This window comes from Levilactobacillus mulengensis, assembly GCF_003946045.1.
In the GTDB taxonomy this organism is placed as follows: Bacteria; Bacillota; Bacilli; order Lactobacillales; family Lactobacillaceae; genus Levilactobacillus; species Levilactobacillus mulengensis.
Genome location: NZ_RHNW01000006.1, coordinates 57,672 through 173,014 on the forward strand (window position 1 = coordinate 57,672; position 115,343 = coordinate 173,014).

Here is a 115,343-nt window from a genome sequence, read left to right on the forward strand (position 1 = left end):
GTATCGTTGCCCCATTGATGGCCCAATCCGGTGTTGACCCTGCCCTCATGGTTCTGGCCATTGGTGCTGGTTCCTTAGCTGCTTCTCACGTGAACGATGCCGGGTTCTGGATGTTCCGTGAATACTTCGATTTGACTGTTAAGCAAACGCTGAGCATTTGGACCGTGCTGGAAACTGTGATTTCCATCGTGGGTATCCTGATTGTTCTGTTGCTGAACATGGCGTTCCACTAGAATTTTTCTGACAATTAATTCGAGCGTCACTTGGTCCGCTGCCCCCTGGGGTGGCGGACCTTTTTGTCTGGGCTAAAGCATTCGCCTCCGGAATGGTGAAAATATACTGGTTACCTCCGTTCCCGGCGGTGCGCTCAAGGTGCCCTGCTATGGGGCCGGTTCCAGCCGAAGAGCGGGCTTCCACCTCAACTTTGAGCCTGAGGTACGGTCTCAAAGGTTGTCCCGTGGGCTAGGCTGAGAAAGAACCTCAGCCAAGACCACCGACACAGCTGGGCACCTTGGCGCACCTCTGGTCACTTCTCTAACAGGTGAATTTTCACCATCTCTGCGGCTGACACGTGTTTAGCCCGGTACAAACGGTATTGTAGTTGGTATAACTGTAACGTTAACCATCCCCAACCAGTGAACCCTGCCTATTCACCGCCAATGCAGTCACTAACAATTCGATTTCACTGTCAGATAGTATTCACCTAATCATTTCGTCTGCCATGACTACTTGCCCCTTAAATATTCCCACAAAAGTATAACTGCTTAAATACCCCCTCCCTGCTCGTCTAATCGCTTTCTCACCGTCGTGACATCCTTTCACATATCTCTGCTTCAACTGCACACAACGCTAAATTTAAGTGCTATAATGGTAAAATCAGTCATTTGAGAGAAGAGAGGAGTCTAAGACTTTGGCAAAAGAACTACGTCGAGAAATCGGCACGTTTACTGCCCTGGCAACCGTGATGGGAACCGTGATCGGTGGTGGGGTATTCTTCAAGACCGCTAGCGTGGTGGCTGCCAACCACTCCGCTAACATGACGCTAGCTGCTTGGATTTTGGGTGGGATTTTGACCATCTGTGCGGGTCTGACGAGTGCCGAACTCGCCGCCGCGATTCCCCGCACCGGGGGCGCCATGCGTTACCTGGAGTACGCCTACGGCAAGCCTGTGGGTTTCTTAATGGGTTGGGCGCAGCTATTGGTCTATTACCCGGCAAACATCGCGGCCCTCTCGATTATTTTTGGGACGCAATGGGTCGCCCTATTTCATCTGAGTAGCGCCTGGCAGTTACCGGTCGCCATTCTGTGTGGTCTGAGCATCACTGGCTTAAACTTTTTAGGCGCTAAGGTCGGCGGGTCCGTTCAGTCGATTGCCCTAATTTTTAAATTGATTCCTATTATCGTCATCGTCGGGATCGGCCTGTTTGCGCCGGCCAACGCCACGATTCACCTCTGGCCAATTACCACCGGTGACCACCTCAACTGGGGCAGCGCCTTCAGCTCCAGCCTGTTGGCGACGATGTTTGCCTATGACGGCTGGATCAGCATCGGGAACATCGCCGGGGAAATGAAGCATCCCGAGCGCGACCTGCCCCGGGCCATCATCATTGGCCTGGCCGGTATCACCCTAATCTATACGCTGGTCAACCTGGTGTTCTTAAAGACGTTGCCCATCGATCTGATTGCGGGTAATCAAAACGCTGCGGCCGATGCATCCATGAAACTGTTCGGCCAATTTGGCGGCAAGCTGGTCACGATTGGCATCTTGATTTCCGTCTACGGCGCCATCAACGGCTACACGCTGACGGGGATGCGAGTACCCTTCGCCATGGCCGAGGAAGATAGCCTGCCCTTTTCCAAATACTTCCGCCAATTATCCCGGCGGACCTACGTGCCCTATTTTGCGGGGAGCGTGCAGTTCGTCATCGCCCTGATCATGATGTTTATGGGGAGCTTTGATCTCTTAACAGATATGCTGGTGTTCGTGATGTGGGTCTTCAACTGTCTCATCTTCATCGCCGTCTTCAAATTACGGCGGACGGAACCCGAGCTCAACCGGCCTTACCGGGTCCCAGGTTATCCCGTGATTCCGCTGATTGCGCTGGTTGGGGGGATTTTCATCCTGGCAACCACGCTGATCACCGAAACGGGCCTCGCCGTCACCGGGCTGCTCCTCACCCTGATTGGCCTGCCAATTTATTTCTGGCACCAACGTCATAAAACCACTAATTAAACAAAATGGCTCACGCAAGCGCTAAACTTGTGTGAGCCATTTTTCGTTAGTTTTCGTAATGTAAGGGCGCTGGTAACGCCGGTAAATCAGGGAACAGTTGTCGCAAGCGGGCCTCGGCGTCGGGCACACGAGTATCCCGGTCCTCCAACACCTGAGTGATGCCATCAAAGGTAAACATCAGGAGGTCGGCGCCATTTTCGTCACGCACCTGGTAAAAACGGATGCCGGCTTGCAAGGCGGTCATCACAAATCGTTGCGCGTGATCAGAGAGTTGCTGAAGCTGTGGCAACAAGGCCGGCGTATTGATGCGGTCGTGATACCATTTGCGTGCCACGGCTTGCCCAAATTTCATCAGGCTACCATTCTCCACGTGGGTCAACAACTTGGCTGCCGGCGTTAACTCGGGATGCGTCAGGACTTCCTCAAGGTCGTCGATGATGTCCCACTGCTCAATGTGCGTCTGTAGGGACTGGGCCATCTCCCGCATTTCATGGAAGATCTGCTCCCCCTCCAGCTGATACTGCGTGGCCGTCAGGGGGTTCTCCAACGCGACCGTCTGGTTCTTGGTCCGCGCAGCCGCCAGCGTTTCTGCTAGATTTTCCGGCTCCGGTTGGGTCAGCAGGTACAACATGAAGATTTTCAGGAAGTACATCGCGTGGCGACTGACCCCGTTGGGTGTGAACGGCGTGTTGTCAAAGTCTCTGAGTTCCAGGTATTGGATGCCCCCGGTCAAGAAGTCACGCGCGTTGGCCCGTCCCTTGAGCCGCACCGGCCCATAAAATTCGTGGGCAGAGAAGTAAGTGCCCTCGTCGATACGGTCCTGAAGTTGCGTTAAATGCGCCGTCAGTGAGGCATAGGTCACCTGTTCTTGTGGAAAATTGACGAAACCGTAAGGACTGTTACGAATACTACGCACGGGTTCCTGTAAATCCGCCGGCACAGTCTCGAAGAAGCCCTTTTCTGCGATGGGACTGGCCCCGAACAGGTAGGTCAACAACCATTGGTAGCGCACAAAATTTTGGGCGACCCGGAAGTACAACGCATTTTTAAAGGCAACCAGCGAACTGAATTCGGTGGTGTAATGGCTGTACAACCGATGAATGACGGGGTCCGGCAAGCTATAGTTGACGTGGACTCCGGTCAAACAGCCGTGTTGCAGGCCGTACTTCTTGACCAAGTACTCCCGGTACGGTCGAATCGCCGGGCGGTCAAAGTGATCCGCAATAAACTGTAGATCCGTGTCGTCCACCACCGGCGGCATGCTCAACGGCCAGATGCGGTCGTCGCCCTCCAGTGAGCGGTACGCCACCGTTTGTAACGTATCGAGTTGGTCCAACGTTCCCCCGATATTGGGGTTGGGGTCGGTGATGACCTCCAACTGACTTTCGGTGAAGTCCGTTTGAAAATACGGATGGAAAGTCCGGGACCCCAGTTGGCTAGGGTGTGGGCGGCGGCTCAACCGGCCATGCTGGTCGATTCGCTGCTCTTCAATCTCTAGCCCCACTAGGCTGTGATAAAGCTGTTCTGATAAGTTTTCTTCGCGAATAACCGCTAATAAGTTGTCCAGCATGGCGGTAACATCCCCTAACCTTAAGATGACTGATTTAACCTAAAGTGTAAACAAAAAAGGGGCCCGTGTCACTGATATTGGCTAACTTTTTTCAAAAAAATTTAGTGAGTAACCCATCCACCGGGATAATGAAAATACGTGTTGTCCCTTCGTTCCCGGCGGCGGGCTCAAAGTCCCCTGCTGTGGGGCCGGTTCCAGCCTGTAGGGCGGGCTTCCACCTCAACTTTGAGCCTGGGGGGCGGTCTCAAAGGTTGTCCCATGCTCTAAACTGAGAAAACCACTCAGTTAAGACCATCGACACAGCTGGTGACTTTGGCCCGTCTCTGGTCACTAACACGGACCACCTATTTTCAACACGTTTGGACCATCATTCACGTAAAGTTTTCCGCAGCCCTAGTTCTTCGGGAATACCAACTACTCATGCTATTTTCCAATAGCTATGACAACCTTACCAGCTGCCTTTTAACCACAGTCGGTCCCAACAATCACTCAAGCAAGGAACCGATACTAGTTCAGAGACGTCAACCAAAACTGTCAGTACCCGCATCATCACCCACTACCCTTGCCAGCCGGCTCTTTCAGCCGTTGTTAGCGACCAGAGGCGAATCAAGGTGACCTGCTGTGTCGATGGCGTTAGCTGAGGTCCCTCACTCAGCTTAGGCCATGGGGCGACCTTTGAGACCGCTCCTCAGGCTCAAAGTCGAGGTGGAAGCCCGCTTCTCAAACAGCGGTTGTTTCCCACAATCACTCAAGCAAAGAACCGATGCTAGTCTAGGGACGGCAGCCACGGCCGTCAGCACCGGCATCAACCTCTGCCAGCCGGCTCTTTCAGCCGTTGTTAGCGACCAGAGGCGGTTTCGCGGACGCAGCTGTGTCGGTGGTGTTAGACCGAGTGCTTTTTCTCGGCCTTACACCACGGGACGACCTGGGAAACTCGCGCCCCTTGGCGAGGTTTCTAGGCGAGACGGAGGACCGCTTCTCAGGCCGCAGTCGTTCCCCACAGCAGCGGTAGCGAAGACCGCCGCCGGGAGCGGACCCCAACAACAAAAAAGAGCCAGCCGACAAGGAACGCCGACTGGCTCGTAGGAGATGAAGCGCGGTTCTGACTACCGAACCGTTTCGTGAATCAGCGTAATTGGTTTAGCTGAATCGCTAATTTCAATGTTCTTGTAAAGCATGTCCTTGATGTCATCAACATCTTCACGGTTACTGTAGATGGTCAAGAGCGTGTCGCCGGTCTTAACGGCGTCACCGATCTTCTTGTTCATCATGATACCAACCGCGTAGTCCAGCTTGTCGTCAGCCTTTTGCCGGCCACCACCGAGTAACATCCCGGCGATACCCATTTCATCGGCTTCAACCTTGCTGACAACCCCGTCAGACTTGGCTGGCAAGTCAATCTTGTATTTGGCTTGTGGCATGATTTCTGGGTGTTCGATGACACTCCGGTCGCCGCCTTGGGCTTCGATCATGTCGCCGAACTTCTTCAATGCGGAGCCGTCTTCGATGGTCTTTTCACACATTGCCCGGGCCGTCTTCAAGTCGTCAGCCTTCCCAGACATGACAACCATGTGAGACCCTAACGTCAAGACTAAGTCGGTAATGTCGGCTGGTGCTTGGCCCTTTAAGAGGTCGATGGATTCCTTGATTTCCAAGGCGTTCCCAATGGCGTTCCCCAAAGGTTGGTTCATATCGGAAATGATGGCCATGCAGTTCATGCCGACCCCTTTACCAATACCCACTAAGGCTTTGGCCAATTCACGTGAGTCGTCCAAGGTCTTCATGAAGGCACCCGCACCGGTCTTAACGTCGATAACTAAGGCGTCGGTCCCGGAAGCAATCTTCTTGCTCATGATGGAACTAGCAATCAACGGAATGGAGTCAACCGTGTCGGTGACGTCCCGCAGCGCGTAGATTTTCTTGTCGGCGGGGGCAATGTTCCCAGTAGCCCCAACGATAGCCAAACCTTGGTCCTTCACTTGCTTCTTAAATTCGTCTTCACTGATTTCAACTTTGTATCCTGGAATCGCTTCCAATTTATCCAAAGTACCACCCGTGTGACCCAGGCCACGGCCAGAGATCATTGGAACGGGAATTCCTAATGCGGCAACGATTGGCGCCAATGGAATACTGGTCTTGTCACCCACACCACCGGTCGAGTGCTTGTCGACTTTAATGCCAGGGATGCTGGATAAGTCCAAATGGTCCCCGGACTTCATCATGGCCATGGTCAGCTCTGAGCGTTCAGCGTCGGTCATGTCGTTGAAGTACGTTGCCATCAAGAAGGCACTGGTTTGGTAATCTGGAATTTCACCGGAAACTACCCCATCAACGAAGGTTTGGATTTCTTCCTTAGTTAATTCGCCACCGTTACGTTTCTTATCAATAATATCTACCATTCTCATGTTTCAGCCACTCCATTTCTAATTGGGATAAACGTCGCTACTGTTTCGGCGTGTCCTTAAGTAGTTGTGCTGCTGCGTGTTGATCAATAATGAGGCAATTCGGGTAGCCGCCCAGTAAGGCTGCTTTCACGGCGGGGACTTTGGCATCCCCGGCCGCCACCAGAATTGAGTGTTCCTTTTGCTTTAAGCTTTCTAAATTAATGCCGATGGTCCGTTCATTCAGCTGTGGATTAACGATTTCACCATTTTCATCAATGTAGCGCGAGAAGATATCCCCCACCGCATGGGCCTGTAAGGATTCCTTTTCAGGTTCCTGCAGGTATCCCAGCTGAAAGACCAACGCATTGTTGCGGACCGTCCCGACAGAATAAATCGCGATATTGGCTTTCTCGCCCAACTCAAGCAGATACTGAATGTGCCGTTCCTTCTCCACCAATTCCTTAGTTTGTTGGTGGTCGAAGATGACGGGCAGTGGTAAGTACTGCGGCACCGCGTGAAAAGCATTGGCAAAGGCGTCGATGCTCTCGTAAGCGTAGGTGTGCTCAGTGGAGTAACTCACACTCCCCTTAAGTTGAATGACCTCTACCCCGGTCAGGGTATCGGGTTGTAAATTGGAGCCAATGGCGTAGATGGTCTTGCCCCAACCAATCCCGATAACATCGTGTTCCTGCACAATGTCTTCGAGATAGCGAGCGGCATACGACCCCACCGCGTTTAAAATGTCACCAGTTGCGGTCAACTGCGTGGGCACCACGTGAACCTCCACGTGATAGGCCGCACCTAACGCATCTTCCAGCGTCTGCACGTCCTGCACGGGGTCCACGATTTGAATTCGCACTAAGCCTTGTTCTCTAGCAAACTGAAGGAGCCGGGAAACCGTCGGCCGGGAAATCCCCAACTGTTGGGCAATCTGACTTTGACTCTGATCAGCTTGGTAATACATCTTGGCAACGGTTAGTCCTTGGGCCAAGCGCTGTTCGGTCGTCTCTGCCATTCCCATTTCCTCCTCATTATTGGTTATTTATTTTCTTTGGTGCGACGAATAGTGAAAACACGACGATGTGGTCGTTCCCGCCGGTGGGTTCAAGGTGCCCTGCTGTGGGGCCGGTTCCAGCCTGAAATGCGGGCTTCCACCTCGCCTTTGAGCCATAGTCCGGTCTCAAAGGTCGTCCCATGCTCTAAACTGAGAAAATCACTCAGTTAAGACCATCGACACAGCCGGTCACCTTGACCCACCTCTGGTCACTAACAACGACGTTACCATTTTCACTTTCGTAGCCAAATACCTACCGTCTGATTCACAGTCATGCCATAATCACTTGGCTGTCTGTGTACCAGGCGCTCTGTTCCTATCAGCCGCCGGTTCCGAGCGCCACGGTCCCGGCACTGATACTTTTCGCTAACTATCCAAAGAGTGTTTCACCCTTGACCTACCCAAATTATCTTCACCAGGATAGTTTGAGTAGCCACTTAGCTATTCACCCTCTGGTTCATTACCTAATAGAAAAGGCGGGCGCGTCTCTTTAGTCCGCACCCGCCACTTCATTACGCTTTAACGGCTGTGTCTAAAGCAACCTTGATCATATCGTTGAAGGACTTTTCCCGTTCTTCTGGCGTCGTTGATTCACCGGTAATCAAGTGGTTACTGATGGTCAAGACGGAAAGTGCGCGAACATGGTACTTCGCAGCTAACAGGAAGAGCGCCGTTGATTCCATTTCAGTGGCAATCACACCGTAATCAATCAGCTTTTGCCGATCCATTTCGTCGTTGTAGAACCGATCTTCGGCTAAGATGTTCCCCACCCGAACTGGGATCTTCAAGTCTTGGGCCACGTGGTAAGCGGTGTCCAACAGACCAAAGTCACTGATTGGAGTGTAGTACATCCCTGCGCCAAAGGTGTTTTGGATAATGGAAGAATCCGTTGAAGCGGATTGGGCCAAGACCACGTCGCGAACGTGAACGTCTGGGCTCATCCCACCGGAAGTCCCTACCCGGAACAACGTCTTTACGCCGTATTCACTAATCAGTTCGTTGGCGTAAATGGAAATTGAAGGAATCCCCATCCCAGTGCCTTGCACGGAGATACGCTTGCCCTTGTAAGTCCCGGTGTAGCCAAAGCAGTTCCGGACCTTATTGTAGCAAACTGGGTTTTCTAAGAAGGTTTCAGCAATGTACTTTGCCCGTAATGGGTCACCGGGAAGTAAAACAGTGTCAGCAATGTCGCCCTTTTTAGCTTCAATATGGTTACTCATGATTAGTTCCTCCTAAAATGGTTGTGGTTACCTATTTCAAGTCTGCCAAGAAACTGTGGCCTTCATCGTTGCCAGCCACGCCAAAGTTATCCAAGACCGTTGCCCCAAAGTCAGAGAACGGTGAACGAACGCCTAAGCTCCCACCTTGCTTGATGCTTGGTGAGTAAACCAGCAATGGCACTTGTTCACGAGTGTGATCGGAACCTGTAAAGGTTGGGTCGTTCCCGTGGTCAGCGGTGATCATCAGCAGGTCATCGTCATGCATGTTGTCTAAGACAGTGCCGAGGCGCTTGTCAAAGTCCATCAGTGCTTGCCCATAACCTTCTGGGTTGCGCCGGTGGCCATACATAGCATCGAAATCAACTAAGTTAATGAAGCAGAAACCGGTAAAGTCTTCTGCCATGACGTGGTCGACGTGGTCCATCCCGTCCATGTTGCTTTCGTTATGGTAGCCTTCGTCGATCCCATGACCGGAGAAGATATCATTGGTCTTCCCAACGGCAACGACGTGGACACCAGCTTTTTGTAAGCGGTCCAGGTCAGTTTCGCCAGTTGGTTCCAACGTGAAGTCACGCCGGTTAGCGGTCCGGGTAAAGTGGTCCTTGTCAGGGCCAACGTATGGCCGTGCAATGATCCGGCCGACTAAGTATTCTGGGCCGTTGACCAATGAACGCGCGTACTCACAGATCTTGTAAAGTTCTGCCAAAGGAATGACATCTTCATGGGCAGCAATTTGCAAAACGGAGTCGCCAGAGGTGTAGACGATCAAGTCGCCCTTGGCCATCTGTTGTTCCCCTAATTCAGCAATGATCTTGGTCCCGGATTCTGGCCGGTTACCAATGACTTTGCGGCCAGAGAACGCTTCCAATTTGTCGATGATGTCGGCTGGGAAGCCGTTAGGGAACGTGCTCAGTGCTTTACGAACTGGCAAGCCCATCATTTCCCAGTGACCATCCATGGAATCCTTACCGGCTGAGATTTCGCGCATCTTACCGTAGTAGGCCTTAGGATTATCCGCAACGGGAACCCCTTCGATGGGGGTGTCACGCAAGTTAGATAACCCAATCTTAGCCATGTTTGGTAAGGCTAATTTGCCGGCGAAATGCTGGCCGATGTGGCCCAGCGTATCTGCGCCTTCATCGCCATATTTAGCGGCATCGGGAGCGGCCCCGGCACCAACTGAGTCAATTACTAAGCCAAAAATACGTTTGTACTTCATACCTTATTTACCCGCTTTCACAAATTAAATTCTAGTAACCGGACTTTTCGGCTGGTGCACCAGTCAAGATAGCAACCGTGGCACTGACACCTAAACGGCTAGCACCGGCATCGATCATTTCAACGGCTTCGTCCCAGCTATGAACACCACCAGAAGCCTTAACGCCTAAGCGGTCGCCAACAGTTTCGCGCATCAATTTAACGTCTTCAACCTTGGCACCGGCAGTTGAGAAACCAGTTGAGGTCTTCACGAAGTCTGCGCCGGCCTTTTCGCTTAACTTGCAACCGAGAACGATTTCGTCTTTGGATAACAGGCAAGTTTCCAAGATAACTTTCAAAATCTTACCCTTGGCGTGAACAGCGTCGGCCAATGACTTGATGTCAGCTTCAACAACATCATTGTTACCAGACTTTAATTCACCAATGTTGATCACCATGTCGATTTCTTCGGCGCCGTCATCGATAGCCTTTTGCGCTTCGAAGACTTCGCTATCAGTTGCCATGGCCCCGAGTGGGAAGCCCACAACGGCGATTGGGTTAACGTCGCTGTCCTTCAATTGCTCAGCAACGAACGGAATCCAGTAGGAGTTTACACAGACGGAAGCCGTGTCAAATTTCTTTGCTTCGTCACAAGTTTCTTTGATGCTGTCTTTAGTTGCATCTGCCTTTAAGTTAGTGTGGTCAATGTATTTTGCTAATTGTGCTTTCGTTAATGTCATTATATGAAACCCCTTTCATTTATCACCAATAGCATACCCAATTCCTGCACATTTGTAAACCCCTGAATTGAACCGCTGTTCAAAAACGTGCACCTTTGTGCAGAATCCTGCAAGAAAAGTTTCACTTTCCGGGTTTACCGTTTTACTTAATTGAAGCCCGTTCTGATAACGTTTTCATTTTTACTTGTGAAATTAATTAGTTCAGGGGACGGACGTTAAAGCCCCTCATTTTGTTAGAAAAAATTTTTTCAAAAAAATCGGCTGGATTAAAAATCCGGTCGATTTCTGGTAAATTTGGTCTTCAAGTACGAATTTGTTACCAAGCGTTCCTAGCAGTCGTCAGCCAGTTTCTCTCAGGCAGCAGCGAACTAGTCTGGCATGTTGTCCCGAATCTTCTGACCAACTTCTGTGTTGGTGGGGCAGAACAACGCATGCTTCTCACTAACATAGTAGGTATCCCACTTGTCCGTAATGGCCTTATAGGTTGCCGGCGTGAAGTCGCTCTTCATGATGCTGACCTGCATGGGCACTGAAAATAGACTTTGCGTGACGTAAGGAAAGCCGTCTTCATCGTAAGGTACATCATCAACGTAATAGAACGTTAAACCATTGACCTCGCCCTTTAGATCCGGCAGACTTAGCCAATCATTCCAGGACACATGTTTGGTGTCTTTGATGTAGAGTTTAGCGTTGTTGGTAGCAGTCGGCGTCGTCTGACTTGATTGGGTCTTACTCCCCGCGGTCTTAGTGGCCGCGGTCGACTTGGTAGGCTTGGTAGTCGTCGATGGCATGGTGGTTGCGGTTGAAGACGTTGTTGGCGTCGTCAACTGACTGTTGGTCTCGGAACTACGCTTCGTTTGTTTCTTCCGCCCATTGTAATAGGTTAAGTATTTTTCATTGACCCAGGCGCCCTTACCTTTGTAAGTCACATATTCGTATTCAGTCGGGTGCTTGTCTCCCAGTGAGATGCCCTTAACCTGATAAACCACCTTATTTTTCATAGTCCCTAAACGATACGCCCGCTTCAAACGATAACGGTTATGTCTAACTTTATGTAAGGTGTACGCGTAATGCTTGTACCCCGACTTGCGAAAATTAAATGGATTATATGCTCGCGAATGCACCCAATTCAATTGATAACTCTTGTCAGCGTGCGCCGTCTGTGGCACCAGGCCACCCCCGATTAACCCGCCGAAAACTAACAATCCCACAATACTCTTCTTCATCTGTTCCATCCCCTACCGACCACAACCGCAGCCAATTTGTCGGTGCATTTCACCACATTCCAGCAAGTGGACAACGCACCTAACCTTCTCAGTCTAGCCACAGTATCACTGTTTGTCAATAATCATTGGGATAAATGGTTCAGGGACGACTAATTTTACGGCACCTAAGCATTAAAGTAGCTTTCTCCGTGAGAATCAGCTATCATCACATCAACACCAAGTTAATCAGTAACTCATTGGTTCCAGCATTAAGTTGGTGATCACATTGTTCATCCCTGTCAGCCACATAGTCCTTAATCCTGGTGAAAGGAGGATAACCCTACCCAATAATGTTTGGTCATCAATCATCAGCCACCAGAAAAGTTTACTACCGAAAAAAATCGCCAGGGCTATCCCTCGCGATAATTAATTAAGCCTGTTTGATTAACCGGATCAGCCCGGTGACTCCCCCCTGAATAAATGACCCTTAACTTATCCTTTGGCCGCACGTTGTCGGATTGTTTGAATAAATTCAGCCTTCTTGCCAAAGAACAGATAGTTTTTAGGAATCTGGTAAAGTTGGGACAAACGTTCAATGGTTTTAATTCCCAAGTTTGAGCTATCTCGTTCCCAAGCAGCCAACGTTTGGTAATGGATACCTAGACAGGCCGCCGCCTCTTTTTGTGAATATCCCGCATTGTGGCGTGCAGCCTCTAGTGTAATTTGCAGCTTATCCATCACGGAATCCTCCTTACAATCACTTCCACATATTAAACGAGTTTATTCGTTTTGTCAATTATTGATTGATAGGAGTTTCTTGTTTGCTTGTCTAGTCACAATTCGTTATAATGACGATAATAAGTGAAATTTAACCTTAGTATTAATTTTAAAAGGAGTGAACGTAGTGCCCCGCCATGAATTATCTCCATTTGAACGCAATATTCGGCGGATTATTGCCCAAAACCTCAAAGCAGCTAGTCGGGACATGACCCAGGCAGAACTGGCAGAAAAAACGGACATTCCGACCTCGACGCTTTCGGGCTACTTTGCCCAACGTTCTACCCCCAGCCCTGGCAATGTTCAGCGACTGGCGGATGCATTAGGCGTACATAAATCCGCAATTGATCCCCGTTACGGTGACGACCTGTTAGAAAACGATGTTTGTTTTGAAGCCATCTTCTCGCAGCTGTCCCCCGAACGTCAAAAAGCCGTCTTAACTTTCGCCCAGCAACAATTAAGGGCCCAATTGGACCACTCATCTAAGTAACGGTTTCGTTAAAACAGCCCCGGCAGATTACTCGCCAGGGCTGCTTTTTCGTCTCGACTAAATGCTTTGCTTACACGCGGCCATCACGGAAGGCTTTGCGCATCTCATAGGCCAAGATAAATTTGGCACCATCGGTCGGCATCTTATCGCGGTCGAACCATTTGGCCTGGGCCAACTCGTCGCGTTCCAAATCAATGGTCACGTCTTCGTCAAGTTCGGCAAAGAAGCCAACCAGTAGCGACTCGGAGAACGCCCATGGTTGACTGCCAAAGTAACGCAGATTGTGGACGTGCAGTCCGACCTCTTCTTGGACCTCACGGCGAACAGCATCCTCCAGCGTCTCACCAATTTCAGCAAATCCCGAGATCAAGGTGTAGGGCTTATACCCAGCCGCGTACTGAGTCAATAGGATCTGATCACCCTTGGTCACGCCCACGACCACCACTGGGGAGATCCGTGGAAAAACCTGATAGCCACAATGCCCACAGGTCAGCGCCCGTTGCTGTTCGTCCGGTCGCATGGCATGCCCACAACGCCCGCAGAACCGATTGGTTTCATACCACCAGGCTAGATGTGCCGCGGTCGCACCAGCGAAGCCCAACCAGGCCGGTTCAACCTTCTGAAAACTAGCGACGGACTGATACTGATACGCGGCCGTCGTGGCAACCCGCTGACCAACCAGGTAGAACCCCGTCTCATCGACGCTGAACAAGTAGGTCATCTGCGCCGGTGAAAGCTGCCACTGGCGGACGGCCTCGCGGTAGTTTGGCAACCGCTGCTCGGGGCCGAGGATAATTTGTCGATTGTCATAGATCACAACGTAATCGCTATCCCGGGGCGCGCGCCGTTGCTCATAGTGATTGTCAAAAACCTTGGGACTAATATCTTGAAACATCATTTCCCCAACTTTCTCAATGCCCTATACCTATCATTACATCTCTCAATCAGCATTCATTTTACGCGTTTACCGTGATTTTACAATAGTCAGATTTAGATACTTACATTTGTTCATCTCCTGGCTATTTTGACCTTTCCCTGCGAAAAATCGCCAAAATAGCGGTCGATTCCCCTAATTGGTCTAAATACCCAACCAAGCAAAAGACTGCCCCCAAAACGGTTAATAGCCATCTTAAACGGTCGGATTGGGTCATTGCTGACCAGAATTATTCAGTAAACCGATATTTTCTCCAAAATTAACTGGGGACAAAAAAACATCCCCCAGCAATTAAGCTAGCGGATGTCGATAAAAAATTACTTCTTAACCAGCACAGTCACAGATTCAACGTGTGGGGTTTGTGGGAATTGGTCAACGGGTTGAATTGGCCCGTCGATTTCATAGCCGAGTTCTTGGAACCGGGCCACGTCACGCACCAGTGTTGCTGGGTTACAGCTGACGTAGACGACCTTCTTAGGCCCCATCTTGGCAGTAGAGGCAATCAAGGTTTCAGCCAGGCCCTTACGTGGGGGATCAACCACCACAACGTCGGGCTTGATGCCGGATGCTTGCCACTGGATCATTTGGTCTTCAGCCTTATCCACGAAGAAGTCCACGTTGGTCAAATGGTTCTTTTGCGCGTTGACCTTAGCGTCTTCAATGGCTTCGGGCACGATGTCGACCCCGTACACTTGCTTAGCGTGCTTAGCCAATGCCAGGGAAATCGTCCCGATACCACAGTAAGCATCGATGACGGTTTCGGCCCCGGTCAGGCCAGCCTTGTCGATGGCCATTTGGTACAGCTTTTCAGTCTGTTGCGGGTTGACTTGGTAGAATGACCGCGCGGAAATGGCAAAGGTCAAGCCCATCAAGGTGTCCTCAATGGTTGGCTTGCCATACAACGTCCGGGTCACATTCCCCATAATGACGTTGGTCTTCTTGGCGTTCACGTTCAAGACAATGCTGGTAACTTCAGGCAAGGCCTTGTGAATTTGGTCGACCAGTTGGTCCTGACTAGGCAACTTCTGTTGACGACTGATCAACACGATCATCATCTCGTGGCTGTAGTAACCACGACGAACCATGATGTTGCGGATAACACCCTTGTCACTGATTTCGTTGTAGGCAGGAATTTCAAATTGACGCAGCAAATCGCGAACCTTCACGATGGCTTCGTCGATGGCGGGGTCTTGAATGTAGAAGTCCGTCAACGGAATCAATTCATGGCTGTGTTGCCGGTAGAAGCCGGTCTCCAACTGACCCTTGATCATGCGAACAGGGACTTGCGCCTTGTTCCGGTACTGGGTGGGGTTAGCCATGCCCAGTGTTTCAGCGACGTCAACGTCTTGGTGGGCCTTGCTGAAGAGTTCTTTGATTTGGTGTTGCTTGAAGGTCAGTTGGGCTGGGTAAGCCAGGTGTTGTAACGGCGCGATACCGGTTTGCCGGTAGGTCTTGTCCACGTCCTTGACCCGGTCAGCGGATTCCGTTTGCCAAGAGATAGCCCGGGCAAAGCCGTAGTGGCTCTGAACCTTGGTCACTTGGATGGTGATCTCTTCGCCAGGTAAGGCGTTTTCGATGAACAATGGGAAGTCGTCGACCTTAGCCACGCCCATCCCCTGATAAGTCAGGTCGGCGATGGTCACGTCAAGTCGTTCGTTTTTACTTACTGGTGCTTTTGTTTTCATATTAACCTCAATTTCTTTAATGAGAAAGGGATTTTGCTGCTCATTCGTCGCGCAAAATCCCTCCCAGTTACTCTCTAGACATCAGTGTCTTGGTCTTCCGGCAAACTCTCGACTTGCTTGACGAAGTTTTGCTCCGCCGCTAACAATTCGGGAGATTCACTGGTGACCGCCGAATCCGGAATATCATCCAGATTGGCATACATTTCAATGTGTTGCCGCAGGTTGCGGAACTTCATCGGCGCATCCCCACCATACTCGCCGTCCAGGTTGATCATCATCCGGTCTTCAACGGGCCGGGCAATCACCTTACTGGTCTTCTCGTAAATGATGTGGGGATCGTTGATATGCTTACCCCCGTTTAAGACTAAGCCCATCAACCGCAAGATTTCCGGCATGCTGGCCGTCTTCACGATGATCATGGTAAATTTACCATCATCCAACGCCGCGTCGGGCACAATCTGCTCGAACCCGCCAATAGAGTTGGTCAGCGCAAGGAGAAACATGGATGCCTTCCCCCGGAAATGACCGCCATCATAGGTCAGATCCATTTCGATTGGCTTGATGCGGGGCAAGAGTTCTGCTCCCTTCATCAGGTAGGCCAAGTACCCGAAGATCGACTTCAGGTTAGATGGCACGTCGTAGGTCAACTCGGTCAACAGACCCCCACCCGCAATGTTGATGAAGTAGGTATCACTGGCCTGACCAATGTCCATCTTAATGGTTTGGTCCTTCAGCACGACCTTCGCCGCCGCCAACGGATCTTCCCGTGGGATGTGTAACGCCCGGGCATAATCATTCGTGGTACCGGCAGGAATAATGGCCATCTTCGGACGATGAGGTAAGCCAGCCAAACCGTTGACGACCTGGTTGATGGTCCCGTCGCCCCCGGCTGCCACGACGAGTTCGAACCCGGCTTTAGCCGCCCGGGTCGCCTCATCGCGTGCTGAATTTGGTGCGGGTGTCGTGGCGTAGGCACTGGTTTCATAGCCTGCCTGCTCAAACACCGCTAAAATATCGATTAGGTCTTTCTTCAACGCCTCGCGTCCTGAAGTCGGATTATAAATGACCCGTGCCCGTTTACGCATGATGTGCCTCCAATGTTCTATTGCTGTAATGCCGTCATCAACAATTTGTTAACAACTTGTGGGTTGGCTTGACCATGAGTTTGCTTCATGATTTGACCAACTAAGAAACCAACGGCCCGTTTCTTCCCGTTGTTAAAGTCTTCGATGGACTGTGGATTAGCTGACAAGACATCGTCAATGATGGGTTGTAACTTCGCTGGATCTGATAGTTGAACCAGACCGTGAGCTTCCACGTAAGCCTTAGGTTCTTCACCATCCGTGATGGCCTTGAAGACCTTCTTAGCCATCTTGCTGGAAATGGTGCCATCAGAAATCAGGTTGATCATGCCGGCCAGGTTGGCTGGGGTCAGCTTAGTGGCTTGCAAGTCAACTTGCTTCTCGTTCAGGTAGGCGTTAACGTCCCCTTGCAGGTAGTTAGCGGCCATCTTGGGGTCAGCCTTTAAGGCAACCGTGGCGTCAAAGAAGTCAGACATTTCCTTGGTCTGGGTGATAACCATAGCGTCGTAGTCCGTCAAGCCTAACTCGTTGACGTAACGTTCGCGCCGTTTCGTTGGCATTTCTGGCATGGCAGCGTCGAGTTCCTTGATCCAGTCATCACTGATGTTCAGGGCTGGCAAGTCTGGTTCTGGGAAGTAACGGTAATCATCTGAGCCGGCCTTGACCCGCATCAGAATGGTTTCGCCAGTCTTTTCGTCAAACCGCCGCGTTTCTTGTTGCACAGCGCCGCCGGACATCAAGACTTGTTGTTGCCGCTTTTCTTCGTATTCCAACCCACGTTGCACGTAGTTGAACGAGTTCAAGTTCTTCAATTCCGTCTTGGTCCCGAACTTCTCCTGACCCACTGGCCGCACGGAAATGTTGACGTCGACCCGCATGGACCCTTCTTCCATCTTCACATCGGAGATCCCGGTGAATTGGATGCGTTGCCGTAAGGCTTCCAGGTAAGCGTAGGCTTCGGCTGGAGAAGCGATGTCTGGCTTCGACACGATTTCAATCAGGGGCGTCCCTTGCCGGTTTAAATCGACGTAGGAGTGGTCCCGTTCATGGGTGTTCTTCCCGGCATCTTCTTCAATATGCATTTCAGAGATTCCGATTTTCTTTTTCACGCCATCAACGTCGACTTCCACCCAGCCATCATGGCCGATGGGCTTGTCGGATTGCGTGATTTGGTAAGCTTTCGGGTTATCGGGGTAGAAGTAGTTCTTCCGGTCAAAGTGGGTGTGTTGTTCCACCGTAGCGTGTAAGGCCAAGGCGGCAATGATACCGTCAGCAACGACGCCCTTGTTGGTGGTTGGCAGAACCCCTGGGTAACCCCAGTCAATGACGTTGGTGTTGGCGTTAGGGTCGGCCCCGTAGGCAACTGGTGATGGGCTAAAGATCTTTGAATGGGTCTTTAACTCAATGTGGACTTCCAGCCCAATCGTTGTTTCAAAGTTCATTAGTTTTGGCCTCCTAACGTGGGTACTTCTAAATGAAAGTCAGTGTTTTGTTCGAAGGCGTAACCCGCTTTGTAGAGCGTGCTTTCGTCAAATGGCCGACCGATGAGTTGCATACCGACTGGCAAGTTGTTGCTGAAGCCAGCAGGTAAGGATAGTCCTGGGAGCCCGGCTAAGTTCACGGGAATCGTCAAGACATCGTTCATGTACATCGTGATTGGATCCTTGATTTCATCACCGATACCGAAGGCCGTGGTTGGTGCAACGGGACCCATGATAAAGTCGTGGTCTTTCAAGACCGCTTTAAAGTCATTGATAATGACCGTCCGGACCTTGGCCGCCTTGATAAAGTAGGCGTCATAGAATCCAGCGGATAAGGAGAACGTCCCTAACATGATTCGGCGCTTAACTTCTTCGCCAAATCCTTCGGAACGAGACTTCACGTAGACGTCTTCCAAATTCTTCACGTCGTCAGCCCGGTAACCGTAACGAATCCCATCGAACCGTTGCAGGTTAGAAGAGGCTTCTGAGGAGGCGATGATGTAGTAAGCCGCTACCCCATATTTGTTATGTGGTAAGGAAACTTCATCGACCGTGGCACCTAACTTACGGTAGGTGTCAGCAGCAGCCAAGATGGCAGCCTTGACGTCTTCGTTGACCCCTTCGGCCAAGAATTCCTTTGGCAAACCGATTCGCATGCCCTTAACGCTCGTGGCGTCATTCAGGTCGGCAGCGAAGTTAGGCACTGCCTGCGTTGAGCTGGTCAAATCGTGGTCGTCATGACCCGCGATGGCACTCAGAACTGTGGCGTTATCCTTCACGCCCCGCGTCATTGGGCCAATTTGGTCCAGGCTAGACCCGAAGGCAATCAGACCCCACCGAGAAACGCGGCCGTACGTGGGCTTCATCCCGACAATCCCATTGAAGGCAGCTGGTTGACGAATAGAGCCACCGGTATCTGAACCTAGCGTAACGGGCACTTGGCCTGAGGCAACAGCGGCCGCAGAACCACCTGAAGAACCACCGGGAACCTTGGTTTGGTCCCAAGCGTTCTTGGTCGTCTTGAAGGCAGAGTTTTCGGTTGACCCACCCATGGCAAATTCATCCAGGTTGGTCTTCCCCACGTTGATCATCTGTGCGTCGGCCAGCTTTTCAGCGACCGTAGCGTCATAGACGGGGTTGAAGTTGGCCAAAATCTTGGAAGCGGCCGTCGTGGTTAAGCCCTTGGTCACGATATTATCCTTCAGTCCCATGGGAATCCCGGCCAGTGGTTGATCGGCGTTAATTCCCTGCGCATCAATTTTTGCTGCTTGGTCTAAGGCAGCGTCTTCGTTTAAGTTTAAGAAAGCATCGATCTTTGGGTCGGTTGCCTTGATGTTGTCGAAGGTTGCTTGCGTTAATTCCTTAGCGCTAAGCTTCTTGGCAACCAGGTCGGCGTGTAGACTAGCGAGATCCTTGTCAAAATAATTCATTTACGCGTTATCCTCGCTTTCATCGATGATGGCAGGTACCTTGATGAAGCCACGAGCTGCGTCTGGTGCGTTGTGCAGCAGGTCTTCACTTTGTCCCCAGTTATCGGCGACGTCCTCACGCATGACGTTGATTTGGTCGGAAACGTTGCTGGTCACGTCAACACCATCGGTATCAACTTCGCTCAGCGTTTCAAACATACCGATAATGTCGTCCAGTTGAGGCGTAAACGCGTCCAACTCGGCATCCGTAAATTCAAGCTTTGCCAAGCCGGCAACGTGTTGAACTTGTTCTCGATTAATTCGATTAGCCATCAATTATCCCTCTTTCTAATTTATCCGCAATTCACCGTTCACTCCGGACTACTCCCAGGGTAAACATACATTAACATTCTACCATATATCCGTGGGACGCCAAAGATTATGACAAGAAAACTTCCATGGAAACGCCACCAGTTTCAGGCAAGCGGTCGCTGTCACGTTAAATTTCAAAAAAAGGGCCGTTACCCCCTCACCTCGTCATGTGGTGAACAGGATAACGACCCCTATTTTTTAATAACTGTTAAAGACGTGACTCGTGAACTTCTTCGAGCCGGTGGTCCGGTTCAAAAAGCTCTGCACGCCGTCCGTCGATGACACCGTAATGTCAATCGGCACCCCGGATGGCAGATACTTTTGTGCGGCCGTCTGGAGATACTGCGTGAAGCTAATGATTTCCGTTTGACTGTAGAACTGCGTCTGGATGTTCACGTGCATCCCCGTCAGCGATTTCCCATTGTAATGGGCCTGTGCGGTGACCCCACTCAAGTTCGGGAAGAAGTTTTGCACTTCTGTCTTGAAGTTTGAGAAGGAACTTTCATCGTTGCTGTTAGGACTGCTCTCGCCACTCTCAACGGGAAAGACGTAATTCTTTTCGCCTAACGCCGTCCAACTGGAGACGCTCGTGGCGCCCGCCTTGTTGTTCGAGTAGGCAATGAAATCGCCCCCGACCAAGCTATCGTTCGAAGCTTGCCGGTAGATGGCAATGACGATTGGCACGTTCTTCAGGACTGACTTCTTCCGCAACCGCTTGAGGACGGTGTCAGCCGCCTTCTTAGCGTAAGCTTCACCAGCCGCCTTACTGATTTTGGTCTCAAACGTAGACCCGTACTGGGTCTTCTTGTAGTAATCCACGGAGTTGACCGCAATCCCAATCGTGACCCCGCCCAGACTCAGCTTGTTGTTCTTCTGGGTCATGTAATCTTGTTCTTCTAAGGCCTGAATGTAAATTGGATTCCGACCAGTAGCCGACGTGGAGCCGTTGCTGGCGGGATTTAACCCGGTGGCATTCGACTTAGATTTCCGGTCTAACCAGTCCTGCACGGTCGAAGCCGTCAGATGCTGGCCTTCTTGGAAAAAATACTTCTTGGTGGAGAAGACTTTCTTCGAGACGTTCAGCATCCCGTTTTCAAAGCTCTTCAGGTTGTACGTGTTCCCAGAGTCTTGACTGTTGGTTACCCCACGCGATTTACTCGTTTGGTAGTGGCCACTCTTAATGACCCCTTCGTAATCACCATCGCTGCTTTGTCCCGTTAATTGGGTTCCCCCGGACTTACTGTTGCCGGAAGTTCCGGACATACTGGAACTACTTAAATTGCCACACGCGGCCAAAAATAACGGCACCGCGGCCAACGCAATAAAGGTTCGTAACCGTTTCACGACTTGTTTCCTCCTAAAGTCATCATTTCGTTTCGTTCATCGCTGCCTGTAGTTGCGCTTCGTTCCAGACTGGAACGTTGAGCGACTGGGCTTTGGTGAGCTTGCTACCGGCGGCTTCACCCGCAATCAGTAGGTCCGTCTTCTTGGAGACGCTCCCCGTGACCGTGGCCCCGTGTTGCTCGAGCCAGGCGGTCGCTTCTGGTCGGCTCAGTTCTTGGAGCTTCCCGGTCAACACGATGCGCTGACCAACAAACTGGCCCTCTGTATCCACGGGCGTTGCCGCCCCACTGGTATACGTCAGGTTGACCCCGACCGCACGGAGTTCATCAATCAATTCACGAACCTGATCACTGGCAAAATAGGTGACGACGCTGTCAGCAATGATGCCACCAACCGTGTCAATGGCAGAGATGCTCTCGCTGTCAGCCGCCATCAGACTGCCAATATCACCGAATTCAGCCGCAATTGACCGCGCGGCTTTAGCGCCCACGTGGCGAATCCCTAAGCCAAATAGCAAACGTTCTAATGAATTATTGCGACTATTATCAATCGCTGTCAAGAGGTTTTGGGCTGACTTCTCCCCAAATTTATCTAAAGTTAATAATTGGTCGGTCGTCAGCCGGTAAAGACTGGCCACATCATCGACCAATTTACGGTCAAACAGTTGCGCCACAATCTGCGGACCCAAGCCGGCGATGTTCATGGCATTCCGGGAGGCAAAGTGATTCATCCCCTCGGCTAATTGGGCTGGACACCGCGGATTGATGCACCGTAGCGCCACTTCCTCATCCAGGTGGACGAGCTTCGCCCCACAGGATGGACAGTTCGTGGGAATGGGATAGGGTTCCGCATCCGCTGGGCGTTTAGCCGCCACAAACTGAGAAATTTCGGGGATGATGTCCCCGGCCTTGTGTAGCAGGACCGTGTCGCCCAATCGAATATCCTTGGCCGTCAGGTAATCGGGGTTGTGCAGGGATGCCCGCGCAACCGTGCTCCCAGCCAAGGCAACGGGGGTCATGACCGCAGTTGGCGTCACGATACCCGTCCGGCCGACCGTCCACTCAATATCTAAGACGGTCGTCTGAACCTCTTCAGGTGGGAACTTGTAGGCAATCGCCCAGCGAGGCACTTTGACCGTCGCCCCAATCGCCCGTTGAAGCGGCAAGGAGTTGGCCTTGATCACGATGCCATCGATCCCATAAGGCAGGTCGGACCGTTGTCCCTGGTAGCGGTCGATGTAGGCCGCCACGTCGTCCATGTTGTGGGCAACCTGGTAGGCTGGATTCGTGGTAAAGCCGAGTTCGGCCAGTTCATCCAGCAAGCCACTCTGACTCCGCGTGTTTAACGGCTCGTAGTCGGCGATGTTATACATGAAGGTTGCCAGCTTGCGGTCGGCGGTCACCTGCGTATTTTGTTGGCGCAGGCTCCCCGCCGCCGCGTTCCGGGGATTGGCAAAGGGTGCCTGGCCGGCCGCCTCCCGTCGCTCATTCAGCGCGAGAAAGGCTGCCTTAGGCATGTAGCATTCGCCCCGGACATCAATCGTCAGTGGCCGGCTCAGGGTCTGGGGAATGGACGGAATCGTCTTCAAGTTGGCCGTAATGTCCTCACCAATTTGCCCGTTGCCCCGCGTCGAGCCCTGCACGAATTCACCGTTTTCATACCGCAGCGAAATGGCCAGGCCATCAATCTTTAATTCACAATTATAGTCAAAGTCCTCGTCAACATTGCCGCGAAGACGTTCATCAAATTCCTTGAGCTCGTCAATGGAGAAGACATCTCCCAACGACAGCATGGGAATCTCATGGGTCACCTTAGGCAGGTCGCCCCGCGTGGTGCCCCCAACTTTTTGGGTGGGTGACTCCGGCGTCACGATTTCTGGAAAGGCCGTTTCCAAGGCGACTAACCGGGCATAAACGCGGTCGTATACGTCGTCTGCTACCACTGGTGCATCCGCATCGTAATATTGTTTACCCCAGGTAAGCAACTGGGGCCGGAGCTCTGCTGCCTCGGCAGCGGCTTGCTCCGCCGTTAAGGTTTTAATGGGTTTGTCAGTCATCAAATTCCTCCCATGTCACACTTATTTTTCGACTCGCTTGATTGGGGCGAAAGCGGCTAACAACCGCTTCACACCCTGTTCTGGAAAGGCAATGTCCAATTCGGCATCTTCACCGGTTCCGTTGACTTTAACCACGGTCCCGATGCCCCACTTCTTGTGGCTGGCCTTATCGCCGACGCCCCAGCTAACTTCACCGGCACCGGTGCCAGCTGGCTCGCTGACCCGGCCGGTCTTGCCAGCATATGGCTTGGCAACCGCGCTAGCCGTCCGCCGGGCAAATGGTACATCCCGCCGACTTGGGGTCAAGCCGGATTGCGTTTCGCTGTAGTCTAAGTGCAGCAACTCGGGATCAATTTCGGTCACGAAGCGAGACTGCGGGTTGGTTTGGCGCCGACCGTACAGCATCCGCGAGTAAGCATTGGTCAGATACAGCTTGGTTTGGGCCCGGGTAATCCCCACGTAGGCCAACCGCCGTTCTTCTTCCAGCTCGTCGTCTTCCAGCATGGCCCGGGACAGGGGGAAAATCCCCTCTTCCAGTCCCATCAGGAAGATGACGGGGAATTCTAGTCCCTTAGCCGCATGCAACGTCATCAGGGTCACCTCAGCAGGTTCCTCTTCAACATCATCTTGCGCGGAGACTAAGGCCAAATCGGCCAGGAATTCAACCAGTCGTTCTTCTGTTTCATCATGATCGGCGTTATCCCAATCATCATCAAACTTCTGCGTCACGGATAGGAATTCTTGAATGTTTTCAATCCGGGTCTCCGCCTCGAGATTCTTGGCAGCAACGGCCTTCAAAGCCGCCATATAGCCGGTCTGATCCAACAGTTCATTGGTGATTTCGGAAACGCTCATGGTGGCGGCCTTATCTTGCACGGCCTTCATCGTCATCCCAAATTTCTCCATGGCATTGCGAATCCGGGTGCCCAGGTTCGTGGCCAACGCAATGTTTTGCGTGGCTTCTAGCTCGGTCCAGTCGTTCATTTCCGCAAAATCTCGAAGTTTTTCGACACTCGTAGCGCCAATGCCCCGCTTAGGTTCATTGATGATCCGTTCCAAGCTCATGGAATCGGCTGGATTGGCCACCAACGTCAGGTAGGCCAGGACGTCACGAATTTCCTTACGGTCGTAGAACTTGTGACCCCCGACCATGGTGTACGGAATGTTGGTCTTGACCAGGGTTTCTTCAATCACCCGGGATTGGGCGTTGGTCCGGTACAAGATGGCGAAATCGCCGTAACCGCGGTTGTGTTGCTCACGTTCTTCTTGAATCTTAGCGACCACGTAATGGGCCTCGTCATTTTCATTTTGACCCCGGTAATACGAGATCTTTTCCCCTTCCGGATTGTCCGTCCAGAGATCCTTCTTCTTCCGGTTAACGTTGCGTTGAATCACGTCGTTGGCCGCCTTCAAGATGGTCTTGGTCGACCGGTAATTCTGCTCCAGCAGCGTGACGTGGGCAGCGGGGTAATCATGTTCAAAGTTTAAAATGTTTTCCATGTTGGCCCCCCGCCAACCGTAGATACTTTGGTCCCCATCCCCAACGACACAGAGGTTACCGTACTTCTTAGCCAACAGGTTGACCAGCGTGTACTGGGCATCGTTGGTATCTTGGTATTCATCGACGTGGATGTACTTGAATTTTTCTTGGTAGTAGCCCAAGACTTCTTTATCTTGATTAAAGAGCTTGATGGTCAACATGATCAGGTCGTCAAAGTCCATCGCTTGGTTAGCCTGCAGCTCACGTTGGTAACTCTCGTAGACCGTTGCCACCGTCGTTTCAAAGGGATTCCCAGCGGCTTCACGCATCATTGCTGGTGTTTGTAAGGCGTTCTTGGCGTTTGAAATGGCCCCTAACACGGACCGGGGATCAAACTTCTTGACGTCTAAGTTTTGTTGCCGCAAGACCCGCTTGATCAGCGTCCGTTGTTCCCCGGGGTCCGCAATCGTAAAGGCCCGGTTGTACCCCAGCTTATCGGCATCTCGCCGTAAGATTCGCACACACAGGGCATGGAACGTGGAAACCCAGACGTCGTTGCCATCCGGTCCCAATAATTTGATGACCCGTTCGCGCATTTCCTTAGCGGCCTTGTTCGTAAAGGTAATCGCCAAGATCCGCCACGGCATCACGTTGTTGTGCTCAATCAGGTAGGCGACCCGGTGCGTTAACACCCGGGTCTTCCCACTACCGGCACCCGCCAATACTAGCAGCGGTCCCTCCGTCTGAAGGACGGCCTCCGTTTGCTTATCGTTCATGCCAGTTAACAATTCTTCTCCTGCCACCGTGAACACAGTCCTCTCTGTAATTAGTCTTGAATAGTATACCAAAAAAACATACGTTCTGCTGGAAGTCTCCCCGATATTTCAAAAGAAATTTTGGGGACCGCTGCCATAATTTTAACGGTTAAAAAGCCGTGCACACCAATAAACGCACCCAATCAGCCAGCCGGGTGATCAGATGCGCCATGTCACTGTTTTAATTTGGTCGTTGATTGCGCCTCCGGGGGCGTGAGAATGGGACCGGAACGCTGTGGGCGAACGCCCGGAGCCAAAGAGCGGTCTCCGCGCTTACTTTGAGCCACCCAGGTGTCTCAAAGATATCAATGTTCTAACCGGCCAAGAACGCCGCTAAGAACATTCCCACGGCTAAGCCCATTCTCACACCCCCTGCGGCTAATACTGGCTTTAAAACCAGCGTCACGCCACGTGGTCATCCCAACCGCCGCTAGTCAACTGAATGTGAACAAGTCAACCGCTTGTCAGCCGGGAGGGCGGCGAAAATAAACTCAGCCGTGGGAATTATCTTAACGGTCGATTTTGACCGTTTAGATAATTGGCGACTTTGAGACTCGCTTCTTGAGGCTCAAAGCGAGTCTGAAGACCGCCCTTTGGCTTCAGGCGTCCGCCCACCGCGTTCCGGTTTATTTTCGCCGCCCGGTAAGGCGCGGACAAAGACCTGCTGGCTTCTTCACTTTTAGTCGACTGCTGGGTCGGTTGGGGTGGACCAGATGGCGGTGTCGTCTAACTGGTCGAGCAGCGGCTTGACCGCTGTCCCCTGCACGGAAATGTGTCCTACCACGTCATCATCGGCGGGTTTGCGCAGATGATAGAACGTGAAGTGCCAGTTGGCCTTGATCTGCCATTGGGTCTGGATCGCCGTCAGCTGACTGGCCGTAAAGTTGGCCGTGACCGCTGGCGTCAGGATCGTTGGTTGGGCCAAGGGTAAGCCACAAACGGCACGCATATGTTGTTCAAATTCATCGACCGTAGCGGCATCCCTGAAGACGTATCCCGTCTCGCTAGGTGCGGCCACAATCTTCTTCACGTAAATTGCCCCACTGCTGGTGAGGTAGAAGGAGACTTCAAACACCCCAACATAGTTGACGTTTTTGCCGACCTCTCCCGCGATCCGGTGAATTTCACTGGCCACGTCGTCATCAAGTTGAGCGGGGACCCAGGTCTTCTGAGCACGGTCATTGACCGACTGCACTTCCGTGATTGGAAAGGCTTGTTGGTTTCCCTCTTGATCACGGGCAACGATGATTGAGAATTCGCGATCATAAGCAATTTGGGATTCCAAAATGTAGGTTCCCCAGTCGAGTAACCCTGCCGCTTTGGCAATATCCGTTTGCGTCTTGATGACTAACTCACGGCCGTGGGACCATTCCTTTTGAATGGGCTTTAAGACACAGGGATAGCCAATGGAATTGACGGATTGGTACACGTCATCCAAGTTGATGATCGTGGCGTACGGTGCCACGTTCACGTTTAACTGATCAAAGAAGGCCCGTTCCAACAACCGATCCTGCATCATTTCCAGCATGTCTGCGCCCTGTGGAATCCGGGTGAACTGCGCCAAAAATTTGATGACGTCCGTGTCCACACGGTCCGAATCGTACACGATGGCCGCACAGCTCTCAGCAAAATGCTGGAGTTTGTCGCGATCCTTCGCGGTGCCAACTGCCTTGAAGTCTGCTAATTGTAGCGCCTCACTCGTTTCGTCAGCGCCATACGCCCCGACACGCAACCCCATTTTCCGGGCCGTCGTTACCAACATTGCCGCGTTAGCGCTGTTACCAATCACCCCAACAGTATCTCCAGGATATAAGACCGTGTTCGCCAATTTACTCCCTACTTTCTACCTAAAATTAATTTTTCCGTTAGTGTTAAAGATTAAAACCATTCACTTTTTATTCTAAAGTTTCCCAAGCGATTAAACAAGTTAGATGCGCCTAATCCTGGGCAAAAATGACCTGACCATCCGCAAAGGAAGCGATGCTAGCTAAAGCCACCAATGGGACGCCGGCGTCAACGACCATTTGGTGGCCCTTTTGGAAGCGCTTCTCGATGACGACACCGACGCCGGCGACCGTGATGCCCGCTGTTGCAGCGATATCGAACAATCCCTGAACGGCCTGGCCGTTTGCGAGAAAGTCATCCACGATGAGCACCCGGTCTTCGGGCGACAGGAAGCGCCGGTCAATGGAAATGTCATTGTTGACCTGCTTGGTGTACGAGTAGACCTTGGCCGTGTACAGGTTATCCTGTAGCGTCAGGCTCTTGTGCTTGCGGGCAAAAATAACGGGAACCTGTAAATGTAACCCAGCCATGACGGCGGGCGCAATCCCAGAAGATTCGACCGTTAACACCTTCGTGATGCCGGCATCTTTGAAATGGCGGGCAAATTCAGCCCCCATCTGGTCCATCAATTGGGGATCAATTTGGTGGTTCAAAAAGTTATCAACCTTCAGCACGTTACCGGGCAAAACCGTCCCGTCCTGTCGAATGCGATCTTCTAAAATTTTCATCGTCTTTGACCTCCAAAAAGTATTTCTTTTATTCTACCCGATTGCCGCTTAAAAAACAGCAACCTGACCAGACATTTAGGAATGCTTAACCCAACCACAGGCCGAGCAATTCCGAGATAACCGTCACCAACGCTAAGATTCCCAAGCTCCGGACGGCCAAAATAAAGGTTTCCTTCTTCACTTGAACGCGAAACAGTCCACGCACGTTGCGGACAATCAGGGGGACACTGATCAGCGCCAGCAACGACCATTTGGGCAGGTCGCCGAGCAGCACACTGACAATCAATGAGAGATACCCAATCACGTAGAAGCTGGCAAACAGCCATAAGGCCCCCTGCTTGCCCAAGTAGTAGACAATCGTCTTGCGGTTCAGACTCAGGTCCTCGGCGGCGTCACAGATGTTATTAGCTAGCAATAACGCGGCAATGGCCATCACGGCAATCCCGGAAGCCAGTAAAACCCGACCCATGAGCGGCCAAGTGAAAGCGGACGTTTGATAAAGGTTTAAATAAACCGTGATCAGCATGATCATATAGCCCATGGTAAAACCGGCAAAGAACTCCCCCGTAGGCGTGCCAGATAAGGGCCGTGGCCCCCCGGCGTACAGGTAGCCCACGAGGAAACAAAAGACTCCCATGACCAGTAACGGCCAGCCGGTCACCCAGACCAGGTACAGGCCAATGACCCCCGCCACGACCGCCATGCTCGCCATCAAGGCAAAAATCCGGTTAACGGCCAGGTGATGGACCCCAATGATGTTGGTGTACTTCTTCCACTCGGCGGCCTGATTGCCCGCCTTGGTGTAATCCTGATAATTATCATTGATATCCACGGCCATGTTAAAGAGCAACATCGCCACGAAAAACAACGCGGTAACGCCCCAATTCACGTGTTGATAGTTGGCCTGCACAAAAATGACACCCAATAAAAATGGCCAAACAGACGCAATTTTGGCTTTGATTTCAACGAGTTCGAGAAAGGTACTGACGGTCATACGGATTCCTCCTGAGTTTTTAAAAGTTTCAATGCTATAATGATTTGGCCTCCGACTTAGTGCGGACACGAGACTGCCGAATAGGCCGAGAGTTATGTAGGCTAAACATTTTGTCGTGCGACACCCTACTACAAAAAATGAACACGTAGATTCAGCTAACAAAGCCTGCCGCTCAGGCTGGAACCAACCCCACAGCAGGGCACCTTGAGCGCGCCGCCGGAAACGGATGTGCCACGACCCCACGTTAATCGCAAGCCCACGGGCTAAACCAGTGTCAGCCGCAGGGCTGGTGAAAATGGGCTCAGCCGTGGGAGTTGCCTTAGCGGGTTTCCCGCTTAGGCAACTGCTATCTTTGAGACTCGCTTCTCAGAGGCTCAAAGTAAGCCCACAGCATCACGGCCCATTTTCACCAGCCCGGAGGCGATGTTAACACTTAGTTTAGCCACAATTTGATAATAGCCCATACCTGCGGTGAGTTCAACCGCCACGGATGTGGGTTAGCCCGCTCACTCAGTCCCCCACAAATTAGTTTTTACCCCTAACGATTCCACCAGCGTTACGTCATTCACCGTCCACCCCGGCAATCCCTAATTTCACGCCATTTTCTGCGAATTTGGTTCGACTCGGTCTCCAATCGTCCTAACAAATTCAAACAACAGAGTAACCTTTATTTGACAACGTTTCCACATGCCGGTAAGATAAATTTTAACGTAACATACATAGCGAGGTGCAAAATGGATCGACAACTTTGGCGGCAATTTCCACAAGTAGAACCGCAACTGGATGCGCTACAGGACTACCTTTTTCGGGCGGTTCAGCTGGATAACCAACCCATCCACAGCAAAATATTAGCGTTGTTAAAATCTGGCGGCAAGCTGTTGCGTCCTGGATACTTTTACCTATTCTCTAAATTCGGGAACCAGGGCACGCCGGCGGAATTGCAGGCTGGCGCGGCGGCACTAGAAATTCTGCACGTCGGGACCCTGATTCACGACGACGTCATCGATGAGTCCCCGACCCGGCGTGGCGTCCGCACGATTCAGATGAAGTATGGCCAACGCAATGCCATTTATGCCGGCGATTTCATGTTTACGGTGTACTTTAACCAGGTCCTAAAGGCCACGGCCGACCGGCACATGGTGCAGGAACACATCGACGCCATGCACCGCATCCTGCAGGGAGAACTCCACCAAATGGACCTCAACTATCGCGAGGATATTACGGTTGACGCCTACCTCAACGAAGTCGCCGGCAAGACTGCCGAGCTGTTTGCGCTGAGTTGCTATACCGGTGCCAAACTTTCCGGTGCACCAGCCAGCGTGGTGGCCATCACCCGTGAGATTGGGATTGCCATTGGTTGCGCCTACCAAATGCTCGACGATATTCTGGATTACGCGGGCGACCCGGCCAAAACTCAGAAGCCGGTTCTGGAAGACTTGCGTTCCGGCGTCTACTCTTTGCCACTAATTCTAGCGATTCCCCAGGCTAAACGCGACTTCCACCACCTGTTGCGTAAGAAAAAGGACATGACGGTAGCCGACATCCAGGCCGTTCAGGCGTTGGTCGCCCAGTACCACGGCATCGAATCTGCTCGCCAATTGGCGCTGGCCCACACGGAAAAGGCGTTGGAACTGATTCAACAATTGCCAGCCGGTGAGGCCCAGGCCGACCTGGAAAAACTCACGACCATGCTCCTACGGCGTGATCACTAATCAACGAAACTAGTAAAGGGTCATCCCCGCGTGAGGATGACCCTTTTTGTATACTCATTTTATTTTCCGCGGTCCAAGTCGTACAACGCCCTGAATCGGGCATTGCCACGGTACAGTTCGACTGGCGTCCCCTGCATGTCGAAGCGGCCGTTTTCAATGAAGCGGACCTGATCGACGTGGTTGATGCCGGCTAAATGGTGCGTGACCCAGATAATCGTCTTGTCGTGGAGCACGCTGAAGACCGTGTCCAGCAGGTGTTGTTCGGTAATCGGGTCCAGGCTCACGGTTGGCTCATCCAAAATGATAATGGGCGCGTCCTGCAAGAGAATCCGCGCCAAGGATAGCCGTTGCCGTTCCCCACCAGAGAACCGGCTACCGGCCTCCTGAACTTCCGTGTCGTAGCCCTGAGGTAGCCGACCAATCAGATCATCCAGTTCAACGGCTTTGACGGCCGCGTGAACATCCGCATCGGTGGCATTTAAATTCCCCAAGCGCACGTTGTTCATCACGGTCGTGTCGAACAGGTACGGCTGCTGATCCAGCACGCCAAAGAGTTGCGCCCGTTGCTGCTGGAGCTGGGCAATCGGCACCCCGTTGAGCGTCACCTGACCACTAGCCGGCGTTTCGTCCCCCAAAATCAGCTTGAGCAACGTACTCTTCCCCGTCCCACTGGGACCCAACAAGGCTAATTTTTCACCCGGATGGAGCTCGAGGGAGAGATCATCAATGACTTGGCGTTCGGCCCCCGGATACGTGAAGGCCACGTGGTCCAGTTGTAGCGTCGGCGCCCCGTCAATCGTGGTTTGTGGCGCCTGTTCCGGTTCATTTTCATCCAAGCGGTTGACCCGTTCGATGGAATCCTTGTAGACCGGCCACTCGCTGACCCCTTGGCTCATGCTTGAGAACGGTTCGACGGTCGGAAACAGTGCCAACCCAAAGGCGGCGACCCAGTTGGCCTCGGCCTGATTGTGGGTAAACGTCAATCCGGCCCACCAAACGATCAGCACAACTGCTGCCCCGAAGACGACCTGAATGGCAAAGTTCCGCCACCACTGGAAATGGTGATCGGCCCGTCGCAGCGTGGCAATCTCATCGATGGGTTGGTCCTGTTGTGCTAGGAAGGCCGTCCGCCGACCAGAAATGAGCCAATCGCCCAAGCCCAGTACGGAATCGGTCAGTTTGGTATAAAAATTCCGTTGCACCTGGCGTGCTTGGAACTCGCGGCGACCGTTTACCGTCACGGACAACAACGGCATGAAGATGACAATCACACCCAACAGTAATAGCATCAACAGGCCAAACGCCCAGTTGAAGTAGCCGATGCCGATGACCACGAATAGATATAGCAGCCAACCAATCACTAGGGGAAAGACCGTCCGCAGATACAGGTTTTCAATGTGGTCGATGTCTTCGGCTAAAATACTGAGGACATCCCCCGTCTGGTGCGTCTGGCGAATGGCGACCGCTTGCTTTTCCACGGCCTGATACAGCCGCTTCCGGAAGTCCGAAACGATTCGCAGCACCCAGTTGTGACTGGTCAGTCGTTCCGCGTAACGGAAGGCTGGCCGGCCAATCCCAAAGGCCCGGGCGAGCACGATGGGCACGTAAATCATCAAAATGTTATACGGATGGGTGGCGGCCCGGCTAATCAGGTAGCCGGAGTTAAACATCAGCGCGCCCCCACAGAAGAAGGTCATGAAGCCCAGGAATAGAACCAGCGCCAACAGTTTCCGGTAGCGCCGCAGGTACGGCATGACCCAGTGATCGTGCTTAAATGTCGCAAAAAATCCCTTCATCGTGTCGTCGCTCCTTCCATTTCAGACCGCAACCGAACGTAGGCGCCGTTTCTCTCCTGAAGCTCGGCAGGGGTCCCCTGCTCCACGATTTCGCCGTGGTCCATCACTAAAATATAATCCATTTCATTCATCCAATGAAGCCGGTGGGTCGCGAAGAAGACCAAATGATTCGCAAAGACTGGCATCATGGTTTGTTTCAGTTCCACTTCGGTTTCAATATCCAAGTGCGCCGTGGGTTCGTCGAATAGCAGGACCCGCCGTGAATCATCCAGGAAGGCCCGGGCCAACGCAATCCGTTGGGCCTGGCCCCCACTGACGCCCCGGGCCCCTTCACCAATCTGGGTGTCCAAGCCGGCTGGCAAGGAGGCAATCCAGTTGGTCAACCCGGCTTTGGCGGCAGCGGCAGTAACGGCCGCTTCGCTTGCATCCGGCGCATAGAAGGCCAGGTTGTCCCGCAAGCTGGCATGGAACAGGTACGGCGCCTGTGGAATATAAACGAAGCTGCGTTGCCAGGCCTTCTGGTCGAGGTGTGGCACCTGCGTTCCGCGAACGTGAATTTGCCCATCTTGGGGGCTCAGAAAACCACCCAACGTGTTGATCAGGGTCGACTTCCCGGAACCTGAGGCCCCAATGATGCCGACCTTTTGAAAGCCGTGCACATCAAACGTGATATCCTTTAACGTCGCCGCATCCTCGCCATAGGCCACGTTCACGTGATCAAAGCGCACGTCATCGTCAGCCGTCCACACGGGCTCGCGGGCCGGTAAGAGCTCCCGGTCGCTCGGCGTTTCGCGTTGTAAAATATCCAGCACGGCCGTCAACGCATTCTTCCCGTTCAGGGTCGCGTGATAGTCGTTAGCAAAGTTTCGAATTGGGGCAAAATAATCTGGTGCCAGGGTCAAAATGACCAATGCTGGCAGGAGTTGAATCGAATTATTCATCAAGCCAAAACCCAAGAAAACGGCAATAATGGCGATCGACAGCGTCGTGAAAAAGTCCAACGCAAACGTTGACGTCATGGCAATCGTCAGCGTCGCCATGGTCTTCTTACGATAATCCTCACTGACTTGATAAACGTTGTCCGCATACTTTTCGTTCAAGCCTAACTGCTTCAGAGTTGGCAGACCCCGCAGCGTATCCACAAAGTGATTGGATAGCCGTTGGTAGCCGGCGTATTGCCGGTCGGCCTTGGCCTGGGCCGCGAGTCCCAAGATAATCATAAAGATAATAATCAACGGGTAAATAGCCAGTAGGAATAGCGCTTCTTTCCACTGGATAAAGGCGATGTAGATCAGCACCAGCCAGGGCGTAATCGACAGGTCCAGCACTTTCCCGATGATCATCATCAGGTAGGTTTGAATCTTGTCGATACCTTCCAGGCCCATGGTGACTACGTTTCCGGTCCCCTTCTCGGCCACCACGCTGGGGCCCAGGTCAAACAGCTTGGCCATAAAGTCCTTCCGCAATTTCTTAGTCGTTCGTTCGACAAACGGATACATGAGCCAATCCTTTAAGAGTGTCAGCAAATGACGCGCCAGAAAGGCGACCGCAAACACCGCCAACGGCTCGACAATCGTGTCAATCGGCTGTTGTTTCCAGAGCTGAACAATTGCGGCCGACAAGTACTGCGCCTGAATAATAATCATAATAGCTTGAATCACCGTCAGTACCGCCTCAATCACTGCGGCCGGTTTCACACCTGGAAATTTAAAAACTCGTGAATCAATCAAAATAAAGCCCCCTCACAACAAGTGATAACTCATACTGCCATGATAGCATTTTTTAGGTATCTAAGCGCTACCAATCAGTTGTAACCAACATCTTTTTGACAATTTAGTTGGTCACAACTGATTGGCTTTTGTAGTTTTGCGTTGACGTTCTCGCCTGCGGAAGCCAAGGAACGCGCCCCTGGGACCCGACCGAAGCCAAAGACCGGTCTTCGGTCTCGCCTTGAAGCTTCACCCACCCCGTGAATCTCCAAGGTCGGTCCGTGCTCTAGGCCCGGCAAAAAGCAGCCGAACCAAGACCACCGACACGGGCACGCTCCTTGACCTCCTCCGGCTTCACTTGACAACAACCGCCAAGCTAACCGGTTGTGGCAACAATCGTTCAGCTGTTTCCTGCCATCTGACTAGCTTACTCGTAGACGGGCTCAATATGTACACACTAATATACAGGAGAACACAGTCAATAACGACTACCACTGGATTAAACCAATGTCAGACGCAGGGCTGGTGAAAACCAGGCCGGCAAGGTCAGTGTCAGTGACCAGAGGCGGATCAAAGTGACCCGCTGTGTCGGTGGTCTTGGCTGAGGTCCTTTCTCAGCCTAGCCCACGGGACAACCTTTGAGACCGCCTTTTGGCTCAAAGTTGAGGTGGAAGCCCGTCCTTCGGTTGAAACCGGCCCCATAGCCGGGCACTTTGAATCCGCCGCCGGGAACGAACCTCAACACAACCCATGTCACTTCCTAAGAAACACTCCCACACCACACTAAGTTGAACCACTTTCAGCCGCCGGAGCTGGGAAAACTGGGCCGGTCGTAGAAGTGACCAGAGGCGAGCCAAGGTGCCCCGCTGTGTCGATGGCCTTGGCTGGGGTTCTGTCCCAGCCTAGCCCACGGGACAACCTTTGAGACCGCACCCAGGCTCAAAGTTGAGGTGGAAGCCCGCCCTTCGGCTGGAACCGGCCCCACAGCAGGGCACCTTGAGCGCGCCGCCGGGAACGGAAACGGCCAGGCCCAGTTTTCACCAGCTCGGTCCTCGCTGACAAAGACTGGCTTAACCAAAAATCCCCACGGCTGGAAAAGTCGTGAGGACCATAGCACCAAACAGATGCATTTAAAATTAAATTAAGCGTTTTGCTTAGGTGAAGCCAACCGCTTGTAGAAGACCCAGTAGCTCCAGATGAAGTAGACCAAGACGATTGGCAGGATGCTAAACGCCAAGATGGTCATCAGGTGCAGCGTGTAAGGTGAACTAGAGGAGTTCTTGATCAGCAGTGAGTACGCTGGATTGTTGGCAACCATGACCCGTGGGAATAACCCATTGAAGATCAGAACAACCACACTGACCAGTGACAAACCACTGCCGATAAAGGACAGCCACTCGTGGTTCCCCAGCACACCCCAGTAAGCCAAGCAAGTGAAGATGACCAAGGCAACCACGATTGCCGTAGTCGTCAGTGGCTTCTTGGCAAAGAAGTCGGTTGAGAAGTATAGCAGGATGGCAAATAACACTTCACCCGCAAATAGGACGGGGTACAGAATCTTGTTCCAGGCCAAGGCCCGTTCCCGTAATTCACCGGACGTCTTCAACCGAATGAAGTTTAACCCGTGAACCAGAGATAAGACGGTGACCGCTACCCCACCAACGATGGAGAACAGGTTGACGTAGTCGAAGAAGTGCGCGGTCATGTCCCCATTTTTATCGATTGGCATCCCGGCAATCATAGCGGTGAACAGCATTCCAAACAGGAAGGCGGCGCAGAAGCTCCCAATCGTGGAAGCCCACTCCCAGAAGTTTCGCCAGGTTGCCGTTTGCATATTGGCCCGGAATTCAAACGAGACTCCCCGGAAAATCAGGGCGGCCAGGATTAAGAACAGCACCAGGTAGAACCCGGAGAACAGGGTCGCATACCACATTGGGAATGACGCGAACATGGCACCACCAGCGGTGATCAACCAGACTTCATTACCATCCCAGTGCGGTCCGATTGACCGAATCACAACGTCACGTTCGGCTTCGGTCTTGGCAAAACTCTTGACGAGCATCCCCACACCAAAGTCAAACCCTTCTAGGAAGAAGAACCCACTAAACAGCACGCCGATTAAAATAAACCAGATCAGTTGATAGCTAGTCATGGTTGAACGCCCCCTTTGAGTACGGATCAAGGTCAGTATCGCCCGCCGCATACCCATCGGTATTTTCAGTATCAGGACCAGCCTTCAACGTCCGGTGACACAGAACGATCATGACCAGACCCATGCCGGCAAACATCAGGAAGTAAACAATGTTTGATGTCAGCAGCGAGGCAACGGATACATTTGGCGAAACCGCGTCGGCAATGGTCAGTAAGCCATAGACGACCCAAGGGTAACGCCCAAATTCAGTGATGAACCAACCAGCTGTGTTGACTACAAATGGGAGCCATAGGCACAGACCCATGATGTAGAGGAACCAGCGTTGATTCATAATCAGCTGCGACTTCTTGCGGTTAAAGAACAACCCGACAATCGCGAGCAAGGCAAACAGTGCCCCCGCCCCAGACATAATCCGGAAGCTCCAGAACAAGGTCTTGGTTGGCACGTAGTAGTTAATGTCATTGCCATATTTCTTATCGTACTTGGCATGTAACTCTTTGTTAATGGTGTTCATCCCTTTGATGGTCCCAGTTGTCTTGTGGTAACTCAATAAGTTCAAGACATACGGCACATCAACGGACCAAGTCGTCTTGTGTTGCTTGTTGTCGAATCCAGCAACCATTGACCATTCACCTTTATTGGTCGAGTCCTTATAGAGCCCTTCCATAGCGGCAAATTTCATCGGTTGGTTGTTGATTAAGTAACGACTTTGAATATCCCCACTGGCAATGGAACCCAGGGAGAAGATTAAGCCAATGACCAGCGCCACGTTCAAAGACTTGCGGTAGAACGTCACGTGATCCTTCTTCAGCAGACGCCATGCGGCACAGCCGGCAATGACGAAGGAAGCGGTAACAAAAGCGCCGAAGATAACGTGCGGAAATTCACTCCACAGCTGGGGGTTACTCAAAACAGCCCCAAAACTGACCATTTGGACATGGCCCGTTTGTTGGTTGATGATGTAGCCCAATGGGTTCTGCATGAAACTGTTGGCAGCCAGAATCCATAATGCGGAAAGTGAAGACCCGAACATAACTAACCAAATAAAGAGCGTGTGGACCCACTTATTGAAGCGGTCCCAGGTAAACATCCACATCCCGATGAACGTGGATTCCATGAAGAAGGCTGCTAGCGCTTCGATGGCTAATGGTGCCCCGAAGATGTCCCCCATAAACCGAGAGTATTCAGACCAGTTCATCCCAAATTGGAATTCCTGAATAATACCAGTAACCACCCCAACGGCGAAGCTGTACAGGAACATTTTGCCCCAGAACTGCGCCATCTTCTTGTAATCCTCATCACCCTTAATCGCATACATGGTTTCCATGACGGCGACGACAAAGGCCAAGCCGATTGAAAATGGAACGAAGAAGAAGTGAAAGACAGTGGTCATTCCAAATTGGAATCGCGCTAGGCCCAGGATATCCAGACCAAGATTTAACATTTTTCTAACCTCCCCAAACGTTATTAGTGTAAATAAATAATTGCTGTCTTGGCTCTATTATATCGAGTGATAAGTCAATAAGCAATGGTTGGGCGCTAATCTACCTAAAGTTAATGGATTACATTCGAAATTTGTGTGCAATTAAGTTGTTAGTCTCCGTGACACTTTAACCAATGTGTGCTATTTATGTAAGCGTTCTCCCTGTTTTAGCGGGATTTCTGGCAAACTCGTGCTAAAATGGAGGGGACGGCAAACGTCGAAGGAGGTTTTTTACATGACAGAACGATTATTAACCTTTCCAACCTTAAATCAAACGCAAATCACTGCCCTAACATCCCTGGGCGTCGACGTGGTTCCCGCTAGTGACTGGGAAACCGCCACGGATATTGACATCATCTTTGGCTGGGGGCAACACGGTCCAGCCGTTCTGCAAAACCCGCAGAATCACGTGCGCTGGATTCAAACCATTAGCGCAGGCGTTGATTATCTGCCCCTCGATTGGATTAACGCCCACAATATTCAAGTCACCAACGCAAGTGGCGCCTACTCTGCGGCCATCGCGGAGTCGACGATTGGTTATTTACTTTACTTTCTGCGTGACTTTAACGATGCGGTCAAGAACCAGGCCGGTCATTTCTGGCAGGTGCCCGCGCGGTCTGACCTGGCGACACTGGCTAACCAGAAGGTCGTCATCTACGGTACGGGGAGTATCGGCCAACACATCGCCGAGCTGCTGAACGGCTTTGGCAATTACCCATTTGGCGTTAACCGTTCTGGTCATGGCGTCTCTGGTTTTCAGGGCACAGTGAGCCTGGCAGATGACGCTGCGCTGGTCAAGGATGCCGACGTCATCATCAATGCGATGCCCGCCACACCGGCGACCGTTCATTACTTTAATACCGATTACTTTGAAAAATTAAATGGCGTGCGGATCTTTGTCAACGTCGGCCGTGGGAAGTCCGTCGACGAGCAAGCCCTCATGCACGCGCTGCTTTACCAAAACGTGTTGAATGCCGCTTTGGATGTCTTCGAGACGGAACCCCTTCCCCGCGAATCCAAGCTGTGGGATTACCCGAACGTCCTGATCACGCCGCATCAAACTGGCTTCGATGTCGATAACATCCGGCCAATCTTCGGTTACCTCAGTGATAACCTGAAGAGCTGGGAAGCCGATGGTCAACTGACCGTCAACCGCGTCGACGTCAGCCGCGGTTACTAACGTTTAGTAGGCTAACGCAAAATACGTCTCTACCCTTTTGTTGGGCGGAGACGTATTTTTTGATGGATTTAATGATGTGGGAAAATTAATTTGGTGTGAATCATCTGTTGCCGTAGCAATTCAAGATTACGAGCATCTACCTCATCGGGAGAATACTTCAGTAAGTCACGTTTCAAGATTTCATCCCCACCTGGCATATTCAAGTAGCGTAGAACCTCATCCCGCTCTTGAGGATCAAGTTCATAGGGAAGGTGCTCAATTTTTTGTGATTCAGTCATGGCGCTGCCTCCTTTCGGTCACCAGTATGTTTTGCTCAGTATACCATGATTAAGCAAGCACTTACTCAGAGACGGCAAGCACCTGTCAGATATTTTATGCTTTACTGACCATTCTCCCGGTAATCAGCTTCCACCTGGCCCTTATCCCCGCGCCACCACGCTTCGTGTGCCCGGTACCAGGCAATCGTTTGCCGCAAGCCCGCCGTGAAATCGGTCACGCGTGGCTGCCAGCCCAACGACTGCTGGAGATAACTGGCATCGATGGCGTACCGAACATCGTGTCCCGGCCGGTCGCGCACATAATCAAAGGCATCGGCTGGTTGGCCCATCAACTTTAAAATAGTCCCCAGTACCTCGCGATTGCTGTGTTCCCCGTTAGCGCCAATCAGGTAGGTTTCCCCCAGCTTGCCGCGTGTCAAAATGGTCCAAACGGCGCGCGAATGGTCATCCACGTGAATCCAATCCCGGACGTTGGCACCGGCCCCGTATAGTTTTGGCCGCCGGTGACTCAGGATATTGGTAATTTGACGGGGAATAAATTTTTCCACGTACTGATACGGTCCGTAGTTGTTGGAACAATTAGAAATTGTCGCCTTGAGTCCAAACGAACGCACCCAGGCCCGCACCAACATGTCGGCACTGGCCTTGGAAGCCGAATACGGACTGCTGGGGTCGTAGCGCGACTGGGGCGTGAACTTTTCACCAGCCCCGTCACCACGCCCGAGCAAGTCCTGACGTAACGGTAGGTCCCCGTAGACTTCATCGGTGGAAATTTGATGGAACCGTACGGCATACTGCCGACAAGCCTGCAACAAGGTGTAGGTCCCCATAATGTTGGTCTGCATAAACGGTGCCGGGTCTAACAGCGAGCGGTCATTGTGACTCTCGGCAGCATAGTTGATCACCGCATCCGCGCCGCGCACCAACCGGTCAACGACGACGGCATCCGCGATGTCCCCCACCACCAAGGTCACCCGGTCGGCCGGCAAGCCGGCTAAGTTCGCGCGGTTCCCCGCATAGGTCAGCTTATCCAAAACGGTCACGTGAACGTCGGGCTGGTGGGCCACCACGTATCGGACAAAATTCGCCCCGATAAAGCCCGCGCCACCGGTCACTAATAACTCTCTCATCACAAAAACTCCCTTCACGTAAAAAGACACGAGAACCCCAGTGGATTGTCGTGCCTCATTTATTGACTTAGTAGCCGTTACCAGGTCCACCGTTACCGGAATCGCCCGTGCCACCATTGTCAGAACTGGTCGTTGTCGTGGTCCCAGTCGTGCCAGACGTGGCGTCCATCTGGGCAATGGTCCCCGTAGACTTGTGGGCCAAGCTCAGGGCGCTCCGAATATAATTCGTCACCCGCTGAAGCTCGGTCTTTGAGGCCACTTCCATGCTTTGGCCGTTAATCGTTTCGCTCGTCCCTTGCAGGTGAGTCGTCTTGACGCTAGAGATTGCCTTACGATAATTCGTCGCCAGCGCCGTCAAATCGTTAAAGGTCAGATCCGTCTGTGTTTGTTTGGATAACGAACTGATAAAGCTTTGATTTAACAGCGATGTAATTGAGTTCGACTTGCCAAGTAAGGCCATGATGACCTTCCGTTGCCGCGTCTGCCGCCCGTAATCACCGAGTGGATCATCGTCACGCATCCGGGAGTAGGCCAAGGCCTTTTTCCCGTTCATGTGGGTCTGTACGCCCTTTTTAAACGAGTAACCCCCGTAACTAAAGGTCAGGGTTGGCTTCAGCGTCACGCCGCCAACCTCATCAATGATCTTTTCCATCCCACCCATGTTGATGATGGCATAGAAGTCGACTGGGACGTTCAACATGTCCTGCACGGTCGTAATCGCCGTCTTGGATTTTCCGTAAGCATAGGCCGCGTTGATCTTGGAAATCCCGTAGTCCTCGTAACCAGGAATGTTGACCGCCGTATCCCGCGCCAGACTGGTAATTGTGGTCTTATTGGTCGTCGGATTGATGGTAACCACCATCATACTATCCGTCCGCCCGGCAAACGTCCGGCCAAGAGCCCCGGTATCCGTCCCCATCAGGAGAATCGACACGGGTTCCTTATCCTTTAGGACCTGATTCACGTTCCGGAGTTTCTTAACCCCGGAGGCTTTGTAGGTCTGGTCGACGCTGTCCTTGATGCCTTGGTACTTTTTCATCCCGTAGGCCACGCCACCCCCGATTAAAGCAATGATCAAGATGATGATAATATTACGAATTGGATGTCTCTTACGACGCGGCCGTTGCCGCTTTTCCATTTCCATGGTTTGGTACCCACCCTTTCAGCCCAGCCGGAATTGTCACGGCTGGCGGATTCTATTTATAATCGACTTGACCATTATAGGGGTTAAGTCTTAACGTGACCTAAGTTCTGCGGAACCTTAAGAAAAAAGCAAAGCGCTACCGTCGCGACAGTAACGCTTCGATGACGTCTTTCACTTAAGCCTGAGGCTGCTTGGCCAAGAGATCGACCAGGTCAGTGGCCGGAATCTTGCCAAAGTAACTAGCCACATCCAACTGATCAAAGACCGCCTGAATCGCAGCCGGCGTGTACGGAATTCCCGTCAACTGTTGGGTAACCTCTTCAATCGGCAATTGGCCAAAGAAGTCCCCGTGAATCTGAACGGCCTTGATTTTTCCCTGGTCCACATCGAGGTCAAACTCGACGGTGCCGGCTGGGAAATGCTGGCGACGCGTCAACGAATAGGCCGGATCATTCCCGTAGATCCAGTCCCAATTGTTAAAGTACTGGTCGGCTAAGGCCTCCACCCCAGCCTTATCGGTCGCCGTCAGCTCGTATTGATGGGCCTGACTTAAATCGCTGACACCCAGAATTTCTTTAGCCAAGGTGTCGCGGAACTCTTCAATGGTTAAGTGTTGGTACTCGGGCGCACAGTAAGGTTTCAGGTTAGTGACCCGACTCCGCACGGACTTGATGCCCTTGGTCGCCAACTTATCAGCCGGGACCTGTAAGGCGTGGGCAATCTGTGACTGGTCCACGTCATACATCAGGGTGCCGTGAGAAAACATCCGACCATTCTCGACGTGCATGGCGTTGCCGGAGAACTTCTTGCCGTCAATCGTCAGGTCATTGCGCCCCGTCATGGCAGCACCGGTCGCGCCCATTTGATGAAGGGCCTTAATCACGGGATCGGTGAACCGCTTGAAGTTACCCACGGCATCCCCATCATCCTTGGTGATAAAGCTAAAGCTGACGTTGCCAAGATCGTCGTACACGGCGCCCCCACCGGACGTCCGCCGGGTCAAAATGATGTTGTGATCCTTCACGTATTGTTGGTTGATTTCTGCCAGAACGTTTTGATAACGCCCGACAATGATGCACGGTGAATTCACATAGAAGTACAGGATGGGTTCCGTCAAATCGGCGTGTTCCATCAGGTACGTTTCAATCGCCAAATTTTGGCGAATATCTAAACTTGGGCTTGCTAGGTAACGCATCAAGTCATCCCTCTCGATAAGTCTATGACTATTCTACCACGAAAAATGAAAGCGTTACCCGGCTTGTGAAATTTCTCGGACGCGACTGTGGTGGTACCCATAAGACACGTAAACAATCAGGCCGATGACGACCCAGACGCCAAAGGCTTCCCAGGTAAAGGGCTGCAGCTGCGTCATCAGGTAGACACACGCCAGGAATGAGGCAATTGGCAGGTACGGATACAGGGGGACCTTAAACGAGGTGTCCAGGTTCTTAAACCGTTCATCGTGACGGAGGAAGACGATTCCCAATGAAACCATGGCAAACGCCGACAACGTCCCGATGTTGACCAATTCCGCAATCTTATCGATGGGAATCACGGCCGCAAAGACACTGGCAATGGCCCCGAATATCCAGGTGTTGGCCACGGGCACGTGCGTCTTCGGATTCAATTTCTTCAGTGAGGCTGGCAACAAACCGTCACGGCTGATAGCAAATAATAGCCGCGTGCCCCCGTAGGACATCACGATCAAGACGGTCGTCATCCCCACGATGGCCCCAAAGGAGATTACGCCGGACGCCCAGTTTTGATGAATCAACGTCAACGCTAAGGCCACGGGATCGGCCACGTTCAGCTTGGTGTAGTGCACCACGCCGACCAACACAGCCGACAGACTCACGTACAAAACGGCGGCCACTAAGAGGGAACTGATAATCCCAATCGGCATGTTGCGCTTAGGGTTCTTAACTTCTTCACTAGCGGTCGACACGGCATCAAACCCGATGTAGGCGTAAAAGGCCACGGCCGCCCCTTTGAAGATACCACTCGTTCCAAAGGGTAAGAACGGATTGTAGTTCGCTGGTTTAACGTAAAAAATAGCAATACCAATAAATAATAAAATGACTAAGATTTTAACGATCACCATAATGTTATTGATCTTGGCCGATTCCCGAATGCCCTTCGAGAGCAACCAGGCCACCAACATGGTGATGACTAGGGCCACGACGTCGATGCCGCCGCCCTTAACCCCAGCGGTCCCGGCCGCAGCCTGCAGGAACGGTGGGAGTTTTAAACCAAAACCGGCTAAGAGGTTCTGGAAATAAGAGGACCAGCTCACGGCCACCGAGGACACCGCGAATAGGTATTCAGAGATCAGCGCCCACCCCAGAATCCAGGCGGCAAACTCACCAAAGACCGCGTAAACATAGGTGTACGCGCTCCCGGCAAGTGGAATAGTTGAGGAGAACTCGGAGTAACACAGGGCAGCCATCGCACAAACGACAACGGCAATCAGGTAGGACAACATGACCCCTGGTCCGGTATAGTTGGCGGCAATCAAACCGGGCGTGATAAAGATCCCAGACCCCACGATGGCCCCAATCCCCATGGTAGTCAGACTAAACGCCGTCAGCGTCTTTTCAAGACCCGTTTTCTTGTATAAATCCGTCTGCACCTGTTTCTTAATAAAGAGTTGCTTTGGTCGTCCCAAGTCGACCCCTCCTTCCAAATGATTAATGAGAATTTGATTAAACCAATTATCATAGTTTAGTTACATTTGGTTGGAATGTCAATAGAAAAATCGAATGAAAGCGGATAACCATAGGCTTAGATCATGATTTTGCCGGCAAGGCTTCCGAGAAGTAATTGACGCCATTAATCTCTCAGAAAGCGGTGCTAAATCCGCGGTCGTTCCCGCCGTCCCCCACCGACCGGCGCCATATCCAGAAAAGTACTGAGCTTATTCTCAAACGCCGCCTCCTTGTGGGGAAGCTGGGGATGCCGTTGGGCCAGTTGCACCAGCCGCTGATAATTCCGCGGCCCCAACGCCCGTACCTTGTGATCCCGGTCAGCAATCGCCTTGGTCACGACCGTTGCCGCATTGTTCGCACCGTATTCCACACACCGTGTTGCCGCGGAATATTTGCGGTGACGGTCCCGGTCAATCAGGATGTCATACCCCACCCGGTGCTTGGACTTTTGCCCCATGTGATGATCACTGATGCGAATCTCTTTCAACACATCATGGTCCAGGTGTAAATACAGGCTGGGCGTCCGATGACTAGTGACGCGCACGTGAACACCGGCGGCCCGTAGCTGAACAATAATCGTGCGAATCAGGGCCTTCAACTGCTCATCGGTCATTTTCATGGGGAACCTCCCGCGGGTGAATCCGCTCGGTCACGGTACTGCCAAATTCCAACGCCTTGGCCGCACCATTCAACTGGCCGGTCATGATGAATAAGTCCTCAACGTGCATGCTGGTCATCCCCTACTCTTTTAAATTATCCCCAGCATACCCTGCCAACTAACGATGGGTCTAGACCTTTTCACCCGCCTACAGGGAATCTTAAACTCTGATAATTTTAATTATCAAAACCCCCATTTCACCCCCGTCGCGGCACCGTTCTCAAAAAAATCAACATTTTTTGGCCGATCATTTTCTTCTACTAGTGCCGTTTATTTGATGAGGGACCAACCAGAAAAAATCTCGCTAAATTCTAATTTAGGCATTTACAATTTTCAAAATGGTGCTAGTATTAATGCCACAAGATAAAAAACGCAGGAAAGAGGAGTAAGTTTAATCAGCCTGTCAGTGAGTTGGGACTTAGTGCAAACCCAATCAGTGCTTGATTTTTCCGAAAAACACTTTCTTAGTTGCTTCCTGAAATGACGCTGTCACGCTAGGGTAAGCCGTTAACCGGTACGTTACCATCGGTGGAGTATGTTTGTACTCTAATTGAGCTGGCCGATCATTTGGATCGACAACTTGGGTGGTACCGCGAAAAGGTTTTTCGTCCCTTGATTTTACACAAGGGATGGAAAACCTTTTTGTTTTATCTTAAATCAGGCCCCAAGAAGGAGAAAAAGCTTATGCATTTAATTATTCCAAAATCATACGATCCAAAATTGTCCGTTCGGGAAACACAGACTGCCATTCGTTACATCCGGGAAACTTTCCAAGAAGAATTCGGTAAGCAACTGAACCTGTCTCGCCTGTCCGCCCCGATGTTTGTGGAAAAAGCCACTGGGTTAAACGACAACTTGAACGGCATCGAAAAACCCGTGTCCTTCACCATGGCCGACATGGGCGCCGACGATACGATTGAAATCGTCCACTCCCTGGCAAAATGGAAGCGGGTCGCGCTTAAGCGTTACGGCTTTAACCTGCATGAAGGCCTATACACCAACATGAACGCCATCCGTAAAGACGAAGACCTCGACAACTTCCACTCCGCTTACGTGGACCAATGGGACTGGGAAAAGGTCATCACCAAGGAAGAACGGACCGAAGCCACGTTGAAGCAAACGGTGCGGACCATCTTCAAGGTGATCAAGCACATGGAACACGAAGTTTGGTACAAGTTCCCCGAAGCCGTGCACCACTTACCAGACGAAATTCACTTCATCACGACGCAAGAATTGGAAGACATGTACCCAACCATGACGCCCCGTGAACGCGAGAATGCCATTAGCAAGAAACTCGGTTGTGTCTTCCTGATGAAGATTGGGGACGCCTTAAAGAGTGGCAAACGTCACGACGGCCGCGCACCCGACTACGATGACTGGCAATTAAACGGGGACATCATGTTCTGGTACGAACCGTTACAACAAGCCATCGAAATCTCCAGCATGGGCATCCGGGTCGACGCTGCTTCCATGAAGCGCCAACTGAAGCTGGCCCACGCCGAAGACCGCCTCAGCCTCCCTTATCACCAAATGGTCTTGAACGAAGAGGTGCCTTACACCATTGGTGGTGGGATCGGTCAATCCCGTCTCTGCATGTTATTGTTGGGTAAGGCCCACGTCGGTGAAGTCCAAGCTGCCCTGTGGCCTCAAGAAATGATCGATAAATGTGAAGCCAACGGGATTCATTTACTTTAATCCTAACTAAAAAGTCACGTGTCAGATAGCCGCTAACCGGTTATTTGACACGTGACTTTTCTATATATAGGGCTATTTTTTTAACGTCTCATCCAACTTCTCAACGTTCGCAATTGGTCCGACCACCGTTAGCACGTCATGCAGCTGCACGATGTCCGTGGGTTGCGGGGAGATGTTGATGGCGTGGCCGTGTTGAATCGCAATCACGGTCAAATCAAAGCGTTGCCGCAGATTTAATTTGACCAGGTCCTGATTCACAAAGTTCGGGTCGGTGATCACGACTTCGGCCAGCGTGTACTCATCGCTGAGATCAATAAAGTTCAAAATGTGATTCGACAGGAGCTTACGCACGATGCTGTGCCCCATGTCGCGTTCGGGGAAGATAACCTGATCCGCCCCCACACGCTTCAGCACGCGGCCGTGGTCGCTGGTTTCGGCCTTGGCAATCACCTTCTGGGCGCCGAGTTCCTTGGTCAGCATGGTCGTCAAAATGCTGGCTTCCATGTTATTGCCGATGCCGACAATGACGTAATCGAAGGTGTCGATGTTCAGCCCCCGCAAGACGTCCTCATCGCGGGTGTCCGCAATCAGGGTCTGCGTGGCAATGTCCATCATCTCGTTGACGGGCGCCTCACGAACATCCACTGCGAGCACGTCCTGATGCGCCTCCACAAGCGTTTGCACGACGCTCTGACCGAACCGACCGAGCCCCAGGACCGCAAAACTTTTCTTTGTCATGGTAAAACCTTCCTAACCAATTAAAATGTTTTCTTCTGGATAACGAATCAGGTTGACCTTGGTCTGCCGCTTAGACAGTGAATACAGCGACGTGAAAATGCCGACCCGACCGACAAACATCAGCATCATGATCACTAGTTTGCCAATCACCGTTAGATGCGGGGTCAAGCCCAGGCTTAGCCCCACGGTCCCAAACGCCGACAGCACTTCAAACACGATGTACTCGAGCCCAAAGCCCTTCGGAATCTTCTCCGTCTGCGTCAAGATCAGCGTGGCCACAACAATCACAACACTGGCCAAGAAGACCAGTAATAGCGCCCGGCTAATGTTGGTTTGACTAAAACGCCGACGACTGAATTCAACGTCCTTCTTGCCCCGTAATTGGGCAATACTTTGGAGCATCAAGACCCCAAACGTGGTGGTCTTGATCCCCCCGGCAGTCGATCCGGGCGTCCCGCCGACAAACATCAGAATCATAATCAAAAAAATACTCCCAGACTGCAGGTCATTGGTTGGCAAGGTAATCAGCCCCGCGGTTCGTGGCGTCACACTGAGAAACAACGTATTGACGGTCCGATTGAACCAGGACGTGTTCTTCGGCAACAACGAGAGGTCCCGCTCCGTGATCAGCAATAGGACAAACCCAACGACGAACAACGTGCCGGTCGTGACTAGCGTGAGCTTCGAGTTCAGGCTCAGACGTTTGCGTTCATGATACAGCAGGAGGTCCCGCCACACCAAGAAGCCCAGTCCCCCACCAATAATCAGAATGATCGTGACAATCAGGAGGTACGAGTCATCGCGAAAGCCCATTAGACTATTCCCGAAAATATCGAACCCGGCGTTACAAAACGACATCACCGCATGGTAGACGGACGCGTACAGCCCCCGTTTCCACCCGTAGCGCGGAATAAAGTCAAACGTGAGTAAACACGCACCCCCAAGCTGGAAGAGCGCAGAGAGGCCGACAACGTATCTCATGACGCTCTTGGTGTCGCTCAAATTTTCCAAATTCAGGGATTCCTTCACCATCAGCTGCGTCGACAGGTCGAGGTTGCGCCGAATGATGTTAAAGAGGAGCACGGCGAAGGTCATGTACCCCAAGGCCCCGATTTCGGACAGGCCTAAAATGACTACCTGACCAAAAAAAGACCAGTGTTCGGCCGTGTTGACGACCGTGAGCCCGGTGATACAGGTGGCCGAGGTCGCCGTAAATAAGGTGTTAATAAAAGCGGTGCCGCGCATCCCGTTGGTGGCGATAGGCAGACTCAGTAGCACTGTGCCAATCGTAATCAGGAAGATGAACCCCCACACCATCTTTTTGGACAATGTATCAAATAATCTTGAATGCGTAATTTTTTCCATAATTTCCCATTCCTATTCGCTATTCTCTCCAGCTTAAGACAATCACGCGGGGAAAACAATACCCATTTCCAGTCAGGCCACTGACCTCCCAAACGGTTGACCGCATTGCACAAAAAAATCCCCACCAACTGAATGGTGAGGATTTCCAAATCGTAAATATCGAAATATTAACGCTTTGAGAATTGTGAAGCCTTACGTGCCTTCTTCAGACCTGGCTTCTTCCGTTCCTTCATACGAGCGTCACGAGTCAAGAGACCCGCACGCTTCAATGGGCCACGGAAATCTGGGTCAACTTCGAGCAATGCCCGAGCAATCCCATGACGAGTTGCGCCGGCTTGACCGGAGAACCCACCACCGCGAACAGTAACTAATGCATCATAGTTACCGAGCGTTTCCGTAACGTTGAATGGTTGTAAAACAACTTCACGGATACTTGCGAATGGAATGTAATCTTCGATTGCCTTGTTGTTCATAACAATTTTGCCTGAGCCGGGTACTAAACGTACACGAGCAGAGGAGTTTTTACGACGGCCAGTGCCGCGATATTGAACTTGTGCCAATTTGGTTTTCCTCCTTAGATAAGGTTAGTAATGTCTAATACTTCTGGCTTTTGTGCTTCGTGCTTGTGGTCTTCACCAGCATACACGTGAAGCTTCAATGCCATTTGGTGACCTAAGGAGTTCTTAGGAAGCATGCCTTGTACAGAAGTTTCGATCAACTTTTCTGGGTTTTCGGCCCGGAAGTTACCGGCAGTCCGTGACTTTAAGCCACCAGGAAAACCAGTGTGGTGATAGTAAATCTTGTCGGTAGCCTTACGGCCAGTTAAAGCGACTTTGCTAGCGTTGATGATGATTACGTTATCACCAGTGTCCACGTTAGGGGTGAACGTTGGCTTGTTCTTACCACGTAATACAGATGCAACGACTGAAGCAAGCCGACCTAAACTAACGTCGGTTGCGTCGACAATGTACCATTTGCGATCAATGTCGCTAGGTTTTGCAATATAAGTTGTACGCACGTTAAATTCCTCCATAAATCTGTGTTTGTCTGACACCAAGTAAACTTTCCGGGGCTTATCGTGGGGCAAACAATACCAACAACCATAATACAAAGTTTTACCCATAAAGTCAATGATTGTTTGTCCCCCGAACGAAATTTACCGCTGATGTTGGGGTAATTTCGTCGGATGCGCCGGGTCCTCTCCTTGATAATACACGTGTTTCAAATATAGTCCAGCCGCGGGGACCGTTCGCCGAGCCTGCTTGCGGTCCTTGACTTCGTACAAACGTAAAATATCATGCACGGGCCGCGTCCCGGAGCCAATTTCGACTAGGACGCCGACCATGATTCGCACTTGATTGTACATAAACCCATTGCCATAAAATTCAAAGACCAATTCATTGTTGGCCTGATCGATGTGGCAAGTAGCCTCGTAAATAGTCCGGACAAAGGTTCGCGTCTGTGCCCCGGAGGCCACAAAGCTAGTGAAATCATGCTCCCCAATTAAATCCTGCAAAGCAATCTTAATTTTTTCCAGATCAACGGGAAACTTCCATTGGCCGGTGTAATTTCGTTTGAACGGGTTGCGGAACTCCCCCATGTCCATCCGGTAAAGATACCGCTTGCCTGACACGTTGTAGCGCGCATGAAAGTCTGGTGCGGCCAACTCGACCTTGGTGACCTCCATATCCATCGGTAGCATGCTGTTTAAGCCCTTGCGCATGTTCTCCGCGGGAATGTCAAAGGGAAAGTCGAAATGGGCCACCTGCGCCAAAGCATGGACACCAGCGTCGGTCCGCCCTGACCCGTAGATGACGATGGCGGGAGTGGGATTCTTGGCCATTTTATTGATGACCTTCGTCAGCACACTCTCCACCGTGCGTTTGTGCGGCTGCCGCTGGAAACCAGCGAAGTCAGTCCCATCATACATAAAAGTTACTTTATAGCGTTGCATCAGATCCTCCTACCAACGACGACAAGCGAGAATCGCCGCAAATCCAAGTAAAAATAATAACCACGTGATTGTGTCTCGCTTCTGCCACGTTAAAATACGATACTGCGTGCGGTGCTCGCTGTCCTGATACCCCCGCGCTTCCATCGCCGTCGAGAGGTCTTCGGCCCGGTTAAAGGCACTCATAAACAGGGGCACCATCAACGGAATCAGGGACTTGGCCTGTTTAAATAGACCACCTTCGCCAAAGTCCACCCCTCGGGCCCGCTGCGCATTCATAATCTTCTCAGCTTCATCCATCAACGTCGGCACGAACCGCAGCGCAATCGACAGCATCATGGCCAGCGTATCCACGGGCACCCGAACCCACCGCAAGGGTTTCATCAAAGAAGCCAGGCCGGTCGCAATGTCCAGGGGCTGCGTCGACAGCGTCAACAAGGTTGACATCATAATAATGAGCAAAAAACGAATGAAAATATAGCCCGCATTGATCAGGCCAAACTGGGTCACATTAATAAAGGCCCAGTGAAAGTACGTACGCCCGCCAACCGGACTGAACAATAGCTGTAAAATCACGGTAAAGACGATCAACCACAGTAACGGCCGAATCCCCCGCAGGAAAAAGCCCAAACTAATTTTAGACGCGAGAATCGACCCAATCGTCAGCGCAATCAAAATCGCATAACTCAAGGGATTGTTCGCCAGAAAAACTAAAATGATATAACAAAAGCTCAACATCAGCTTTGCCCGGGGGTCCAGTCGATGAACGACCGAATTCAATGGCAAATACCGCCCAAAGATAAATTTAGACATGGTCGGCCCCCTTTGCTGGCCACCGTGCCGCGATTTGATCAGCTAGCTGTTCAGCCGTTAGGGGTAAGGGGTCCCACGTTAAGCCGCGCTGGGCCAACCGCTGCGCAAACTGAGCCGCTCGAGGAACATCCAGCTGATTGGCGCGTAACCAATCGGGGTCCGCAAAGACCTCCTGTGGCCGGCCATACTTCACAAGCTTGCCCTCACGCATTACGGCGACCTGCTCGGCATACTGGGCGACGTCTTCCATCTGATGAGTGACCAACACAATTGTTAGCCCCTGTTCTCGGTGCAGCCGCTCAAACAACGCCATCATCGCTTGCCGCCCCTGGGGATCGAGTCCCGCGGTCGGCTCGTCTAACACCAACACCCGCGGCCGCATCGCCAAAACGCCGGCAATGGCGACCCGACGCATCTGTCCACCAGAAAGTTCAAACGGTGACCGCTCAGCGTAACTTGCGTCAAGCCCCACTGTGGTTAACATTTCGTCGGCCAACGCATTAGCATCCGCCTCACTCATGCCAAAATTTTGGGGCCCAAAGGCAATATCCTTGCGAATGTTCTCCTCAAATAACTGGCTTTCGGGGAACTGAAACACCATGCCCACGTGTTGCCGCAACGGCTTGAGGTCCGCGTTAGTCGTACTCGGCGTCACGGTAAAGTCATCCACGTGAATCTCCCCGGCAGTGGGTTTGAACAACGCATTCAGCTGCTGAATCAGCGTCGATTTGCCACTCCCAGTATGCCCAATGATGGCTAGGTAGCCGTGATCGGGCACCGAAAAGGAAACGTCTTCGATGGCGGTGTGGGCCATGGGTGTGCCAGCCTGGTACGTATAGGTTACGTGTTCGAAAGAGATTGCCACAACCATTCCTCCATTTCCGCCGTCGTTTGGTACCCCGCTGGGGGGGTGATGCCGCGCTGCTGCAAGGCCTGTTTTAAGTTTGCTGTAAACGGTAGATCAAGCCCCATCTCAATGAGACCTGCCCCCCGCGCAAAAATTGTCGCCGGCTGCGCTTCTTCAATCAGCTGCCCATCATCAATAACTAAAATGCGGTCAGCTCCGGCGGCTTCGTCAATGTCATGCGTGATAGAAATAACCGTCAGATGTTGCCGTTCTCGTAGCTGACGAACCAGCGCCAACATATCACTTCGTCCCCGGGGATCCAACATGCTGGTTGCCTCATCCAGGATCAGAATTTCTGGTGCAATAGCTACAATCCCAGCCAACGCCACCCGTTGTTTTTGCCCACCGGACAGTGAACTGGGTTCACGCTGAGCAAAGTCAGCCATGCCAACTTCAGCCAGTGCCGCCTTAACACGGGGCAACATTGTAGTCCGTGGCACTTGGCGATTCTCCAGTCCAAAGGCAACATCATCCTCAACGGTCGCACCGACGAACTGATTGTCAGGATTTTGAAAAATCATGCCAATCTTACTCCGAACGTCCCAAACGGTTTCCGGCGTTAGCTTAACGCCATCCACAGTGACGGTACCTTCAGTGAACGGCAATAAACCGTCTAGGGACTTCGCTAAGGTCGATTTGCCGCTACCGTTGTGCCCGACAATGGCTAACCACTCACCAGCGTGTACGTCGAAACTAACGTCCTTTAACGCCGGCCGTTGTTCTTCGCCATATTTATATGAAAGATGCTTCACTTCAATGATATTTGCCATCCGCGTTATTAATTCTCCTAGTGAAAAAGTCACCGCTAATTATATCAAAGTTTTGGACAATACCGAAGTGTTCCGCCAGTTTTGTTACCAGATTGTGAAAGCCTCCGTCATCACGCGCCCAAAAATCCTGAGAACGCAAAAAATCGGCACAAAAAAAATCACTAACAAACCAGCGGCGCTGAGGCATATGCCCCCATTCAAGCTAGACTCGGAAAGAATTCCCCATCATCATAGCGCTCTATACCACATAGTTCTAGTGATTAATTTGTAACCGATTCACCACGTTTAAGGACGTGATCACTCCTTGAACTGTCTAACTAAAATTAGTCAACAAATTCCAAGATGGCCATAGCAGCGCCATCACCGCGACGAGGCATCGTCTTTAAGATACGCGTGTAACCACCGTTACGATCAGCGTACTTAGGTGCCAATTCGCTAAATACCTTTTGTAAAGCACTAGTGACAACGACATCGTCGCCATCTTCTTTAACATCTGCAACAACGTTACGGATGAAAGCAGCGGCTTGACGACGAGCGTGTAAGTCGCCTTGCTTACCCAAGGTAATCATTTGGTCAGCCGTCTTGCGAACTTCCTTAGCGCGTGCTTCGGTCGTTTCAATGCGGCCGTTCAAGATTAAACTAGTGGTCAAATCGCGTAATAAGGCACGACGTTGAGAACTAGTCCGTTGTAATTTACGGTAACTCATAACCAGAAACCCTCCTTTGAGTGTCTAAAATTAGTCTTCCTTCCGAAGTGACAAACCTAAGTCAGCTAACTTAGCCTTAACTTCTTCAAGGGACTTGCGACCCAAGTTACGAACCTTCATCATGTCTGCTTCAGTCTTGTTGTTCAATTCTTGGACCGTGTTGATACCAGCACGCTTCAAGCAGTTGTAAGAACGAACGGACAAGTCGAGCTCTTCGATGGTCATCTCAAGCATCTTTTCCTTGTGAGTTTCTTCCTTTTCAACCATGATTTCCGCATTCTTAGCTTCGTCAGTCAGGTCGACAAACATAGCCAAATGTTCGGTCAAGATCTTTGCAGCCAGAGCAATGGCTTCGCTTGGATTAATTGAACCATTCGTCCAAACATCCAGGGTCAATTTATCGTAGTCAGCCCGTTGGCCAACCCGTGCATTCTCTACTTGGTAGTTAACCCGTTCGATTGGGGTGTAAATGGAATCCACAGCTAAGACACCAATTGGCATATCAGTGTTACGAGTTTTGTTCTCGTCAGCAGAGACATATCCCCGGCCCTTATCTGCAGTCATTCGCATGTGGAACGTTGCCCCATCTGCAACTGTAGCAATGTACAGATCTGGGTTCAAAACGTCAACGTCGGCACCAGCAACAATATCACCAGCAGTGATTTGAGCAGGTCCCTTAACGTTGATCTCCATCGTTTCTTCCTGATCGTCGGCACCGTTCAACTTCAGCGCAATCTTCTTAACGTTCAAGATGATTTGCGTGACGTCTTCTACGACTCCTTCGACAGTCGAAAACTCATGCAGAACCCCGTCGATTTGAATGCTGGTAACAGCTGCACCAGGTAATGATGAAAGCAGAATCCGACGTAAGGAATTGCCAAGCGTTGTCCCGTAACCACGTTCCAACGGTTCAACAACAAACTTACCGTAGTTGCTACTTTCGTCAATTTTATGAATGTTAGGCTTTTCAAATTCAATCATTCTTATCGTTTACCCCTTTCAAACCGCGTTGAGCTCCTATAAGTCAATCCCATCATGAAGGTTGCCCTCATTAATGAAACGCTCACGTTAAACCCGACGGCGCTTTGGAGGACGAGTACCATTATGAGGCACTGGCGTAACGTCACGAATAGCCGTAACTTCGATACCAGCAGCTTGGATTGCCCGGATAGCAGCTTCACGTCCTGAACCAGGACCCTTGACAGCAACTTCAACGGACTTAACACCGTGTTCTTGTGATGCTTTAGCAGCGGCTTCAGCGGCCATTTGTGCAGCAAATGGCGTTGACTTCCGACTACCCTTGAACCCTAAGGCACCAGCTGATGACCAAGCAATAGCGTTCCCTTGAACGTCAGTGATCATAACTAATGTGTTGTTAAACGTAGCATGGATGTGTGCAACACCGGATTCAATATTCTTCTTGACCCGACGCTTGCGACTAGTTTTTCTAGTAGCCATAAAGTGATAACCCTCCTTTACTTCTTCTTACCTGCAACGGAAACGGCTTTACCCTTCCGAGTGCGGGCATTGTTTTTGGTGTGTTGGCCGCGAACAGGCAAACCGCGACGGTGACGCATTCCACGATAAGAACCGATTTCTTGCAAGTTCTTGATGTTCAGGCTAACTTCACGACGTAAGTCACCTTCGACCTTGTACTTGTCAACTTCGGCACGAATCTTGTCTTCTTGATCAGGTGTCATATCGCGAACCCGAACGTCTTCTGATACTCCAGCATCCGCAACAATCTTGTGCGCGGTGTTGATACCAATACCAAAAATGTAAGTTAAACCGTAAGCGATTTTCTTATCACGTGGTAAATCCACTCCAGCAATACGTGGCATTTAAGTGCACCTCCTATAAATTGAAATTACTTACCCTGGCGTTGTTTATGCTTAGGGTTGGCTGAGCAAATAACCATTACTCGACCCTTACGCTTGATAACCTTGCAGTGTTCGCACATTGGCTTAACTGATGGTCTTACTTTCATGAATATCCCTCCTACATCTGTCCAGGCGGTTACTTAAACCGATAAGTAATCCGGCCTTTAGACAAGTCATACGGTGACATTTCAACAGTTACTCGGTCACCAGGCAGAATCCGGATGTAGTGCATCCGAATCTTACCGGAAACGTGAGCGAGAATCTCATGACCGTTTTCTAATTCGACCCGGAACATTGCGTTAGGCAATGTTTCGGTAACTTTACCTTCGACTTCGATGACATCGCTTTTCGCCACGAAAGTACCTCCCTTTTAATTGCGTGTAAAGTACACGTAAAAGCGGTAGAGACAACAACTTGCCCCCACCTAGCACCTGTGAATTGCGACAGCGCGCCATTTACAGGCTAAACCTGAATAAGCTTACCATAATTCTCACGAAGACGCAAGAAGTATGACACTTCCTACAGGTTCTTCAGGATCTTTTCGATGTCGACGTACACGTCATCGATGTCACGGTCACCATCAACAGTGAACAATAAGTCCTTCTTGGTGTAGTACTCGATCAGCGGTGTATTTGCTTTCAAATTCACTGCCAAACGATTCTTCACCGTTTCAGGCTTATCGTCTTCCCGTTGATAGAAGTCATGACTACCACAGACATCACAAGTGCCTTCAACTTTAGGCTGTTTGTACAGCTTATGGTAGGTTGCCCCACAGTTGCGGCAGATATAACGACCAGAAAGGCGTTCAACCAAGACATCTGGCTCAACGTGAATATTGATCACGGCGTTGATGGTCCGATCCAGTTCAGGGCCAAACGTGTTTAACGCTTCGGCTTGAACAATGGAACGGGGGAACCCATCCAACATGAACCCGTCTTTGGTATCATCCTGAGCTAACCGGTCACGAACAATGCCGTTCGTCACTTCGTCCGGTACCAGTTCACCTTTATCGATGAACTTCTTAGCAGCCAAGCCCATTTCAGTTTCGTTCTTCATCGCTTCACGGAAGATGTCTCCCGTAGAAATATGCGGTAAGTGGAACTCCTTGATAATCTTTTCGGCTTGAGTACCTTTACCGGCACCTGGTAAACCCATGAGGATCAAATTCATTGCTGTCATGTTCGTTCTCCTTATTCGAAAATTTGCCCGAAAAACACAAGCAGGTGTGCTAAATAGATCAACACACCCGCTGGAAACTCATTAAGCTGGTTCTGGATCTTGGATAAAGCCAACGTATTCGCGCTTCATCATTAATCCGTCAACTTGCCGCATGGTTTCGATAGCAACACCAACGACGATTAAGAGGCTGGTACCACCTAAACCAATTGACTCATCTAAGTCCCAAAGGTTTTGGGCTAATAACGGAATCAAGGAAATGAATCCAAGGAAGAGTGCCCCAACAGTGCTGAGACGCATCAATAAGTTGGAAACATATGATTGTGTTTCGTGACCAGGCCAAACACCAGGAATGTAGCTCCCCTGCTTTTGCAGGTTCTCAGCTAACTTTTCTGGGTTAACTTGCACGAACGCATAGAAGAACGTGAACACAATGATCAGAACAGTGTACAAAATGGCACCATCGAACGTTTGCATGTTGAAGACATCCGTTAAGGTTTGGTACCAAGCATCTTGAGAGTGGGTGTTTTGGAACGCCATCAGAATAGTCTGTGGCGTGGCAATAAACGAACTCGCGAAGATGACGGGGATAACCCCGGCAACGTTAACCTTTAATGGAAGGTAGCTACTATCTGGCGAACCAGATACGCGACGTGTATATTGCATAGGGACACGCCGTTCGGCTTGCTGAACCCAGGTGGTAAAGGTCACAATGACCAGAACCAAGACGATTAAAGCTAAGACGAAGATAACACTCTTCCACAAGGTTCCCTTATCGGCGTCGACAAAGTAAGTTTGGTAAAGCTTGTAAACAGAAGTTGGGGTCCGAGCAATGATACCCGCAAAGATAATCATTGAAATCCCGTTCCCTAACCCACGATCTGTAATCATATCACCCATCCAAGTGGTTAACATCGTCCCACCAGTCAGAATTAACCCGATTGATAAGTACGTTGCAACGCTTGGATTTTGAACTAATTTCAGTGAACTTAAGGCACTGAAACCAGCCGTGATACCGATGGATTGAACGAATGCTAATGCAATCGCTAAGTATCGTGTGGCTTGATTCAATTTCCGTCGACCAGTATCCCCTTGCTTGCTCCATTCAACGAAACGCGGAACGATGTCCATTTGTAGCAATTGAATAACGATTTGTGCAGTGATGTATGGTGAAACCCCCATCGCAAAGATGGAATAGTTTGTTAACCCACCACCACTGAAGGTATCTAAAATACTAACCAATCCAGAAGACGCAACGCTTTGAAGTGCCTTTGCGTTAATGCCGGGGACGGTAATATAAGTACCCAACCGAAAGACAATCAAAACCAATAGAGTAAAGAGAATTTTTTTACGAATGTCTTTAATCTTAAAGGCGTTTTTCAAGCTTGATAGCATTAAATCACCTCAGTTTTACCACCAGCAGCCTTGATAGCTTGGGCGGCTGACTTGGAGAACTTAGCGGCTTTCACCGTCAACTTCTTCGTTAACTCACCGTTACCCAAGATCTTAACACCGGACTTTTCGTTTTTAACGATACCGGCTTCAACCAGGGTAGCTGGAGTCACTTCAGCACCATCATCAAAGACGTTCAAAGCAGCTAAGTTTACGACAGCAAATTCCTTACGGTTAATGTTGGTAAACCCACGCTTTGGGATCCGACGGTACAATGGCATTTGGCCACCTTCAAAACCCAAACGAGTCTTGCTACGAGCCTTTTGACCCTTTTGGCCACGACCAGAGGTCTTACCATTACCAGATGAATCACCACGGCCAACCCGGTTACGAACCTTCCGTGAGCCTTCAGCAGGTTTTAATTCATTCAACTTCATGCTATTGCGCACCTCCTTATTTAATGATATGAAAACTATTTAACTTCTTCAACCTTAATTAAATGTGCAACTTGGAAAAGCGCACCGCGGGTAGCTTCATTGTCCGGTTGTAAAACCGTGCTGTTAACACGGTGTAAACCTAAAGCTTCCACAATCTTCCGCTGTTTAGGGAGGCGGTGAGCAACACTATGAATTAAAGTAACTTTTAATTGAGCCATTTTAATACCCCTCCTTATTCAGCTAAGTGTTGAAGAGAGACACCACGGAGAGCGGCAACTTCTTCAGCACGCTTCAACTGAGCCAAACCATCAAAGGTGGCCCGGACAGCGTTGACTGGCGTGTTAGAACCTAAACGCTTAGAAGTAACGTCAGCGACACCAGCTAATTCCATGACGGAACGAACTGAGCCACCAGCAGTAACCCCGGAACCTTCAGCGGCAGGCTTGAGCATAATCTTGCCCCCACCGTATGAACCGAGAACTTCGTGAGGAATGGTCGTTCCCACGATAGGTACTTCGATCAGGTTCTTACGAGCGGCTTCAACGGCTTTACGGATAGCTTCTGGAACTTCTTGAGCTTTACCAGTACCAAAGCCAACGTGACCGTTCTTATCGCCGACGATGACAAGAGCAGAGAACCGGAGACGACGGCCACCCTTTACAACCTTAGTGATACGGTTGATAGCAACGACGTTGTCTTCAAGCTCTAACTTGTCAGGATCAATAAATTTTGCCATGTGTGGTTATTCCTCCTTACTGTTAAAATTTCAGCCCGTTTTCGCGAGCAGCTTCTGCCAATGCTTGAACACGGCCATGGTACAAGTACCCACCACGATCAAACACAACATTGCTAATTTTCTTTTCGACAGCGCGCTTAGCAACTAAAACACCAACAGCCTTAGCTTGGTCGGTCTTGTTGTCGCCATTCACATCACTATCTAACGTCGAGGCACTAACAAGCGTGACACCCGCTACGTCATCAATGACTTGAGCGTAGATGTTTTTGTTAGAGCGGAAAACGTTTAAGCGTGGGCGTTCTGCAGTTCCAGAAATTTTGTTCCGGACACGCATATGACGCTTTTGACGTGTCTTATTCTTATCTGGTTTCGTAATCAAAATAGTCACCTCTTTGTAGAATTATCAGCATTAAGCTGCGTTAATGTTACTTACCAGTCTTACCTTCACGGATACGAACATATTCGTTTTCGTAACGGATACCTTTACCCTTGTAAGGTTCTGGTGAACGAACGGCACGGATTTCAGCAGCGAAGTCACCGACTTCTTGCTTACTAATACCGGAAATGTTGATAGTGGTGTTATCCGGAACCTTAATTTCCAAGGTTTCTGGGATAGCCATTTCAACTGGGTTGGAATAACCAACGCTCAATACCAAGGTCTTACCCTTAGCTTGAACACGGTAACCAACACCGACCAGCTTCAAGGTCTTAGCAAAGCCATTGACAACACCTTCAACCATGTTGTTCAAGTTAGCCCGCTGAGTCCCATGAAGGGCCCGCGTCTTGTTGTTGTTATCTGGACGATCAAAGTCAACTGCACCGTCGCTGATCTTCATCGTAATGAAGTCAGAGAAAGTCCGAGTTAAGGAACCCTTAGGACCCTTAACCGTTACTTGATCACCATCGCGTTTAACTTCAACGCCGGCTGGGACGTTGACAGTTTTATAACCAATACGACTCACTGTAAGGCACCTCCTATCTTCTTAAAAGTTTTACCAAACGTAGGCGAGAACTTCGCCACCGATTTTCTTGGCGCGCGCTTCTTTATCAGTAATTACACCTTCAGAGGTGGAGATAATAGCGATACCCAAACCGTTTAATACCTTTGGTACAGCGTCGGCCTTAACGTATGAACGTAAGCCGGGCTTTGAAATACGCTTTAAACCACTGATGACACGTTGGTTATCCTTACCGTACTTGAGGAATACGCGGATGATGCCTTGCTTGTCATCATCGATGTATTCAACGTTGCGGATGAAACCTTCGCGCTTCAGGATTTCAGCGATGTCGCGTTTAATTGTTGATGCAGGTACTTCGAGTGATTCGTGGCGAACCATGTTCGCGTTACGAATCCGCGTCAAGAAGTCTGCAATAGGATCAGTCATGGACATTAACGTTTACCCTCCCTTTGTTTAAAATTCCGTTTTACCAACTAGCCTTCTTCATGCCAGGAATTTGACCCTTGTGGGCTAATTCCCGCATGCAGATACGGCAAAGATGGAACTTTTGATAAACAGAGTGTGGACGTCCACAACGTTCGCAACGAGTATAATTCTGAGTAGAGAACTTCGCAGGACGCTTGTTCTTAGCAATTTGAGATTTCTTAGCCAATTTGTGTGAACCTCCTTTTATTAGTGTGCAAACGGCATACCGAATTGAGTCAGTAATTCACGTGACTCTTCATCAGTGTTAGCCGTCGTAACGATAACGATGTCCAAACCACGAACACGGTTAACGTTATCAAAGTTAATTTCTGGGAAAATCAATTGTTCCTTAACACCCAGAGTGTAGTTCCCACGACCATCAAAGGCCCGGGTACTTACACCACGGAAGTCACGAACACGTGGCAATGACACGTTGATTAACTTGTCCAGGAATTCGTACATCCGGTCACCACGGAGGGTAACCTTAGCACCGATTGACATACCTTCACGAAGACGGAAAGTGGCGATTGACTTCTTGGCCTTAGTAACCAATGGCTTTTGACCAGAAATCAAACCCAACTCTTCAACGGCTTCGTCCAGGTTCTTAGCGTTGGAAACAGCATCACCAACACCCATGTTCAAAACGATCTTTTCGATCTTCGGCGTTTGCATTACAGAACTGTAACTGAACTTTTCCACCAATGATGGGGTAATTTCATTTACGAATTTTTCTTTTAAACGAGCTGACATGAAATTATGTTCCTCCTTTCAAAGATTATTTGTCGATGGTTTCGCCGGACTTCTTAGCGAAACGGACTTTGTGACCATCTTCTACTCGAACGCCAAGCCGGGTTGGTTCGTTGTTCGAAGGATCGATGAGCATAACGTTGGATGCGTGAATTGGCGCTTCGATATCAATGATCCCGCCTTGGGGGTTTGATTGAGTAGCTTTTTGGTGCTTCTTAATCATGTTGATACCTTTAACGATCACGCGGTTCTTAGCATTCAGGACCTTAGATACAGTTCCTTCTTTGCCTTTATCTTTGCCAGCGATCACGCGGACCTTGTCACCAGTTTTAATAAGCATTCCTGTGGGCACCTCCTTGTTAAACGTTTCTTAATTACAGTACTTCGGGTGCTAATGAGATAATCTTCATGAAATCGTTGTCACGTAATTCACGTGCAACTGGTCCGAAGATCCGAGTCCCTTGTGGGCTCTTATCGTCTTTGATCAGCACTGCAGCATTTTCATCAAAGCTGATGTATGAACCGTCGTTACGACGTACACGAGACTTCGTACGTACGACAACGGCTTTCACAACGTCACCTTTTTTGACAACGCCACCTGGTGTTGCTTGTTTGATAGTAGCGACAATGACATCACCGATTCCAGCGTAGCGACGCTTGGAGCCACCCAGAACCTTAATGGTCAAAATTTCGCGGGCGCCAGAGTTATCAGCTACCTTTAAGCGACTTTCTTGTTGGATCACTGTAAGTGTCCTCCCTTCAGTTCTAATTCAGAATACGATAAAACGACACCTAAATGATTACTGCTTTTTCAACAATGTCGACTAAGCGGAACCGCTTGGTAGCAGACAGAGGACGAGTTTCCATGATTTCAACAATATCGCCTGTGTGGGCTTCGTTGTTTTCGTCATGTGCCTTGTACTTCTTGGAGTACTTGACACGCTTGCCATATCGTGCATCAGTCTTCGTCGTTTCTACAACGACAGTGATCGTCTTTTCCATTTTGTCGGAAACGACACGACCACGGTAAACCTTGCGGTTATTACGTGCATCACTCATGTATTAGTGACCTCCTTCTTATCGTATTCTACTTGTTCAGTTCTTGTTGGCGAAGAGCGGTCTTAATCCGCGCAATGTTCTTCCGAACTTGCTTCAACCGTGCAGTGTTTTCCAATTGACCAGTAGCTAATTGGAAACGCAGGTTAAATAATTCGTCCTTGTAGCTCTTTTCTTTATCGAGCATTTCAGCAGTGGTTAATTCGTTGATTTCTTTAATTTTCATTTGATTCGCCACCTACTTCCTCTCGTGCTAAAACTTTCGTACGAACGGGAAGTTTCATGGCAGCCAGGCGTAATGCTTCGCGGGCAGTTTCTTCAGAAACGCCACCCACTTCAAACATAATCTTACCGCGCTTAACTGGGGCTACCCAGCCATCAGGCGTACCTTTACCATTACCCATCCGAACCCCAACACCTTTAGCAGTGTAGGATTTGTGAGGGAAAATTTTAATCCAAACTTTCCCACCACGCTTCATGTAACGTGTAATTGCCACACGGGCAGCTTCGATTTGACGGTTGGTGATCCACTTGGAATCCAACGCTTGCAAACCGTAATCGCCGAAGGCAACGCTCTTACCACCCTTGGCTTCGCCGCGAAGCTTACCACGGTGGACACGACGGAACTTTACTCGCTTAGGTACCAGCATGTTTATTTCCCTCCTTGTCCGTTAGATTGTTTCTTTTCGGGAAGAATTTCACCACGGTAGATCCAGGTTTTAACACCTAAAGAACCATAAGTAGTGTGCGCTTCAACCCAAGCGTAATCAATGTCAGCACGCAACGTGTGCAGAGGAACCGTACCTTCAGCATAGCTTTCGACACGGGACATGTCAGCACCGTTTAAACGACCAGCAACTTGCGTCTTAACACCCTTGGCGCCAGAACGCATAGTCCGTTGCATCGTTCCACGCATAGCGCGACGGAATGCAACACGGCCTTCCAATTGACGAGCAATGTTTTCGCCGACCAACTTGGCATCCAAGTCTGGCTTTTTGATTTCCACGATGTTGATGTGGACACGCTTGCCAGTCAAGTCGTTCAATTCCTTACGGAGATTTTCGACTTCGGAACCACCCTTACCAATAACCATCCCTGGCTTAGCAGTGTGGATTGAGATGTTGACGCGGTTTGCAGCCCGTTCAATCTCAACAGTTGATACAGATGCGTCAACGAGACGCTTTTCGATAAATTTACGGATTTGAAGGTCTTCCTTCAGGTAAGCAGCGAAATCCTTTTCAGCATACCACTTTGCTTCCCAGTCGCGAATGATACCGACCCGTAATCCAGTTGGATTTACTTTTTGACCCACGCGTTATCCCTCCTCTTTTTCAGATACAACAACCGTAATGTGACTCGTACGTTTGTTGATTGGTGAAGCAGAGCCTTTGGCACGAGGACGGAACCGCTTGAGGGTTGGTCCTTCGTTCACATAGGCTTCGCTAACGATTAGATCTTGACGATCTAAATCAAAATTGTTTTCTGCGTTAGCAATAGCAGAGTTTAAAACTTTTTCCACAACCGGTGAAGCACCACGGGGTGTGAACTTTAAAATTGCAATTGCTTCAGCGACGCTCTTGCCGCGGATAAGATCGATGACAAGGCGAATTTTGCGAGCTGCAATACGAACTGTTTTAGCAGTTGCTTGCGCTGATGTAACTTGTTCAGCCATTTGTTAAATCCTCCTTATCAACGAGTTTTCTTGTCGTCGCCACCATGACCACGGAATGTCCGGGTTGGTACGAATTCGCCAAGCTTGTGGCCTACCATATCTTCTTGAACGTAAACTGGTACGTGCTTCCGTCCATCATATACAGCAATAGTTAAACCAACAAAGCTAGGGAAAATAGTAGACCGACGGGACCAGGTCTTGATGACAGCCTTTTTGTCTTGATCCTTTTGCGCATCAACCTTTTTCAGTAAGTGCGCATCGGCGAAAGGTCCTTTTTTCAAACTACGACCCATTATGAAACCTCCTCTACTTGTGGCGCATCGGTTAAGCCGATGACAACCAGGTCTCTGTACATCCGAAGTATCGGATGTTGATTACATCTTAGAACCTTTACGGTGACGAACAATGAACTTCTCAGTCTTGTTCTTCTTAGAACGTGTCTTCTTACCAACAGTCTTCTTACCCCATGGAGAAAGAGGAGATGGTAAACCAACAGGTGCTTTACCTTCACCACCACCATGTGGGTGATCGTTAGGGTTCATAACAGAACCACGAACGTGAGGACGTTGACCAGCCCAACGGTTACGGCCAGCTTTACCAACGTTAACTAATTCATGTTCTTCGTTACCTACGGCACCGATAGTTGCACGGTTAACGTTTAAGATCATCCGAACTTCACCGGAAGATAAACGAACTAACACGTACTTTTCGTCGTTAGCTTTACCTAACAATTGAGCTGAAGTACCAGCAGAACGGACCAATTGGCCACCCTTACCAGGCTTCAATTCGATGTTGTGAATGACAGTCCCAAAAGGAATGTTCTTCAATGGTAAAGTGTTACCGACCTTGATATCAGCTTCTGGACCAGATTGAACTTGTGCGCCAACCTTTAAGCCCTTAGGTGCAATGATGTATGACTTAACACCATCAGCGTAAACTAATAATGCAATGTTAGCAGTCCGGTTAGGATCATATTCGATAGCCTTAACCGTTGCTGGAACATCATCCTTAATCCGCTTGAAATCGATGATCCGGTATTGACGCTTGTTACCACCGCCACGATGACGGACAGTCATCTTACCAGCGTTGTTACGGCCAGCAGAGTGACTTTGTGAATCAAGCAATGACTTTTCAGGAGTCGTCTTAGTGATGACGTCTTTGTAAACCAAGCTCGTCATGTTACGACGACCATTGCTTGTTGGTTTGTATTTCTTAATCGCCACGTTATTTCCCTCCTATATCTGAGATTTTATTCTTCGTTGAATAACTTGATTTCTTTTGAGTCGGCAGATAAGCTGACAATGGCCTTACGACGCTTCTTAGTGTAGCCTTCGTAACGTCCTTGACGCTTCTTCTTACCCTTCAAATTCATGATGTTAACTTTAACAACCTTGACGTCAAAGATGTCTTCTACGGCATGCTTGACTTGAGTCTTGGTTGCTCGTACGTCAACGTCAAAGGTGTAACGCTTGTCGTCCATAGTTGCCATCGTAGCTTCGGTAACAACTGGGCGTAAGATAATGTCACGTGATTCCATTATGCGAGCACCTCCTCTACTTGAGAAAGAGCTGGTTGGGTAATCACTAACTTGTCCGCATCAGCGATATCAAGGACATTCAAGCTCTTGGCTGGAATAACCTTAACGTTTGCTAAGTTACGGGCTGCTAAAGCAGCAGTTACGTTGTCGTCTTCAAGGACAACTAACGTCTTAGTAGTGACATTCAAACCAGCCAACACTGCAGCGAATTCTTTCGTCTTAGGTGCATCGAATGCTAAGCCATCAAGAACGACTAAGCTTTCATCAAGAACCTTTTGAGAAAGAACTGACTTCAATGCTAAACGGCCAACCTTCTTAGGAAGGCGGTAACTGTATGAACGAGGGGTTGGTCCAAAGACCACACCACCACCGACCCATTGTGGGGAACGGATGGAACCTTGACGGGCACGACCAGTACCCTTTTGACGCCATGGCTTCTTACCACCACCACGAACGGCACTCCGGTTTTTAACGGCGTGGGTTCCTTGGCGCATGGAAGCTCGTTGCATCAAAATTGTGTCGAATACGACGTTGTCGTTAGGTTCGATGCCGAAGATATCAGCGTTCAAATCAACGTTGCCGTTTTGGCTACCATCTTGTTTGTATAATGCTACGCTTGTCATTTAATTATCCTCCCTTCCTATTTAATTTTCAGAATGCTTTGGACGTGGTGGGCGAACAGCACTCTTAACAGTAACGAGTGACTTGTTAGCACCAGGCACATTGCCCTTGATCAACAGAACGTTGTTATCAACGTCAGCTTTAACAATCACAAGGTTTTGGATAGTAACTTGTTTGTTACCCATCCGACCTGGAAGCTTCATACCAGGGAATACCCGGTTAATGATGGCACCCAGAGAACCTGGACGACGGTGGTAACGAGAACCATGGGCCATAGGGCCACGGCTTTGACCGTCTTTATGAATGTTACCTTGGTATCCATGACCTTTAGTGATACCAGTGACATCAACGATGTCTCCTGCTTGGAAGGTATCAACTTTAACTTCGTCTGCTACCTTGTAATCTCCCAGCTCAACATCTCTGAATTCACGAATGAAGCGCTTAGGAGTCGTGTTTGCTTTTGCTACATGACCTTGTTCGGGCTTGTTGCTGAGTACTTCACGCTTGTCTTGGTAACCAAGTTGAATGGCTTCGTAACCGTCGTTTTCCATTGTCTTAACTTGTAACACAACGTTTGGCGTTGCTTCGACAACAGTAACGGGGATTAATTCGCCAGCATCAGTGAAGACTTGCGTCATCCCGACCTTTTTCCCTAAGATTCCTTTAGTGGTCATGAGTACACCTCCGATTATATTGTATTAATTTACTTGCTTTGAAAATTATAACTTGATTTCGATATCAACACCGCTAGGCAGGTCAAGCTTCATTAATGAGTCGACCGTCTTTGGCGTTGGGTTAACGATATCAATCAGACGCTTGTGCGTCCGCATTTCGAATTGTTCACGTGAGTCCTTAAACTTATGTGGTGAACGTAATACGGTGTAGATCGTCCGTTCAGTTGGTAAAGGAATTGGACCTGAGATGCCGGCACCAGTTCTCTTTGCTGTTTCAACAATCTTGTCCGCTGATTGGTCAAGGATGCGATGTTCGTATGCCTTCAACCGAATCCGAATTTTTTGTTTTGCCATTGTGTTCCCTCCTTCGTCTATTTTAAAAATAAGACTAACTCCGTGGAAATTCCCGCCACGCCCTCATGGCAAAGCGGCCGGGCGTGTCGCAATCTCCCACATCATCGCTTAAGCTTTTGAACCGAACCCCCGGGGCATAAAAATGCTCGGGGAAATACAGCACTTGACTATCATACTAAATAAAACGCCGACTGACAAGGGTTTTAACAGAATTTCTCAAATCTTTTTGTAAAAAACATTGACAGCTTGATCCAAATCAATTTCAAAGTTAGGGGTCAGTTCGGTTGATTTGGAGTCAAACGCGGTTTCTTCTATTAAATAGGTGTCTTGCTAGTTCCCACCCAATTGCGCAGGTAAGAACGTCAGCAATTGGCTGTGCCCAGATAACACCATGGTATCCAGCGATGTGCGCGCCAATGACAATGGCCAGGTAGAACACGACTCCCTGCCGCGCAATCGACATGATAAAGGCCCCACTCGCCTTTCCCGTGCTTTGGAACACCGTCGTATATACCAGGACTGCCCCAACAAACGGCGTCGTTAGCAAGAACGCGCGCAACATATACGTCCCCGCAGTAATCACCGCAGTATTATGAAGGAACAGACCAATAATTTGTGGTGCGAAGACCATTAAGATGATGGCCAGTACTAGGGCATAGACAACCTCGACCATGAGATCAAAGTGTAAGATTTTTTTGAACCGTTCCATGTTCTTAGCACCGAACGTATAACCAATCAATGGCTGCGCCCCAAAGGCAAAACCGACCATCACCAACATCACGATCATATACACCTTAAGTACAATCCCCATCGCGGCCACGCGTGTTGGTCCGTAGTCCACCAGGTACCGATTTAAAACGGTCGTCCCAAATGCCTGCATGAGGTTCGTGATTGATCCTGGGATGCCGATAAACAGGACCTGACGTATCAGTACGCCATTAATCCGACTCTGCTTCACATCAATCGAGATGACCTGGCAATAACGTTTCGTCAGAACAACCAAGACAATCGCAGAGACTGTGTAACCGATGACCGTTGCTAATGCCGCACCGGCAGCCCCCATTCCCAGCGGAAAAATCAGAAGTGGATCCAATATAATGGTAATAACTGTACCGATCATTGTTCCAACCATAGACTGTGTCGCGAAACCTTCCGTTCGAATCAGATTGCCTGGAACGATGGAGACAATAATGGGCATCGCACCAATCGCCATGATGCTATAAAACTGTTTGGCGTACGCGTACGTTGCCGGAGTCGCCCCCAACAATCGTAAAATGGGTCGCATAAAAATCAACAAGAGCACTGTCGTCACCAAACCAATGACCACCGCACCATAGAGGCAAAAACTGCTAACCCGACTGCTCGTTGCATAAGCCTTCTCACCCAGCAGTCGTGAGATTAATGAACTCCCACCTAGGCCAAAGATGTCACCCAAGGCGATTAACAAGGAAAATAATGGCGTACACAGCGCGACACCTGCCACTAAGTTGGTGTTCTGGGTTTGCGAAACGAAGAACGTGTCGGCCAAATTGTAAATCATGCTGGCAACCATCGCAAGAACGACCGGTAACGCCAGCTTAAAATACGCCCGGGGAATCGGAGCGCGTTCGAATAACTCTTCCATAACTCACTCTCCAATACTTGAGGTCCGCGTGACGCTTACACACACAGATTATTATAACGCAAGACACCACGCTCTGTGACGACGAGTTCCCATGAGTTTTTTCCATTTTTCCCATAAAAAAAAAACGCCCAACCCGGAGGTCAGACGTTTCTTGATAGAGAGTGAGGACAGACTAGTCTTCGACTGGAGTGCCGCCATTCTTCTTGATAATGTCAGCTTGAACACTCTTAGGCGTTGGTTCGTAGTGGTCAAACGTCATGGTAAAGGTACCACGACCTTGAGATGCAGAACGTAACGTCGTCGCGTAACCAAACATTTCAGATAACGGAACGAATGAATGAATCATTTGTGCGTTACCACGTGCTTCCATACCATCAACCTTACCACGACGAGCGGTAACTTGGCCCATGATATCACCCATGTATTCTTCAGGAACCAAGATATCAACCTTCATGATTGGTTCAAGAATAACAGGGCCGGCAGTTTGGACAGCCTTCCGTAAAGCCAATGATGCAGCAACCTTGAAGGCTGCTTCACTAGAATCGACTTCATGGTAACTACCATCGTATAACTTGGCCTTAACGTCAACCAATGGGTAACCGGCTAAGACACCGTTTGCCATGGCTTCTTTCAGACCTTGGTCAACTGAAGGGATAAATTCACGAGGAACAACCCCACCAACGATAGCGTCTTCGAATTCGTAACCCTTACCACGTTCGTTAGGGGTGAATTCGATCCAAACGTCACCATATTGACCTTTACCACCAGATTGGCGAACAAACTTACCTTGGACCTTAGTTGACTTCGTGAAAGCTTCACGGTAGGCAACTTGTGGGGCACCAATGTTAGCTTCAACCTTGAATTCACGCTTCATCCGATCGATGATGATATCCAAAGCAAGTTCACCCATCCCGGCAAGCAAAGTTTCACCAGTTTCAGGGTTCGTTTCAGCCTTTAAAGTTGGGTCTTCTTCAGAAAGCTTTTGAAGAGCAACGTTCATTTTGGCTTGGTCAGCCTTCGTCTTTGGTTCAATGGCAACCTGAATAACTGGTTCTGGGAAGTCCATTGATTCCAAATGAAGTGGGTGATCTGGGTCAGTCAAAGAGTCACCAGTAGTGGTGTTCTTCAAACCGATGGCCCCAGCGATATCACCGGAGAAGACTTCTGGAATTTCTTGACGGTGATTTGAATGCATTTGCAGCAAACGACCAACACGTTCACGCTTGTCCTTCGTCGCGTTTAAGACGTAAGAACCAGCTTCCAGAGTACCGGAGTAAACCCGGATGTAAGTCAAACGACCAACGAATGGGTCAGTGGCAACCTTAAATGCTAAGGCAGCGAATGGCGCATCATCATCGGCACGTAATTCAACGGCTTCTTCAGTATCAGGAACAGTGGCGTTGTAAGGCTTAACATCCAATGGGGATGGTAAGTAGTCCACAACGGCATCCATCAACATCTGAACACCTTTATCCTTGAAGGCAGAACCGGCGAAGACTGGGAATAATTCCAGCTTCAACGTTGCCCGACGGATAGCGGCTTTCAGTTCAGCCTTGGTGATTTCTTCACCTTCAAGGTACTTTTCCATGATTTCATCGTCAACATCAGCGACGCTTTCGATCATAGCTTCATGACGCTTTTGGGCTTCTTCCTTCATGTCGTCTGGAATATCAACGGTATCCCAGTCGGCACCTAAGGTATCCTTGTCGTAAACGTAGGCTTTCATTTCAATCAAGTCTACGACACCGGCAAAGTCATCTTCAGCACCAATAGCCATTTGTAAGGCTAAGGCGTTCGCTTGTAAGCGTTCGTGGATAGAGTTAACTGAGAAGTCGAAGTCGGCACCCAGCTTATCCATCTTGTTAACGAACACGATACGAGGAACATCGAAATCTGAGGCTTGACGCCAAACAGTTTCGGTTTGAGGTTCAACACCGGCTTGACCGTCTAAGACGGCTACGGCACCATCAAGCACACGCAGGGAACGTTCAACTTCAACAGTGAAGTCCACGTGTCCTGGGGTGTCAATGATGTTAATCCGGTGACCCTTCCATTCCGCAGTGGTAGCGGCAGAAGTGATCGTAATACCCCGTTCTTGTTCTTGTTCCATCCAGTCCATTTGTGAAGCCCCATCATGGGTTTCACCAATCTTATGGATTTTACCAGTATAATACAGGATACGCTCAGTAGTCGTCGTCTTCCCGGCATCAATATGAGCCATGATACCGATGTTACGAGTCTTCTCAAGCGGAAATTCACGAGTATTAGCCATGATTAATGTGTAACTCCTCTCAAAATTGATCGTAGATTGTGCCAAAAAGTGACTACTAACATCGCAATTGATTTTAGTAGCCACCTCTGGATTAAAGGATTACTCCCTTAAGTTAGCAGCAAGTAGTCCTCAGGACACGTTGCTTTTAACATTTTATCACACTACAAGCAAAGCAGTGCGATAGCTGCTCTTACCAGCGGTAGTGAGCGAAGGCACGGTTGGCATCAGCCATCCGGTGGGTGTCTTCACGCTTCTTAACGGCAGCACCGGTGTTGTTAGCAGCGTCCATGATTTCACGAGCAAGTCGTTCAACCATCGTGTGTTCGCCGCGTAAACGAGAGTACTGAACCATCCAACGAAGACCTAACGTCGTCCGACGGTCTGGCCGAACTTCGATAGGAACTTGGTAGTTTGACCCACCAACACGCCGAGCCTTAACTTCCAAGACTGGCATAACGTTCTTCATTGCTTCTTCGAAGACTTCCACTGGATCGTTGCCAGTTTCGTTCTTAATGATGTCGAAGGCACCATAAATGATTTTAGTTGAAGTTCCACGTTTCCCATCCATCATCGTATGGTTGATCAGACGAGTGACCAACTTTGAATTGTAAATTGGATCAGGAAGGACTTCACGCTTTTGTACGTTTCCTTTTCTAGGCATTGATAATATCCTCCTTGAAATGCTGTTACAGGTTAGTCGACGGCAACCGTGCGCCTAACCCTTCTTATATCTAGTAGTCTCGGTCTAGTCCTTAGGCTTCTTGGTACCGTACTTAGAACGACCTTGACGACGGTCAGTAACACCGGCAGTATCGAGGGCACCACGGATAATGTGGTAACGAACCCCAGGTAAATCCTTAACCCGGCCGCCCCGGATAAGCACAACACTATGTTCTTGAAGGTTGTGACCAATACCAGGAATGTAAGCAGTCACTTCAATTAAGTTTGACAACCGCACACGTGCATATTTACGTAAAGCAGAGTTAGGCTTCTTTGGTGTCATGGTACCGACACGAGTAGCAACCCCACGCTTTTGTGGAGCTGGATTCTTAACTTGAGCTTTTTTGAAACTGTTATACCCGTAGTTTAAAGCTGGGGCATCTGATTTAGAACTTTTAGATTTACGACCTTTACGCACCAATTGGTTGATAGTAGGCATCTAAATAGTCCTCCTTTCCGTATTCTTTCTAGAGTTTTAAGTCCACACATCCAGGTGGTTCATTTTCCTGCAAAGAAAAAAGACGACCCATGTGGAGATTTAATTGAAGTGTCCTCCCCGCCGTCAGTCAGCATGTCCGGTAATGAATACCCGAGACCTGTCTGCGAAAAGCACCTTGAATAGAATACCATGCCAGAAAACGCCTGTCAACCAACCATGGCCGAATTTTGCAGAAACATTTCGGCTTTTTTTACGGAGTTAACCTATAGAGGTGAAACTTTCATGACACTTATTCTATTCATTTACGGTACTTGTATTGGCTCCTGGCTAACGGCCATGGCAGACCGGTACGCCACAAACACGTCCCCTTTCTATCCAGCTTCGCACTGTGATACCTGTCAAACGCCCCTAGCTCACTGGCAACTGGTTCCCGTGTGCAGTTACCTGCTACTTCGTGGACGGTGTCATTACTGTCACGCGTCAATCCCCGCAACGACGTTCATCATGGAAGTCACCGTCGGCCTCCTGTTAACGACGTTGCACCCAACGACAAGCACTCGGCTAATCTGGTTAGGACTATGGGGCTTCGCTGCACTCTGTGATGCACGCACCCAAACTTTTCCCGGCTGGATCAGTTACGCAACCTTGCCCCTCGTTCTCTGGGGGCACCCCCCACTCGTCGTGCTATTGACCTTAACCGCTGCACTATGCATCCGTGTCCTGTGGCCACACTGGCGCCAACCTTTACTTGGCGACGGCGATTTTGAAATGATGCTCAGCTACCTTCTACTCTGGGGAATGACCGCGACTGCCCGCTGGATCTTATTAGCCAGCACGTTGGCCCTTCTGCAACGAAATGCGCCACGTCGCATCGCTTTTCTCCCCTATTTAGTCATCAGTGCGGTTTGCTGGTGGCTATTGGCAGACGCCTGATGGCTCGAACACAACGTAAAAATCAGACCAATACAAAAAGGACCCGCCATCACTGGCGAGCCCCCGACCACGTTGCCTAGTTGTCACTAAGCCTGTGAGTCTTCTTGCATTTGTTTTTCTAAGTCGCTGATGGAGTAGACGCCTTCGGTTGACGTACCGCCAACTTCCTTGGGCTTGATCTGACGGTAATCTGGCATCCCAGTCCCGGCAGGAATAATCTTCCCAATAATAACGTTTTCCTTCAAACCAACCAGTGGATCGTTCTTGCCCCGAATAGCTGCATCGGTCAAGACACGCGTCGTTTCCTGGAAGGATGCGGCTGACAAGAAACTGTTCGTTTCCAAGGCAGCCTTGGTAATCCCCAAGATAACTGGACGTGCGGTAGCGGCAATGCCACCATCGATCAACGTCTGGTAGTTAGCGCGACGGAAGTCTTGAATATCCATCAAAGTACCAGGTAAGACATCAGTGTCACCTGGGTCCATGATGCGGACCTTCCGTAGCATCTGACGAACCATGATTTCCACGTGCTTATCACTGATAGCAACACCTTGCATCCGGTAAACACGTTGAACTTCACCTAAGATGTAAGTTTCAGTTGATAAGACATCGCGAACCCGCAGCATTTCCTTAGGATCAACAGACCCATAGTTCAATGCAGAACCACGGTGGATAAAGTCGCCTTCAGTAACCCGCATGCGAGCAGTGATCGGTAACGTGTAACTCCGCGTATCGGCTTCACCCTTAATGGTGATTTCCTTGGTCCGTTCAGCTGGGTTTTCTTCGATTGATTCAACCGTCCCAGTAACTTCGGTAATCTCAGCTTTACCTTTAGGGTTCCGAGATTCAAATAATTCTTGAACACGAGGAAGCCCTTGGGTAATATCTTCGTTCCCGGCAACACCACCGGTATGGAAGTTACGCATGGTCAGCTGGGTCCCAGGTTCACCGATAGATTGTGCGGCAACAGTCCCGACAGCTTCACCAACTTCAACTTCGTCACCAGTAGCCATGTTCCGGCCATAACAATGTTCGCAGACACCATGTTCAGTGTTGCAAGTAAAGGCAGAACGAATGGTAACTTCTTCGACACCGGCATCAACAATCTTTTGAGCCGTGTCTTCAACGATCATTTGGTTCTTAGGAACGATAACGTCCCCAGTCTTTGGATCGTAGACGGTCTTTTGGGTGTAACGCCCTAAGATCCGGTCGTACAATGGTTCGATCATTTCGTTTCCATCAGTGATGGCACGAATCTTCAAACCACGGTCAGTCCCACAATCCTTTTCCCGAATGATAACGTCTTGGGCAACATCGACCAACCGCCGAGTCAGATAACCTGAGTTGGCAGTCTTGAGGGCCGTATCGGTCATCCCTTTACGGGCCCCATGGGTCGAGATAAACATTTCCATCACAGACAGGCCTTCACGGAAGTTAGACGTGATAGGCAGCTCCATGATGTCACCACTAGGTGCGGCCATCAGGCCACGCATACCGGCAAGCTGCGTAAAGTTAGAAATGTTCCCCCGGGCACCAGAATCACTCATCATAAAGATAGGGTTCTGTTGGTCAAAACTGTGAATCAAGGCGTTTTGAATGTCGTCCTTGGCATCGTTCCAGATACCAATAACCCGTTCGTAACGTTCATGATCCGTAATCAATCCACGACGGAATTGCTTCGTGACCGTGGCAACTTGCTTGTGGGCAGCGTCGATGATTTCTGGCTTTTCTTTCAAGTCGGTAACATCGACCATCCCAACCGTCAAACCAGACTTAGTTGATTCGTCGTAACCCAAGTCCTTGATCCGGTCAAGCAGTTCTGAAGTAGCCGTAACTTTGTATTGTTGGTAAACGGCAGCAATGATATCGGACAAGAAGCCCTTCTTGAATGGTCCAATGATTTCTGCATTTTGCAGGTAATCATGAATGTCTTCACCTGGTTCCAAGAAGTACTTATCTGGAACGGCACCGTTCAAGTTCGTGCTAGTTGGTTCGTTCAAGTATGGGAATGACTTAGGCAGGATGTTGTTGAAGATTAACTTCCCAACGGTCGTCACCATAATCTTGCTACGTTGTTCGTCAGTAAATGGCTTGTCTGGCATGGAAGAAACCTGAACACCAACACGACTGTGCCAGTGAACCAGGCCGTTCCGGTAAGCCAGAACAGCTTCGTTGAGGTCGGTAAAGATCATGCCTTCCCCTTCACGGTTAGTTTCTTCCATGGTCAGGTAGTAGTTCCCGATAACCATATCTTGAGAAGGCGCAACAACTGGCTTACCACTGGCAGGAGCCAGAATATGGTGAGCAGCCAACATCAGCAAACGTGCTTCAGCTTGTGCTTCGTCAGATAAAGGCACGTGAATGGCCATTTGGTCCCCATCGAAATCGGCATTGTAAGCTTCACAAGCCAATGGGTGAAGACGCATAGCTTTACCACTAACCAAGACTGGTTCGAACGCTTGAATCCCCAAACGGTGAAGCGTAGGGGCCCGGTTCAACAGAACAGGGTGTTCCTTGATGACATCTTCCAAAACGTTAAAGACATCATCATCTTCACGGTCGATTTGACGCTTAGCGTTCTTAATGTTTGAAGCCAACCCACGGGCAACCAATTCCTTCATGATGAATGGCCGGAATAATTCCAAAGCCATTGGCACTGGCAGACCCATTTGGTTGAACTTGAGGGAAGGACCTACGTCAATAACGGAACGACCAGAGTAGTCAACCCGCTTCCCTAACAAGTTTTGACGGAAACGTCCTTGCTTCCCTTTCAACATGTGTGAAAGAGACTTCAATGGACGGTTACCAGGACCAGCCACTGGACGGCCACGACGACCGTTATCGATCAAGGCGTCAACGGCTTCTTGGAGCATCCGCTTTTCGTTTTGAACGATGATTCCAGGCGCATTTAAGTCCAGTAAACGCTTCAACCGGCTGTTCCGGTTGATAACCCGCCGGTACAAATCGTTCAGGTCAGACGTCGCGAAACGACCACCTTCGAGTTGTACCATTGGACGAAGATCAGGTGGGATTACCGGAATAGCATCCATTACCATCCACTCCGGACGGTTACCTGAAGTAACGAAGGCTTCCAGAATGTCCAGACGACGAACGGCACGCGTCCGCTTCTGACCAGTAGCTTCCTTCAATTCTTCTTTTAATTCAGTGACTTCTTTATCAAGATCTACGGCCATCAATAACTTCTTGATAGCTTCGGCACCCATTTCGGCCTTGAAAGCGTCACGCCCGTATTCAACGAGCTTGTCGCGGTAATCACGTTCGGAAAGCAATTGCTTCTTTTCGAGTGGCGTGTTACCTGGATCCAGGACAACGTATGAGGCAAAGTAGATGATTTCTTCAAGCGCACGAGGACTCATGTCCAGGACCAAGCCCATCCGACTTGGAATCCCCTTGAAGTACCAGATGTGGGTTACAGGAGCAGCCAATTCGATATGGCCCATCCGTTCACGACGAACCTTAGAACGGGTAACTTCAACCCCACAACGGTCACAAACGACACCCTTGTAACGGATCCGCTTGTATTTCCCACAGGCACATTCCCAGTCCTTGGTAGGACCGAAAATCCGCTCGTCGAACAGCCCATCTTTTTCAGGCTTTAATGTCCGGTAGTTGATGGTTTCAGGCTTCTTGACTTCCCCGTAAGACCAGCTACGGATCTTATCAGGTGAAGCCAGCCCGATCTGCATGCTTTCGAACTTATTGACATCGACCAAAGAAGCGACCTCCCTTATTAATTAGTCTTGCGTGTTCGGTTGACTTTCATTTTTTGTTGATGTTGATGCAGCCTTGCTATCACCGGTCTGAGCAGCGGCTTTTCGCTGTTCTTCTTGCTGTTGCGCATACTTGCTCAAAGCATCAACGTTCACAACATCATCGTCATCGTCATCCATATCACGGAGTTCAATTTCTTCGTTGTTCCCGTTTAAGACCTTCATGTCCAGACCCAAGGATTGTAATTCCTTGACCAGAACACGGAATGATTCAGGGACACCTGGCTTAGGAATTGGATCGCCCTTAACAATGGCTTCGTAGGTCTTAACCCGTCCAACCACGTCATCAGACTTGTACGTTAAGATTTCTTGTAACGTATAAGCGGCACCATAAGCTTCCAAAGCCCAAACTTCCATTTCACCAAACCGTTGGCCACCAAATTGCGCTTTACCACCAAGTGGTTGTTGCGTAACCAGTGAGTAAGGTCCGATGGAACGGGCGTGCATCTTGTCGTCGACCATGTGGGCCAACTTCAGGTAGTTCATGACACCAACGGCAACCCGCTTATCAAACGGTTCACCAGTCCGGCCATCGTATAAGACAGTCTTGGCGTCAGAAGCCATCCCAGCTTCCTTGATAGCGTCAGCGATATCAGTATCACGGGCACCATCAAAGACAGGCGTTGCGACGTGAATCCCTAACTTACGAGCAGCCATCCCTAAATGTAATTCGAGCACTTGCCCGATGTTCATCCGGGAAGGCACACCCATGGGACTCAGCATGATGTCGATTGGCGTACCATCTGGCATGTATGGCATATCTTCTTCAGGGATAACGACTGAAACAGTCCCCTTGTTACCATGACGACCAGACATCTTGTCACCAACTTGGATCTTCCGCTTTTGCGCGATGTAGACCCGAACCATCATGTTGACACCAGGAGAAAGTTCATCACCGTTTTCACGCGTGAAGATCTTAACATCCTGGATGATCCCGCCACCACCATGTGGCACCTTAAGAGAAGTATCCCGTACTTCACGGGCCTTTTCACCAAAGATGGCATGGAGCAAACGTTCTTCAGCAGATAATTCAGTGACACCCTTAGGCGTTACCTTACCCACTAAGATGTCGCCGTCTTGAACTTCAGCACCAATCCGGATAATTCCGTCTTCGTCCAAGTTCTTCAAGGCGTCTTCACCAACGTTAGGGATTTCGCGAGTCATTTCTTCAGGTCCAAGCTTCGTGTCACGTGCTTCTGATTCGTATTCTTCAATATGAATCGACGTGTAAACATCATCGCGAACCAACCGTTCGTTGATCCCGATGGCATCTTCGAAGTTGTACCCTTGCCAAGTCATGAAGGCAACTAATGGGTTTTGGCCTAAGGCTAATTCCCCATTTTCCATTGAAGGACCATCAGCCAAGATTTCGTCGTTGTCGACGTGATCGCCAACCTTAACGATTGGACGTTGGTTGTAGTTCTTCCCACCGTTTGACCGGCGGAACTTCATCAGCTTGTAGGTGTCCAAAGCACCGTCTTCACGCCGAACCCGGATTTCACGAGCATCAACGTATTCAACAGTTCCTTCGTGTTGACTAATTAAAGCAACACCGGAGTCATGGGCAGCCTTGTATTCGATACCAGTCCCAACTAATGGCGCATGTGGGTCCAGCAATGGCACAGCTTGCCGTTGCATGTTGGCACCCATCAAGGCACGGTTGGAGTCATCGTTTTCCAAGAAAGGAATACATGCAGTGGCCACAGCAACAACTTGCTTAGGCGAAACATCCATGTAGTCAATCCGGTCAGCAGAAGTTTCGATGTTATTATCTTCGTCACGGGCCATGATTGTGTCCGTAGCAAATGAACCATCATCGTTTAACGGCGTGTTGGCTTGAGCCACAACGTAGTTATCTTCTTCATCAGCAGTCAGGTAATCGATCTTGTCGGTAACCTTGTGCGTATCCCATGAAACACGACGGTATGGCGTTTCGATGAACCCATACTTGTTAACCCGGGCGTAACTGGAAAGACTGTTGATCAAACCAATGTTAGGACCTTCAGGCGTTTCAATTGGGCACATCCGACCGTAGTGGGTGTAGTGCACGTCCCGGACTTCATAACCGGCACGGTCACGCGTCAAACCACCAGGCCCAAGGGCGGACAGACGCCGCTTATGGGTTAATTCACCCAGTGGGTTGGTCTGATCCATGAATTGAGACAGTTGTGAGGAACCAAAGAATTCCTTGATAGAAGCCACGACTGGGCGAATGTTGATCAATTGTTGTGGCGTTACCGTCGCAGCATCTTGAATAGACATCCGTTCACGCACAACTCGTTCCATCCGGGATAAACCGATCCGGAATTGGTTTTGCAGGAGTTCACCCACGGAACGAATCCGCCGGTTACCCAAGTGGTCAATATCATCGGTGTTCCCAATCCCAATTTGCAGGTCGAAGAAGTAGTTCATGGAAGCAATGATGTCGGCTGGGCGAATGTGCTTCAGCTTAATATCAATGTTGCCATTCCCAATAACGGGAACTTCTTGTTCAGGGTCATCAGGTGATTGCACCTTAATGATTTGTAATTTGAGGGGTTCAGTGACAACGGCTTCGTCTGAAGGTTGGAAAGTAACCATCTTGAAATCGTCTTGATCCAAGAATGGGGCCAAGGTCTTCATAACGTCCTTGTCAACGACCGTTCCCTTTTGCGCGATGATTTCACCGGTATCAGGGTCGGCCAACGTTTCGGCTAAAGTCAGGCCCAATAAACGGGTCTTCAGGCTCAGCTTCTTGTTCGTCTTGTAACGACCAACGGGAGCCATGTCGTAACGCTTAGGATCAAAGAACCGTGCAGTCAGCAAGCTCCGTGAAGAGTCAGCCGTCTTAGGTTCACCTGGGCGTAGGCGTTCATAGATGTCCTTTAAGGACTCTTCGACACGGGAATCGTCGGTGTTCTTGTGGATATCCTTTTCCAAGGTTTGGGAAAGACTTTCGTTATCCCCTAAAATATCCAAGATTTCATCATCGGAACCGAATCCTAAGGCCCGAACTAATTCGGTCATTGGAATCTTCCGCGTCCGGTCGATCCGGACGTAAGAAACGTTCTTCGCGTCGGTTTCGAATTCTAACCAGGCACCCCGGTTAGGAATGACCGTGGCACCGAAGACGGTCCGGCCGTTCTTATCAGTATCTTCATTGAAGTAAACCCCTGGTGAGCGGACTAATTGAGAAACAATAACCCGTTCTGCCCCGTTAATAATGAAAGTCCCTTGGGCTGTCATTAATGGGAAGTCACCAAAGAAGACGTCTTGTGATTTGATTTCGCCCGTTTCGTGGTTGGTTAACCGTAAAGTCACGTGCAGTGGTGCTGAATAGTTGGCATCGTGCTCCCGTGCTTCATCCACAGTATATTTGGGTTCAAGTAATTGATAATCAACAAACTCTAACGAAAGGTTTCCTTGAAAATCTTCGATTGGCATGATGTCGTCGAACATATCGCGCAAACCTTCGTCGAGGAACCAGTTGTAGGAATTGGTTTGAATTTCAATCAAGTTAGGTAAATCAAGGACTTCCTTGATTCGCGAATAGCTACGGCGCGTACGGTGTTTCCCGTATTTCACTAAGTGTCCTGCCAAGTTGTTCACCTCTCCTATTTATTCTGTGACCGGCCAAACCGAATGTTACATTTTGATTACAAATGCATTCACACCCGGTTTTTTGGCAAAAAAAATCCAAAAACAAACAAGTTGCTTGCTTTTGGCTTCTTATAATGGACGCTACCGGACAATATATCGGTGCGTTCAATTTCAGTTCACAGTTGCATACAAATGATATAGTACTAAATCTATCGCTAAATGTCAATAAGGAACACTTATTATTTAACCGCGACACCAAATAAAATCAAGCGGACCAGCGCCAACGTCTGATCATGCTGCGAGGCATTGGCTGAGCCAACGTGGTGGAACGTGTTAAACAGCGGACTCAGACTGGTTAGATAGAAGGAAGCAGCATCCTGTGGCTTCACGTCCGGCTGCAGCGTGACCACGCCGAGTTCAAAGAACTGTTGTAAGGGCGTCAGGTAGTCTTGCATGAAGACCATCCCCAGTTGGCGCTTATTCTCCGGCTTCAAGAAACGGAAGCTACTGTGGATCACCGTGAAGACATCGCGGGGATGGACCCCCGTCAGAACCTCTGTCACTTCCGTTAAGGCGGCGACTGGATCAGGTTGGTCAACGTTGGCTAGTTCGTCGTTAACCGCAAGGATGCCCTGCTGGACCTCCTCACCAACCGTCTTGATCACTTCTAAGAAGATAACCTCCTTATCACTGAAATGATGATAAAGGGCTGGCTGAGTAATGCCGACCTCCTTAGCAATGTCTCTGGTCGATGTGGCTTGGTATCCTTGGGACAAGAACTGTTCCCGGGCTGCCTTCAAGATGGCCGCATGCGTGTGGCTTAACTGCTCTTCTCTCTTCATGGCTTCCGTCCTCTCATTTTCTACCCGGTGTCAGTTCCCCGTTAGCTGTGTCTGCGACTAACTGTCCGGTCCGCGTCAACCACGGGCGCCGTGTCTGACACCAGGTATTTTCTAGTTAAGTTCAGTTTACCACATCTCACTTATCGCTTGTTAGACCAAGTTGTTTCCTAGTCAAATCGTAACAATTCAACCAACAGTTAACTTCTGGGACCACGCAACCCATGCAAAAAGTACGCGACGGCCAGGGCCACACCCCGTGGTAGCGGGGAGCACTGACAATCGCGTACTTTTAAATTAGCCTGTTTCTTCTATACATTTCGTGTTGTTAGTGACTGGCAACCGTCTTCTTGGCTTCTGGTGACTTCACGTTGACCGTTACTTCACCCTTCGTTGCGCCAATGGTGACCTGATCACCGGTCTTGACCTCACCGTTCAGCAGAGATTCACTCAGCTTGTCTTCAACCTGCGTCTGCAGTGCCCGCCGGATTGGCCGTGCCCCGTACTCAGGATCGAAGCCCGCCTTGGCCACGGCATCAATCGCCGCTGGCGTAATCTTCAGCTTGATATCTTGTTCAGCCACGCGATCCACGATGTGCTTAGCCATCAGCTTCACAATTTCGTGGAGTTCTGGCTTCCGCAGTGAGTGGAAGATGACCGTTTCATCGATTCGGTTCAAGAATTCTGGACGGAACGACTGCTTCAGGGTTGCCCGGATGGTATCGGACATCGCCTTGTAACTGTTGGCCATGTCTTCAGCACCGAACCCAACGGTCTTTTCATCCCGCAGCTTCGTGGCCCCCAGGTTAGACGTCATGATCAAAATCGTGTTTCGGAAGTCAACCTTACGTCCCTTAGAGTCGGTCAGGTAGCCATCGTCTAAGACTTGTAGCAAAATGTTGAAGACATCAGGGTGAGCCTTTTCCACTTCATCGAAGAGGACCACGGAGTAAGGCTTTTGCCGAACTTTTTCGGTCAATTGCCCACCTTCGTCGTAACCCACGTAACCTGGTGCCGACCCAATCAAACGACTGGTTGAGTATTTTTCCATGTACTCACTCATGTCGACCCGGATCATGTTGTCTTCGGAACCGAACATCGCTTCAGCCAAGGCCTTCGCCAACTCGGTCTTCCCGACCCCGGTTGGGCCAAGGAACATGAAGGACCCGATTGGGCGGTTCGGATCTTTCAATCCGGAACGTGCCCGACGGATGGCCCGAGAAACGGCAGAAACGGCTTCCTCTTGACCAATAACCCGGTTATGCAAAATCTTTTCCAGATTAACCAGTCGATCAGCATCCGTTTGCTTCAACTGGGTGACCGGTACCCCGGTCCATTCAGCCACCACGTCCGCCACGTCCTCACCAGTCACGTCTAATGCGTACTGGTGGGTGTCATCATCGGTGGTCGCCATAGCCTTGGCCTTACGTGCCTCAACCTTTGCTCGGAGGGCCTTCTCTTCGGTCCGTAGCTTAGCAGCGCGTTCGAAGTCTTGTTGTTCAATGGCCTTTTCCTTCTCGTCAGCCAAGTCCTTTAAGGCCTGCGCCTGCTTGGTTGCCGCCGTTGGCTTGTCCATTTGATCAATGCGGACCTTCGCAGCCGCTTCATCCATCAGGTCAATGGCCTTATCGGGTAAGAAGCGGTCACTGATGTAACGAGTCGACAGCTTAACGGCTTGGTCGATGGCCTCATCCGTGATGTTCACGTGATGGTGGTCTTCATAACGTGGCCGCAAGCCTTGCAGAATTTCTGTGGCTTCGGCTGGCGTTGGTTCGTTGACCTGAACCGTGGCAAACCGCCGCTCGAGGGCAGCGTCAGATTCAATGTACTTTTGGTACTCGTCCAACGTAGTGGCCCCAATGGTTTGGAGCTCGCCCCGGGCCAGCGCTGGTTTCAGAATGTTAGAGGCATCAATGGCCCCTTCAGCCCCACCGGCACCAATCAGCGTGTGTAATTCATCAATAAAGAGAATGACTTGCCCATCGTTGTAAATTTCTTCGATGACCTTCTTCAGTCGGTCTTCAAATTCACCACGGTACTTGGTCCCAGCGACCAGTGAGCCCATGTCGAGCATCATCAGGCGCTTGTTTTGCATGTCTTCGGGAACGTTTCCGGCAACGATGCGTTGGGCCAGGCCTTCAGCAATCGCCGTCTTCCCCACCCCAGGTTCGCCGATCAGAACAGGATTGTTCTTGGTCCGACGACTCAAAATCTGGATAACACGCTTAACTTCCTTGTTCCGGCCAACGGTTGGGTCCATCCGGCCTTCCTTAGCAGCATCCGTTAAGTTACGGGCTAAGGAGTCCAACGTTGGCGTGCCACCTTGAGGAGCCGCCCCGCGACGTGAACGGGCATCGCCACGACGTTTAGGCGTGTCAGAAATCCCCAGCTTACGCAAGACAACCTTGCGGGCATCGTTCAATTCGACGTTTAAATTCGTCAAGATACGGGATGACAAAATGGTGTCGTCACTCAATAAGGCTAACAACAAGTGTTCCGTCCCAATCTTCGTGGCGCCCAACCGCTTCGCTTCGTCACCGGCTAAGGCTAACATGGCCTTGGCCTTGGGTGAGTATGGCAGGTAGCTGTCTTTATCCATGTCAGCTAGCGTGCCATACCCCGTAAAGCGTTCAATCTCTTCGCGGACATCATCGTCGCCAACGGAAAATTGTTGTAAGACTTTGTTGGCGATCCCGTTTTTTTCAATGGTGAGGGCTAACAGCAAGTGTTCCGTACCGACTGCCTGGTGCTTGAAATATTTTGCTTGTTCCTGTGCCAATACAAGGACGCTCTTAGCACTCGGTGTAAATAGGTTATCCATTGCAACTCCTCACTTTCTTAACTCTCGTAACGTAGGTGGTTTAAAATTGAAATCAGGATCTGGGCGCGGACGCGTTCATTTAGTGCCCGATCACCCGTGTTGACGGCATCCTTATCGATTGCCGCCAGGATGATATTGGCCTCTTGCCGATTAATCGACCCAGCCTCAAATAGGCTCCGGACCACCGATAGGCCATCGTGGCGGGTAATATGGTCCCCCACCGCACTCACTAGCGAATCGATGAAATCTAGGTTGTCGAGCAACTTGACCTTTTCAATGCGAATATAGCCACCGCCACCGCGTTTACTCTGAACGACGTAGCCGTCCTGAATCGTAAAGCGGGTCTTGATCACATAGTTGATCTGCGATGGCACGACATTAAATTGGTCGGCAATTTCCGCACGCCGGATCTCCACCTGCTGAGACTCAGCCAAAATCTGCTTCAGGTAAGACTCAATAATATCTGAAATATTTTGATTCTCCATTATCGTCCCCCCTTCGGTGCAGTTCTTCTGACTAATGTTGACTAATATTATACGAACTTTCCATGAAAATGCAAAGGATTAGACCACATTTCACCGAGAAGTTCTGGAAGATAAGCATAACAAAAAAACGGCCGACTTCCAAACAATTAGTAAGGAAGTGACCGTTTCATTTTTCATATGTAATTCGGGATAAAAAAATCGGGAAGACAAGATTTGAACTTGCGACCCCCACGTCCCGAACGTGGTGCTCTACCAAGCTGAGCTACTTCCCGAAATAGCCCGCTGACCTTGCGTCAGTTTATCGGGAAGACAGGATTCGAACCTGCGACCCCCTGGTCCCAAACCAGGTGCTCTACCAAGCTGAGCTACTTCCCGAAAAATTGCTTATGCGGTTATTCATAAGCAACAAAAATGCACCCAGTAGGAGTCGAACCTACAACCTTCTGATTCGTAGTCAGACACTCTATCCAGTTGCGCTATGGGTGCATAATGATATTAAGTTGTTGAATGCCGAGGACCGGGATCGAACCGGTACGGTCATCACTGACCGCAGGATTTTAAGTCCTGTGCGTCTGCCAATTCCGCCACCCCGGCAAAAGGGCAAAAGCGGAAGACGGGATTCGAACCCGCGACCCCCACCATGGCAAGGTGATGTTCTACCACTGAACTACTTCCGCAAATTGGCTATTTTATTAATGGTGCCATGCCGACTAGAGGATTCGAACCTCCGACCTCCTCATTACTAGTGAGATGCTCTGCCAACTGAGCTAAGTCGGCAAAATATTTTTAAAATATTTTGCAATATTTAGTTAATGCAGGTGAAGGGACTCGAACCCCCACGTCATAAGACACTAGAACCTAAATCTAGCGCGTCTGCCAGTTCCGCCACACCTGCAACGTTGGCGAACTAACCGCCAGGGACCGGGGTCCCAATGGAGGATACAGGGCTCGAACCTGTGACCCTCTGCTTGTAAGGCAGACGCTCTCCCAACTGAGCTAATCCTCCATATTTTCCGAAATGAGAACTGATGTCCTCGTCCGAAACAACTATTACAATTTACCATGTCTAGCAGATGATGTCAACAACTTTTTTGAAATATTTTGAATAAATATTCGTTGGTTGAATAACTAGTCGCTTGACGACAAGTAATATTGTAGCTCATTCAGAATGAAAAAGCTAGGTTTTTTTCGAAAAACTTTGAGAAGTTTATTTCTCGCAATTCCCGGTTGGCTAGCTCATCAGCGTTCCGCGTGATGGACTAATTAACCAACAAAAACTATTTTATACGAAACCCCATAACTCGTCAACTAGAAATTACAAAAATATTCAAAAATATTCAAAAAATTGTTTTTTCACTCACTCCCCACCCCCGCGTTTCACCCAAAAAGGCAGGCCCCCTATCCATCACGGATAAGGGACCCACCTGCTAGTAACTCATGCCTATTTGATTTTAAATCCTACTTGGTGATCTTTGTAACGCCACCCATGTAAGGAACCAGGACATCAGGAATCGTAACAGAACCGTCGGCGTTTTGGTAGTTTTCCAAAATAGCGGCCACGGCCCGACCAACGGCCAAACCAGACCCGTTCAACGCGTGAACGTATTGCAGCTTGCCATTGTCATCTCGGTATTGAATGTGCGCCCGGCGAGCTTGGAAGTCCGTCGTGTTCGAGCAGCTGGAAATTTCCCGGTACGTGTTTTGTTCTGGGAACCAAACTTCCAAATCATGCGTCATAGCAGCCGTAAAGCTCATGTCGCTGGTCGTCAACGTAATCACATGGTAAGCCAAGCCTAACTTCTGTAAGAGGCTCTCAGCGTGTTTCGTCAAAGCTTCCAGTTCATCCCATGAGTTTTCTGGCTTACAGAACTTCACCATTTCAACCTTGTTAAATTGGTGTAAGCGAATCAGTCCCCGGGTATCGCGCCCAGCACTCCCGGCTTCGGACCGGAAGGCTGGCGTCAAGGCCGTGAACCAAACTGGCAGGTCCTCTTCAGGGATCACTTCGTCACGGTAGTAGTTGACCAATGGCACTTCGGCGGTTGGAATCAACGTCATGTCTTCATCGCGTAACTGGTAAACGTCTTCCTTAAACTTAGGGAATTGGCCCGTCCCGTACATCGAGTCATCGTTGACGATGTATGGTGGCAATACTTCTTTGAACCCAGCCTTGGTGTTTTCGTCCAGGAAGAAGTTGTAAACGGCCCGTTCCAGACGTGCACCTAAGCCGAGGTAGTAGAGGTAACGGCTACCGGAAACCTTGGCACCGGCTTCGAAGTCCAGGATACCTAGGTCTTCACCTAACTCGTAGTGAGCCTTAGGGGTAAAGTCCAGGTTAGGCTTCTCGCCCCAGCGACGGATTTCAACACTGCCGTCTTCCGTTAAGCCAACTGGCACGTTGTCATTAGGAATGTTTGGCAAATGGGCGGCGGCATCGTGAACCTGGGCCTTTAAGTCATCGAGGTCGGCATCAATCTTCTTGATGTCGGCACTGACCTGACGCATTTCGGTGATCTTATCGTTGGCGTCTTCCTTGTTGCGCTTCAATTGAGAAATTTCATCGGAGACCGTGTTGCGTTGGGCCTTCATGGTTTCACTCTTAACGATCAGTTCCCGGCGTTGGGCATCCAAAGCCAGTAAGCTATCGATATCAGCGGGATCAACCCCCCGCGTGGCTAATTTTTCTTTAATAAAATCTGGTTCTTGGCGAATCAATTTCAAATCTAACATACAGTTGTGCTCCTCTCTTTTTCACGGATGATACAAAAAAGGCCTCCGTCACATGGGACGAAGACCTTCGCGGTACCACCCAAGTTCGCAGCTGGTTCACCCAGTTACACCCTTGAACATGATAACGGTCTGCACCGTGCGGCATTACCCGCCCACTTTAGTTAGTGCTGGAATGTTCGACGTTGCGGTTTGCAGCTTGCCCCGCTTCTCTGGCCGTCTACTGGATAGGCACCTCGTGTTTTTGAATACACTCATCATACCGCATTTCTTTTCCAATGACAATTGCCAATTGAAAATGGGGTTTGGCTCAGTGTTCGTTCCCGGCGGCGGATTCAAGACGGTCTGCTGTGGGGAACGCCTGCGGCCTGAGGAACGGTCCTCCGGCTCGCCTTGAAACCTCGCAAGACCCGCGAGTTTCCAAGGCCGTCCCGTGCTCTAAACTGAGAAGCCCCCTCAGTTAAGACCACCGACACAGCTGCCCATCTTGATCCGCCTCTGGTCACTTAGACTGACCCCCCCGTTTTCATTGGCGTGAGTCTGTGTGTCTTGTTTCACCCTGGTCGACAGTGGTGGTTAATCAGCTTCCCCCTCATTTACACGTTAGTAGGTGCGTGTCCTGCCTTTCCCCTCAAACACGCTAGCTGGTCGTTAAAGTAACTGACACAGTCTCAGAGTCGGTCAGGGTCCTACTGCACTGTTGCAACCATTTAGTGAGCGGCAAAGTCATCCCCACCATACAATCAAAGAACCAGTCACTTTTGCTTAGTGCTACTGGAACCGGAAGTCACCAAATGAGCTGCCCTGTGTCGGCCTTAGAACACGGGACGACCTTTTAAGGCGGCTCACTTCCACACTTCAGAACGTACCCAAAAATCCCATACTGCAACCTGCTGAATAGGACAAGTCATCCCCTACTCTACAAACAAAATGCCGGCCACTTTTACCTAGCCGGCTGACGTGACCAGAGACAGCTCAAGGTACTCAGCTGTGTCGATGGCATTGGCCGGGGCTCTTTCCCGGCCTAGGGCATGGGACGACCTTGGAGATTGGTGGTCTTCCAGACTTCAAGGCGAGTCAGAAAACTTCTATCATTTTACTGGTATGGCGTGTCATCCCCACCCATACAATCAAAGAGTCGGCCACTTTTGCTTAGCCTACTGGAACCGGAAGTCACCAAATGGGCTGCCCTGTGTCGGTGTTCTTAGACCGAGCGGGGTTCTCGGCCTTAGAACACGGGACGACCTTTAAGACGCGATTTTTGAGGCTTAAAGGCGAGCTTGAAGACCGCTTCTCAGGCTTCAAGCGTTCCCCATAGGGCAGCCCATTTTAGTGACTGGAGGTGGAAGTAACGCTAAGCAAAAGTGGCTCCGTGCCCGGGGGCGCGGAACCACTTTATTTTTGGTGCAGTGCTGTTTTACAGCGAAGCAATTTTTTCGTCGATCAAGTGTAAGACTTGGTCCCGTGCCGCTGAGTCTTCCACGAAGTCCAGCTTGTCGCCGTCGATTTGCATCTTAGGTGACTTGTCGTAGGCATTGTACCAGTCGACGTAACGTTGATCGAGTTCTTGGTAGTATTTGTAGAGGCTAGGGTCATGGTCGATTTGTTCGTATGACCGGCCACGCTTCTTGATCCGTTCCAGCATCGTTTCAAAGGAGATGTTGATGTGAATCAGTAAGTCTGGGTTCTTCTTGTGCGTAGCGTCAGGCAATTCCTGCATCATGTTGGCCAACAGAGAATCGTAAATGTCGACTTCCGTGCTGGTGGCCCGGCCTAAGTCGGCGTTCAAATGGAAGAGTAAGGAATCCTCAAAGATTGAGCGATCCAGGACGCTTTCATCATCGGCGTTGGCCGCCTTAATGTTGTCCAAACGCTTGTTTAAGAAGTAAATTTGAAGCAAGAAAGCATACTTCTGGGGGTTCTGGTAGAACAGTGGCAAGATTTTGTTGTCATCCACTGATTCGTAAAATGCTGGTTTGTTTAAGTGTTCGGCTAACAAAGTGGTTAAACTCGTTTTGCCGGCTCCGATAGTTCCCGATAATACAAGCATGCAATCTCTCCTTTAAATAACGACACGCCGGCTTTTTTCGTCCGGCCAAAATTTCAACACCACATATTGTACCAACCTCATGGGTAAAAGACAATATGTCGTGGCCATTTTCTCTCTAGCCAATCCGTTAAAAACGGCGCCTAAGCCGACTATTCGCCGACTAGACGCCGTTCAGATTTATTTAAAAATTTCGTGTGCCCACACTAATTTCTAGGTTAATCGTTTGAAGTAGCATCCGCCTTAGCTTCCTTTAACGTCCCATCCTTATGAACCGGAGACACGTCAACTTCGCTCAGCGGAATCAACTTGGTGTGCTTCTTCAGCTTGTACCCAATGTAGAGCACTAAGACCAATGGCACACTGATGTAGGTGACCAAGACTTGTTCCCAGTTACCTGAGAAGAAGGATTGTGGGTCTTGCCCAACGATCACAGCCACACAGAGAATCAACGCCAGGATTGGCCCGATTGGGAACCACTTTGCGTGATAACTCAGCTCGGACAGCTTGTGTCCCTGCTGGATGAATGCCCGACGGAACCGGTAATGCGACAGCGCAATCCCGAACCAAGCAATAAACCCAGTCAACCCACTAGCGGCAACCAGCCACATGTAGATTTCAGGACCCGCAATACTACTGATGAAGGTCAAGGCAGCAACGATAGTCGTGGCAAACAGGGCAGGATAAGGAATCCCATTCTTCCCGGTCTTCTCGAACAATTGTGGCGCGTAGCCTTCCTTAGACAGCGAGTACAGCATCCGCGTAGACGCGTACATCCCAGAGTTTGCAGCAGAAATCACAGACGTTAAGATCACGGCATTCATGACACTAGCGGCAGCGGCTAACCCGGCACGCTGGAAGACCAACGTGAACGGACTGATGGCAATGTCACTAGCAGAAGAACCCAACAAGTCCTTGCTGGTGTAAGGTAATACAGCGGCAATCACAAAAATAGCTAAAATATAGAATAAGATAATCCGCCAGAATACGGAATTGATGGCCTTGGGAACACTGTGTGCTGGATCTTCAGATTCACCAGCGGTAATCCCAACCAATTCAGTTCCTTGGAACGAGAACCCAGCAACCACGAAGACACTCAGGATTGCGGGGAAGCCACCAACAAATGGGGCCTTCTTGTACGTGAAGTTTTCCAAGCCAGTGGCGTGACCACCCATGATACCCACGATGACCATTAACCCAACAGCTAAGAAGACGAAGATGGTAACCACCTTGATCAAGGACATCCAGAATTCCGTTTCACCAAAGGCTTGCACGGCCAAGGCGTTGATCAGGAAGACGATGCCTAACGCAATGGCACTCCAGATCCAGCTTGGGACCCCGGGTAACCAAAACTTCATGACCAGTGCGGCGGTTGAAATATCAACGGCAACCGTAATGGCCCAGTTGAACCAGTAGTTCCAGCCCATGGCAAACCCTAAGGCTGGATCAACGTACTTGGCTGAGTAAGCAGCGAACGACCCAGAAATGGGCATGTTCGTAGCCATTTCACCCAAGCTGGTCATCAGGAAGTACACCATCAGACCCATGGCAACGTAAGCAGCCAGCGCACCACCAGGCCCGGCCGTTGAAATGGCCGACCCACTGGCGACGAATAACCCGGTCCCGATACAGCCACCTAACGCGATCATTGAGACGTGACGTGTCTTGAGGCCCCGCTTGACCTGATCAGAGGCCCCGCTGGTTGTTGCGTTTGTCATACTTTGTTCCATAAATGTTTCCTCCTTCTTATTTTAGAAGGACTTCCTCGAAACGACCCAGTGAACTAAAAAATCTCCTTCGCAATAAAAGCCCGCGAAAGAGATTGGAAAATTCATTATTCCAAGTCAATATCGTTGAAAGCGCCCCGCAACCCCTGTTCGGCTGCGACAGTCCCTGATTTATTCAACCAGGACCCAACCTACACGCTATGTCCTCACGCGCAGGTTTCGGCGACCGCCCCTTTTGCTTTCCGTCTGCGATGTTGACCCATCTCAGGAAAGCGACTCTTGTTGGTCGCACCTCTTCTATTCGATACTTTGTAGTATACCCATCCCTACCAAACATTGCAAGATGAAAATTCAATTAGAATGAATTATTTTTCTGCTGGCTGCAGGGTCAACCGATACAAAGCCTGTGGGGCCACGGGTTCACCCGTGATGCTGGGGCCAACAAAATGGTCCAAAACAATTTGAAAGCCAAGCTTTTCTAAGACCCGGGCCGACCGGTGGTTGCTGAGATAGCAGGTTGCCCAAACATTCTGGGGCTGCTGACTCGCCTGCCGAACCAGCTGTAAACTGCCGACCAAGGCCTCGGGCATGATGCCTTGTCCCCAGTCGATGGGGTCTAGGAAATACCCCAGGTCATACTCAGCCGGACTGGGTTCACCCGCGTCCCCGGTGTGCTGATAAAACAGAATCGTCCCCATGAAGCGGCGAGTCGCCTTATCTTCTATCGTAAACGCAAACGGACTTTGGCGGTCAGCCGCCAGCCACCGTTTGACCTGCGCCGGGTCCGCATCGGCAGACGACCCGTTAGCCGCGGCCACAGCCGGTAACGTCAACAGGCGTTGGTACCCAGGAAAGTCACTCTCGGTCAGCGGTCGTAACCGCACCCGCGCCGTCTCACTCATTTTTTCCATCACCTGACCCCCTCATTTCTCATCGTTCTCGCACCAGCCAACTTGTCAGGTCACTACCTAACCCGTTGGCGAATGCGGTATACTTTAAGGTGAATGCGTTCGGCCAGTCCATCGGCGACCGAACCCCGTTTCGTTGACAGGCGCGCGCACAAGTTTGCGATTGGCCATGCCCACGAAACGTTTAATCTTATCATGACTTATTTTGGGAGGTTTCGCAATTGAAAACAATCACTTTGCCACTCGCACCCACGTCCAAGGCTTACTTACAAGGGTATTTGCGCGAGCCAGCCGAAGACACGGGCACCTATCCCGCCATCATCATCGTTCCCGGCGGCAACTACACCCACATCCCCGAACAACAGGCCGAGGACTTGGCATTAGCCTGGTCAGCGCGTGGCTACCAGGCCTTCTTCCTGCGCTACACGTTCGTCGGTGAAAAGACACCACTGCTGCCCACGCCTGTCGTGGAGCTGGCTAAGGGAATGGCCCTGCTGCGGCGGAACGCCAACAACTGGCAAATCGACACGGATCACATCTTCGTGGCCGGTTTCTCCGTCGGCGGTCACATCACCGCGCTGTTCAACGACCTGTGGCACGACGAGGACTTTAACAAATTAGCGGGCACCACGCCCTACGAAATCAAACCGCGAGCCGTCATTCTCGGCTATCCGGTCATCACACCGGCAGCCGGCTACCCCACGGATGCAGAAATGCTGGCGAAGTGGACGGATGATCCGGCCAGCATCGCAGCCGACAAGCTCGTCAACAGTCGTAACGTTGCGACCTTCATCTGGGTCACCGCGGAAGATCCCCTGGTACCCGTACAAAACGCCTTCGACTACGCCCAAGCTTCAATCGCGGCCAACGTGGACACGGAGCTCCACGTCTTCCATCAGGGCCCGCACGGCTTAGCATTAGCCAACCGTGTCACGGCCTGGAAGCCGGGAACGGCGTTGCCACACGTGGCGCACTGGGTCGACCTCGCCGAAGAATGGCTCCACGAACTGGACTAGCACTTCCGCGTCTTGACTCGCCTTGCCGGGCAGTGAAAATGGTCCCGCCCAGTCCGTTCCCGGCGGCGGATTCAAGACGGTCTGCTGTGGGGCCGGTTCCAGCCAAAGGACGGGCTTCCACCTCACCTTTGAGCCTGAGGAACGGTCTCAAAGGTTGTCCCGTGCTCTAAACTGAGAAAATCACTCAGTTAAGACCACCGACACAGCTGCCCGTCTTGATCCGCCTCTGGTCACTCACATGGTGCAAGACTTTTCACCGACCGGATGGCTGACACAGTGTTGACCCAATTCGGTCCATTTCGTGTTTTACTGTGGACACATTAATTTAACAAGCCGATTTTCAGACGCCTCCACGTATTTTTGCGTGGAGGTGTTTTTTACTCTAACCCCTCTTCAATGGTAACTATCATGCGATTTTAGAGTCATAACCACTAAATCAATGTTCACCTAACCCTTTTAACCACAACACTGGCTGGAACCGACCCACTGATAATTGATAATTACCAATAAAAATATCAGAAAATCTACACTACTCACCACAACACCGTTTCTATGGGCTAAACAAGTGTCAGCCGCAGGGATGGTGAAAATATACTCAGCCGTGGGAGTTCCCTTAGCGGCTTTGCCGCTTAGGGAACTGCTATCTTTGAGACGCGCTTCTCAGCGGCTCAAAGTAAGTCTGGAGACCGCCCTTTGGCTCCAGACGCGCGCCCACAGCGTCACGGTATATTTTCACCATCCCGGAGGCGCAGTCTAACAACTAATTTAGCCCATAGAAAAAACGTGTCAGCCACTGAAAAGAGTGGTTGGCACGTTCTCGTTAAATCTCTGATTTCTTCAGCAAAGGCCAGTGTTGCATCATCGGCGCTAAGCGAATGTACAACCCCTCAGCCACCTGTAACCACAGGTAAGCCAACAGGACTGCCCCAATCGTATCCGTTGGGAAGTGGGCATTTAAGTAGACCCGTGAGATCATGACCAGCACCATCCATACGATGAGGACGATTCGGAGCAGCCAGGCTTTCCAGGCTGCCATGATCATCGGCATCAGGATGACCCAGATCATCGCAATCAGCAGAAACGTGCCGAACACGTGACCACTAGGGAAACTGTAGCCGTCATCGATAGCCAGATGGGCCGATGGGCGGGCACGTTTGACCAGGCTCTTGACCAGGCTGGCAATGACGTCACCCCCGGCCAGTGTGGCCAGACACCACAGCGCGGGAATCTTAAACTTGAAGCCCCACAGCAGGAATGCCAGGATCAGCACCCAAATAATATCCAGCTTCGGTTCCGCTAGGCTCGTGACTCCCCGATACAGCAGCGTTTTCCACCCCGGTTGGTTCTTCTGAATCACATCGACAATCGATGAATCCAGGAAATCCACGTAGGCGTTTTGCGCCTTTATGTAAACGGCCACGACCAAGAACAGTATGGTGGCAAGCGTAAACTTCCACGGCCGATCGCGGTCCTTATTAAATAGCATCATGATTATTTATTCCTTTCGTCATACCCGATTCTGGGAAAAACCCCTAGCAATGAGTATACCACCCCACACCTAAATTTCTAGGCTTCTCCCCAGTATTAACACTTTTATAAACGCTTGCGGTGCCGCCAGAATCGGCGTTGAATCCGGTTGACCAATTCCGAGAGGAGAAAGCCAAAGGCAATCGCCCCGGAAATCATGACCACCTGGAGTAAAAAGACTAGTGCCGTGGAATTATTGCCCAGCGCAAAATTTTTGATCATTTGATACGCCTGACCTCCAGGCACCAGGGGCACGATGGCCGGGATGTTAAAGAGAATCATCGGCATCTTCTTTAATTTAGCCGCCTGCAGTGAGGCGACCCCAATCGCCACGGCGCCCAGCAGGTTGCCAATCACGTAACCGCCACCCCACAACACGGTGAAGCGGTACAGCACATAGCCCAGCACGCCAATCCAGCCGCCCACGTTGAGCGCGCGCCGGGGAATGTTGATGAGGACGCCAAAGGCAATCGTGGCGACGTAGGTTCCCGCCACTTCGATGATAAATTCTAAGACCGACATGCCGCTTCCTCCTCACTCATAGAAATTGTAAGACCATGGCGATACCAAACCCAATCGCGGCCGCACTCACCAGGGCTTCGACGCCGCGGGCCGGCCCGCTGACTAGGTTACCGGCCAGGATGTCGCGCACCGAGTTGGTGATGGGCACCCCGGGAACCAGGGGCATGACGCTCCCAATGATAATGTCATCGACGCTATTGCCCAATCCTAAATGCACGAACACCACGGCCATCACGCCAATCGCGGCCGCCGCAGTAAATTCGGACAAGAACCGAATCTGAATGAACTTATTCAGCACGTAGTAGACCCACCAGCCCAGCATCCCCACCAAACAGGTGATCCAAAAATCTGGCAAATTGTGCCGAAAGACCACTTCCAGTGGCCCACTGACCATGGCCGCAGCCACCAGCTGAAGCCAAAAGGGAAAGTAGCGGCTGGCACTGTCCAGATGGTCCAACTGGTCGGCAAACTGGCGCAGGTCAATCTTGTGAGCGGCGTACTGCCGCGACAGGTCGTTGACCACGGCAATTTTTTCCAAATCAAAGGTCCGGCGCTTGACGGGCTCAATCTGGGCCCCCACCTCGCCGTTGATGGCCATGAGAATCCCGGTGATCATCACAAATAGCTGACTGGTCTGAGCCCCAGCATTATGGGCGATGCGGGTCATCGTATCCTCGACCCGCTCAATTTCCGAGCCGTTTTCAATCATGATTCTGCCGGCGGTAAGCGCGGTGTGCAAGATTAATTGGTCCCGCTTTTTTTGACTACTCATCCCGGTCCCCTTCTCTTTTTAGACTTTTCGACTATTATACGGCATGGCGCCCGGCTGGGGAAATACACAATTTAACATTTACCAAAAATTTCTAAATCTGGCCAAATAAAAAGTCCGCAACCGAGGTCGCAGACTAACCAAAATTTCTATTTGACGAAAATGTAGTGAGCCGCCTTGTAACTCACGATGAGTTCGGCGTTGTCCGTCAGGTTCTGTACCGTCACGGGACCCTCAAACGGATCGTGCTTCAAGACCTTCAGCTGATCCCCGATATCCAATTTCAGATCACCCAGATAGGTTAACAGATCATGGTTATCAATGAACCGGTCGACCGACACAATTTCTCCGTCGGCGACATCGTTCAACACAGTATGACTATCTTCGTGGTAGTGGCCGTAACGGTCGGGAATCACGCCACCATGCGGACAGTGCGTGGGGTTCCCCAGCATGTCGTCGAGGGCGTTGATCATTTTGGCACTCGTCACGTGTTCCAAAACCTCAGCCTCATCATGCACGTCAGGCAAATCATAGTTCAGCTTCTCGACTAAGAAATCTTCCCAGATTCGGTGCTTACGGACCAAATCTTCCGCCAGTCGAATCCCTTTGTTAGTCAACGAAATCCCGGCGTAGGGCGTATGCTCGGCCAGACCTTCCGCGGCCATCTTGTTGACCATTTCCGTTACGGAACCGGCCGCAATATTCAAGCTAATGGCAATTTGTTTGTTTGAAACCTTTTTCTGTTTGCCACCCAGCTCGAAAATAATTTTTAAATAATCCTCCTTCATCGGAGTCATCACAGTTCACCTCATCTAGATTGTGTCTCATTTATACCGCGAATTTCCCCGAAGTGCAAGGCTAATCGTGCCGCCAGTCGTTCTGATCATAGAAGAGATCTTCGTCCTGGCCCCGTCGGCACTCGGCCTGAATCGTCACGTGGTTCACCCCATACTTGTGACAAAGTAGTGCTTCAATCTGCCGGTAGATGGGTTCAATTTTGCTCAAGGGCAGGTCGTCCATGTTCACGTGGACTGAGAAAACAATGTTGTTCTCATCAATTAACCAGGCGTGAATGTGATGGACCCCTTCGACCTCGGGCAGTTGGCAGAGGTCGTGGGCAATCGCATCGTAATCCAGCTTCGGTGAGGCCTCCATGAGAATGCCAAACGTCTGCTTGATGATGGGCCACGACTCGTACACGATGTACCCGGCCACCAAAATCGTAATCAACGGGTCGACCCAACTGATTTGCCAAACGGTGATCAGCAAGGCCCCCACGATGACCCCCACGGATGCCAAGGCATCACTCAACAGGTGCAGGTACGTCGCCCGAATGTTCAGGTTGTGCTTGGCCCCGTGGTTGAGTAACACCGTGGAAAACAGGTTGGCCAGAAAACTAATGATGGCCACCAGCAACATGATGTCACCCTTGACCGGTTCCGGATGCAGCAAGCGCCGCACGGCCTCACCCGCCAATACCAGGGAAATAATGACCAACACCCCGGCATTTAACAGGGCCGTTAAAATCTCAGCCCGACGGTACCCATACGTGTTGCTCCGGGTCTGCCGGCGTCCCCCAATGCGGTGCGCCGCGTAGCTCAGCACCACGGAGAACGCATCTCCTAAATTATGAAACGCGTCGGACAGCAGCGATAGGCTCCCAGAAAACAGGCCCCCCACCAACTCAAAAATCGTAATGACCACATTTAACACGGTGACCAGTAGGAACCGACCGCCCGACAGACTCTTCTCCAATTTCTCCGCCCCCATTACCTTGCTACTCTCTATTATCGCAGAGTTTAGGGTAATTGAAAAGCCGGTTTTCGGCGAACCTCACGTTTTTGTTGGCGCTCGGGTCTTGTGTCTTGATTTCGCCTCCGGGGTCCGGAAAAATGGGCCGTGACGCTGTGGGCGGCCGGCTGAAGCCTGGGGGCGGTCTTCAACCTTACTTTGAGCCGCCAAGGGCGCGTCTCAAAGAGTCCAGTTATCTAACCGGCAAAGCCGGCAAGACAACTCCCACGGCTTAGCCCATTTTTTCGGACCCCTGCGGCTGAGACTGGTTTAAACCCGTTCGCCAACCCGCTCTTCCCTAGCCTCATCCTAGAACAATCACTTGCGTTGGACCAGACGATACGAAAAAAGGGTCGATTCCGCTGAAAGCGAAACCAACCCTTTACTATAGTAGATTTAAGTTTATTTTGGCGTCAGCAAATGGCACCTAACCCTGTCAGGTCAGTCGTTGTCCTACTTAACCGTTTGGGCCGTTGCCAGATGAGCTGGCTTAGCGTTGACCGTTAACCGTTCGTAGGCAAAATCGGTCGTGCCGGGCATCCCCGCTGCGGCTAAATCAATCGTCCCGGTTTCACTGAAACCGCTCTTCTTGATGATGTGTTGCATCGCCATGTTTTGCGGATGCGTGTCGATTCGGATACTTTCGATAGAAGCAGCGTGATCAATTTGGTCAAATAACCGTTGGAATAATTGTCCGGCCAGACCCCGACCATGATGGTGGCTAGATACTGCTACGCGGTGAATGGCCAAGTATGGGGCTTGCTTGGTCAGCCACTGACCATCGATCTGTTTATAGGTCGGATCCTCCCCGGGAATCAATGCAGCGGTCCCTAAAATTTCGTTGTTTTCTTCCAAAACAACGGTCCAGCCTTGGTGAATGTCATCAACTAAGATTGACGTCGTTGGGTAAGCCCCCTGCCACTGGTCAATTGCTTGGGCAGCGAGTAATTCTCGCCCATCCCGGATAATCGATTCAATTTGTGGTAAGTCGGCCATAGTAGCTTGTCGTAACAGCATGTGTTAACACCATCCTTCTAGTTTTGTTTTAAAGCGATTTTGTAATCTTAACACGTTCGCCAAAGAATACAACAAAATAAATTCGCTTTTTCCAAACATTTTCACTAGAAAGTCATGAAAGCTGACAACCACGCGATTTACGACTGATTTTATTTCTCATTTTACGTTCATTTTCTTAAGCGATTTTCATGCTTTCATAGATATTTCAGCTTCTTAATACTTATGCCGCTGGCGTAACCTTGACCTTTATATAATTGGCATTTGGGGTCACATCCCCATTATCTATGGCAAGCAGACACGCCACAGGACCGGTGGGCGTGTTTCGCCCTAAATCCGTGTCAGCCGTGAGGGCGGGGAAAAAGGTCTCAGCCGTGGGAGTTGTCTTGCCGGCTCTGCCGGTTAGACAACTGGTATCTTTGAGACGTGCCCCTGGCGGCTCAAAGTAAGGCTGAAGACCGCTTCTCAGGCTTCGGCCGTCCGCCCACAGCGTCCCGGACCTTTTTCCCCGCCCGGTAAGGCGAATTTCAACACCAAATTTAGGCCGAAAAAAAAGCCCATCCGAGAACTTTCTAAACTCGGATGAACTCAGCGGGAGCAACGGTAGGCGAGTGAAAAATAAAAAGTGTTATTTTTCATAAAACACGTCGTTTTAGTTTCACGATTGCTTACGCTGACATAGTGCCAACGTAGTCCATGCGCAAGATAAACGCGCTATTACTAATGGTTATTCGCCTGGTTTCACAACACGTCAACAACATGATTGACCACCAATCCAGCCAGAAGATCGATTGGTATCGAAAGTTTTTTCTGCCAACCACCAAATGCTCTCCCGTGTCTTCAGATTACCATTCTTACCGGCGATAAACAATGAAATCGCCCTATTTCGTGCTAGCAATCAGCTTAAATTGCCATTTATCGTCAATTCGTTCAGCAACTAGGTCTTTGCCGGGCTCCGGATCGAAGTTACCTAAATTAATCTCGGTGTGTTCCGGGTCAATGGCCATTGACACGAAACGTCCCTCGAAGAAGGACCGTAGCGTTTCAAAGTAGGCCCCCCGCCGTTGCGCTTGCTTGACAGCCCCGGCTAAGGTATAGCCATCGTCCAGGTAGGTTTTAATCTGTTGAACCTTCAGCACCGTCTTATAGGAAAACTTGCGATTCTTCCCGTCGCTGGAACTCTCGCTGTGAATGTAGCCCTTGCTTTCCCAGTAACGCACCTGACTCTGCGACACCCCGGTTGCCGCGGCCACGTCGCCAATTCCTAAAATCAGTTTTTCAATTGGCATTTTTTTTAATAAATTTGAGACATCTTCGTTCATGTACGTAACGTCCACCCTTCGTCATGGCTTTAAGAGAAATTCAATTATAGGTTAAATGAAAACGGTTGTAAAATTTAATAGTTCTTCTCAGATTGATGTATCCTTTTCTCTAATCAGTATAGATATTTTAAAAAGGATGTCAAGCTAGTTGACAAGGATAGTGAATCTGCGTATAGTTATTGCAGAATTAATTTTAGGAAAAAGAGGGAATTATAATTGGGAAATGCAATTGATACCAACGGAAAGTCCTACAACCGGACGCTCTTAGTCGTCCTGCTGTTGATTGGGACTTTCTGTACGGTACTGAATCAAACTATTTTAAGTACCGCCTACCCAACTCTGATGAAGGCCTTTGATGTTTCGACCTCCACCGTACAATGGTTAACGACCGGTTTCTTACTGGTTAACGGGATCATGATCCCAATTAGTGCGTGGTTACTCACGACGATCAGTTCAAAATGGCTGTACATTGGGGCCATGTCGACTTTCTTAGTCGGCACCATTCTCTGCTGGTCAGCGGTCAGCTTCCCCATGTTGCTGATTGGCCGACTCATCCAAGCTGTTGGAGTCGGGGTTTCCATGCCATTACTGCAAACCTTGATGCTGACCATCTTCCCCGCTAACAAGCGTGGGACTGCCATGGGGCTTGCCGGGATCGTTATCGGCCTGGCACCAGCCATTGGACCGACCTTATCCGGGTGGGTCATTGACAACTGGACTTGGCGTGACCTCTTTGGCATGATCATTCCAATCGTGGCCATCGTTGTTATCGCTAGTTTCTGGATCATGCACAGCGTTCTGGAAACCCACAAGGAACCATTGGATATCTTATCCGTTATCCTATCCACGATTGGTTTCGGGAGTATGCTGTACGGGTTCTCCTCCGTTGGTGACGACGGTTGGGGCAGTGCCATTGTCCTCTCCACGTTAGCCATCGGGTTCATCTTCGTGGGTCTCTTCATCTGGCGTCAATTGACCATGAAGGATCCATTCTTGAACTTCCGGGTTTACAAATCAAAAGAATTCACCATCTCTGCGATTCTGAGTTCCGTGGTCAACATGGCCATGGTCGGCGTCGAAATGGTCATTCCCCTTTACCTTCAAATGGTTAAAGGGATGTCGGCCTTCCATTCTGGGTTGACCTTGTTAGCTGGGGCCCTCATGATGGGGATTATGAGTCCCATTACTGGGCGCGCATTTGACCGTTTCGGTGCTAAGCGCTTAGCCACGATGGGGATGTTCCTCTTAACGATTGGGACCTTACCATTCGTCTGGATCACCAAGGACACGTCAACACTGTACATCGTCTTGCTGTACGCCCTGCGGATGTTTGGGATTGCCATGGTTATGATGCCAACGACCACTGCCGGGATGAACGCCTTACCACTGAACATGATTTCTCATGGGACCGCCGTCAACAACACGCAACGGCAGGTCGCTAGTTCTGTTGGGACCGCCATCCTGATCAGTGTCTTGACCAACGTGACTAAGGGTCAAATGCCAGCCAAGCACGTCTTGACGACTAACCCGTTGAGCTACGCCAATGGCGCCATCAACGCCACCCTGTCCGGTTACCATGCCGCCTTCTGGATTGCCGTTGGCTTCTGTGTGGTCGCCTTGGTCGTTGCCTTCTTCATGAAGGGTAGCAACCACTCCGTCCATTTAGCCGATAAGAATGCGCAACAAGAAAATGCGGAAGCTACCGAAGGAGGTGCCGCCTAATGATTATCTTTTCACTGATTATTTGCGCCGTCCTGTCCTTTGTCTTCTACGTTTACGTTCAGAATCGGTCACTCAGTAATGTTCTGACCGCCGTGGCCGTCATCGGCCTGCTGACTAGCATCTTCTTCATGGTGAAAAATGACCACGACCACTACGGGATGCACCAGGTCACTAAGACCTCGACGCAAAAGATCTACACCGCTTCCCCATCGAAGCAATTACCTATGATGCTGTACCAACCCATTGGCTCGGCCAACAAGCACCAGGTCTACGTTTACAAGACCAGTGTCAATGCCAAGAAGACCAGTCATACGGCTGCTAAGGTCACGACTAAAAACGTGGTCAAGCGCACGACTGGCACCAACCGGATCGTCACGAAAAAGACGTACTGGGAATTCAAGAGTGGCGCCGCCAGCTTCTGGTTTGGACTGTCCGGTAACGGGCACACCTACGTGAAGGAAACCAACACAATCTACATCAACAAGAACTGGACCGTGTTGAGTGCCACCCAGGCTAAGCAATTGCAAAAGATGGCGAAGTCCAAGAGCTTCCAAGCTAAGCAAAAGGCCGCTGCGACGGTTTACGTCAAGAAGGCTGTGATGGCCGCCATGACCAAGAACCCAACCATGTCCGCTGCGCAACAAAAGAAGGTTACGCAACAGGCTGCCGCTGCTTTCCAAGCACAAGCGATGAAGCAGTTGATTGCTCAGATTAAGAAGTAAGCATGATTAAAAGCACGTTCAGTCCAATCCCGTGAGGTTGGTCCGAACGTGCTTTTTTCATCCGCTAATAAAAAGGAATCCGGTGACGTCCGTTCCCGGCGGTGGGTTCAAGGTTGCCTGCTGTGGGACCCGGCTCCAGCCTGAGGAGCGGTCTTCCGCCTCGCCTTGAAGCCTGAAAACCACAGTCTTCAAGGGCGTCCCATGCTCTAACCTGAGAAAAACACTCAGGTAAGACCATCGACACAGCTGTCAACCTTGACCCACCTCTGGTCACTCACCCGGAAGCATTCCCTTTTATTAACGCTAAAAGCCGGTTACTGCTGACTGAATGTCCAGCTACTACAGCTAGGTTTATTTTGCATGGTCTCTCACCAGCGCCTTACCGGGCGGGCAAAATAAACCGTGACGCTGTGGGCGGACGCCTGAAGCCAAAGAGCGGTCTTCAGACTTACTTTGAACCTCTGCGAACCGAGTTTCAAAGATACCAATTATCTAAGTGGTAAAGCCCACCACTAAGATAATTCCCACGGCTGAATTTATTTTGCCCGCCCTCACGGCTCCTATGGTGTGGATTGGCAACGTTGGTCAGTGGAGTGGCTGCAGAACGCTGTCATCTCCATGAAGGTTATGCTAGTTGATGTAATCATTCTTAACTAGAAGTGATAACAGGAACGCCTAAGCTGCTTAATTTAGCTTAGGTGAACAATCAGAAGCAGCTCAAGGTGTTCGAGCTCACAAGACAACCTTGGAACCTCTGATTCAGGTTCCAAGGCGAGACCAGTCATCCCCCTCAGCGTGGGGAGCAAAGAACTACCACCGGGAGCACAGTCAGACACTAGGACGAAAAAAAACGAGCTGCTTTCTTTGCCAGTGTGAGCGACCAGAGGTGGTTTTGCGGACTACGCTGTGTCGATGGCCTTAGCCGGGGTTCCTCACCCGGGTTAGGCCATGGGGCGACCTGGAAAACTCGGGGCTTTCGAGGTTTCCAGGCGAGACGGCGGACCGCTTCTCAGGCCGCGGTCGTCCCCCACAGCGTGGGGAGCAAAGGACCACCGCCGGGAGCGCAGTCAAACACTAAGGCAAAAAGAAAAGCAGCTCACGGGCTGGACCCGCGGAGCTGCTTAGTGGTGCATTTTACCGATTCATTACCTTAATTACTTGCTAGTTCACCTGAGTTAACTGCGTTTGACCCTTGCGGCAACGTGGTAATAACCCGGATAAGTCGTCTAAAGACGTCCCGTTATCCTGAAAACATTGAATCATGTCGATCCAGTACAAATCTGAATCATCGAATTCTGTGACGGAATGTTCCTTCCCTAAAAGTCCATTCTTCACGTAATCCTCAATGCGGCTTGCGTCAACGTGTGCTGACGCTGCCAATTCAGTTAAGTTCATCTTCATCGCCCATACCCTCACTTTCATTCGTTATCAATGAGAGTATCATACAACCACCTTTACCGAAATGCAACCTTTTCAGTTCAAAAAATTTACATGACAATTTTACAGATAAATTACGGGTTTACTCAGCCATAAGTTAGCGCTAAACTTGAAATTAAAAACTAATTAGAGAACAGAAAGGAAGTCTCTTATGAGTCCTTCACTCACCTTTCGGACCGGGGTTCGTGACGTCCTCCCCACCGTCTTTGGCTACATCGGGGTGGGCCTAGCTTTTGGCATTGTCGCCCACACCAGTCACCTGAGTTTATTAGTGGTCGCCGGGCTCTCATTTGTCGTCTACGCCGGCTCCGCGCAATTTATTATCACCAGCATGCTCCTGCTTCATGATCCGCTATCTGCTATTTTTATTTCGACCTTCCTGGTGAACTCGCGAATGATTCTGATGAGTACCAGTTTGGCGCAGTATTTCAAACACGAGTCCCTCACGCGCAACCTCCTGATTGGGACGCTGGTGACCGACGAGACCTTTGCCCTGGCCATGAACAAACAAAATAAGACCAACGGCAAACTCAGCTTCGCCTGGCAATCCGCGGCCAACGTGGTCGCCTACTTGGTCTGGGGCGTGTCGACCGTCGTCGGCGCCATCCTCGGCGGCCTGATTGCGGACCCCACCCGCTTTGGCTTTGATTTCGCCCTGACAGCGATGTTCATCGGTCTGGTCTACTTACAACTGATTAGTGACAAACACCTGGGAATGACCCTGCAATTGAGCGTCATGGTCTTCGTCGCGCTGGCCTATTACTTCCTAATTGGTGTGATGAGTCAAAATTTTGCCCTGCTAGTGGCGACCGTCGCCGGCTGTCTATTTGGAATGGAGTTGAAAAAATGTCGATAAGTCTAACTGAGCTCTGGGTCATCCTGGGTTGTGGGGCCATCACCGTTCTGTCACGGGTGCTCCCCTTCGCCTTTGTCAAATCACTGAACATGCCAGCGTGGCTGATCAGCTTTCTTTCCTTCGTACCCATCACCATCATGACGGCGCTGTGCTGTGAGAGTCTGTTCGTCGCCCACGCCGGGCATTTAGCCACGCTCAACGTTGCCAACTGCCTGGCAGCTATCCCCGCCACCCTGGCCGGTGTGCTGACCAAGAGCCTCCTGATGGTGGTGGTCGTGGGTATCATGGCCATGGCCGTCCTCCGCTACTTCTCTATTGGGTGAAATGGCTGTAGCAAATTGTTCTGGGCCGTTCCCGACGGTGGGTTCAAAGCTGCCTGCTGTGGGGAACGGCTCCAGCCTGAGAAACGGTCTTCCGCCTCGACACAGCTGTCAACTTTGACCCACCTCTGATCACTGACAATCTGTTATACCATTTAAATTGAACGTAATCTGCATCTAACAACTAAACAAGAACGACCACAGTCCTCTGGATATAGAGAATTGTGGTCGTTCTTTTGTATACAATTTATCATCATTGACCGAAAGTCTGAAGCATAAGCCACCCCGTACCTATTGTTTCCAAAATTGTTTTAGGAAGAATACCGAATAACTATAGATAGCCTCCCCACGATCAGTGACTCAGGTATGATGTCTGAGCGACCAGAGGCGGGTCAAGGTGACCAGCTGTGTCGATGGCATTGGCTAGGGTCCTTTCCTAGCCTAGGGCATGGGCCGCCCTTGGAAACTCGTGATTCTCAACGAGGTTTCAAGGCGAACCGGAAGACCGCCCTTTGGCTGGAGGTGGGCCCCACAGCAGGGCACCTTGACCTCCTCAATATTGTAGACACTACTAAATGATCACAACAACCTAGGTATGGTCTAACTCACGTCCGCCGCAGGGATGGTGAAAATGAGCTTAGCCGTGGGACGTCCCTTAACGGTGGGCTTGACCGTTTAGGGACGTGATACTTTTGAGATCCGGGCTACGGGCTCAAAATAAGCCTGGAGACCGCCCTTTGGCTCCGGGCGTTCGCCCACCACGTTCCGGTCTCATTTTCACCGTCCCGGAGGCACTGTTAGCGCCACCCTAATCGTTGTCTGGGAGGACTAGGTTTAAGACGATGCCCAGCACCGCTGCCACTGCCAGCCCCGAAAACTCGTACTGCCCAACCTTCAGGTAGGCATTGCCAATTCCAATGACCAGAATGGCCGAGGCGATCATCAGGTTGCGTTTGCGATTGAAATCGACGTGCTTCTCAATCAGAATGCGCATCCCGCTGGAGGCAATCACCCCAAATAACAGGAAGCTAATCCCACCAATCACGGGGTTCGGGATACTTTCAATCAGTGCGCTCAGCTTGCCGACAAAGCTAAAGATGACGGCAAAGACCGCAGCCCCAATCAGGACGTAGACACTGTGGACCCGCGTGATGGCCAGGACGCCCACGTTTTCCCTGTAAGAGGTCACGGGTGGGCCCCCAACAAAGCTAGCAATGATCGAGGCGAGGCCATCCCCCGCTAACGTATGCTGCAGGCCGGGGTCTTCGAAGAAGTTGCGGTGCGTCAGTTCATTTAGCACGGTAATGTGGCCGATGTGCTCGGTCATGGTCACGAAGGCAATCGGCGCCAGGCTGATCACGGCTCCCCAGTAGAAGTGCAGCGGATAGCTCAGCAGCGGCACCTCAAAGCTAGGTAGCTGGAACCAGGCCGCCTGCATGACCGGTTTGAAATTGACCAAGCCGACCGCCGTCGCAATCAGGTAGCCCGCGATGATGCCCAGTAGAATCGGCACCAGTGACAGGAAGCCGCGTAAGTAGAGGTTGAAGGCAATCGTCAACAGCAGTGTGGCCATTGCCACCGCAAAGTACTGCCAGTGATAGACACCGGCGCTGTCGACCGTCGCCTTCTGGGCGGCGCTGCTAGCTAGCGACAGCCCAATCACCATGACCATCGGCCCGACCACGATTGGCGGTAAGGCCTTGTTGATCCAGTCCGACCCAATCATCGCGACCACCAGGGCCACAATCAGGTAAACGGCCCCGACCGCCAACGTTCCCTGGGCAATGCCGGGATACCCGGTCGTCTTCATCAAGGCCACCATGGGCACGATGAAGGAAAAGCTAGACCCCATGTACGCGGGAATCTTGCCCCGGGTGATCAGGATGTACATCAGCGTCCCAACACCGGAACTAAACAGCGCAATGCCGGGATTTAACCCGACGAGAATCGGGACCAGCACCGTGGACCCAAACATGGAAAATAAATGCTGAAGCGATAAACCCAACCACTGACCCCAACTGGGTCGTTCCCAAATATCAATCAAGGCATCCGGGTTGCGGTAACGCGTTGGTTCTTTCATGCACAAAGACCTCCAGGTTATGAGATAGAAAAAGGGCACATCGCCCCCGTAAGGAAACGATGTGCCCACACTTTTAGCCTAGACTTAGCCCAGCGTCTGCCGGAGCGTGCACCCTTCATTGCCTCACGGGGCAACGTTAAAGGAATAGATTAGTTCTTAGTATAGGGATTCGGTCAAGCCAGGTCAACGCATTGTCTTAACTATCGTTTTTAGCCAATTAAGCGTTGATACCACCGATTGATAAGTCCCAAACCCATTAAGAGTAAAAGGCCAATGACAATCAGCGTGCCATTTGCCAGCCAATCCGTGACGAAACCGAAGACAAAGCTCCCCACGGGCTGGAAGGCATCGATAGCCAGGAAGAGGATGCCAAACATCCGCCCCAAGAATTCCGGTGCGGTTAAATCTTGAGTGATAGTGATGGCCCGAATTTCAAAGCACGAATAGCAAAAGCCGAAGACGCCGCTGACCGCCAGCAGGACCCAGTAGTTGGCCCACATGCCGGCAACCACCAGGGCCACGGCAGCTAACATCAGGTCGAGGTAGTTCTGCTGCCGCTTGGGTGGCCGGTGATCCAGGGTCAACCGGAGCCCGCCCAGGATGCCGCCGACCGCCAAAATCATCAGCAGGTAGCTGTACCGGGCCGAATCGCCTCCGTACAAGTGATTGACGTTGTACGGCAGGACTAACCGGACCGCTGCATAGAGCACGTTAATCAGTCCGCCTAGCACGATGGTCTCCACCAGGCCGGGCCGCTGCCAGACGTAGCGCCAGCCCGTCAACAGGCTTTCGGTCACGCCCAACCGGGAGTCATCCTTGGTTGGCTGACGATAGCGAATGCTGAGGTAAAAGAGAAACGACAGCAGGAATGACGAGCCGTTGAGCACCAGGAATCCCCGTAAGTCGAGCCAGTGCATAGCCAGTAGCGCCCCACCGATCAGTGGCGCACAGATATCGGCCAGATCAATCAGGGTGTTGCTGACGGCGTTGAACCGCTGCCGACCCGCCAAGGTAATCAGTTCCGGAATCATGGCCTTAGCCGCTGGCAAACTAAAGGCGAGCCCCACGTCCAAGATCACGGTCAACGTAATCAGCGGCCCCGCCGTGATGTGCTGGGGATCCAACCACCAGGCACAGGCCAAACAGCCAATCACACTGAGTAATTCCGCACTGACCACGATGCGTTTCCGATTAAAATTATCAACGACTACCCCACAGAGTAAATCGCCGAAAAATAAAACGACCCCACCGATGGCTTGAATAATCCCCAGTAGTGCCGCGTTGCCCGTGGCCTGTACCACGAACCAATTTAAACCGAATAAGTACAGCGTGCTACCTAGTCGCGAGACAAAGGGTGCGAGGAGGAGGGGCAGGTTAAACGCCTTGGTCGTCTGTTCCATGCGACCACCTCCAACTTGTCACGCCAAGACTAATCGACCATCCGCCAGTTACCCTCATCCGCTTTAGAAATGTCATTTAAAAATTTTAAGACGCGTTTGGCCCGGTTGGGTTGCTGTTCGTTCAAGACGTTCAGCCCGGCACCCGTCACCAGGGGTTGGCTCAGCCGGAAATCACCGTCGGCCGTTTCACCGGTCGCAAAGGCCATAACGGTCTCGCCCGATTCAATCTGCGTCGTCAGGAAGAACATGGTAAAGTCATCGTCTTCCTGCATGTAGGCGGGCATCGCCCAGATACCGGGGGCAATTTCTTGCATCTCACCGGTCTCGGTGCCATCCAGGAACTTAAATTCCTTGTGGTTGGCTTGCGTCACGGGCTCCTTCAGCACCAGCATCATCTTAGCGAAATCAGCGTCGCCCATTTGAATATTATCTTTCATGTCAGTCTCCTCAATGCGTCATTTTTTATTTACGTAAGCCCAATTATACCAGCGTCTTTGGTAAAATTAAATCACGTTGTCTTGAGGTGCCCAACTGGAAGACATGGTCGCCAATTTCCTTGAAGCCCATCGCCTCGTAAAACTTTTGGGCCGACGTGTTATTCTCCCAAACACCCAACCAAATGGCGGCTAATTTCAGTGATTGCGCTTTTTCCACGGCGTACTGGTACAGCTGTTTGCCCAGTCCCTGACGTTTGAATTCAGGCAAAATGTAGATTCGTTCAATTTCCAGGTTGCCATCGCCCTGGTCTTCGGACTGTGTGGGACCCCAGTTTAATTTCACGTACCCGGCCACTTGGTCGTTTACCAGGATGAAGAAAAATTGGCTCGTCGGCTGTTGCATTTCCTGTAGGAGCTGAGCTTCGTTGTAGCTGTCGTCCAAATACTTGGCCAAATCTGCCGGCGTGTTCACCGCACCAAACGTATCGGCAAACGTTGCCCGACTAACCGCCTGTAAAGCCTTTACGTCATCTGGGGTACATAATTTAATTTTTCCTGTCATTGTTTTTGCTCCTTTTAATAAGTTCTGGTTTGTCCTTGCTTAACGGCGACCCAATCCTGCGCGACGTTCTCGTCCACGCGTTCCAGATAGCTCGCTAACTGTGCCGCCTCGGCCGGGGTAAATCCCTGGAGGGCGCGACCGTTCGAGTAGTCATTTTCACGTTTGACCAACGGATAGACCTGCTCACCCTGCGCCGTCACGAACAGTCGCTTGATTTTGCGGTTCGTGTCGTCCGGTCGTTTTTCCAAGACACCCGCGGCCGTCAGTTTCTGCACGGCCCTAGCCGCCGTCGTGCGGTCGACTCGTAACAGCTCGGCCAGTCGTTCTAAAATGATGCCGGGATGCTCGGCCACCCGGGCCAGGTAGAGATACTGGCCCTTGGTGAGCTGCACCCGTTGAAATTCATGATTCGCAATGGAATCCAGGGCCCGCGAGATATTGCCCAGCGGTCGTAAAATTTCAGTCAATGCTTCCCCTCCTTAAAAAATCGTTTGCCGCAATCTATTCGTTCCCGGCGGCAGATTCAAGGTTCCCTGCTATGGGGAACGGTGCCAGCCTGAGGAGCGGTCTGCCACCTCGCCTGGAAGCCTAGAAAATCACTAGTCTCCCAGGCCGTCCCGTGCTCTAGACTGAGAAAATCACTCAGTCAAGACCACCGACACAGCAGGGAACCTTGATCCGCCTCTGGTCACTGACATAGATCAGTTTAGTCTCTATCTCACTCATGGCAACATGCCCGAGTGACATAACAACTAACGATGCGATGAAATTAGTTTAAATCAATTATGCTGTATTTGCAACAAAAAGTTTTCAAAAAATTCTGATAACTAAATCCGACTAGTAAATAACTCAACGAGACATACCCGTGACGACTTCTGTCAGCCACTGGTCTGAGAAAATGCAGTCGCCGCAGGAATGACCATAGGTGTGCCAAGGCACCAGCTGTGTCAGTGGAAGCCCGGCCCCCTGGCTGGAACTGGCCCCATAGCAGGATGTTTGGAAGCCACCGCCGGAAACAGCCAGATACGACTTCACCTTTCCAACAACCAAAGTACTCACAACGTCCTATTCTGTAGGACTGAGCTCACGTTGGCCGCCGGGCTAGGAAAATGAGGCAACGTAGTGCAATGTCAGTGACCAGAGGTGGCTCAAAGTTGAGGTGGAAGCCCGCCCCTCAGGCTGGAGCCGGCCCCATAGCAGGGCGTTTTGAAGCCACCGCCGGGAACGAAACACGCCACCACATTGCCATTTTCACGAACTAAAAAGGCCACCCAGCTGGTGCCAGGTGGCCTCACTAAAAATCAATTAGTTTGCGAGACGGACGCGTTCGCCAATCTCTAGTTGCATGTGGTAATACTCATGGTCCCCAATCATCTGCGTCCCGGTGACCTCGTAGCCCATGCGTTCATACAACCGCATGGCCCCGGGGTTCTCGAAGTCGACGTTTAAGCCGATTACCGATTGCCGGTCTCGTTGGGCATAAACGGGTAAGGCCCGCAACAACTGGCGGCCAATCCCCTTGCCCTGATGGTCCGGTGAGACGGCGAGTGAATCCAAGTACCATTCACCCGCTTCGGTCTCTGAGTCTAAATCAAATGGTTCGTCGAAAGCGGCACTGTTAGCTGCCAGGCGAGTCATCACGTCATCTACAACGTCTTCTTTTTCGCCCGGATAGCCAAATGCTACCCCAACTACTTGGCCATTGGCCTCGGCCACCACCGTGGTTGCCGCACCGGACAAGTAAGTCCGCGTACGGTACGCCGCCGTGATGACCTTCAGTAAATCGGGGCCTGGAACGTCTTCCAGGTCGGTCAAAGCCATTTCGTCGTAGATCAAGTTCATCAGCGGTGCTATTTGAGGCGCATCCACTGGTCGAGCTTCACGAATTATCACAAAAAATCCTCCATTTCTAGTTCTCTCACTAGCCTACCGGAGCCCCGCGCCTTTGTCAACGAATTTGCTAAGGGGTTAAATGGCTGACGGGGATTTATGTAAATTTCCGTCCTGGCTTCCTCCGGCTCCGATTGTCCATGAATGCCTCAACAGTTCATCCCCAGCTGCACCAGAAATGCTGAGACTATTTTCCAATATTCCATGACCACGTCAACTAATAGTCACCCCCACCTATTCTGCAGGACCGAACTCACGTTAGCCGCCGGGCCAGGAAAATGAGGCAACATAGTGCAATGTCAGTGACCAGAGGTGGCTCAAAATGCCCAGCTGTGTCGGTGGTCTTGGCTGAGGTCCTTTCTCAGCCTAGCCCACGGGACAACCTTTGAGACCGCACCTCAGGCTCAAAGTTGAGGTGGAAGCCCGCCCTTCGGCTGGAACCGGCCCCATAGCAGGGCGTTTTGAAGCCACCGCCGGGAACGAATGGCCACAACCATACCTTCCCATCAAATACAATACAAACACCCTATTCCGTGGGACCGAACTCATGATAGTCGCAGAGCTGGGGAAATCGCGCCAGTCGTGGGAGTGACCAGAGGCGAGCCAAGGTGACCAGCTGTGTCGATGGTCTTAGCTGAGCGATTTTCTCAGCTTAGCCCATGGGACAACCTTTGAGACCGCTTCTCAGGCTCAAAGTTGAGGTGGAAGCCCGCCCTTCGGCTGGAACCGGCCCCACAGCAGAGCACCTTGAGCGCGCCGGCGGGAACGGACGCGACTAGGCACGATTTTACCCAGCCCGCCAGTGCAAACCCAGAGTTCGACTCCACAGAAATAGGCCCAACGGTTAGCGCGAACGCTGACCGTCAGGCCTATCAAAAAAAGAATTCACTTAATGGGCAACGCGCCCGGCGACTCGTTGGCCGAAGAATAAGCCAACAATAAATAAGAGACTAGCGGTGATCCACTTGCTCATGGTGAGACTCCCTTCGTTCTGCCGCATCAGGGGTGGCCTTAGCCTCCCGCAATTCGGCTAGTTCTTGACGAATTTCACCTAAAATTTCTAACTGAAACCGTTCGATCTCCATGGTGTGTGGGACCTGGTTCTGCGCCAAGTGATCGACCTTAGCGTGAAGTAACCGCAGTTCGTGCTCGGACTTGAGGTTCACGTGATAGTCGTTTTCGGCCATCATCCGGTCCCGGTCTGCGGAGCGGTTCTGGCTCATCATGATGATGGGCGCCTGAATCGCTGCGACACAGCTCAAGACTAAATTTAACAGAATGAAGGGGTAGTTGTCAAAGTTCGCCCCAAAGACGTGCAGGCCATTAACGACCATCCAGCCAATCAGTACGAACATGAAAACCAGGATAAAGCCCCATGAGCCCCCGAACCGGGCAACGTCATCGGACACCTTCTGGCCAAATGTGAGACTTTCCTTCAGGCTGTCGTTTACGTCGATGATATCGTAATCGTCGCTCTGCAGCGCCTTGGTCAATTTGTGATTAATCTTTTGCGTCTGCTTCAAATCGGCGTTGATCATCGCGTCCACGTGGTCTAACCGATATTTTAATAAATGATGCCCGCAAATGTAATCGGTCGGCTTGCTTTGGGGGTAGTCGCGCTTGATGCGATTCCGTAGCCCCGTGTCTAGTTCCGCCAGCTGCAGGCTGGTCTCCAGCGAAATGGGGGCCCCATCGACTAAGCAGGTTAATTCGTCCGCCTCTGTCATTGTTTCGTCACTCCTCAGATAATTGTTGAATCAGGACTTGCCAGTCAGCGGGTGGCTCACTGGTAAAGGCCCGGTCTTCCCCGGTAAAGGGATCCGTAAATGTCAACGTGTGGGCGTGCAGCGCCTGTCGTGTCATCCCCGCTAATTGCGGGCCGCCGTACAGCTCATCCCCGACTAAGGGATGGTCCAGCGAGGCAAAATGGGCGCGAATCTGGTGCGTCCGCCCCGTATGTAATTTCACCCGAACCAACGTGGCATTTGGAAACCGCTTTTCGACCCAGTACTCCGTCTTCGCGGGCTTGCCGTCCGGGGAGACCATTTGGTTGTAGCCGGTCGGGTCGCTGGCTAACGGCGCATCAATGATGCCGTGGTCGTCAGGCAATTGACCACTGACCACCGCCAGATAGCGTTTATCCACCTGATGGGCCGCCTGTAGCTGACTCGCCAGACTATTAGCCAAGCGATGCCGCGCGACCCAGACTACCCCACTCGTGAAGCGGTCCAGCCGCGTCAAAATGTGGGGGACCTGGTTTTCCGCGTCCTCGGCCAGCCAGTAACCCTTGATGCGGTTGACCAGCGTATCCGTGCGGTTAGCGGGCCCCGGTACCACGTTGAGGCCAGCGGGCTTGTCCACGACCAACCAGTCACGGTTTTCAAATAGCACCGTAATGGGCGTCGAACTCGTCGCCACGGCATCGTCCGCAACCTCGGCGGGCAAGCCAACCGTGACGGTATCCCCCACGTTCAGCGCAACGGCCGGTGTGACCACGTGGCCGTTGACGCGGATGGTCCCCGCCCGCTTCAGGTCGCTGAAGACCCGGTGGCTGACCCCCTGATTATTTAAAAAACGTTTCAAACTAGTGACGGGCGTCGTCACCTGCCAGCTCAACTCCATGTTGGCCCTCCCTTTCTACTCATCGACTAGCTCAATCATCCAGTCGAGGGCATCATTGTGTTCATTTAAACGTTCCGGATGTTCTTCAAGTGCCTGGTTAATGGCCTGAATGCGACCGGCAAAGGGCGACCGCAACGTCAGGTCTTCCCGCTCACCGTGAACCACCATAAATGGCGTGCCCAACTTGATGCGCCCAGCCGTCACCAGCCAGGAGATCCGTGTGACGGCGCCAACCAGCTCGCGACCATCGTCAGCAAATCCCAAGCGAAGGCGCCCCTCTTCATCGGGCGTTAACCACAGGGCATCCGCACTTGCTTCAATTCGATCAATCATTGTTGTCACCCCTTACATTTATTTTTTGTGCTGTTCATCGTTGCCAGTCCCCCTACCCAAGTGACCCGGCCACCGTAGTAAAAACTTAACCAACCACTTTCAGCTAAACCAGCGCTGGTCGTCGTTAGGGGGTGAAACCTTTCAGGTTGGGCTAGTCACCGAATAATCAGGGACTAACGGCCACCTGTAATTACGTCCCATTTTACCATAGCCCCGGAAATCCCGGGAACCATTTCCCCCTTTCTCGGGAAAACTCTGTATAATGGGGGCATAAAGGGGGAGATTTTATGATGACTGCCAATTTACTAACCGGTGGCTTGATTCTCATTACCGGGATTGCACTCATTATTTTTCTAGTAGCAAAATTAATTCCACGCACGAACCACGACCACGACACCGCTGTTTTATTGGGGATATTCTTGGTGATTGGGATTGCATTGGTCGGCATGGGTGGC

General features: G+C 50.7%; 111 protein-coding genes, 8 tRNA genes and 1 riboswitch (2 of these 120 cut by a window edge). Of the genes, 13 read left to right on the forward strand and 106 right to left on the reverse strand.

Translation table 11 applies throughout. From position 1 onward, the window contains the following. Positions 1-233 carry the 3' end of a gluconate:H+ symporter gene (locus EKM84_RS07170; protein ID WP_125765102.1) on the forward strand. 1,126 nt of this gene lie to the left of the window's left edge, so the window shows 233 of its 1,359 coding nt (coding positions 1,127-1,359); its start codon lies off the left edge, out of view; the stop codon is at positions 231-233. A gap of 677 nt (positions 234-910) precedes the next feature. Then, positions 911-2,233 carry an APC family permease gene (locus tag EKM84_RS07175; protein ID WP_125765103.1) on the forward strand — a complete coding sequence of 441 codons (1,323 nt, stop codon included), beginning with the start codon at positions 911-913 and terminating at the stop codon, positions 2,231-2,233. A 46-nt stretch (positions 2,234-2,279) separates the two neighbouring features. On the opposite strand, the gene EKM84_RS07180 is transcribed toward EKM84_RS07175, so the two are convergent. The 8 genes from EKM84_RS07180 to EKM84_RS07215 all read right to left on the reverse strand — a co-directional run bounded on the left by EKM84_RS07180 (position 2,280) and on the right by EKM84_RS07215 (position 12,341). Next, a complete protein-coding gene (locus EKM84_RS07180) occupies positions 2,280-3,803 on the reverse strand; it encodes a gamma-glutamylcysteine synthetase (RefSeq protein ID WP_125765104.1) in 1,524 nt (507 codons plus the stop codon). A 1,106-nt stretch (positions 3,804-4,909) separates the two neighbouring features. After that, positions 4,910-6,208 (reverse strand): pyrimidine-nucleoside phosphorylase, encoded by a 1,299-nt coding sequence (locus EKM84_RS07185; RefSeq protein ID WP_125765105.1) that lies wholly within the window; start codon positions 6,206-6,208, stop codon positions 4,910-4,912. A gap of 37 nt (positions 6,209-6,245) precedes the next feature. Further along, positions 6,246-7,202: a sugar-binding transcriptional regulator gene (locus EKM84_RS07190; protein ID WP_125765106.1), complete on the reverse strand. Its 957-nt coding sequence runs from the start codon at positions 7,200-7,202 to the stop codon at positions 6,246-6,248. Positions 7,203-7,753: 551 nt separating this feature from the next. Continuing rightward, a complete protein-coding gene (deoD, locus tag EKM84_RS07195; protein WP_125765107.1) occupies positions 7,754-8,461 on the reverse strand; it encodes a purine-nucleoside phosphorylase in 708 nt (235 codons plus the stop codon). Positions 8,462-8,492: 31 nt separating this feature from the next. Further along, positions 8,493-9,680 carry a phosphopentomutase gene (locus tag EKM84_RS07200; RefSeq protein WP_125765108.1) on the reverse strand — a complete coding sequence of 396 codons (1,188 nt, stop codon included), beginning with the start codon at positions 9,678-9,680 and terminating at the stop codon, positions 8,493-8,495. A 31-nt stretch (positions 9,681-9,711) separates the two neighbouring features. Beyond that, positions 9,712-10,398 (reverse strand): deoxyribose-phosphate aldolase, encoded by a 687-nt coding sequence (gene deoC / locus EKM84_RS07205; RefSeq protein WP_125765109.1) that lies wholly within the window; start codon positions 10,396-10,398, stop codon positions 9,712-9,714. 368 nt (positions 10,399-10,766) lie between these two features. After that, the gene (locus tag EKM84_RS07210) at positions 10,767-11,624 is read right to left on the reverse strand and encodes a hypothetical protein (protein ID WP_125765110.1); all 858 of its coding nucleotides are present in this window, start codon (positions 11,622-11,624) and stop codon (positions 10,767-10,769) included. A 471-nt stretch (positions 11,625-12,095) separates the two neighbouring features. After that, positions 12,096-12,341, reverse strand: coding sequence for a helix-turn-helix transcriptional regulator (locus EKM84_RS07215; protein WP_125765111.1), 246 nt, complete (start codon positions 12,339-12,341; stop codon positions 12,096-12,098). Between the two features lie 166 nt (positions 12,342-12,507). Here EKM84_RS07215 and EKM84_RS07220 point away from each other — a divergent pair, with 166 nt between their 5' ends. Further along, entirely contained in the window at positions 12,508-12,870 is a 363-nt protein-coding gene (locus EKM84_RS07220; RefSeq protein ID WP_125765112.1) for a helix-turn-helix domain-containing protein, read from the forward strand. A gap of 70 nt (positions 12,871-12,940) precedes the next feature. Here the strand turns inward: EKM84_RS07220 and nudC are convergent, their stop codons facing one another. The 12 genes from nudC to EKM84_RS07280 form a co-directional block, all read right to left on the reverse strand. Next, positions 12,941-13,768, reverse strand: coding sequence for an NAD(+) diphosphatase (nudC, locus tag EKM84_RS07225; RefSeq protein ID WP_125765113.1), 828 nt, complete (start codon positions 13,766-13,768; stop codon positions 12,941-12,943). A gap of 353 nt (positions 13,769-14,121) precedes the next feature. Continuing rightward, positions 14,122-15,489 carry a 23S rRNA (uracil(1939)-C(5))-methyltransferase RlmD gene (gene rlmD / locus EKM84_RS07230; protein ID WP_125765114.1) on the reverse strand — a complete coding sequence of 456 codons (1,368 nt, stop codon included), beginning with the start codon at positions 15,487-15,489 and terminating at the stop codon, positions 14,122-14,124. A 74-nt stretch (positions 15,490-15,563) separates the two neighbouring features. Next, positions 15,564-16,574 carry a diacylglycerol kinase gene (locus EKM84_RS07235; protein WP_125765115.1) on the reverse strand — a complete coding sequence of 337 codons (1,011 nt, stop codon included), beginning with the start codon at positions 16,572-16,574 and terminating at the stop codon, positions 15,564-15,566. Positions 16,575-16,591: 17 nt separating this feature from the next. Beyond that, positions 16,592-18,013: an Asp-tRNA(Asn)/Glu-tRNA(Gln) amidotransferase subunit GatB gene (gene gatB, locus EKM84_RS07240; protein WP_125765116.1), complete on the reverse strand. Its 1,422-nt coding sequence runs from the start codon at positions 18,011-18,013 to the stop codon at positions 16,592-16,594. After that, positions 18,013-19,482 (reverse strand): Asp-tRNA(Asn)/Glu-tRNA(Gln) amidotransferase subunit GatA, encoded by a 1,470-nt coding sequence (gatA, locus tag EKM84_RS07245; RefSeq protein WP_125765117.1) that lies wholly within the window; start codon positions 19,480-19,482, stop codon positions 18,013-18,015. Before gatA ends, gatB begins: the two co-directional genes overlap by 1 nt. After that, on the reverse strand, positions 19,483-19,794 hold the full coding sequence (gene gatC / locus EKM84_RS07250; protein ID WP_125765118.1) for an Asp-tRNA(Asn)/Glu-tRNA(Gln) amidotransferase subunit GatC: 312 nt from the start codon (positions 19,792-19,794) through the stop codon (positions 19,483-19,485). 237 nt (positions 19,795-20,031) lie between these two features. Beyond that, the gene (locus EKM84_RS07255; RefSeq protein WP_125765119.1) at positions 20,032-21,177 is read right to left on the reverse strand and encodes a CamS family sex pheromone protein; all 1,146 of its coding nucleotides are present in this window, start codon (positions 21,175-21,177) and stop codon (positions 20,032-20,034) included. A 22-nt stretch (positions 21,178-21,199) separates the two neighbouring features. After that, positions 21,200-23,233: an NAD-dependent DNA ligase LigA gene (gene ligA, locus EKM84_RS07260; protein ID WP_125765120.1), complete on the reverse strand. Its 2,034-nt coding sequence runs from the start codon at positions 23,231-23,233 to the stop codon at positions 21,200-21,202. A gap of 21 nt (positions 23,234-23,254) precedes the next feature. After that, positions 23,255-25,516 (reverse strand): DNA helicase PcrA, encoded by a 2,262-nt coding sequence (gene pcrA / locus EKM84_RS07265; RefSeq protein WP_164511354.1) that lies wholly within the window; start codon positions 25,514-25,516, stop codon positions 23,255-23,257. A gap of 691 nt (positions 25,517-26,207) precedes the next feature. Beyond that, positions 26,208-27,356, reverse strand: coding sequence for an ATP-grasp domain-containing protein (locus EKM84_RS07270; protein ID WP_125765121.1), 1,149 nt, complete (start codon positions 27,354-27,356; stop codon positions 26,208-26,210). A 109-nt stretch (positions 27,357-27,465) separates the two neighbouring features. Beyond that, the gene (locus tag EKM84_RS07275) at positions 27,466-28,041 is read right to left on the reverse strand and encodes a xanthine phosphoribosyltransferase (protein ID WP_125765122.1); all 576 of its coding nucleotides are present in this window, start codon (positions 28,039-28,041) and stop codon (positions 27,466-27,468) included. Positions 28,042-28,126: 85 nt separating this feature from the next. Then, the gene (locus EKM84_RS07280; RefSeq protein WP_125765123.1) at positions 28,127-29,035 is read right to left on the reverse strand and encodes a 1,4-dihydroxy-2-naphthoate polyprenyltransferase; all 909 of its coding nucleotides are present in this window, start codon (positions 29,033-29,035) and stop codon (positions 28,127-28,129) included. 734 nt (positions 29,036-29,769) lie between these two features. On the opposite strand from EKM84_RS07280, the gene EKM84_RS07285 reads away from it, so the two are divergent. Continuing rightward, positions 29,770-30,747 carry a polyprenyl synthetase family protein gene (locus tag EKM84_RS07285; protein ID WP_125765124.1) on the forward strand — a complete coding sequence of 326 codons (978 nt, stop codon included), beginning with the start codon at positions 29,770-29,772 and terminating at the stop codon, positions 30,745-30,747. Positions 30,748-30,806: 59 nt separating this feature from the next. Here the strand turns inward: EKM84_RS07285 and cydC are convergent, their stop codons facing one another. The 4 genes from cydC to EKM84_RS07305 all read right to left on the reverse strand — a co-directional run bounded on the left by cydC (position 30,807) and on the right by EKM84_RS07305 (position 37,848). Beyond that, on the reverse strand, positions 30,807-32,543 hold the full coding sequence (gene cydC, locus EKM84_RS07290) for a thiol reductant ABC exporter subunit CydC (protein WP_125765125.1): 1,737 nt from the start codon (positions 32,541-32,543) through the stop codon (positions 30,807-30,809). Next, positions 32,540-34,273: a thiol reductant ABC exporter subunit CydD gene (cydD, locus tag EKM84_RS07295; RefSeq protein WP_125765126.1), complete on the reverse strand. Its 1,734-nt coding sequence runs from the start codon at positions 34,271-34,273 to the stop codon at positions 32,540-32,542. The genes cydC and cydD overlap by 4 nt, the downstream gene beginning before the upstream one ends. Positions 34,274-35,393: 1,120 nt before the next feature. Beyond that, positions 35,394-36,404: a cytochrome d ubiquinol oxidase subunit II gene (gene cydB / locus EKM84_RS07300; protein ID WP_125765127.1), complete on the reverse strand. Its 1,011-nt coding sequence runs from the start codon at positions 36,402-36,404 to the stop codon at positions 35,394-35,396. Then, positions 36,397-37,848 carry a cytochrome ubiquinol oxidase subunit I gene (locus EKM84_RS07305; protein ID WP_125765128.1) on the reverse strand — a complete coding sequence of 484 codons (1,452 nt, stop codon included), beginning with the start codon at positions 37,846-37,848 and terminating at the stop codon, positions 36,397-36,399. Before EKM84_RS07305 ends, cydB begins: the two co-directional genes overlap by 8 nt. A 274-nt stretch (positions 37,849-38,122) precedes the next feature. Here EKM84_RS07305 and EKM84_RS07310 point away from each other — a divergent pair, with 274 nt between their 5' ends. Next, positions 38,123-39,067 (forward strand): NAD(P)-dependent oxidoreductase, encoded by a 945-nt coding sequence (locus EKM84_RS07310; protein ID WP_125765129.1) that lies wholly within the window; start codon positions 38,123-38,125, stop codon positions 39,065-39,067. Positions 39,068-39,135: 68 nt separating this feature from the next. Here the strand turns inward: EKM84_RS07310 and EKM84_RS07315 are convergent, their stop codons facing one another. The 7 genes from EKM84_RS07315 to EKM84_RS14420 form a co-directional block, all read right to left on the reverse strand. Next, the gene (locus EKM84_RS07315; RefSeq protein WP_125765130.1) at positions 39,136-39,345 is read right to left on the reverse strand and encodes a hypothetical protein; all 210 of its coding nucleotides are present in this window, start codon (positions 39,343-39,345) and stop codon (positions 39,136-39,138) included. A 101-nt stretch (positions 39,346-39,446) separates the two neighbouring features. Continuing rightward, positions 39,447-40,475 carry a dTDP-glucose 4,6-dehydratase gene (rfbB, locus tag EKM84_RS07320; protein WP_125765131.1) on the reverse strand — a complete coding sequence of 343 codons (1,029 nt, stop codon included), beginning with the start codon at positions 40,473-40,475 and terminating at the stop codon, positions 39,447-39,449. Between the two features lie 67 nt (positions 40,476-40,542). Then, positions 40,543-41,619, reverse strand: coding sequence for an LCP family protein (locus tag EKM84_RS07325; RefSeq protein ID WP_125765132.1), 1,077 nt, complete (start codon positions 41,617-41,619; stop codon positions 40,543-40,545). Positions 41,620-41,794: 175 nt separating this feature from the next. Then, the gene (locus tag EKM84_RS07330) at positions 41,795-42,814 is read right to left on the reverse strand and encodes a lipoate--protein ligase (RefSeq protein WP_125765133.1); all 1,020 of its coding nucleotides are present in this window, start codon (positions 42,812-42,814) and stop codon (positions 41,795-41,797) included. Between the two features lie 54 nt (positions 42,815-42,868). Continuing rightward, entirely contained in the window at positions 42,869-44,284 is a 1,416-nt protein-coding gene (locus EKM84_RS07335; protein WP_125765134.1) for an APC family permease, read from the reverse strand. 185 nt (positions 44,285-44,469) lie between these two features. Then, positions 44,470-44,943, reverse strand: a complete 474-nt coding sequence (locus tag EKM84_RS07340) for a hypothetical protein (RefSeq protein ID WP_125765135.1) — start codon at positions 44,941-44,943, stop codon at positions 44,470-44,472. Beyond that, on the reverse strand, positions 44,927-45,052 hold the full coding sequence (locus EKM84_RS14420) for a hypothetical protein (RefSeq protein ID WP_263853625.1): 126 nt from the start codon (positions 45,050-45,052) through the stop codon (positions 44,927-44,929). Before EKM84_RS14420 ends, EKM84_RS07340 begins: the two co-directional genes overlap by 17 nt. 614 nt (positions 45,053-45,666) lie before the next feature. On the opposite strand from EKM84_RS14420, the gene asnA reads away from it, so the two are divergent. After that, positions 45,667-46,677, forward strand: coding sequence for an aspartate--ammonia ligase (gene asnA / locus EKM84_RS07345; protein ID WP_125765136.1), 1,011 nt, complete (start codon positions 45,667-45,669; stop codon positions 46,675-46,677). 72 nt (positions 46,678-46,749) lie between these two features. On the opposite strand, the gene EKM84_RS07350 is transcribed toward asnA, so the two are convergent. From EKM84_RS07350 to rpsL, 41 genes are all read right to left on the reverse strand, one after another. After that, a complete protein-coding gene (locus EKM84_RS07350) occupies positions 46,750-47,415 on the reverse strand; it encodes a potassium channel family protein (RefSeq protein ID WP_125765137.1) in 666 nt (221 codons plus the stop codon). 12 nt (positions 47,416-47,427) lie between these two features. After that, a complete protein-coding gene (locus EKM84_RS07355) occupies positions 47,428-48,780 on the reverse strand; it encodes a TrkH family potassium uptake protein (protein WP_125765138.1) in 1,353 nt (450 codons plus the stop codon). 167 nt (positions 48,781-48,947) lie between these two features. Further along, entirely contained in the window at positions 48,948-49,340 is a 393-nt protein-coding gene (gene rpsI / locus EKM84_RS07360; protein ID WP_011668466.1) for a 30S ribosomal protein S9, read from the reverse strand. A gap of 14 nt (positions 49,341-49,354) precedes the next feature. After that, entirely contained in the window at positions 49,355-49,798 is a 444-nt protein-coding gene (gene rplM / locus EKM84_RS07365; RefSeq protein ID WP_125765139.1) for a 50S ribosomal protein L13, read from the reverse strand. 138 nt (positions 49,799-49,936) lie between these two features. After that, positions 49,937-50,734, reverse strand: a complete 798-nt coding sequence (gene truA, locus EKM84_RS07370) for a tRNA pseudouridine(38-40) synthase TruA (protein ID WP_125765140.1) — start codon at positions 50,732-50,734, stop codon at positions 49,937-49,939. Positions 50,735-50,743: 9 nt separating this feature from the next. Then, complete coding sequence (locus EKM84_RS07375; RefSeq protein ID WP_125765141.1) at positions 50,744-51,544, reverse strand: energy-coupling factor transporter transmembrane component T family protein; 801 nt, start codon at positions 51,542-51,544, stop codon at positions 50,744-50,746. Further along, complete coding sequence (locus EKM84_RS07380; protein ID WP_125765142.1) at positions 51,537-52,409, reverse strand: energy-coupling factor ABC transporter ATP-binding protein; 873 nt, start codon at positions 52,407-52,409, stop codon at positions 51,537-51,539. The genes EKM84_RS07375 and EKM84_RS07380 overlap by 8 nt, the downstream gene beginning before the upstream one ends. After that, the gene (locus EKM84_RS07385) at positions 52,385-53,221 is read right to left on the reverse strand and encodes an energy-coupling factor ABC transporter ATP-binding protein (RefSeq protein ID WP_125765143.1); all 837 of its coding nucleotides are present in this window, start codon (positions 53,219-53,221) and stop codon (positions 52,385-52,387) included. The genes EKM84_RS07380 and EKM84_RS07385 overlap by 25 nt, the downstream gene beginning before the upstream one ends. 323 nt (positions 53,222-53,544) lie before the next feature. Further along, positions 53,545-53,928: a 50S ribosomal protein L17 gene (rplQ, locus tag EKM84_RS07390; RefSeq protein ID WP_020090123.1), complete on the reverse strand. Its 384-nt coding sequence runs from the start codon at positions 53,926-53,928 to the stop codon at positions 53,545-53,547. Between the two features lie 30 nt (positions 53,929-53,958). After that, entirely contained in the window at positions 53,959-54,909 is a 951-nt protein-coding gene (locus EKM84_RS07395) for a DNA-directed RNA polymerase subunit alpha (protein WP_125765144.1), read from the reverse strand. A gap of 87 nt (positions 54,910-54,996) precedes the next feature. Then, the gene (gene rpsK, locus EKM84_RS07400; RefSeq protein WP_125574870.1) at positions 54,997-55,386 is read right to left on the reverse strand and encodes a 30S ribosomal protein S11; all 390 of its coding nucleotides are present in this window, start codon (positions 55,384-55,386) and stop codon (positions 54,997-54,999) included. A 17-nt stretch (positions 55,387-55,403) separates the two neighbouring features. Then, a complete protein-coding gene (rpsM, locus tag EKM84_RS07405; protein WP_125765145.1) occupies positions 55,404-55,769 on the reverse strand; it encodes a 30S ribosomal protein S13 in 366 nt (121 codons plus the stop codon). A gap of 26 nt (positions 55,770-55,795) precedes the next feature. After that, positions 55,796-55,915: a 50S ribosomal protein L36 gene (gene rpmJ, locus EKM84_RS07410; RefSeq protein ID WP_011668476.1), complete on the reverse strand. Its 120-nt coding sequence runs from the start codon at positions 55,913-55,915 to the stop codon at positions 55,796-55,798. Between the two features lie 29 nt (positions 55,916-55,944). Then, complete coding sequence (infA, locus tag EKM84_RS07415; RefSeq protein WP_011668477.1) at positions 55,945-56,163, reverse strand: translation initiation factor IF-1; 219 nt, start codon at positions 56,161-56,163, stop codon at positions 55,945-55,947. Positions 56,164-56,327: 164 nt separating this feature from the next. Then, positions 56,328-56,978, reverse strand: coding sequence for an adenylate kinase (locus tag EKM84_RS07420; protein WP_308439862.1), 651 nt, complete (start codon positions 56,976-56,978; stop codon positions 56,328-56,330). A gap of 90 nt (positions 56,979-57,068) precedes the next feature. Beyond that, on the reverse strand, positions 57,069-58,379 hold the full coding sequence (secY, locus tag EKM84_RS07425; RefSeq protein ID WP_125765147.1) for a preprotein translocase subunit SecY: 1,311 nt from the start codon (positions 58,377-58,379) through the stop codon (positions 57,069-57,071). Further along, positions 58,379-58,813 (reverse strand): 50S ribosomal protein L15, encoded by a 435-nt coding sequence (gene rplO / locus EKM84_RS07430; RefSeq protein WP_125765148.1) that lies wholly within the window; start codon positions 58,811-58,813, stop codon positions 58,379-58,381. The genes secY and rplO overlap by 1 nt, the downstream gene beginning before the upstream one ends. Before the next feature lie 35 nt (positions 58,814-58,848). Beyond that, entirely contained in the window at positions 58,849-59,031 is a 183-nt protein-coding gene (gene rpmD, locus EKM84_RS07435; protein ID WP_125765149.1) for a 50S ribosomal protein L30, read from the reverse strand. A gap of 14 nt (positions 59,032-59,045) precedes the next feature. Then, positions 59,046-59,549, reverse strand: a complete 504-nt coding sequence (gene rpsE / locus EKM84_RS07440; RefSeq protein WP_125765150.1) for a 30S ribosomal protein S5 — start codon at positions 59,547-59,549, stop codon at positions 59,046-59,048. A gap of 22 nt (positions 59,550-59,571) precedes the next feature. Then, complete coding sequence (gene rplR, locus EKM84_RS07445) at positions 59,572-59,937, reverse strand: 50S ribosomal protein L18 (protein ID WP_275404329.1); 366 nt, start codon at positions 59,935-59,937, stop codon at positions 59,572-59,574. 37 nt (positions 59,938-59,974) lie between these two features. Next, the gene (rplF, locus tag EKM84_RS07450) at positions 59,975-60,511 is read right to left on the reverse strand and encodes a 50S ribosomal protein L6 (protein ID WP_125765151.1); all 537 of its coding nucleotides are present in this window, start codon (positions 60,509-60,511) and stop codon (positions 59,975-59,977) included. A gap of 30 nt (positions 60,512-60,541) precedes the next feature. Beyond that, a complete protein-coding gene (rpsH, locus tag EKM84_RS07455; RefSeq protein ID WP_048735521.1) occupies positions 60,542-60,940 on the reverse strand; it encodes a 30S ribosomal protein S8 in 399 nt (132 codons plus the stop codon). A gap of 34 nt (positions 60,941-60,974) precedes the next feature. After that, complete coding sequence (locus EKM84_RS07460) at positions 60,975-61,160, reverse strand: type Z 30S ribosomal protein S14 (RefSeq protein WP_082153261.1); 186 nt, start codon at positions 61,158-61,160, stop codon at positions 60,975-60,977. 20 nt (positions 61,161-61,180) lie between these two features. Continuing rightward, positions 61,181-61,723, reverse strand: a complete 543-nt coding sequence (gene rplE, locus EKM84_RS07465; RefSeq protein WP_125765152.1) for a 50S ribosomal protein L5 — start codon at positions 61,721-61,723, stop codon at positions 61,181-61,183. A 25-nt stretch (positions 61,724-61,748) separates the two neighbouring features. Beyond that, positions 61,749-62,060 carry a 50S ribosomal protein L24 gene (gene rplX / locus EKM84_RS07470; protein ID WP_125582384.1) on the reverse strand — a complete coding sequence of 104 codons (312 nt, stop codon included), beginning with the start codon at positions 62,058-62,060 and terminating at the stop codon, positions 61,749-61,751. Positions 62,061-62,094: 34 nt separating this feature from the next. Further along, positions 62,095-62,463 carry a 50S ribosomal protein L14 gene (gene rplN / locus EKM84_RS07475; RefSeq protein ID WP_048735513.1) on the reverse strand — a complete coding sequence of 123 codons (369 nt, stop codon included), beginning with the start codon at positions 62,461-62,463 and terminating at the stop codon, positions 62,095-62,097. A 49-nt stretch (positions 62,464-62,512) separates the two neighbouring features. Beyond that, positions 62,513-62,779: a 30S ribosomal protein S17 gene (gene rpsQ / locus EKM84_RS07480; RefSeq protein WP_048735510.1), complete on the reverse strand. Its 267-nt coding sequence runs from the start codon at positions 62,777-62,779 to the stop codon at positions 62,513-62,515. 28 nt (positions 62,780-62,807) lie between these two features. After that, the gene (gene rpmC / locus EKM84_RS07485) at positions 62,808-63,002 is read right to left on the reverse strand and encodes a 50S ribosomal protein L29 (protein WP_125582382.1); all 195 of its coding nucleotides are present in this window, start codon (positions 63,000-63,002) and stop codon (positions 62,808-62,810) included. Continuing rightward, positions 62,992-63,426: a 50S ribosomal protein L16 gene (gene rplP, locus EKM84_RS07490; protein ID WP_125765153.1), complete on the reverse strand. Its 435-nt coding sequence runs from the start codon at positions 63,424-63,426 to the stop codon at positions 62,992-62,994. The genes rpmC and rplP overlap by 11 nt, the downstream gene beginning before the upstream one ends. Positions 63,427-63,428: 2 nt before the next feature. Further along, the gene (gene rpsC / locus EKM84_RS07495) at positions 63,429-64,088 is read right to left on the reverse strand and encodes a 30S ribosomal protein S3 (protein ID WP_125582378.1); all 660 of its coding nucleotides are present in this window, start codon (positions 64,086-64,088) and stop codon (positions 63,429-63,431) included. Between the two features lie 3 nt (positions 64,089-64,091). Next, positions 64,092-64,448: a 50S ribosomal protein L22 gene (rplV, locus tag EKM84_RS07500; protein WP_125765154.1), complete on the reverse strand. Its 357-nt coding sequence runs from the start codon at positions 64,446-64,448 to the stop codon at positions 64,092-64,094. A gap of 17 nt (positions 64,449-64,465) precedes the next feature. Then, positions 64,466-64,741: a 30S ribosomal protein S19 gene (gene rpsS, locus EKM84_RS07505; RefSeq protein ID WP_048735499.1), complete on the reverse strand. Its 276-nt coding sequence runs from the start codon at positions 64,739-64,741 to the stop codon at positions 64,466-64,468. Between the two features lie 81 nt (positions 64,742-64,822). Continuing rightward, entirely contained in the window at positions 64,823-65,671 is an 849-nt protein-coding gene (gene rplB / locus EKM84_RS07510; RefSeq protein ID WP_125765155.1) for a 50S ribosomal protein L2, read from the reverse strand. Positions 65,672-65,697: 26 nt separating this feature from the next. Beyond that, a complete protein-coding gene (gene rplW / locus EKM84_RS07515; protein WP_125574885.1) occupies positions 65,698-65,985 on the reverse strand; it encodes a 50S ribosomal protein L23 in 288 nt (95 codons plus the stop codon). Further along, a complete protein-coding gene (gene rplD, locus EKM84_RS07520) occupies positions 65,985-66,608 on the reverse strand; it encodes a 50S ribosomal protein L4 (protein WP_125765156.1) in 624 nt (207 codons plus the stop codon). The genes rplW and rplD overlap by 1 nt, the downstream gene beginning before the upstream one ends. A gap of 21 nt (positions 66,609-66,629) precedes the next feature. After that, positions 66,630-67,280: a 50S ribosomal protein L3 gene (rplC, locus tag EKM84_RS07525; protein ID WP_125765157.1), complete on the reverse strand. Its 651-nt coding sequence runs from the start codon at positions 67,278-67,280 to the stop codon at positions 66,630-66,632. Between the two features lie 45 nt (positions 67,281-67,325). Then, positions 67,326-67,634, reverse strand: a complete 309-nt coding sequence (gene rpsJ / locus EKM84_RS07530) for a 30S ribosomal protein S10 (protein ID WP_011668500.1) — start codon at positions 67,632-67,634, stop codon at positions 67,326-67,328. 295 nt (positions 67,635-67,929) lie between these two features. Next, complete coding sequence (locus EKM84_RS07535; protein WP_125765158.1) at positions 67,930-69,258, reverse strand: MATE family efflux transporter; 1,329 nt, start codon at positions 69,256-69,258, stop codon at positions 67,930-67,932. 172 nt (positions 69,259-69,430) lie between these two features. Further along, positions 69,431-71,530, reverse strand: coding sequence for an elongation factor G (gene fusA, locus EKM84_RS07540; protein WP_125765159.1), 2,100 nt, complete (start codon positions 71,528-71,530; stop codon positions 69,431-69,433). A gap of 190 nt (positions 71,531-71,720) precedes the next feature. After that, complete coding sequence (gene rpsG / locus EKM84_RS07545; RefSeq protein ID WP_020090150.1) at positions 71,721-72,191, reverse strand: 30S ribosomal protein S7; 471 nt, start codon at positions 72,189-72,191, stop codon at positions 71,721-71,723. A gap of 84 nt (positions 72,192-72,275) precedes the next feature. Next, a complete protein-coding gene (gene rpsL, locus EKM84_RS07550) occupies positions 72,276-72,689 on the reverse strand; it encodes a 30S ribosomal protein S12 (protein ID WP_125765160.1) in 414 nt (137 codons plus the stop codon). A gap of 282 nt (positions 72,690-72,971) precedes the next feature. Here rpsL and EKM84_RS07555 point away from each other — a divergent pair, with 282 nt between their 5' ends. Continuing rightward, complete coding sequence (locus EKM84_RS07555) at positions 72,972-73,622, forward strand: prepilin peptidase (protein ID WP_125765161.1); 651 nt, start codon at positions 72,972-72,974, stop codon at positions 73,620-73,622. 86 nt (positions 73,623-73,708) lie between these two features. Here EKM84_RS07555 and rpoC read toward each other — a convergent pair whose 3' ends face one another. The 17 genes from rpoC to EKM84_RS07640 form a co-directional block, all read right to left on the reverse strand. Next, on the reverse strand, positions 73,709-77,356 hold the full coding sequence (rpoC, locus tag EKM84_RS07560; RefSeq protein ID WP_125765162.1) for a DNA-directed RNA polymerase subunit beta': 3,648 nt from the start codon (positions 77,354-77,356) through the stop codon (positions 73,709-73,711). A 21-nt stretch (positions 77,357-77,377) separates the two neighbouring features. Next, positions 77,378-80,992: a DNA-directed RNA polymerase subunit beta gene (gene rpoB / locus EKM84_RS07565; RefSeq protein WP_125765163.1), complete on the reverse strand. Its 3,615-nt coding sequence runs from the start codon at positions 80,990-80,992 to the stop codon at positions 77,378-77,380. 239 nt (positions 80,993-81,231) lie between these two features. Next, complete coding sequence (locus EKM84_RS07570; protein WP_125765164.1) at positions 81,232-81,834, reverse strand: TetR/AcrR family transcriptional regulator; 603 nt, start codon at positions 81,832-81,834, stop codon at positions 81,232-81,234. A 325-nt stretch (positions 81,835-82,159) separates the two neighbouring features. Next, complete coding sequence (locus EKM84_RS07575) at positions 82,160-84,652, reverse strand: ATP-dependent Clp protease ATP-binding subunit (protein WP_125765165.1); 2,493 nt, start codon at positions 84,650-84,652, stop codon at positions 82,160-82,162. A gap of 17 nt (positions 84,653-84,669) precedes the next feature. After that, positions 84,670-85,137: a CtsR family transcriptional regulator gene (locus EKM84_RS07580; RefSeq protein WP_125765166.1), complete on the reverse strand. Its 468-nt coding sequence runs from the start codon at positions 85,135-85,137 to the stop codon at positions 84,670-84,672. 198 nt (positions 85,138-85,335) lie between these two features. Beyond that, positions 85,336-85,409, reverse strand: a tRNA-Pro gene (locus EKM84_RS07585). Between the two features lie 29 nt (positions 85,410-85,438). Then, a tRNA-Pro gene (locus EKM84_RS07590) sits at positions 85,439-85,512 on the reverse strand. Between the two features lie 37 nt (positions 85,513-85,549). Continuing rightward, positions 85,550-85,623: transfer RNA gene (locus tag EKM84_RS07595), tRNA-Arg, on the reverse strand. A 22-nt stretch (positions 85,624-85,645) separates the two neighbouring features. Continuing rightward, positions 85,646-85,731 (reverse strand) — tRNA-Leu (locus tag EKM84_RS07600). Positions 85,732-85,742: 11 nt separating this feature from the next. After that, positions 85,743-85,814 (reverse strand) — tRNA-Gly (locus EKM84_RS07605). A gap of 27 nt (positions 85,815-85,841) precedes the next feature. Then, a tRNA-Thr gene (locus EKM84_RS07610) sits at positions 85,842-85,914 on the reverse strand. Positions 85,915-85,950: 36 nt separating this feature from the next. Then, positions 85,951-86,032: transfer RNA gene (locus EKM84_RS07615), tRNA-Leu, on the reverse strand. Between the two features lie 38 nt (positions 86,033-86,070). Continuing rightward, positions 86,071-86,143, reverse strand: a tRNA-Val gene (locus EKM84_RS07620). A 452-nt stretch (positions 86,144-86,595) separates the two neighbouring features. Continuing rightward, the gene (gene serS / locus EKM84_RS07625) at positions 86,596-87,867 is read right to left on the reverse strand and encodes a serine--tRNA ligase (RefSeq protein ID WP_125765167.1); all 1,272 of its coding nucleotides are present in this window, start codon (positions 87,865-87,867) and stop codon (positions 86,596-86,598) included. A 1,414-nt stretch (positions 87,868-89,281) separates the two neighbouring features. After that, positions 89,282-89,914, reverse strand: coding sequence for a deoxynucleoside kinase (locus tag EKM84_RS07630; RefSeq protein WP_125765168.1), 633 nt, complete (start codon positions 89,912-89,914; stop codon positions 89,282-89,284). A 215-nt stretch (positions 89,915-90,129) separates the two neighbouring features. Beyond that, complete coding sequence (locus EKM84_RS07635; RefSeq protein WP_191988072.1) at positions 90,130-91,641, reverse strand: amino acid permease; 1,512 nt, start codon at positions 91,639-91,641, stop codon at positions 90,130-90,132. A gap of 119 nt (positions 91,642-91,760) precedes the next feature. Then, positions 91,761-91,943, reverse strand: a riboswitch (Lysine riboswitch). 60 nt (positions 91,944-92,003) lie between these two features. Next, positions 92,004-92,549 carry a GNAT family N-acetyltransferase gene (locus tag EKM84_RS07640; protein ID WP_125765169.1) on the reverse strand — a complete coding sequence of 182 codons (546 nt, stop codon included), beginning with the start codon at positions 92,547-92,549 and terminating at the stop codon, positions 92,004-92,006. Positions 92,550-92,767: 218 nt separating this feature from the next. On the opposite strand from EKM84_RS07640, the gene EKM84_RS07645 reads away from it, so the two are divergent. After that, positions 92,768-93,562 (forward strand): alpha/beta hydrolase, encoded by a 795-nt coding sequence (locus EKM84_RS07645; RefSeq protein WP_125765170.1) that lies wholly within the window; start codon positions 92,768-92,770, stop codon positions 93,560-93,562. A gap of 820 nt (positions 93,563-94,382) precedes the next feature. Here EKM84_RS07645 and EKM84_RS07650 read toward each other — a convergent pair. The 7 genes from EKM84_RS07650 to EKM84_RS07680 form a co-directional block, all read right to left on the reverse strand. Beyond that, positions 94,383-95,051: a phosphatase PAP2 family protein gene (locus EKM84_RS07650; protein WP_125765171.1), complete on the reverse strand. Its 669-nt coding sequence runs from the start codon at positions 95,049-95,051 to the stop codon at positions 94,383-94,385. A gap of 104 nt (positions 95,052-95,155) precedes the next feature. Next, the gene (locus EKM84_RS07655; RefSeq protein WP_125765172.1) at positions 95,156-95,611 is read right to left on the reverse strand and encodes a threonine/serine exporter family protein; all 456 of its coding nucleotides are present in this window, start codon (positions 95,609-95,611) and stop codon (positions 95,156-95,158) included. A gap of 16 nt (positions 95,612-95,627) precedes the next feature. Beyond that, entirely contained in the window at positions 95,628-96,383 is a 756-nt protein-coding gene (locus EKM84_RS07660; protein WP_125765173.1) for a threonine/serine exporter family protein, read from the reverse strand. A 146-nt stretch (positions 96,384-96,529) separates the two neighbouring features. Beyond that, on the reverse strand, positions 96,530-97,177 hold the full coding sequence (locus EKM84_RS07665; protein WP_125765174.1) for a metal-dependent transcriptional regulator: 648 nt from the start codon (positions 97,175-97,177) through the stop codon (positions 96,530-96,532). A gap of 61 nt (positions 97,178-97,238) precedes the next feature. After that, positions 97,239-98,135, reverse strand: a complete 897-nt coding sequence (locus EKM84_RS07670) for a cation diffusion facilitator family transporter (RefSeq protein WP_125765175.1) — start codon at positions 98,133-98,135, stop codon at positions 97,239-97,241. Between the two features lie 489 nt (positions 98,136-98,624). Continuing rightward, on the reverse strand, positions 98,625-99,188 hold the full coding sequence (locus EKM84_RS07675; protein WP_125765176.1) for a GNAT family N-acetyltransferase: 564 nt from the start codon (positions 99,186-99,188) through the stop codon (positions 98,625-98,627). An 878-nt stretch (positions 99,189-100,066) separates the two neighbouring features. Continuing rightward, positions 100,067-100,507: a MerR family transcriptional regulator gene (locus tag EKM84_RS07680; protein WP_125765177.1), complete on the reverse strand. Its 441-nt coding sequence runs from the start codon at positions 100,505-100,507 to the stop codon at positions 100,067-100,069. 216 nt (positions 100,508-100,723) lie between these two features. On the opposite strand from EKM84_RS07680, the gene EKM84_RS07685 reads away from it, so the two are divergent. Continuing rightward, entirely contained in the window at positions 100,724-102,229 is a 1,506-nt protein-coding gene (locus tag EKM84_RS07685; RefSeq protein WP_125765178.1) for an MDR family MFS transporter, read from the forward strand. Next, positions 102,229-102,951: a DUF4811 domain-containing protein gene (locus tag EKM84_RS07690; RefSeq protein WP_125765179.1), complete on the forward strand. Its 723-nt coding sequence runs from the start codon at positions 102,229-102,231 to the stop codon at positions 102,949-102,951. Before EKM84_RS07685 ends, EKM84_RS07690 begins: the two co-directional genes overlap by 1 nt. A 1,161-nt stretch (positions 102,952-104,112) precedes the next feature. On the opposite strand, the gene EKM84_RS07695 is transcribed toward EKM84_RS07690, so the two are convergent. After that, positions 104,113-104,352, reverse strand: coding sequence for a MerR family transcriptional regulator (locus tag EKM84_RS07695; protein WP_125765197.1), 240 nt, complete (start codon positions 104,350-104,352; stop codon positions 104,113-104,115). Between the two features lie 187 nt (positions 104,353-104,539). On the opposite strand from EKM84_RS07695, the gene EKM84_RS07700 reads away from it, so the two are divergent. Next, positions 104,540-105,244 carry an AzlC family ABC transporter permease gene (locus EKM84_RS07700; RefSeq protein WP_125765180.1) on the forward strand — a complete coding sequence of 235 codons (705 nt, stop codon included), beginning with the start codon at positions 104,540-104,542 and terminating at the stop codon, positions 105,242-105,244. After that, positions 105,235-105,567: an AzlD domain-containing protein gene (locus EKM84_RS07705; RefSeq protein ID WP_125765181.1), complete on the forward strand. Its 333-nt coding sequence runs from the start codon at positions 105,235-105,237 to the stop codon at positions 105,565-105,567. The genes EKM84_RS07700 and EKM84_RS07705 overlap by 10 nt, the downstream gene beginning before the upstream one ends. An 805-nt stretch (positions 105,568-106,372) precedes the next feature. On the opposite strand, the gene EKM84_RS07710 is transcribed toward EKM84_RS07705, so the two are convergent. From EKM84_RS07710 to EKM84_RS07750, 9 genes are all read right to left on the reverse strand, one after another. Further along, positions 106,373-107,644: a uracil-xanthine permease family protein gene (locus EKM84_RS07710; RefSeq protein ID WP_125765182.1), complete on the reverse strand. Its 1,272-nt coding sequence runs from the start codon at positions 107,642-107,644 to the stop codon at positions 106,373-106,375. A gap of 209 nt (positions 107,645-107,853) precedes the next feature. Further along, positions 107,854-109,044, reverse strand: a complete 1,191-nt coding sequence (locus EKM84_RS07715) for an MFS transporter (protein ID WP_125765183.1) — start codon at positions 109,042-109,044, stop codon at positions 107,854-107,856. Positions 109,045-109,073: 29 nt separating this feature from the next. Further along, the gene (locus EKM84_RS07720; protein ID WP_125765184.1) at positions 109,074-109,481 is read right to left on the reverse strand and encodes a hypothetical protein; all 408 of its coding nucleotides are present in this window, start codon (positions 109,479-109,481) and stop codon (positions 109,074-109,076) included. A 43-nt stretch (positions 109,482-109,524) separates the two neighbouring features. After that, positions 109,525-110,043, reverse strand: coding sequence for a GNAT family N-acetyltransferase (locus tag EKM84_RS07725; RefSeq protein ID WP_125765185.1), 519 nt, complete (start codon positions 110,041-110,043; stop codon positions 109,525-109,527). A 14-nt stretch (positions 110,044-110,057) separates the two neighbouring features. Continuing rightward, a complete protein-coding gene (locus EKM84_RS07730) occupies positions 110,058-110,510 on the reverse strand; it encodes a MarR family winged helix-turn-helix transcriptional regulator (protein ID WP_125765186.1) in 453 nt (150 codons plus the stop codon). Between the two features lie 838 nt (positions 110,511-111,348). Then, a complete protein-coding gene (locus EKM84_RS07735) occupies positions 111,349-111,936 on the reverse strand; it encodes a GNAT family N-acetyltransferase (protein WP_125765187.1) in 588 nt (195 codons plus the stop codon). Between the two features lie 947 nt (positions 111,937-112,883). Then, positions 112,884-113,660, reverse strand: a complete 777-nt coding sequence (locus EKM84_RS07740) for a DUF1003 domain-containing protein (protein ID WP_125765188.1) — start codon at positions 113,658-113,660, stop codon at positions 112,884-112,886. 7 nt (positions 113,661-113,667) lie between these two features. Then, on the reverse strand, positions 113,668-114,555 hold the full coding sequence (locus tag EKM84_RS07745) for an RluA family pseudouridine synthase (RefSeq protein WP_125765189.1): 888 nt from the start codon (positions 114,553-114,555) through the stop codon (positions 113,668-113,670). A 15-nt stretch (positions 114,556-114,570) separates the two neighbouring features. Next, positions 114,571-114,888: a glycine cleavage system H protein (lipoate-binding) gene (locus EKM84_RS07750; RefSeq protein ID WP_125765190.1), complete on the reverse strand. Its 318-nt coding sequence runs from the start codon at positions 114,886-114,888 to the stop codon at positions 114,571-114,573. A 287-nt stretch (positions 114,889-115,175) separates the two neighbouring features. Between EKM84_RS07750 and EKM84_RS07755 the strand changes: the two genes are divergently transcribed. Next, positions 115,176-115,343, forward strand: the 5' portion of a protein-coding gene (locus EKM84_RS07755; RefSeq protein ID WP_125765191.1) for a Sec-independent protein translocase family protein. 72 nt of this gene lie beyond the right edge of the window; only the first 168 of its 240 coding nucleotides appear in the window; its start codon is at positions 115,176-115,178; the stop codon falls past the right edge of the window.

Coding starts and splice junctions, on each gene's coding strand:
- gatA (WP_125765117.1), bottom strand. CDS start 19,482: ATGAATTATTTTGACAAGGATCTCGCTAGTCTACACGCCGACCTGGTT.
- rplX (WP_125582384.1), bottom strand. CDS start 62,060: ATGCTTATTAAAACTGGTGACAAGGTCCGCGTGATCGCTGGCAAAGAT.
- serS (WP_125765167.1), bottom strand. CDS start 87,867: ATGTTAGATTTGAAATTGATTCGCCAAGAACCAGATTTTATTAAAGAA.
- rpsM (WP_125765145.1), bottom strand. CDS start 55,769: ATGCCACGTATTGCTGGAGTGGATTTACCACGTGATAAGAAAATCGCT.
- EKM84_RS07580 (WP_125765166.1), bottom strand. CDS start 85,137: ATGGAGAATCAAAATATTTCAGATATTATTGAGTCTTACCTGAAGCAG.
- EKM84_RS07305 (WP_125765128.1), bottom strand. CDS start 37,848: ATGTTAAATCTTGGTCTGGATATCCTGGGCCTAGCGCGATTCCAATTT.
- rpsS (WP_048735499.1), bottom strand. CDS start 64,741: ATGGGTCGTAGTTTGAAAAAAGGACCTTTCGCCGATGCGCACTTACTG.
- EKM84_RS07185 (WP_125765105.1), bottom strand. CDS start 6,208: ATGAGAATGGTAGATATTATTGATAAGAAACGTAACGGTGGCGAATTA.
- rfbB (WP_125765131.1), bottom strand. CDS start 40,475: ATGAGAGAGTTATTAGTGACCGGTGGCGCGGGCTTTATCGGGGCGAAT.
- deoC (WP_125765109.1), bottom strand. CDS start 10,398: ATGACATTAACGAAAGCACAATTAGCAAAATACATTGACCACACTAAC.
- EKM84_RS07190 (WP_125765106.1), bottom strand. CDS start 7,202: ATGGCAGAGACGACCGAACAGCGCTTGGCCCAAGGACTAACCGTTGCC.
- EKM84_RS07350 (WP_125765137.1), bottom strand. CDS start 47,415: ATGACAAAGAAAAGTTTTGCGGTCCTGGGGCTCGGTCGGTTCGGTCAG.
- EKM84_RS07720 (WP_125765184.1), bottom strand. CDS start 109,481: ATGAAAGATAATATTCAAATGGGCGACGCTGATTTCGCTAAGATGATG.
- EKM84_RS07750 (WP_125765190.1), bottom strand. CDS start 114,888: ATGATTGATCGAATTGAAGCAAGTGCGGATGCCCTGTGGTTAACGCCC.
- nudC (WP_125765113.1), bottom strand. CDS start 13,768: ATGATGTTTCAAGATATTAGTCCCAAGGTTTTTGACAATCACTATGAG.
- rplW (WP_125574885.1), bottom strand. CDS start 65,985: ATGGAATCACGTGACATTATCTTACGCCCAGTTGTTACCGAAGCTACG.
- EKM84_RS07420 (WP_308439862.1), bottom strand. CDS start 56,978: ATGAATTTGATCCTCATGGGTTTACCAGGTGCCGGTAAAGGTACTCAA.
- rpmJ (WP_011668476.1), bottom strand. CDS start 55,915: ATGAAAGTAAGACCATCAGTTAAGCCAATGTGCGAACACTGCAAGGTT.
- cydB (WP_125765127.1), bottom strand. CDS start 36,404: ATGACTAGCTATCAACTGATCTGGTTTATTTTAATCGGCGTGCTGTTT.
- secY (WP_125765147.1), bottom strand. CDS start 58,379: ATGCTATCAAGCTTGAAAAACGCCTTTAAGATTAAAGACATTCGTAAA.
- fusA (WP_125765159.1), bottom strand. CDS start 71,530: ATGGCTAATACTCGTGAATTTCCGCTTGAGAAGACTCGTAACATCGGT.
- EKM84_RS07235 (WP_125765115.1), bottom strand. CDS start 16,574: ATGCGTAAACGGGCACGGGTCATTTATAATCCGACTTCAGGACGCGAG.
- EKM84_RS07710 (WP_125765182.1), bottom strand. CDS start 107,644: ATGAAAGAACCAACGCGTTACCGCAACCCGGATGCCTTGATTGATATT.
- EKM84_RS07355 (WP_125765138.1), bottom strand. CDS start 48,780: ATGGAAAAAATTACGCATTCAAGATTATTTGATACATTGTCCAAAAAG.
- truA (WP_125765140.1), bottom strand. CDS start 50,734: ATGCAACGCTATAAAGTAACTTTTATGTATGATGGGACTGACTTCGCT.
- EKM84_RS07690 (WP_125765179.1), top strand. CDS start 102,229: ATGATTATCTTTTCACTGATTATTTGCGCCGTCCTGTCCTTTGTCTTC.
- EKM84_RS07340 (WP_125765135.1), bottom strand. CDS start 44,943: ATGAAAATGACCGATGAGCAGTTGAAGGCCCTGATTCGCACGATTATT.
- EKM84_RS07275 (WP_125765122.1), bottom strand. CDS start 28,041: ATGAAAATTTTAGAAGATCGCATTCGACAGGACGGGACGGTTTTGCCC.
- EKM84_RS07325 (WP_125765132.1), bottom strand. CDS start 41,619: ATGGAAATGGAAAAGCGGCAACGGCCGCGTCGTAAGAGACATCCAATT.
- EKM84_RS07635 (WP_191988072.1), bottom strand. CDS start 91,641: ATGGAACAAAGTATGACAAACGCAACAACCAGCGGGGCCTCTGATCAG.
- asnA (WP_125765136.1), top strand. CDS start 45,667: ATGCATTTAATTATTCCAAAATCATACGATCCAAAATTGTCCGTTCGG.
- rpmD (WP_125765149.1), bottom strand. CDS start 59,031: ATGGCTCAATTAAAAGTTACTTTAATTCATAGTGTTGCTCACCGCCTC.
- EKM84_RS07200 (WP_125765108.1), bottom strand. CDS start 9,680: ATGAAGTACAAACGTATTTTTGGCTTAGTAATTGACTCAGTTGGTGCC.
- EKM84_RS07640 (WP_125765169.1), bottom strand. CDS start 92,549: ATGGAAAAAATGAGTGAGACGGCGCGGGTGCGGTTACGACCGCTGACC.
- EKM84_RS14420 (WP_263853625.1), bottom strand. CDS start 45,052: ATGCACGTTGAGGACTTATTCATCATGACCGGCCAGTTGAATGGTGCG.
- EKM84_RS07575 (WP_125765165.1), bottom strand. CDS start 84,652: ATGGATAACCTATTTACACCGAGTGCTAAGAGCGTCCTTGTATTGGCA.
- rplD (WP_125765156.1), bottom strand. CDS start 66,608: ATGACAAGCGTAGCATTATACAAACAAGATGGTAGCCAAAACGGCAAC.
- EKM84_RS07725 (WP_125765185.1), bottom strand. CDS start 110,043: ATGACAGGAAAAATTAAATTATGTACCCCAGATGACGTAAAGGCTTTA.
- rpsG (WP_020090150.1), bottom strand. CDS start 72,191: ATGCCTAGAAAAGGAAACGTACAAAAGCGTGAAGTCCTTCCTGATCCA.
- EKM84_RS07680 (WP_125765177.1), bottom strand. CDS start 100,507: ATGAACGAAGATGTCTCAAATTTATTAAAAAAAATGCCAATTGAAAAA.
- gatC (WP_125765118.1), bottom strand. CDS start 19,794: ATGGCTAATCGAATTAATCGAGAACAAGTTCAACACGTTGCCGGCTTG.
- EKM84_RS07740 (WP_125765188.1), bottom strand. CDS start 113,660: ATGACAGAGGCGGACGAATTAACCTGCTTAGTCGATGGGGCCCCCATT.
- EKM84_RS07315 (WP_125765130.1), bottom strand. CDS start 39,345: ATGACTGAATCACAAAAAATTGAGCACCTTCCCTATGAACTTGATCCT.
- EKM84_RS07215 (WP_125765111.1), bottom strand. CDS start 12,341: ATGGATAAGCTGCAAATTACACTAGAGGCTGCACGCCACAATGCGGGA.
- EKM84_RS07660 (WP_125765173.1), bottom strand. CDS start 96,383: ATGAGTAGTCAAAAAAAGCGGGACCAATTAATCTTGCACACCGCGCTT.
- EKM84_RS07650 (WP_125765171.1), bottom strand. CDS start 95,051: ATGATGCTATTTAATAAGGACCGCGATCGGCCGTGGAAGTTTACGCTT.
- rpsH (WP_048735521.1), bottom strand. CDS start 60,940: ATGTCCATGACTGATCCTATTGCAGACTTCTTGACGCGGATTCGTAAC.
- EKM84_RS07695 (WP_125765197.1), bottom strand. CDS start 104,352: ATGAAGATGAACTTAACTGAATTGGCAGCGTCAGCACACGTTGACGCA.
- EKM84_RS07285 (WP_125765124.1), top strand. CDS start 29,770: ATGGATCGACAACTTTGGCGGCAATTTCCACAAGTAGAACCGCAACTG.
- EKM84_RS07715 (WP_125765183.1), bottom strand. CDS start 109,044: ATGGAACAGACGACCAAGGCGTTTAACCTGCCCCTCCTCCTCGCACCC.
- rpsJ (WP_011668500.1), bottom strand. CDS start 67,634: ATGGCAAAACAAAAAATTCGGATTCGGTTGAAGGCATACGAACATCGC.
- rplQ (WP_020090123.1), bottom strand. CDS start 53,928: ATGAGTTACCGTAAATTACAACGGACTAGTTCTCAACGTCGTGCCTTA.
- EKM84_RS07180 (WP_125765104.1), bottom strand. CDS start 3,803: ATGCTGGACAACTTATTAGCGGTTATTCGCGAAGAAAACTTATCAGAA.
- EKM84_RS07310 (WP_125765129.1), top strand. CDS start 38,123: ATGACAGAACGATTATTAACCTTTCCAACCTTAAATCAAACGCAAATC.
- rlmD (WP_125765114.1), bottom strand. CDS start 15,489: ATGAAAACAAAAGCACCAGTAAGTAAAAACGAACGACTTGACGTGACC.
- EKM84_RS07210 (WP_125765110.1), bottom strand. CDS start 11,624: ATGAAGAAGAGTATTGTGGGATTGTTAGTTTTCGGCGGGTTAATCGGG.
- rpsK (WP_125574870.1), bottom strand. CDS start 55,386: ATGGCTACTAGAAAAACTAGTCGCAAGCGTCGGGTCAAGAAGAATATT.
- EKM84_RS07705 (WP_125765181.1), top strand. CDS start 105,235: ATGTCGATAAGTCTAACTGAGCTCTGGGTCATCCTGGGTTGTGGGGCC.
- EKM84_RS07385 (WP_125765143.1), bottom strand. CDS start 53,221: ATGGCAAATATCATTGAAGTGAAGCATCTTTCATATAAATATGGCGAA.
- EKM84_RS07375 (WP_125765141.1), bottom strand. CDS start 51,544: ATGTCTAAATTTATCTTTGGGCGGTATTTGCCATTGAATTCGGTCGTT.
- rplP (WP_125765153.1), bottom strand. CDS start 63,426: ATGCTGGTACCTAAGCGAGTAAAGTTCCGTCGTGTCCACCGTGGTAAG.
- EKM84_RS07535 (WP_125765158.1), bottom strand. CDS start 69,258: ATGGAAGAGTTATTCGAACGCGCTCCGATTCCCCGGGCGTATTTTAAG.
- EKM84_RS07555 (WP_125765161.1), top strand. CDS start 72,972: ATGACACTTATTCTATTCATTTACGGTACTTGTATTGGCTCCTGGCTA.
- rplC (WP_125765157.1), bottom strand. CDS start 67,280: ATGACCACTAAAGGAATCTTAGGGAAAAAGGTCGGGATGACGCAAGTC.
- EKM84_RS07330 (WP_125765133.1), bottom strand. CDS start 42,814: ATGCGTTACCTAGCAAGCCCAAGTTTAGATATTCGCCAAAATTTGGCG.
- gatB (WP_125765116.1), bottom strand. CDS start 18,013: ATGAACTTTGAAACAACGATTGGGCTGGAAGTCCACATTGAGTTAAAG.
- EKM84_RS07700 (WP_125765180.1), top strand. CDS start 104,540: ATGAGTCCTTCACTCACCTTTCGGACCGGGGTTCGTGACGTCCTCCCC.
- ligA (WP_125765120.1), bottom strand. CDS start 23,233: ATGACTGACAAACCCATTAAAACCTTAACGGCGGAGCAAGCCGCTGCC.
- EKM84_RS07745 (WP_125765189.1), bottom strand. CDS start 114,555: ATGGAGTTGAGCTGGCAGGTGACGACGCCCGTCACTAGTTTGAAACGT.
- rplV (WP_125765154.1), bottom strand. CDS start 64,448: ATGGCTGAACAAGTTACATCAGCGCAAGCAACTGCTAAAACAGTTCGT.
- rpsL (WP_125765160.1), bottom strand. CDS start 72,689: ATGCCTACTATCAACCAATTGGTGCGTAAAGGTCGTAAATCTAAAAGT.
- EKM84_RS07630 (WP_125765168.1), bottom strand. CDS start 89,914: ATGCTTGTATTATCGGGAACTATCGGAGCCGGCAAAACGAGTTTAACC.
- rplO (WP_125765148.1), bottom strand. CDS start 58,813: ATGAAGTTGAATGAATTAAAACCTGCTGAAGGCTCACGGAAGGTTCGT.
- rpsE (WP_125765150.1), bottom strand. CDS start 59,549: ATGGCAAAATTTATTGATCCTGACAAGTTAGAGCTTGAAGACAACGTC.
- rplE (WP_125765152.1), bottom strand. CDS start 61,723: ATGTCAGCTCGTTTAAAAGAAAAATTCGTAAATGAAATTACCCCATCA.
- cydC (WP_125765125.1), bottom strand. CDS start 32,543: ATGAAGGGATTTTTTGCGACATTTAAGCACGATCACTGGGTCATGCCG.
- EKM84_RS07655 (WP_125765172.1), bottom strand. CDS start 95,611: ATGTCGGTCTTAGAATTTATCATCGAAGTGGCGGGAACCTACGTCGCC.
- EKM84_RS07280 (WP_125765123.1), bottom strand. CDS start 29,035: ATGACCGTCAGTACCTTTCTCGAACTCGTTGAAATCAAAGCCAAAATT.
- EKM84_RS07665 (WP_125765174.1), bottom strand. CDS start 97,177: ATGACTCCGATGAAGGAGGATTATTTAAAAATTATTTTCGAGCTGGGT.
- EKM84_RS07395 (WP_125765144.1), bottom strand. CDS start 54,909: ATGATTGAATTTGAAAAGCCTAACATTCATAAAATTGACGAAAGTAGC.
- deoD (WP_125765107.1), bottom strand. CDS start 8,461: ATGAGTAACCATATTGAAGCTAAAAAGGGCGACATTGCTGACACTGTT.
- EKM84_RS07570 (WP_125765164.1), bottom strand. CDS start 81,834: ATGAAGAGAGAAGAGCAGTTAAGCCACACGCATGCGGCCATCTTGAAG.
- rpsQ (WP_048735510.1), bottom strand. CDS start 62,779: ATGAGTGATGCACGTAATAACCGCAAGGTTTACCGTGGTCGTGTCGTT.
- rpmC (WP_125582382.1), bottom strand. CDS start 63,002: ATGAAAATTAAAGAAATCAACGAATTAACCACTGCTGAAATGCTCGAT.
- EKM84_RS07675 (WP_125765176.1), bottom strand. CDS start 99,188: ATGCTGTTACGACAAGCTACTATGGCCGACTTACCACAAATTGAATCG.